The following is a 97,185-nucleotide window of genomic DNA, read 5'->3' as shown; positions in this document are numbered from 1 at the left end:
AAAACTGTCAACGCCCATTTTCAATTTATTTTACCGGGCTTCGGTTTCCACCTATCGAGCTGTTCAGAATACAACCAGAACGACCAAAAATCACCCGGATTTTCACCCCTCACCATGGATTCAGGGATCAGGCTTTCAGAATTCGACCTTTATAGAGCTTGCTGCAGTGCGAGCTTTCTCCCGGGCATCCTCTATGGAGCTACCCAACGCCAGCGCTACCCCCATTCGCCTCCTGCCTTGTAATTCCGGTTTTCCGAACAGGCGTAGCTGGGTTCCCGGTTGTGCCAGGGCTTCTTCCAGGCCGGTATAGGAAACTTCTGTGGAGCTTCCCTCCGGCAGAATGACCGCCGACGCACTGGGACCATTCTGTCGAACAACAGGAACGGGAATACCCAGTATGGCCCTGGCGTGGATAGCAAACTCGGACAGGTCCTGGGATACAAGCGTGACCAGTCCAGTGTCATGAGGGCGAGGTGAGACCTCCGAGAACCAGACGTTCTCACCCTTCACAAACAGCTCAACACCATAGATGCCGTAACCGCCGAGATCTTCCACCACAGCACGGGCGATCTCTTTTGAACGCTGTAATGCCAGGTCATTCATCGGCTGCGGCTGCCAGGATTCGCGATAGTCACCATCTTCCTGCCTGTGACCAATGGGCTCGCAGAAGGTTACCCCCTCTTTATGCCTCACCGTCAGCAAAGTAATCTCATAGTCAAAATCGACAAAGCCTTCGACGATTACCCTGCCCTTTCCTGCTCGGCCTCCGGTTTGTGCGTACTCCCAGGCTCTTTCAATATCGGCTTCGGTCTTTACTGTACTTTGCCCCTTGCCAGACGAACTCATCACTGGTTTTACCACCAAGGGAAGCCCGACTTCCGCAACCGCCTGCAAATATTCTTCCCGCGTACCCGCAAACCGATACGGTGACGTTGGCAACCCGAGCTCTTCCGCAGCCAACCGACGAATACCCTCACGATTCATCGTCAGGTTCACCGCCCGCGCACTGGGTATCACCCGATAACCTTCCTGCTCGAGCTTGACCAACTCCGGGGTGGCAATAGCTTCTATCTCCGGAACAATCAGGTTCGGGCGCTCTTTCTCGATGACGCTCCGCAAAGCCACAGGGTCAAGCATGTCGACAACATGGGAACGATGGGCCACCTGCATTGCCGGTGCATCGGCATATCGATCAATGGCGATCACCTCAACGCCGAAGCGCTGGAGCTCAATCACAACTTCCTTGCCCAATTCCCCGGAACCACAAAAAAGTACCCGGAACGAGTTGCTTTTAAGAGGTGTACCCAATCTGACGCTGGTCTTGGTGTTATCGGTCATCTTATAGAGCTACCTTTTGTTCACGTATTGCCACCAGTTTCAAAACTTCTCGGCGTTCATCGTCTGTCATGCGAGTCCAGTGAAGAATCTCGTCACTGGTACGATGGCACCCTATGCAAACATCGTTCTCGTCTAAGGCGCACACGCTTACGCAGGGTGAGCGCACCCGATCAGCCCTGTTCATTTCTGCTCCGGATCACACGCTTTAAGTTTCTCCAGGTAACGCGTGGCATTCTGAACATAATGCGCCGCGCTCATTTCCAACATTTTCTTCTGATTGTCGTTCAATTCACGCTTGATCTTGCCGGGAGAACCCACAACCATCGAACCATCCGGTATTTCCATACCTTCAGGAATCAGCGTATTGGCACCAATCAGGCAATGCTTGCCGATCTTTGCCCCATTAAGCACCACTGCGTTTATGCCAATCAGTGAATAATCGCCGATATCACAGCCGTGCAGCATCACCTTATGCCCGACAGTAACACCCCGGCCGATGGTCAAAGGCAGCCCCGGATCGGTGTGAAGCACCGATCCATCCTGAACGTTGGATTCAGGACCAACCGTGATGCACTCGTTGTCGCCGCGAATAACCACGTTAAACCAGACGCTACTTTTCTCCAGCAAGCGGACATTGCCAGTGATAACGGCGTTTGCAGCAACAAATTGACCATCGCCAACTACCTGGGGGCGCTTGTCTTCGAGCTCGTAAAACATATCAGCCTCCTTGAGGGGGTTCGAGCAGATCGATTCCGGCATCGTACACGGCGTTCATAAAGTCGACCAGAACAACCGCGGAGAGCCCCCAGATCTGGTAACGCTCCCAGCGGTAACAGGGCACATAAAAGGTGTGGTTCAGAAAACTGAGGGCATCGGTGCGTTCCCTCCTGTCCTCCAGAAAGAAGGAAAGCGGTACCCGGAACACGCTTTCTATTTCATAGGGATTGGGCACCACCGGATGATCGCCTGGAACAACCCCTACGTAGGGTGTTACAAGAATGCCGTAGCGCGACATTACCTGGCTTAATGGTGCGATGACGTCCACCTGGTCGGGAGGCAACCCGATTTCTTCATGGGTCTCTCTCAACGCAGTGGCCGCAAGCGACGAATCCTCGGGATCCCGCTTGCCGCCCGGATAAGACACCTGGCCACGGTGGGTTTTCAGGTTGGCAGACCTCAGGGTAAAAATCATTTCCGGATTGTTTTCATCATCCGTTACCGGCACCAGAATACCGGCTTCCGGATAATCCAGTGCCAACTGTCGCGGGGCATAATTGGATAATTTTTCAGTTAATAGGTCTCGCACTCGCTACTCCAGTGGCATCCCGATTTTGCATGAGACACAGACAGCCGGGATCGTTAAACTGATGATCAACAGACACTCAGTATACGGGGAAACTAATGAAGTATTGCAGCACATGCGGCCATCCGGTCGAACAACGCATTCCGGAGGGTGACAACAGGCACCGCTACGTATGTGTCAGCTGCGAGACCATACATTACCAGAACCCGAGAATTGTGGCGGGCACGGTTCCCGTCTGGGAAGGCCAGATACTCTTGTGCCGACGCGCGATCGAGCCCCGTTACGGCTATTGGACCCTGCCCGCGGGTTTCATGGAAAATGCCGAGACAACCATTGAGGCTGCGGCGAGGGAAACTCTGGAGGAAGCCCTGGCCGAGGTCACCATAGAAGGCCTCTACTCCATCATCGATGTGCCCCACATCAATCAGGTTCACATGTTCTATCGCGCCAGCCTAAAAGACGGGCAATTCGGCGCCGGAGAAGAATCTCTGGAGTCGCGGCTGTTCTCCCCCGGCGAAATTCCATGGGACGAGATATCATTTCCAACGGTTCGCAAAACCCTTGAACTCTTTCTTCTCGACATGGAGACCGAGCGTTTTGGCGTCCACGTCAGTGATATCCGTCATCCCATGGGAAAAAAAGCCTGACGCCCCCTTAAAGATCAACCAGCCGAAAAACCTCATAAGCGGGCTCTTCATAAGGATGTGCTTGCTTCAGTGCGGCTAGCGCATCTCTTATGAGGCTGTCGTCGCACACTAACTCCACTTTATATTCCCGCACCGTTTCTAATTGCCCCTGTTGCCCCAGAAACGGATCGCTTCCCGCCAGCGGCCGGAACTGCCCCTGGCCTTCACATTGCCAGGCACAACTGTCGTATTCTCCGATTTTTCCGGCACCAACATTGAACAGTGCCTGCTTGGTTTGTTCCAGATGACTCTCGGGTACGAAGTAGCAAAACTTATACACGGACACCTCCCTGACTGATCAAATATCACCCAGCATTAGAGAATTCAAACTTACTCACAGATTCTGTGGATAACTCTGGGGAAAGTTTTTGGGAATCGCCCCCCAAGCCCCATGAATACTGGACTTCTCTTAAATTGCCGACATTTTCACCCATGATTTTATTCCCCTTAATATCAACAAGTTAAAGGTTTCGCACAAAAACTGAACTTAGTTCTCAATGTTTGCTCACAGAACGGCCAGGGCGGCACCGGAAATGTGCATAAAGTTGTCTAGTCAAGCCCCGAGACAGCAAATTTACAGACTATTTTAGGGCATCAGGGGTTGAATTTGGGGTTGACATCAAAGGTACAGGCTTAACCAATCTACAATAAAAAAAGCCAGCCTCGACTCTCTTGGAAACAGAGACCGGAGGCTGGCTTTTCACTTCTCTTTTCAGCTGCGATTCAGCGAATCAACCAAACCACTTTCTGGCGTTGCGGAACATGCGCAACCAGGGACCATCTTCTTGCCAGGTATCCGGGCGCCAGGAGTGCTGAACGGCCCGGAACACCCGCTCTGGATGGGGCATCATGATGGTCACGCGACCATCCCGTGTGGTAATACCGGTAATACCAGACTCTGAACCGTTGGGGTTATAGGGGTAACGGGTCGTTTCCCGGCCACGGTTGTCGACATATCGGAGAGCAACCAATTCGTTATCCGACAGCGCCTTGGCTGACGTGCCGGAAGCGAACTCAACCCTCCCCTCACCGTGGGCAACCGCGATCGGCATACGGGAGCCAGTCATGCCATCCAGGAAGGCGGATGGTGAAGAAGTAACCTCAACCATTACCAGACGCGCTTCAAACTGTTCGGACTGGTTTCGAACAAAGCGCGGCCAGCCTTCACTGCCCGGAATCAGCTCGTGCAGGTTGGAAAGCATCTGACAACCATTACAGACACCAAGGGCGAGGGTATCCTGGCGATTAAAGAACGCAGCAAACTGATCACGCACCCGGTCGTTAAACAGGATGGACTTGGCCCAGCCTTCACCAGCACCCAGCACATCACCGTAGGAGAAACCGCCACAAGCCACCAGACTCTGGAACTTCTCCAGGCTGATGCGACCGGATAGCAGGTCACTCATGTGAACGTCCGTCGCTTCAAAGCCTGCGCGGTCGAAGGCGGCCGCCATCTCAACCTGCCCGTTTACGCCCTGCTCCCGCAACACCGCCACTTTCGGCCGTTTGCCGGTATTAATAAATGGCGCCGCGACGTCTTCATTCAGATCAAAGGTCAGATCAGCACTCAGCCCCGGATCCTCGGCATCGAGCAGGTTCTCGAATTCTTCCCGGGCACAGTCGGCATTGTCGCGAAGAGACTGAATGCGGTAGCTGGTTTCTGCCCAGAGGCGCTGCAGATCTGGGCGCGCCTCATCCAGAACCGGCTCTCCGGCAAACAACAACCGAACCCGATCCTTGTCATTCAGAGTACCAATGACACTCGTGTGATCTCCCAGCCCGGCACCGGAGAATTGCTGGAGAACGAAATCAGTGTCTTCACGGCGCACCTGGATAACCGCACCCAGCTCCTCATTGAAGAGTTCACGGGCAAATTGGGATTCGTCTTCCGCGAGGCCATCCAGCTTGATATCGACACCGGTTCTGCCGGCAAAGCTCATTTCCGCGAGGGTGACAAACAGACCGCCATCGGAACGGTCATGATAGGCCAGCAACTTGCCATCGTCGTTGAGGCCCTGAATAACCGCGAAAAATGCCTTGATGTCCTCGGGATCGTCCAGATCCGGCGCCACAGCACCCACCTGACGATAAACCTGCGCCAGCGCAGATCCGCCAAGACGGTTCTGGCCAGCGGCCAGGTCAACAAGAATAAGATCCGTTTCACCGGCATCAGTGCGCAGCTGAGGTGTCTGGGTGCGGGCAACGTCGGTAACCGGAGCGAAGCCGCTGACAATCAGAGATAGAGGCGCGGTCACGCTCTTCTGCTCGCCATTGTCCTCTTCCCAGGCGGTTTTCATGGACATGGAGTCCTTGCCCACCGGAATGGTAATACCCAGCGCCGGGCACAACTCCATACCCACCGCACGAACGGTTTCGTAAAGGTTCTCATCCTCGCCCGGATGACCTGCGGCGGCCATCCAGTTTGCCGAGAGCCGGATATCAGACAGCTTCGCAATCGGTGCCGCCGCCAGGTTGGTAATGGTTTCGCCTACGGCCATTCGGCCTGACGCCGGCGCATCAATCACTGCAAGCGGCGTACGCTCACCCATCGCCATAGCTTCACCGGTACGCACATCAAACGATGCTGCGGTGACCGCCACATCACTCACAGGTACCTGCCACGGGCCCACCATCTGGTCCCGGGCCACAAGCCCGGTAATGGTGCGGTCGCCAATGGTAATCAGGAAACTCTTGGAGCCAACCGACGGCAGACGCAGAATCCGCCGAACCGCATCGTGAAGATCGATTTTCGTGGAATCGAAAATCGGCTTGGTAAAGGAGGAACGGCTGACACTGCGATGCATGCGCGGAGGCTTGCCGAAAAGCACTTCCATCGGCAGATCCACGGGCTTGTCGTTGAAGTAGGAATCGCCCAGCTCCAGATGATGCTCCTCGGTCGCCTCACCAATCACGGCATACGGGCAGCGCTCGCGACGGCACAGGGCATCGAACAGATCCAGGTTTTCAGGCGCAACCGCCATCACGTAACGTTCCTGGGATTCGTTACACCAGATCTCCAGGGGCGACATCCCCGGCTCATCACTGGGAATATCCCGGAGCTCAAACTTGCCACCACGGCCACCGTCCTTGACCAGCTCCGGCATGGCATTGGACAAGCCGCCAGCTCCCACATCGTGAATAAAGCAGATCGGGTTTTTCTCGCCCATCTGCCAGCAACGGTCGATAACTTCCTGACAACGGCGTTCCATTTCAGGGTTATCGCGCTGTACCGAGGCAAAATCCAGATTCTCGTTACTGGAACCGGAGTCCATGGAAGAGGCTGCGCCCCCACCAAGACCAATCAGCATGGACGGGCCACCCAGCACAATCAGTTTGGCGCCGACCGGAATATTGCCCTTCTCGACGTCCTGCTCGCGAATGTTACCCAGACCACCGGCAATCATGATCGGCTTGTGATACCCACGAACCTCTTCACCGGCAGCACCCGGCACTTTTTCTTCAAAGGTCCGGAAGTAACCGGCCAGGTTAGGACGACCAAATTCGTTGTTAAACGCAGCACCGCCGATGGGGCCTTCAATCATGATATCCAGCGGAGAGGCAATCCGGTCCGGCTTGCCATAGCCAATTTCCCAGGGTTGCTCATCACCGGGAATATTCAGATTGGACACGGTGAAACCGGTAAGACCGGCTTTCGGCTTGGAACCACGACCGGTCGCGCCTTCATCCCGGATTTCGCCACCAGAACCTGTGGCCGCGCCAGAGAAAGGGGCAATCGCTGTTGGGTGGTTGTGGGTCTCCACTTTCATCAGGATGTGCACCGGCTCCCGGTTATAGCCGTAGACACCCGAGTCCGGATTCGGGAAGAAGCGACCGGCTTCGCTGCCGGCGATCACCGCGGCGTTGTCCTTGTAGGCCGACAGCACGCCCTCGCTATTCATCTCGAAGGTATTGCGAATCATCGCGAACAGGGACTTTTCCTGGCCTTCCCCATCAATATCCCAGGACGCGTTGAAAATCTTGTGGCGGCAGTGCTCAGAGTTGGCCTGAGCGAACATCATCAGCTCAACATCCGTCGGATCCCGCTCCAGGCCGACAAAGGATTTGACCAGGTAATCAATCTCATCGTCCGCCAGCGCCAGGCCCAACCGGCCATTTGCTTCCACCAGGGCATCCCGGCCACCAGACAACACCGGTACCCGTCCCAGAGAGCGAGGCTCTTCGTGGCTGAACAGAAGTTCCGCACCGCCCATCTCGTGAAATACTTTCTGCGTCATGCGGTCATGGAGAAGCGCCGCAATCTGCTCACGCTGTTCCAGACCCAGTTTCTTGCTGGCCTTGACGTAGTAGGCAATACCACGTTCAATTCGGCGGATCTGCCGGAGGCCACAATTGCGGGCGATATCCGTGGCCTTGCTCGACCAGGGCGACAAGGTGCCCGGTCGCGGTACCACCAGGAACAGAATTCCATCCGGCTCCTCAACCTGGACACTGGGACCATAGGTGAGCAGCCGATCGAGAATGGCCTGTTCCGAATCGGAAAGGTCGGCATCAAGATCCACAAAGTGCATGAACTCGGCATACACATGTTCTACACCCGGCACCATTTCCTGTATACGGGAATGCAGTTTGCGGGAACGAAAAGGCGAGAGCGCTGGCGCGCCGCGAAGTTCAAGCATGATATCAACCTGTATCGCGCGAATCGGGGGACGTCTGAAAGGCCGCAATGATACTTGAAACCGACCTCAGGTTACAGCGGAAGCTGGCCTCTTTCCGCAGTGTAAAATTGACATTCTTTTGCACAGTTATTAACCAGACCAATTGACCATTTCGCCCTCAGCAGTGATCATTGAAACTATGCATGGAAAGCAAGAAGCATCAAAAAGCAGGAGCATGGGAGCACCTCCCGGACCATCCTGACCATTGAGCGTGTAGCGGAGAGCAGGGATTTGTCACGATTTATCAGCACTTTCCGAAGCAGTAGTGCGCAGTTGAGCATTGTGTTGGCAGTTATCCTTGCCACCGGCTGCTCGCAGCCCACCACGCTGCAGGAAATCCGGGAAGAAGGCGTGTTGCACGTCATTACCCGGGTTGCGCCTTCTATCTATTACCAGGACCGGGAACAGGACACCGGCTACGATTACGAACTGGCCAGACTGTTTGCCAACGAACTCGGCGTTGAACTGCGGGTTCGGGTCGCCGACGACAATTCTGAAATCCTCTCTGTCCTATCCAGAAATTACGCTCACGTTGGTCTCGCCGGCCTGACACAACGTCCGGACTTTGACAATCAGTACCGCTCCGTGCCCATCGGGGTTTCCGCGCAGTCGGTGATCGTCTACCACAAGGAAGTTCCGGCACCGGAATCACTGGAAGATCTGGCTTCCGAAACCATCCATATGCTGGCCGACAGCAACCATGAGCACCTTATTGCCGACCCTGCGAATGAGGCTGGCCCTATCATTCAGAAACATCCCGGCCTGGATGCAGCCGGTCTTCTTGCCCGAGTGGAAAGCGGGGAATTCGGCTATGCGGCGGTGGCCTCCAATGAACTGGATCTGAACCACGTCTTCTTCCCAAAGGTTTATGAAGCGTTCGCACTGAACGAACCCAGTGATCTTGTCTGGCTATTTCCAGCTGCTCAGGATGACACTCTGGTGAATGCCGCCGAAGCTTTCATGGAAAGGGTGAACAACAACGGGACCATGGCCCAGCTCGCCGAACGGTTCTACGGTCATCTGGACCGGCTCAATTACGTTGGCGCCCGCACCTTCATGCACCACGTTGAGAACCGCCTGCCCCGCTATCAGTCGCTGTTCAAGGATTATGCCCAAGAATCCGGTATGGACTGGCGCCTGCTGGCCGCCATCGGGTACCAGGAATCCCACTGGCGCCCCAACGCCGTCTCCCCCACCGGGGTTCGCGGTCTGATGATGCTCACCCGCACCACCGCCAATTACATCGGTATTAATAACCGACTGGATGCCGAGGAAAGTATTGAGGGCGGCGCCCGCTATTTCCGGATGGTGCACGGGCGAATCCCGGACCGAATTCCGGAACCGGATCGCACCTGGTTCGCGCTTGCTTCCTACAACGTCGGCTTTGGACATCTGGAAGATGCCCGACGCCTGGCGGAATCCGCCGGGAAAGATCCGGATCGGTGGATGGATGTAAAGGAATTCCTGCCTCTGCTGGCCCAGAAAGAGTGGTACACCAAAACCCGGTTCGGTTACGCACGCGGGCATGAACCGGTTGTCTACGTACAGAATATCCGGCGGTATTACGACGTCCTGGTCCGGATTACGGAACCGGACGCACCGTCGGCATCCGGGCTTGAGGACCAGCTGGCCTGGCTTGGCGACAACGAGGCCGGCCCCGAAGCCCCAGCCAAAGAGTCTCAGCCGGATCTGCGCGCAGACCTGCCTCCGGAATTACGGTTGATACCACCAACACTCTGACTCAAACATCATCCGATCGCGCGCTCAAGGCGTGCTCGGACTGGGAGGATGAAAACCCTCGCCGGGCCAGAAACCGGGCCTGGCGGAGTTTTTCAGGCAGATCCCCCTGCACATCCGCCAGCCCGAACCGTTTATCACGGGCCCGGACCGCTCTCCGACACCACTCTTCTTCTGCGACGGACGACAGACACTCCGGCGCCTGATTCACACCACGCTGCTGCAGCTCGGCCAGTATTCGCAGTGGTCCGTAGCCGGCTTCAATGCGTTGGCGGCTATAGATCTCCGCGAACCGGTCGTCATCCAACCAGCCCTCACGCTCATATTCATCGAGCACCGGATCAAAAACATCCGGTGGAATCTTGCGCTGCCGCAGCTTGATCGCGAGCTCATACCGGCTGTGCTCCCGGCGGGCCAACAGGCGCAGCGCTACCGAACGAGCCTGGTATTCCGGATCGTCATGTTTCTGATCTTTTGCCATACAGGCCCTTTCCGCGATGACTTGCAAAACGATAGACTTAGCGTCCCGGGGCACCCCCGCAAACACACTACCCGAAACAGACACCTGATCGGGCCGGAAGGCGGAGATACTCTGCCGCCACCGCAAACTGGTTGCAATCCCAAGGATACCGTTTATGGCTGCATTCATTCAGAAATTGTTCAAGAACCGCAAAACCGTCTCACTCGAAAGCCAGAAGGCATCCGAAAAACCACAAAGCAACCAGCCAACCGAAGAAGACAACCGACAGCAGTTACGCCAGCAGCAGGAACGCCAGCTTGGCGCCAGCCCTGAACCATCGGCACTCGCAGCGCTGGCCATAGAAGGTGTGACTTCCGCCATTCGACTGCAGGCGGCGAGTCAGCTTAACCAGGAAGAACACCTGCAGGCGGTGCTGAAACAGGCAAAAGGCCGCGATAAAAGTGTTTACCAGACTGTCAAACAGTCACTTCAGATTCTGAAGGAACAGCAAGCCAGCGAAGCGGCCACCCAGCATCGAATCACCGAGCTGGTTGGCCAGGCACAGGACCAGGCCCGAAGCGAAGACACCAAACTCTACGAAGCCCGGTTGAACGCCCTCCAGGACCACTGGCAGAGCGTTGAAAACAAGGCCAGCGCAGAGCAGACCCAGCAATTCCTGCAAGCGGTCCACCAGATTCGTGAACGCCAGAAGCAACTGGATGAGACGCGCCAGGAAGAGCAGCGGCACCTCGATCAGAAGCAGCAACGGCAGGAAACACTGGAACTGCTGCAGCAAACCCTGAACCAGCTTAAAGCCGCAGTGCCCTCTGGACTTCCCTCGGAATCTGCCCTCGATGCGTTGCAGAAAACCCAGGAAAACCGATGGCTGGAAGCCACGCGGGACACCCAGGTGGAAAAACAGGAGCAGAAGCAATACGAGCAAGCCATGCTGGCCCTACGCAACTATCTTGGCGCGGTGCGGCGCCTGAACCTGGCGCGGCCGCAAATCAGCGAACTGGAAAGCAACGACACCGACAGCGCTCAGGCTGCCGCAAAAGCCCTGTTGCAGGAAGTGGCCTGGCCTCAGGAATTCCCGCTACCCCAGGCCCTGGCCGATCTGCGGGCCCTGGCCGGTAAGCCACGCACACAGCCTGCGTCAGACGGAACCCGGGAACAGCAGCAGGCAAACGTGGCCGCCCTTAATACCACCCTGCCCAAACTGGAAGCCGCGCTGGAAGCAAAGCAGTTCCGGGAATCCCGCCAGCTCCTGAAAACAGCCCAGAACCAGTTTCAGGCGCTTGATGATCGTCACCGCAAGAACGTCCAGGCGAAGATGCAGTTACTTGCCGGCCAGTTCCGGGAACTGAGCGATTGGCAGGGATTCGCCACCGAGCCCAAACAGGTCTCTCTGTGCGAACAGATGGAATATCTGGCGGAACAACCGATGGAGCCGGAGGCCAAGGCAGAGCGAATAAAAGAACTGCAGAACGAATGGCGAGAACTTGGTGGCTCGTCCGACCGAACCCTCTGGAATCGTTTCAAAGCAGCGTCCGATCAGGCCTATGAGCCCTGCAAAGCCTACTTCGAGGCAAAAGCCGATCTCAAACAGGCCAACCTGCACAAACGGGAAGCCATCTGCGAGGAACTCGAACGATTCCTCGCGCAGGCAGACTGGACCAGTATTGACTGGAAAGGTGCCGAACGGATTCATCAGACCGCCCGTCAGGAATGGAAAGCGGCCTGGCCGGTAGACTTCCGGGATAACCGGCAGGTACAGAAGCGGTTTGACGACCTGCTGAAGAACCTGGAGCGGCCCCTGGACGAGGAGCGACAGAAGAACGAGGCCGCCAAACAGGCGATTGTCGAGCGGGCTCAGGCGTTGATTGACCATGAACCTCTTCAGGAGGCCATGGATCAGGCCAAAGCCCTGCAATCGGAATGGAAGCGTATCGGCATCACCCGGCACCGCGAAGATCGCAAGCTCTGGCAGGCGTTCCGCCAAGCCTGCGACCAGATCTTCGAGCGACGCGATGCCCAGCGGTCTGCACAGCAACAAGCGACTGAGAAGGCTGACGCCGACGCTCGCGCAGTGGTTGCCAAGTACCGCGATCTCGGAACAGAGGCTGACGAAGCGTTGATCAATGAAGCCAAGACCGAGCTCAAGCCGTTAGCCGATATGCCGCTCTCACGACCGGTTAGGGGCGAAGTACAAGACCTTCGTCAGCATCTGACAGAGCTGGGGCAGCGCAAAAAGCTGAAAGCCAGACTCGATAACTGGAAGACACTGATCAAAGAGCGTGTGAGTGGCGCCCTTGCCCCGGAACAGGTTCCTTCAAACTGGCAGAATCTGGTTAACGGCGCGACCTCTCTTACAGGTAGAGACCTGGTGATCAGGGCGGAGATCGTTGCCGGCCAGGAGACTCCGGACTCAGACCAGGGACGGCGTATGGAAATCCAGGTTCAGCGTCTGGCCGAAGGTCTGGGTGGTGGCGATCAAACCTCACCTGAGCAGGAACTGGAAAGGCTGATCGCACTCTGGTGCCTGCACCCGGAGATGAACGAACAGAGCGCAGAACACGCTGGTCGACTGGTTCAGGCTTTGGAAAGCCGCCTGCAGCACTAAAGCATCATTCTCTCTGGTGCTGTCGTACAAAATCCCTGGCTTGCCTGACCGCAGCCAGGGATTTTTCCTTCATTTCCTTTAATTCCTCGTCGGCAAGGTAGAACATCATATCGATGGTGTGCCGATAGTACCTGCCCGGCAAACGATTCAGAGCCACACACATCACGTCGGTCAGATAATCCGCTGTGTCCGACTCCTCCCGGGTTGCATCGATCGCATCCAGCACCAGCCTTTCGTAGAAATTATCGATAGCATCTCTCAGAGACATGGTTACACCTGCCTGCTTTATAGGATCAATCCTTATTCAAGATAGAAGTCACAAGCGTTTGTGTCATTGTCCCTGAGCAATTTTGCCAATGGGATTGGCAGCGGCTGTCATTACCGGGGGCTACACTGAACCGCTATGGTTATCACTCTTTGAAATCAAGCCCGGATAACAATCAGAGGAACAGATATGACCACCGAGGCGTACATTTTCGATGCCGTTCGCACCCCCCGCGGCCGCGGCAAGAAAGATGGCTCACTGCACAGCGTTAAGCCGATCACGCTGCTCACTACCGTGCTCAAGGCTCTGGAAGAGCGTAACCGGCTCGACACTTCTCAGGTAGATGATGTCGTCATGGGCTGCGTCACCGCCGTGGGTGACCAGGGCGCGGATATCGCCAAGACGGCGGCACTGGCCGCTGACTGGGATGAGAAAGTCGCCGGAGTAACCCTGAACCGCTTCTGCGCCTCCGGCCTGGAAGCCGTGAACCTGGCCGCCATGAAAGTGCGCTCCGGGTGGGAAGACATGGTGGTTGCCGGTGGTGTCGAGGCGATGTCTCGCGTACCCATGGGTTCCGATGGAGGCGCCTGGGCCACCGATCCGGAAACCAACCTGCACACCGGCTTCATGCCCCAGGGCATTGGCGCAGACCTGATCGCGACCCTGGAAGGCTTCAGTCGTGAAGATGTCGACGGCTTTGCGGTGAAATCCCAGCAAAAAGCCGCCAATGCCTGGGAAAAGGGGTACTTCGCCAAATCCATCGTGCCAGTTACCGACCAGAACGGCGTTGTCATCCTGGACCGGGACGAGCACGTGCGCGGCAACACGACCGTCGAATCCCTGGCAGGCCTCAAGCCCTCGTTCCAGATGATGGGCGAGATGGGCTTTGACGGCGTCGCCCGGGAAAAATACCACTACGTGGAGAAGATCAACCACGTGCACCACGCCGGCAACTCTTCCGGCATTGTCGACGGTGCCACCGCCATGCTGATTGGCAGCGAAGCCAAGGGCAAGGAACTCGGCCTGAAGCCACGCGCCCGCATCGTTGCCACTGCGGTTACCAGCACAGACCCCACCATTATGCTCACCGGCCCTGCCCCGGCTGCCCGCAAGGCACTGGAGAAAGCCGGTATGACGGTGGACCAGATCGACCTGTTTGAAGTGAACGAAGCCTTCGCCTCGGTGGTGATGCGCTTCCAGAAAGAACTGTCCGTTCCGGACGAGAAAGTGAATGTAAACGGCGGCGCCATCGCCATGGGCCACCCGCTGGGTGCTACTGGCGCCATCATCCTCGGCACCCTGCTGGATGAACTGGAACGCCGTGAACTGCGCTACGGCCTGGCCACCTTGTGTGTGGGCGGTGGCATGGGCATTGCCACCATCATCGAGCGCGTCTGAACACCACTTTCAAAAAAAGGAACCGACCATGAGTGCCATCCAATACGACCTGGGTTCAGACCAGATTCTGACCCTGACCATCGACATGCCGGGCCAGTCTGCGAACACCATGAACGGCGAGTTTCGAACTGCACTAACCGAAACCGTCAACAAGGTCAAAAGCGACCTGGATAATGTCAAAGGCATTATCATTGCCTCCGCCAAGAAAAGCTTCTTTGCCGGCGGCGACCTGAATGAGCTGTACACAGTGACCCGCGAACAGGCCAAAGAGTTTGAAGACATGGTCAACGGCCTGAAGGCCGATATGCGTACGCTGGAAACCTGTGGCAAACCTGTGGTGGCTGCCATCAACGGCACCGCTCTGGGTGGTGGCCTGGAACTCGCCCTGGCCTGCCATCATCGCGTTGCCATTGATGATGACCGGACCCAACTGGGCTTGCCGGAAGTCACCCTGGGCCTGCTGCCCGGCGGTGGCGGCACCCAGCGACTGCCCCGGATGATTGGCCTGGAAGCCGCCTTCCCGTTCCTGATGGAGGGTAAGAAGGTAAATCCAAAAGCCGCTCTGAAGGCCGGTATCGTGGATGAGCTGGCCAGCTCACCGGAAGACATGATCGCCAAGGCCCGGGCCTTCATCGAAGCCAATCCCAAGTGCCAGCAACCCTGGGATCAGAAAGGCTCCCGCTTCCCCGGCGGAGCTCCGCATCATCCGGCCATGGCCCAGAAACTGGCTATTGCACCGGCCATGCTCAAACAGAAGACCAAAGGCTGCTATCCGGCACCGGAACGGATTCTGGCAGCAGCGGTGGAAGGCGCCCAGGTGGATTTCGACAATGGCAGCCTGATTGAAACCCGTTACTTTGCCGAGCTGGCCACCGGCCAGGTGGCCAAGAACATGACGGGCACCTTCTGGTTCCAGCTCAACGCCATCAAGGCCGGCGGCAGTCGCCCGGATGGCGTAGAAAAGGAAAGCTTCAAGAAAGTCGGGGTACTGGGTGCAGGCATGATGGGCGCCGGTATCGCCTACTCCACTGCCAGCCGCGGCATTGAGGTGGTGCTGAAGGATGTCTCGGTTGAAAACGCCGAGAAAGGCAAACGCTATTCCGAAAATCTCCTGGCGAAGAAAGTCAGTCGCGGCCGCATGACCGAAGCCCAGAAAGACGAAGTGTTGGCCCGCATCAACGCCACCGCCTCTGCCGACGACCTGGAAGGTTGCGACCTGATCATCGAGGCAGTCTTTGAAGACAGCGATCTGAAGGCAAAGGTTACCCGGGAATCCGAGCCGAAAATGGTCGCTAACGGCATCTTTGCCTCCAACACCTCAACCATCCCCATCACCCAGTTGGCCCAGGCCTCGGCCAAGCCGGACAACTTTATCGGCCTGCACTTCTTCTCCCCGGTGGACAAGATGCAACTGGTGGAAATCATCGTCGGCGAGAAAACCTCCGATGACACCCTGGCCCGGGCGTTCGATTACGTGCAGCAGATAGGCAAGATTCCCATTGTGGTGAACGACAGCCGCGGCTTCTTTACCTCTCGGGTATTTGGCACCTTCGTGAACGAAGGTATCAGCATGCTGGCCGAGGGCATTCACCCCTCAAGCATCGAGAATGCCGGACTGCTGGCCGGCATGCCGGTCGGGCCGCTGGCCATCTCCGACGAAGTCAGCATGACCCTGATGCAGCACATCCGCGCCCAAAGCAAGAAAGACACGGAAGCCGCCGGCGGTACCTGGCAGCCGCATCCGGCCGAAGCCGTCATCGATGCCATGGTGGATACTCACGGACGCAAGGGCAAAGCCGCCGGTGCCGGTTTCTACGAGTATCCGGAGAAGGGCAAAAAATACCTGTGGCCGGAACTGGAGAACCTGTTCGTGGACCAGGACAAGGCACGCCGTGTGAAGCTGCAGGATCTGAAAGATCGCATCCTGTTCATGCAGGCCATCGAGACCATCCGCTGTCTTGAGGAGGGTGTGCTGAGAACCGTGGAAGACGCCAACATTGGCAGCATCTTCGGTATTGGCTACGCGCCCTGGACCGGCGGTGCCATCCAGTTCGTCAACCAGTATGGCGTTCGGGCCTTTGCGGAGCGGGCGCAGCAGCTGGCAGACCAGTACGGTGAGCGATTCACGCCGCCATCGCTGTTGCTTCAGAAAGCCGAACGCAACGAAACCTTTAGCTGACCCTGCCGGCCGGAGGGCCCAAACCCTCCGGCCACCTCTACCCTCACACTCCCGACAGTTTACTTCCGGTCACACGCCCCCATAGTTAGCCTCAGGCTGAAACGTATATGGACATATTGTCACGAAGCTATACCCCTGGCCTATGGCAACAGGTGTAGCGGTTGCCTACAATAAATTGAACAGTCACGGGTATTCACCCCAATTTCATTGGTGGCGATTCCCAGCAGCTTCAGGTATGCATTTATGACCATTGCGGAAAACTCCATGCAGCGCCCTTCCCTGACTTCCCTCACCCGGAAAGCAGGCGCGGTCACGGCTCTGGCCCTGGGCCTCCTTGTCTCCGGCGCCTACGCAAAGATTGATGACTCCGCCAGGTATGAGCCGGTTGCGCCCACTATTGACCAGGCCCGCGCCAATATTCTGATTGCCCGGCAGCTGCAGTTCACTCATTTCCGCAATCTCGGCATCAGCGACGAACTGTCCGGCGATGTTTTCGATGCCTACCTGAATTACCTGGACAGCCAGAGAATCTACCTGACCCAGGAAGACATTGACGCCCTTTCCCGGGTCAAGAAACACCTGGGGTCAGCGCTCAAAACCGGCCAACTCCAGCCGGGCTTTGATATTTACAACCTGGTTCAACAGCGGGTTATCGAACGCCTGAAGTTCGCCCTGGGGCTCATCGACAACGGTATTGAGCAACTCGACTTCACTGCCGATGACAGGATTCGCGTCGACCGTTCCGAGGCGCCCTGGGAGGCAAACCAGGCCGCTCTGGACGAGCTCTGGACGAAGCGTATTAAAAACGCGGTTCTGGCCCAGAGACTGAACGGCGCAGACGATGACGCGATCGAAGAGACGCTGCGCCGCCGCTATGAAGGCCAGCTCAAACGCGCTTACCAGGCCCGCAGCGAAGATGCATTCCAGGCTTACATGAATGCCTTTACCGGTATGTGGGACCCTCACACCTCTTACTTTTCGCCCCGTACCTCCGAGAACTTCAATATCAACATGAGCCTCTCGCTGGAGGGCATCGGCGCGGTACTGCAATCCGATAACGAGTACACCAAGGTAGTGCGTCTGGTACCCGGTGGCCCGGCCTCCAAGCAGGGTCAGCTGCAGCCTGCCGACCGCATCGTCTCTGTTGCCCAGGGCGATGAAAAGCCAGTGAACGTGATCGGCTGGCGCCTGGACGAGGTGGTGGACCTGATCCGCGGCCCTCGCAATTCCACCGTGACATTGGAAGTGATCCCGGCCAACGCCAGTGACGAGACCATCACGCGAACCATCGCCATCAAGCGGGATGAGGTGAAGCTGGAGGAACAAAGCGCCAGCAAAGACGTGATTGAACTGGATCGAAACGGCGAGACCTATCGTATCGGTGTCATCAACATCCCCACCTTTTACGCCGATTTCCAGGCCATGCAGGCTGGCGATCCCAACTACAAAAGCACCACCCGCGACGTGCGTAAACTGATTGAGGAACTCAAGGCCAGCGGCGTGGATGGCGTGGTCATGGATCTTCGTAATAACGGCGGTGGCGCACTGCACGAAGCCAACGACCTGGTTGGCCTGTTTATCGACGAAGGCCCCACGGTCCAGATCCGTAACGCCAACAACGATGTTCAGGTACTGGAAGACGAGGATCCGTCCGTGGTCTACGACGGCCCTCTGGTGGTGCTGGTCAACCGGATGAGTGCCTCCGCCTCTGAAATTTTCGCCGGCGCTATCCAGGATTATGGTCGAGGCCTGGTGGTTGGCTCCCAAACCTTCGGCAAAGGCACGGTTCAGGCCGTTCGGCCACTGAACCACGGTCAATTGAAAATCACCCAGTCCAAGTTTTACCGGGTTTCCGGCGGTTCCACCCAGCACAAAGGGGTGATTCCAGACATCGAAATCCCGTCGCGCATCGATAAAACCCGAATTGGTGAGGACGCTCTGGACCACGCCCTGCCGTGGGACCAGATTGAGGCCGTTCCCCATGCCCGCTATTTCGACTTTACCGGCGTGATTGACGAACTGCGGAATCGCCACGAAGAGCGGTTCGCCACCAACCCGGAGTTCAAGCTGCTGCAGAAGGAAATCGAGTTCCTTAATCGCCAGCGACAGATGGATTACGTCAGCCTTAACGTGGACGAGCGCAAGAACCAGCACAACCAGATCGAGCAGACCCGCCTGACCATCGCCAATGCCCGCAGGGAACTGAAAGGCGAAGAACCGTTTGAAGACCTGGAAGCTCTGGAAGACTGGCAGGATCAACAGGCGGCAGATCTGGACAACACTGACGAAGAACTGGATTTCGTCATCCAGGAAGGCGGACACATCATGGCCGACTTGCTGGAGCTGGATCAACGTATGGCGTCCATTCTGATGCCCACCCAGTTTGCGGCCAAGACTGAGGCACCATAAATCATGGCTGGGCAGCCGTCCGGGGAAAGCGGTCAGAGTACCCAACAGCGTGCCCGGGTGTTCAGGGACATGCTACTGGACGCCCTGCACGCCATGTATTCCATGGACGAAGCTGAGGGCTTGGAATCCTCTGGCCCGAAAGATAAAACCCCAGACGGTATGCTGGAACGTATAGCCGGGTTGACGGGTTCGGCACTTCGTCTGGGCGCCCGGGCAACCGACACCTCCCTGCGGGTCGGTCGGGCCCTGATTAATTCTCAGGATCAGTTGCGGGCCATGCTGACAGCCGGCCAATCGCTGAAAGACATACGGGAAGTTGCGGGCCTCACGCTCTCGGAAATGAGTGAAGCCCTGAACCTCAAAGACAAGTCTTTGCTGGAAGCCATTGAAAATGGCACCTCCACCCTCTCCTTCGAGCTGATTCTGAGACTCGCCGCCCTGGTGGCCCGCAACGATCCGATCCCGTTTATCATGCGCACCACCCGTAACTATAACCCCGAGGTGTGGCAGATACTCAACGATTGGGGCATAGGCCGGATTCCGCTCCAGTTCGAGCGGGAACGGGAATTCATTAACATCTTCCGCCGGCACGACGATGCCAGAAACCTGTCGGATGAAGGCTTCCGCAGAGTGCTGGAATTCACCCGCCAGAGCTTTGAAATGTCACTGCATTTTATAGAACAGCAGGAAAAGGAAGTGGCAGAACTGAAAGCTGGCATGAAGACCGCCGGGCCAGCGCCGGACAAGCCGGCAACCAGCTCCGGGGCAAAACGGAATATCAGGTAAACAGCGCGCGCATTCCGGTAATGTTGGGGTTACGCACTGCGCCCTTCTCGGTCACGATGGCATCAATCAGGCTGGCCGGTGTCACGTCGAACACCGGATTGAAGACCTGAACGCCGGCGGGCGCCAGGGGAATCCCGCGGATTTCACGAACCTCGGTGCCCTCCCGCTCTTCGATCGGAATATCCTTGCCGGACTCCAGCGACATATCGACAGTACTGGAGGGAGCCACCACCATAAACCCGATCTTGTGATGCCGCGCCAGAACCGCCAGGTTATAGGTACCAATCTTGTTCGCCACATCACCGTTGGCGGTTATCCGGTCGGCGCCCACCACAATCCATTTAACCTTGCCGGAAGCCATTATGGCCGCTGCCGCGCCATCGGCATTGAGCGTAACGGGAATATGGTCACGGGTCAGCTCCCAGGCGGTTAATCGGCTGCCCTGAAGCCAGGGCCGGGTTTCGTCGGCATAGACCCGCTTCAACAGTTTTTCCTCGTGCAAACGGCGAATCACCCCCAACGCGGTACCGTATCCTCCGGTGGCAAGTGCACCGGTGTTACAGTGAGTCAGCACTGCGATAGGCTTGTCGGGATTCATCACCTCCAGCGCATAATCCGCCATGGCCAGGTTGGCCGCCAGGTCATCCTCATGCAGACGAACAGCCTCTGCCGCCAGCCGATCAGTGGCTTCGTCCAGAGAATGGCAGGCGTGGAACACCTTTTCCATGCGCTCCAGCGCCCAGAACAGGTTCACCGCCGTAGGCCGGGATTTCGCCAACACTCGAATAGCCTGTTTGATCTCGGCCTGCCAATCGCCTCCGCCTGCGTGGCGGGCTGCCAGGGCCACCCCGTAGGCAGCACTGATGCCAATGGCTGGTGCCCCGCGCACCACCATATCCGTTATGCACTGGGCCACCGCCGACGCGCCATCCGCAACAATCCAGTGCTCCTCCGCCGGGAGCAGGCGTTGATCCAGCAATTCAAGCCTGTCTCCGTGCCAGCGCATTGCCACCGTCCCGATGGAACGATTGGAAGATCGACCTGCCATAAACAACTCCCGAACCAAAGAAAAACAGCGAGTATAGCCCTATCAAACCAGATTGACTGCCCTGATTTGAAGAGGCTTGATGAATGTCTGGAAAATCGCAGCGCAGCGGCCGCCACCGGGGTAGTTCTGCCTGACCGCGCTGGTTATACTTGCCCATTGAATTTCAAGGCGCCTCCGGTGCCCCGAACCCGCAAGGCAGGTTAATGACGGCAGAAACCATCACCGCAGCCGATACCCGAATCAACGCCCGCTGGCTGATTCCCGTCGAACCCTTCGGGGTTGTCCTTGAACACCAGGCCGTGATCCTTCAAGGCAGCCGAATTCTGGCGATCGTGCCGCAGGCTGAGGCAGACCAGAGTTATCGCACACGGGAAACCCTCGACCTGAACCAGCATGTTGTCCTGCCCGGGCTGATCAACCTGCACGGCCACACCGCCATGTCCCTGTTCCGGGGCCTGGCTGACGACCTGCCATTGATGACCTGGCTGAATGATCATATCTGGCCTGCAGAGGGCAAGTTTGTCAGCGAGCAGTTCGTGGCAGACGGCACGCGCCTGGCCATGGCGGAGATGCTCCGCACCGGCACCACTACGTTTTCGGATATGTACTTCTTCCCGGAAGTGACTGCCCAGGCTGCCCACGACACCGGCATGCGTGCACAGATCTGCTTTCCTCTGATGGATATGCCAACGGTATGGGGTTCAGGGCCAGAAGAATACCTGCGCAAAGGTGCGGACCTTATTGAACAATGGCAGCGGGATGACTACATCATGCCTGCCATTGGGCCCCACGCCCCTTACACCGTTTCCGACGGTCCTCTGGGTGCCGCCGTGGAATTAGCGCAGCAAACCGGTGCTGCCATTCAACTGCATTTGCACGAAACCGCCTTTGAAGTAGCGGAAGCGGTAAAAGCCAGCGGGCAGCGACCGCTGGCGCGTATGGCAGACCTGGGTGTTCTCGGAGCCAATACGCAGTGTGTACACATGACCCAGATCGACGAATCCGACCTGGCTCATCTGAAAATGACCGGCGCCCATGTTGTCCATTGCCCGGAGTCCAACCTGAAACTGGCGAGCGGGTTCTGTCCGGTACAGAAACTGCTGGATCACGATATCAATGTCACCATCGGGACCGATGGGGCCGCCAGCAACAACGATCTGGATCTGTTTGGCGAGCTGAAAACCGCCGCAATGGTAGCCAAGGCTGTGGCGGACGATGCGGCAGCCCTGTCGGCTCACAAAGCGCTGGAGATGGCGACCCTCAGTGGTGCCCGAGCCCTGGGGCGGGACCATGACATCGGCTCCCTGGTGGCGGGCAAACTGGCAGATCTGATCGCCGTCGACTTGAGCGACCCCTATCTGCAGCCTGTCTACGATCCCGCTTCGCACCTGGTTTACAGCAACCACGGCCGGGCAGTAAGCCACAGCTGGATTCATGGCGTACCACAATTACAGGATGGCAGACTAACCCGCATCGACGTACCAGATCTGGTTCTGCGGGTGAACGAATGGCGCAAACAGATTCTCAGCTGATTATCCGGAGTAACCCCGAACATGAACAACCAGAACGTAGACCAGAACGAGATTGCCAAATTCGAGGCGCTCGCCAGCCGCTGGTGGGACCCGACCAGTGAATTCAAACCCCTGCACGACATCAACCCGTTGCGACTGAATTACATCGACGAGCGCGTCTCGCTGGCCGGCAAACGGGCTCTGGACGTTGGCTGCGGCGGCGGCCTGCTGTCCGAAGGCATGGCACTTCGGGGCGCCCATGTTACCGGTATCGACATGGGCGAGGCGCCATTGTCGGTGGCCAAGCTCCATGGCCTGGAGTCCGGCGTGAAGGTGGACTATCGCCAGACCACCATTGAGGAACTGGCGCGGGATCCTGAACATGCCGGCCAGTATGACGTGGTTACCTGTCTGGAAATGCTCGAACATGTACCCGACCCGGCATCGGTTATTCGAGCCTGCGCCAGTATGCTGAAACCCGGCGGCCACCTGTTCGTGTCGACCATCAATCGCAACCCCAAGTCGTTCCTCTTTGCCATTGTCGGTGCCGAATACGTTCTGAACTTATTGCCCAAGGGCACCCATGAGTGGAAGAAGTTTATCCGTCCATCGGAGATGTCTGACCATCTTCGCCATGCCGGGCTGGAAGTCCGCGAGCTCACCGGCATGACCTACAACCCTATCACCAAGGCGTACAAGCTTGGGCGGGATGTAGACGTCAATTACCTGATGCATGCCCGGGATACCCGTGAAGACTGAGCAGACACCGGCGGCGGTGCTCTTCGACCTGGACGGCACCCTGATTGACACCGCCCCGGATTTCATCCGCTGCCTGAACCAGCTCCGACAGCAACACGGCGTGCCGGCACTGCCCGCAGAACAGATCCGGCGCTCGGTTTCCAACGGCGCCCGGGCGATGATTCGGGTGGGATTCGGGCTGGAGCCCGAACACGAGGGTTATCCTGAAAAGCACACGGCCTTTCTCGATCTCTATGAAACCGGTGTGGCCGTTGAAACCAGCCTGTTCCCGGGCATGGACGAGTTGCTGAGCAGCCTTGAGAGCCGGGGCATTCCCTGGGGGATTGTCACCAACAAGCCCGCACGCTTCGCAGTGCCCCTGATCGAAGCCCTGGGCCTGGCGCAACGCTGTGCCGCCCTGATTTGCCCGGACCATGTGGCTGAACGCAAGCCGCACCCGGAGTCACTGCTGCTGGCCTGCCGTCAGATTCAGGTGGAACCGATAAAATCTGTTTATGTCGGTGATCATGAACGGGACATTGAAGCGGGCCGGAACGCTGGAATGCACACCATCGCGGTGCGTTACGGCTACATAGAGCAACCGGAGACCGTTGACCTGTGGCAAGCCGACCGCATCGCCGATACCGTCAGCGACCTGACAAAGCTGTTACAATAGCGCCCAATTATTTTCGACCGGGCTGGCCAAGGCCCGGTCCGGCCTGATTTACGGAGACAGGTTATGCAAGATTACCAGGCACCCGCCGATCTTCTGAAAGACCGCATTGTCATGGTAACCGGTGCCGGCAGTGGTATCGGACGCGCTGCCGCCAAAGCCTATGCTGCCCATGGCGCCACCGTCATCCTGGTTGGGCGTACGGTCTCGCGGCTGGAGGAAGTCTACGACGAGATTGAAGCCGCTGGCCACCCCAAACCTGCCATCGTGCCTATGAACTTTGAAGGGGCGGCGGTCAAGGATTATGAAGAGCTGGCCATGACCCTGGAAGACAATTTCGGTCGCCTGGATGGCCTCCTGCACAATGCCGGAATTCTGGGTGCTCGCAGCCCGGTTGAGCTGTACGATCCGGAAACCTGGAACAAGGTCATGCACGTGAATGCCACAGCGCCATTCCTGCTGAGCCGGGCGACGATTCCGCTGCTGCGCAAATCCGATGACGCCTCCATGATCTTTACCTCTTCCGGCGTTGGCCGGCAGGCACGGGCATACTGGGGCGCCTACGCCGTCTCCAAGTTTGCCGTTGAGGGCCTGGCCCAGTTACTCGCCGACGAACTGGACGACGAGCGCCACAATATCCGGGTAAACAGCCTTAACCCGGGCGCGACTCGCACAGGCATGCGGGTGCTGGCCTACCCGGCGGAAGATCCGAAGAAAAACCCGGACCCGGAGCAGCTGATGCCCGTTTACCTCTATCTGATGGGCCGGGACAGCAAAGGCGTTCATGGCCAGCAAATTGACGCGCAGCCGAAAAAATAATGGAACTGCTTTTTTACACCACAGCCCAGTGCCATTTGTGCGAACTGGCAGAGGCGCTGCTGGTCAGCACCCCGATGCCCGAGCCCATTCCGGTGGATGTGGTGGACATCGCCCAGTCCGAAGCCCTGGTGGAGCGCTACGGCACCCGCATCCCGGTGCTGCGCCGCAACGACACCGGGGCGGAGCTGGACTGGCCGTTCACCAGGGACCAGTTACTCACGTTTCTGCAATGAGGATCCTCTGACATGCTGATGATCATCTCCCCTGCCAAGACTCTGGATTATGAGAGCCCCCTGGCAACGGAAACCCATACCCAACCGGATTTCCTGGACGATGCCTGTGAACTGATTGACCAGCTCAAGGAGCTGGAACCGCATCAGGTCAGCAACCTGATGAGCATCAGCGACAAACTCGGGCAACTGAACGCCGAGCGCTTCCAGACCTGGCACACACCGTTTACGCCGGATAATGCCCGGCAGGCCGTTCTGGCGTTCAAGGGCGACGTCTATACCGGTCTGGATGCCGAGAGTTTCAGTAGTGAGGATTTCAGTTTTGCCCAGAAACACCTGCGGATTCTCTCCGGCCTCTACGGACTGCTGAAACCGCTGGACCTGATGCAGCCCTACCGACTGGAAATGGGCACCCGGTTTGAAAATACCCGGGGCAAAGACCTTTACGCGTTCTGGGGCAGCAAGATTACCGATGCCCTGAACCAGCTCCTGGCCAGTGACGACAAGGTACTGGTGAATCTGGCCTCCAATGAATACTTCAAGAGCGTGCAGAAGAAACACCTGGATGCCCGGCTGGTTACGCCCCAGTTCAAGGACTGGAAAAACGGCCAGTACAAGATGATCAGCTTTTACGCCAAGAAGGCCCGTGGGCTGATGTGCCGTTACGCCATCCAGAATCGAATCACCCAGGCTGATGATCTCAAAGGCTTCAACCTGGAGGGGTACTATTTCAGCGAAGACCAATCCGATAACAACAACTGGGTTTTCCTGCGGGACGAGCAGTAGTCAGGCGGTTTTCCGACCTGTGTTTAACACCTTCAGACATCTGTTGATATCGGAGTAGCAATGAACGAAGCAGTATTTTCCCAGATCGCCATGCTGGTGTTTCTGACCGGCCTTATTGCCTGGATGGGCTTCATTGTTTGGGATCTGGCCAAGAAATCCCAGGCCGGCAAATTCGGCACCATCGCGCTGTTTACCGTGCTTGGCGCCGGTGTTGTCGGCTTTATCGTGAAAACCGTGCTGGTGGAGGTTATGCAGATCTGACCGGCCTGCCGTCACTTTACGGCTACCGCCTGGTAGCCGTATCATCCCTTCCCCTTTTTTCGATTCGACAAGCTCCGACCTGACGCAAGGATTCAGACCCATGTGGTTTCGTAATGCCCGTGTTTTCCGTTTCACCAAACCTTTCGATATTTCCGCAGAAGCGCTGGAAGAGAAACTCCAGGCAGACGCATTCAAACCCTGTGGTCCTCAGGAAACCAATCGCCAGGGCTGGGTTCCGCCCCTGGGTAAGCATGGCGACCAACTGGTGCACAGCGCCAACGGTTATCACCTGATTGCCCTGAGAAAAGAAGAGAAGATCCTGCCCGGGCCGGTGGTGAAGGAAGCTGTGGAAGAGCGTGCCGAAGCCATTGAGCTGGAGCAGGGCCGAAAGGTGCGCCGGAAGGAAAAAGACGAACTGAAAGAACAGGTGATGCTGGAAATGCTGCCCCAGGCGTTTTCACGCAACCGCCGATGCTTTGCTTACCTGGCCCCTCAGGACGGCGTGCTGGTGGTTGATGCCGGCTCTGCGAAACAGGCCGAAGATCTAGCCTCCACCCTGCGCAAGAGCCTGGGATCACTGCCTGTGCGCCCGCCGGCGGTTGAGCAATCCCCCGCCTTCACCTTCACCGGCTGGCTGAACGAAAGCATTGATCACCCTGCCAACATTACCCTGGGCAGCGAATGCGAACTGAAAGACCCGTCAGAAGATGGCGGCGTGGTACGCTGTAAAGGCCTTGATCTCAGAGCCGACGAGATCCGCAACCACCTGGAAGCTGGCATGCAGGTGACCAAGCTGGCCCTGACCTGGGACGACAATGTCTCGTTCGTACTGGACGAAGAGCTGGGCATACGCCGGCTGAAATTCGGTGAAACCCTGCAAGAGCAACTGGACGACGTCGATGTCGACGACGCCCTGGCCAAGTTTGATGCAGCTTTCACCATCATGACTCTGGAGCTGTCACGGCTGATTCCCGGGCTGCTGGAAGCCCTGGGCGGAGAAGATCGCTCCGCCATCGTCGAGGAGTAAAGGAACGGGGGGCTACAGATGCCCCCCTTTGCCGAGCCGTTCCTTCTGCCAGTCTTTCTGCGGCTCGTTCAATACCAGCCGCAGATCCATCACTTCTTCCTCCGGGTTGTATTTGATTTCGAACCCCAGATGCTCGGCCAGCTGCAACATCGGCCGGTTGTCCGGCAAAACATTGCCGATCATTTCCATGGTGCCCCGGGCACGGCAATAATCAATCATCTTCTGCATAAGGGCCACGCCCAGGCCTTCGCCTTTCATCCGGTCATCTACCATGACGGCGAACTCGCAACGCAGATTGTCGGCATCGGTCCAGGTACGCACCGTACCCAGGGTCTCCTCGCCTTCACCATCTTCACGGGGCGCATTGGCGATGAACACCATTTCCCGGTCATAGTCGATTTGCACCATCTGGGCCACGTCTTCCCGGGAAAAATGCTTGCGGTACTGAAAGAATCGGTAACGGATGGATTCCGGAGACTGATGCTCGTGAAACAGCCGATGAGCAGGCTCATCCTCCGCCAGCACCGGGCGAATAATCACGCGGCGACCGGATTTGGGCAATACCAGCCACTCCTCCAGCTCTCGCGGGTAGGGCTGGATAATGGGCTTGATCGGATGTTCATCCAGGTCAATGGCGATGTTTACAGCAACGGCGCCCTGCTCATTGAACAACAACGGCGAGATTTCCAGGCCCTTGATCTCCGGTATATCGATCACAATCTGTGACAGCGTCACCAGGGTTTCGGACACTGCCCGGATATCCTCTTCCGGCTTCAGGCTGTGTTCTTTCAGCAGTTTGTACATGTAAGTGCGCCGCAGCAGCTCGCGGGCCAGAACCATGTTCAGGGGCGGCAAGGCAATCTGGCGATCGGTCATGATATTGATCTGGGCACCGGCTGCCCCGCAAACCACCAGCGGCCCGAACACCTCATCACGAGTGATCCCCACACTGAACTCGATGCCGCCAACATGCTGGTAAGAACGTTGGACGGCAAAACCCAGGAAGCTGCTTTTGGGGAAATGCTCCCGATATTCGTCCATCAGGAAGCGGCAGCTGTCGATGATCACCTGTTCGCTGTTGAGCTTTTTGACCGTGCCCTTATAGCGGCGCTGGGTCGGGCTCAGATCCAGGAAGGGATAACACACATCTTCGTGGATAACAGTTACATCAATGGGGCGGCGCTCGACTGCGAAGACCTCCAGCACCTCTTCCACGTCATCACAGTAGACGGTTTCAATGGTATTGATGCCGTAGTCGCAAATCACCCGCCGGGCTTCCCGGTTGGACAGATGCCGCCGGCCATCCCGCAAGGCCCTGGCGACCAGTTTGCGGGTGTTGGCCCGGTCGGCGAAGTGGTCTGTAAACGATTCGGGCGTCTCGGTCAGCAGCCGCTGAATACGCTGATGCCGAACATGCTGCATGAACGCCATCACCGCTTTTTCCGGGTTAAAGAACGATGGCAACCCCGCCCGGTAAAACTCTTCCCGGGAATCCATCACCGTGCTCTGCCCCAACCAGCAGGTAAAGATGTTCAGGCGGGTGCCCTTGGACGCCTGCACCACGGAATCGGCAATCTGCAGGCTGTCTTCGATCAGTGTGGGTGCGTACATCACCAGTACGTTAGCCACATTAGGGTCCTTCGCCAGAATCTTGATTGCCTTGCCATAGAGCTCGGGCGTGGCGTCATAGTTCAGGTCGATGGGGTTCTTGCGGGTCCAGTACGGCGGCAACAGTTCTCCCAGTTCCCTGACCGTATCTTCCGACAGCTCCGCCAGTTCACCGCCGAGATCCGCCAGCCGATCTACCGCCAATACGCCGGGGCCCACGCCGTTGGCCATGATGGCCAGGGATTCCCGACGCAGCGGGCGCATCCGGGTCAGGGTTTCCAGGGCATCAAACATCTGGCCAAGCCCGTCCACCCTCAACACACCGGCGCGTTGAAGCATGGCATCGTAGACCGGGTCGCTGCGTTTGATACCAGCGGGCAAGGCATGGGTAAACCACTCGGATTCGGGCACCCGCCCGGATTTCACCGCAATCACAGGCTTGGTTCGGGAGGCCACCCGCACCGCTGACATGAAACGCCTGGGATTGGGGATGTTTTCAATGTGCAGAAGAATCGCCCGGGTCTGGGTGTCCTGGGCCAGATAGTCGATCAGGTCGTCGTGATCGATGTCCATGCCATCGCCCAGGGTCAGGAAGTAAGAGAAGCCCACCCCCCTGGCAAAAGCCCAGTCCAGCACCGAACTGGCAATGGTGCCGGACTGCCCCACGAAGGCAACGCGGCCGGGAATGGCCCCCATATGGGCATAGGTGGCGTTCAGGTGCCGCGCCGGCACCATTAAACCGATAGTGTTGGGGCCCAGCACGCGGATGCCGGTTTCCCGGGCGGCATCGCGCACTGAATACATCAATGGCTGGCCGGTTTTACTGTGAGTCCGGGACATGCCCCCGGTCATTACAATGGCGGTACGCACGCCGCATTCACCCAGCTTGCGGATCATTTTCGGCACCGTGTCCGGCGGGGTACAGATGATCGCCAGGTCCGGACTGAAATCCAGTTTGGAGACTTTGCGCACACAGGGCACCCCGTGCACGTTTTCGTAGTCGCTCTGGTTGACCACCACGAGCCGGCCCGGATAGCCGCCGCCCAGCAGGTTCCGCAACACCATACCCCCGAGGTTGTCAGCGCGTTCCGAGGCGCCAATAACAGCAATGGATTCAGGATTGAACAGGCTTTCCAGATAGCGGGTACTCAACGCGGCTCTCCCAGTGGTGTGCGCGACAGGAATGTACAAACTTCAATAAAACGGCTTGCTTATCAGTGTATACCTTATCTTAGGTGGCGATTTCATGATGTAAATCGACTAACGAGTTATTAGACCAAAGAAATACGACAGGCTTCGGTTATCCCTGATAACATGAATGCGATAATAAGCATATTCAGGTTCAGGCATTACCCATGACCACGGCATTTTTTTCCCACGACGACTGCAAGAAACACAACATGGGCCCGGAGCACCCGGAAAGCCCTGAGCGTCTTTCAAGCATTCTCGCCTATCTCGCGGATACCAACCTGCAACAGGAACTGGACTGGGTTCGTCCGGAAGAAATCACCCGGGACCAACTGCTGACCGTGCATCCGGAAAGCTATCTGCACCAGCTGGACCTGATGCAGCCAACCCGGGGCCGGGTGTTCACCGACCCGGACACCGCGATGATGCCGGACACCCTGAGAGCGGCGAAGCTGGCCGCGGGGGGCAATGTGCAGGCTGTCGATATGGTGATGAGCAGCCAGGTAACCAACGCTTTTGTCTGCGCCCGGCCACCGGGACACCACGCCGAACGTGCCAAGTCGATGGGGTTCTGTTTCTATAACAATATCGCCCTGGCGGCGATGCGGGCGCTCACCTTCCACCACCTTGAGCGGGTGGCCATTGTCGATTTCGATGTGCATCAGGGTAACGGCACGGTAGATATTGTCAGTGGTGATGAACGCATACTGATGTGTTCCAGCTTTCAGCATCCGTTTTATCCGCACTCCCACGTGCACCGGCAGGCCGACAATATTGTCAATGCGCCGATTTCAGCCGACTGCTCAGCGGCTGAGTACCGCAAGACGGTTGAAGCCGCCTGGCTCAAGAAACTGCAGGATTTTCGTCCGCAACTGGTGTTGATCTCGGCAGGCTTTGACGGGCATCGGCTGGACCCCATGGCGGAGCTGAATCTGGAAACCGAGGATTATCGATGGTTAACGGAAATGCTGGTGAGTGTCGCCCATGACCACTCCAACGACCGCATCATCTCCACGCTGGAAGGCGGGTATCACCTGAAAGCCCTGGCAGAGGGTGTGGCCGCGCACCTGGAAGTCCTGAACGCAGTATATTGAAACTCGGGATGGCGTGTTCCGGCTATCCCGAAAACTCGCTTCCCATACCGTTAGCCTGCAGCAGTTCCGGGCGCTCACCCTGGCGTTGCAAACGAATGGTGGTGCGGCGGTTATCAGCCGGCCGGCGGGAAACCGGATACTGATCGCCGTGGGCCCGGACCGTCAGCATAGTCTCATCAATTCCCCTGGATTTGAGATACTCGGCCACCACGTTGGCTCTTTCCTCCGACAGCGCGCGGTTATCAATCCGGCTACCAATACTGTCGGAATGGCCGTCCACGAAGATTCTCTCTACCGTGCTGTCGGCCATCACGTAGGTCACAATATTGTCGAGCAGGTTCATGTCTGCCTGTGACAGGCTGGTACTCCCGCTGGCAAACGGAACCCGGCTGCGCCGAACCTGGTCGAAGTTAACCGGCAGCAGACTGGCAACGCATTCACGATAGCCGGCGTACGGGCCGGAAAAATTCACATTCGACAACTGCACCCGCACGGGCTGGCCGCTGTATACCGCGGCTCGGGTTACTGTCGGCTGCATACCTCGGGACAACCCCTGGGCAATCAACACCGCTTCCCGATTCCCCAGGTTCACCGAGCGCGGACTATCCGTTACCTGCACAGCACCAATGGGGCTCGGTGGAACTCCTGGCCGCCAGGGCGGCGCTTCAACCACTAACTGGCCCTGGCCGGGGCGCATCACACTCAGATCCGATTCGAGATAGAAACGCAGGTCTTCCCCTGCCCGGTGCCTGAGCACGGCGCGGCCAAAGCCAGGAACCTCATGGACAAGGGAACACTCAAAGACCGACTCGGAGAGATACCACTGGCTGTTTTCAATACCGGCACCATAACTGGATGACAGCACAGGCGCAGAGGGCAATGACATCAACCCTGCCGTCGCCAGCAATTTCAGCAATCTGCTCTGCCTGAAGAACCAATTGGGTGAAACCATAGGAATGCCCCGTGGAGCCTTTAAACCAGTGAACTAACCGGTTAACGGCGACCCTACCGGGAACTTGAGCCGGATAACTTACGATCAGGTTAAAAACATCTGCTTTTCGCTTCTGATATAATCCGCGAAATTTTGCGCTCGCTTTCGGATACCTTCTCATGACCCGACAGATAACCATCACACGCCCGGACGACTGGCACCTGCACGTGCGCGACGGCGACATTCTGAACGATGTGGTGCCCGCCACCGCCGCCTGCTTCGGCCGCGCTATCATCATGCCTAACCTGGTGCCGCCGGTAACCGATGCCAGCGCAGCCATGGCGTACAGGGATCGCATTCTGGCCGCGGCCCGGGGAACGGACTTCCAGCCCCTGATGACCCTGTATCTGACCGAGAGCACCACCGCCGAGACCATTCGTGAAGCCAAAGCCGCCGGCGTAGTGGCAGCGAAACTGTACCCGGCTGGCGCCACCACCAACTCTGCCTCCGGCGTAACGGACATTCGCAATATCTACCCGGTGCTGGAGGCGATGGCGGATTGCGGCATGCTGTTGCTGGTACACGGCGAGGTGACCGACAGCGACATCGATATTTTCGATCGGGAAAAGGTGTTTCTGGAGCGGGTTCTGGCGCCCACGCTGACTGCGTTCCCGTCGCTCCGGGTGGTTCTTGAGCATATCACCACTGCCGAATCGGCCGAGTTTGTCCGTAACCATCAGGGCAATAACCTCGGGGCAACTCTCACACCGCAGCATCTGATGTATAACCGCAATCACATGCTGGTCGGCGGTATTCGCCCACACCTTTACTGCCTGCCCATCCTCAAGCGCAACAAGCATCAGGAAGCGCTAAGAGAGGCGGTGGCCAGCGGCGATCCCCGCTTCTTCCTGGGCACGGATTCTGCCCCACACGCGAAAGACAAGAAGGAAGCCGCCTGCGGCTGTGCTGGCTGTTACTCCGCCTACGGCGCCATCGGCCTGTATGCCGATATCTTCGAGGAACTGGGCATTCTGGACAAGCTGGAAGCCTTTGCCAGCTTCAACGGCGCCGATTTCTATGGCCTGCCCCGGAACACCGACACCGTGACGCTGGTGCGGGAACCCTGGACCATGCCGGAGAACCTGCCTCTGGCCGGCGGCGGCATTGTTCCGTTGAAGGCTGGCGAAACCGTTAACTGGCGCCTGGCGTAAACCCTATTCATTCACTACCACGAACATCGGAGTTCGAGTGTCAGACGAAAACAAACAGCCCCACCCCATGTCCCAGCGCTTTCGCGGCTTTCTGCCGGTGGTGGTCGATGTGGAAACCGCCGGCTTCAACCCGGAACGTGATGCTCTGCTGGAAATCGCCGCCGTAATGCTGACCATGGATGAGGATGGCTGGCTGCGCCGGGGCGAAACTCACGTGCAGCAAATCGACCCGTTCGAAGGCGCCAATCTGGAGCAGTCGGCCCTGGATTTCACCGGCATCGATCCCTGGAACCCGGAGCGGGAGGCGGTACCAGAACGGGAAGGTCTGAGCGAGATTTTTTCTCCCATCCGCAAGGCGGTAAAAGAACACGACTGCAAGCGAGCGGTACTGGTGGGCCACAATGCCACGTTTGACCATAATTTCGTTTTCGCGGCAGCGCTGCGAGCCGATATCAAACGCAACCCGTTCCATCCATTCTCGACGTTTGACACGGCTACCCTGGCGGGCCTCGCCTACGGCCACACCGTGCTGGCCCAGGCCTGTAAACTGGCGGGTATTCCCTTCAGCAACAAGGAAGCCCACTCGGCCGCCTACGACGCGGAAAAGACAGCAGACCTGTTCTGCGGCATCGTCAATCGCTGGCGTGAACTGGGCGGGTTTCCACCGCCGCCAATCGAAATTGCCGAAGAACCCCAGGAATGAAATCTCCAACCTGAAACGAAAAAACCCGCCGAGGCGGGTTTTTTCTTGGCTTATAACGACGATTACCAGTATATCCCCCGCATAATCGCCGCAAAGGCCACCTGCTCGGTAGAGACTTTCGGCTTTTCGCCGGACTTGCTGCCAGCGGCTGCTGGAGAATCCGGGAACATCCGGTAGCCAGTGTTCATAATGATCTCTCCCATCTTCGGTGCCAGCGCATGCAGAACCTGCGCGAACACGCCAAGACGGGTGGCAATGCGCTTGGGCCGGTACACAATCGCATCCGCCACCATCTGCGCGGCTTCATCCGGTGTCAGCGTCGGCACGGAATCGTAGATCTTGGTGGGCGCGATCATCGGCGTTTTCACCAACGGCATGTTGATGGTGGTGAAGGTCACGTTGCGATCCGACCATTCCGCAGCGGCACAGCGGCTGAACGCGTCCAGTGCGGATTTCGAGGCGACATAGGCCGAGAAACGCGGAGCGTTGGTAAGTACCCCGATCGAAGAAATATTCACCACGTGCCCGCGGCGACGCTCCAGCATGGCTGGCGCAAAGCCCATGATCAGCCGAACGGAGCCAAAGTAGTTCAGCTGCATGGTCCGCTCAAAATCGTGGAACCGGTCAAAAGACAACGCCAGGGAGCGGCGGATGGAGCGACCCGCGTTATTCACCAGTACATCCACGTGGCCGTGATTATCGAGCACCGTCTTCACAAAGCGGTCGCAGTCGTCCATGTCCGAAAAGTCGCACTGGTACGCATGCACGTTGCCGCCTTTGGCCTCCAGACTGGCCGCCACTTCATCCAGAGTTTCCTTGGTGCGCGCACCAATGACCAGAATGGCACCGGCCTCTGCCAGCTTCTCTGCCGTTGCCAGGCCAATACCCGAGGTCGCGCCGGTGACCACGCAAACCTTACCTTCAACCGTGCCCTTGAGAGTGCGGTCCTTGAACAGGTCCGGGTCCAGATTGCGCTCCCAGTAGTCCCAGATCACCGGGGCATAGGACGGCAGACGCGGCACCTCAATGTCTGTGCCCTTCAGAACCCGCTCCAGCTCCCGGGTATCAAAACGGGTCGGGTAATTAATGAAGGACATCACCGAGGGCGGAATGCCCATGTCATCCAGAAGCGCACCAGTAATGCGCTTGACCGGAGGCAGATTCTTGATGCTCTGGCGAATAAACGGCGGAATAAAACCGAACATCCGGGAATCGATGCGCATACCCATGCGGGGGGCATGGCCGGCCTCGCAGAAAATATTGAGGATCTCACCCACCTTATACGGATCGGAGTCCACCAGATGGAAACAGTTGCCATCTTCGCCTTCCAGATGGGCAATGTGATCCAGTGCATCGACCACGAAATCCACCGGCACAATGTTCAGCCGGCCACCTTCAATACCGATGGTGGGTACCCACTGGGGCAACGCATGACGGATCTTCTGAATCATCTTGAAGAAGTAATAGGGCCCGTCAACCTTGTCCATTTCGCCGGTTTCCGAATGGCCAATGACCATGCCAGGGCGGTAGATGCGGAACGGAACCTTGCACTCTTCACGCACAACTTTTTCGGATTCGTGTTTGGTGCGCAGGTAAGGATGATCAAGCTTCTCGGCTTCTTCGAACATATCCTCCCGGAAGATACCCTTGAACAGACCCGCTGCCGCGATGGATGACACGTGATGGAAATGCTTGGCGCCCATGGCTTCTGCAGCCTGAACAGCCGCCCTGGTGCCTTCGATATTGGTGGCGGCCTGGGCTTCTTCGTCCGCGCCCATGTCGTAGACCGCGGCAAGATGGAATACGTGGTCGATATTTCCTTTCAGTGATTTCAGCGTTTTCGCGTCAATACCAAGGTTTTTGCTGGTGAGGTCGCCGATCACAGCCTTCACTTGCTTGTCGTCTGCACCCCAGCGCTCCCGGAGCCGCTCCAGCTTGTCCTGGGACTGCTCGCGAACCAGAACATACACGGTGCCGCCGCGCGCCAAGAGTTTCTCAACCAGAAAACGACCGATAAAACCGGTGCCGCCTGTCAGGAAATAATTCATAGGTACTCCATTCTGCCTGTTGTGTTTTTTGTCTTTAACCGACACAGATACGACTAAAGTCGTAGCTGATTCCATCGGTCGGCAATTCTACTTAATTGCAACCCTCATGTATCGAACTTTTTTAGAGTTTTTACTCTGTAACCCATTGTTTTTGTTAGAGCCATTACTCTAAAAGCAGCCAACTCCACCTCACTCCCTGTCCGGTTTATCGACACAATGTGATTGAGATTAGCACAAGAAACCGCGACCACCGCATTGGGTCATTTAATTACGACCAGGCAATGCAAGAGGTTCTTACCAATGACATAATCGGGAACTTCCAGCGCCATCCGGCGTCACTAACCGAGCCAGACATCAAGGTTTAAAAGAAACTGCCATGCCGAAAAACAATCCGAACACCGAACGCTATATTGCCATCGCCCGTGCCTGCCTGAAGGCCATCAACGACACCGCCGCCGACAGTGGTTCCCGGGAAGACAAGATCCAGGCCGTATACCAGGCAATCGACAAGGCGTTTCAGGCCGAGTTTGCCGATTATCGACAGTCCGTTGCGATCATGGCGACGGTGCTGGAGCGGATCGCCTCTGGTGAACTCGACGCTGACCAGGCGGCCAAACTCGCGCGCCAAACCATAGAACAGAAGCCTGACAGCGCCAAAAACAACCAGATGCACTGATCCCTTTTCCGACCTGAACGCCATTCCGGAACCCGAGGCCCCATGACTTCGAAACATCCGTTACCTGTTCGATCTCGCTACGCTCTGCTGCAGAGGCTGTTGCTTGTCGTCACCGTGTTACTGGCTCCACTGGCGACAGCCAGTGTGTCACCCACCCAAAGTCCCAACGACCCGAACCAGTACCGGTTCATCGAACTCGACAATGGCTTGCGCGTGATCCTCGCTTCGGACCCGGAAACGGACAAAGCCGCCGCCTCCATGAACGTTGCCGTGGGCAGCGGAAACGACCCGAAAGAGCGGGCTGGCCTGGCGCACTTTCTCGAGCACATGCTGTTTTTGGGCACCGAGAAGTACCCGGAGGCAGGCGAATACCAGCAATTTATTCGCAGCCACGGCGGCAGTCATAACGCGTTCACAGCGTTTGAGGACACCAACTATTTCTTTGATGTCGAAGCCGAGTTTCTGGAGCCGGCGCTGGACCGGTTCGCCCAACAGTTTTCTCATCCTCTGTTCACGCCGGAACTGGTGGATCGTGAGCGCAATGCCGTCCATTCCGAGTACAGTTCCAAGCTTAAAGATGACGGCCGGCGCCTGCTTTCTGTCAGGAAGGCTGCGGGCAATCAGAAGCATGCCTTCAGCCAGTTTGCGGTCGGCAACCTGGAGACCCTGGAAAATACCGAAGGCAACCCGCTTCGGCCTGACCTGATTCGTTTCTGGGAAGAAAACTATTCGGCGAACATCATGACCCTGGCAGTCTACGGCCCACAGCCGCTGGATGAGCTGGAACGCATGGTGCAGGAGCGCTTTGGCGCCATCGCCAACCGTAACCTTGAACCCAAGGTTCACCCTCACCCGCTGTACGACACCTCCCGGTTGCCAGAGAAAGTGACAGCCGAGACGCTGAAAGACAATCGCAGCATGACGCTGTCTTTCCCGATCCCCTCTCAGCAGCGTTACTATAAAAGCAAACCCGCAGCCTACGTTGCCAACCTGCTGGGCCACGAAGGACCCGGCAGCCTGTTTGACGTTCTGAAACGCGCAGGCATGGTAGAAAGCCTTTCCGCAGGCACAGGGATGGACACCGGCGAACACGCCACTCTCGACATCAGCATGTCGCTCACCCGGGAAGGCCTGGAACACCAGGATGAGATCATTGCCCTCACCTTTGAATATATAGATCGTATTCGTGACAACGGCATCAGCCAGCAACGCTTCAACGAGATGCGACAGCTGGCCATGATTGATTTCCGTTTCCGGGAACGCGCTGAAGCGCAAAGCGAGGCCATGCGACTGTCCAGACTCCTCAAGGACTATCCGCCTGAAGATGTTCTAAGCGCCCCCTGGCTGTTGGAGAGGTATGCCCCAGAGCAATACAGGGCGATCCTCAATCAGCTGAAACCAGCCAACCTTAAAGTCTGGGTTGCCGCCCCCAACCTGGACGCGAGCGAGCCGAACCTCACGCGGTGGTATCAGACGCCATGGGTCAGGACGCCCCTGAACCTCGATAACCCGGCAGCTCCCAGCCTGGCTGAACAGCTTGCCCTGCCCGAATCCAACCCCTTTGTTCCAGAAGATCTCGAACTGGTGGGGGGGGACAGCATGGCTCACCCGGAGAAAATTGCCGAACTGGACGGACTGGATATCTGGTACGCCCGGGATACCCGTTTCGCCACTCCGAAAGCCAATCTGTTTGTCAGCCTGAGAACGCCGGCAGCGCGGGAATCCGCCCGGAGTTCAGTGCTCACACAACTGCTGGTGGACGCCATTAACACCAACCTCAACGCCTGGGCCTATTCTGCCCGGCTGGCCGGGCTGGACTACAGCGTCTACCCCCATCTTCGTGGCGTTACCATCCGTGTCGGCGGTTACAGCGACAAGCTGCACAAGCTGGCTAACCAGATATTGCTGGAGTTCGCCAATCCCGCCCTTACCGAACAGCGATTCAGGATTGCGCGACAGAACCTGATGGATGCTCTGGAAAACAAGAGCAAAGAACGGCCGGTGCAGCAGACTTCGGAATTTGTCCAAACCGCATTGCTGGAAGGCACGTTTCCCGCGGAGGAGCGCCTGGCCGCTGCGCGCGACGTCACACTGAATGAGCTGAGGGGGTTTGCCGGCAGTTTCCTCGCCCGCACTGATCCCGTCATGCTCGCCCATGGCAACCTGACACAGGCCAGTGCCCTGAATATGGCCAGACAGGTACAGGCTCTGGTGCTGAACGATCACCAGCGTACCAACGTGGATCGGGCGCGAATTCGCCAGCTGCCTCCGAGCCAGACCGCCGCACATCTGGCGGTTGAGCACCCCGATACCGGTTACACCTTATACCTGCAGGGCAACAACACTTCCTACGCCGAGCGAGCCCGGTATCGGTTGCTGGCACAAATCATCAGTAGCCCGTTCTATGAGGAAATCCGGACCACGCGCCAGCTCGGATACATCGTCTACGCGACCGCGTTCGAGATTCTGGAAACGCCGGCGCTCGGGCTGGTTGTGCAATCCCCATCCGCTGATGCATCTGCCATCGACTCGGCCGTCAAGGAATTCAGCCAAACCTTTGCGCAACAACTGGCGGAGATGGATGACACCCGGCTTAAGCGGGAAAAACAGGCGGTGATCAGCCAACTGCTGGAGCGTGACCGGCAACTGAGCGAAGTCTCCAGCCGATACTGGCGGGAGATCGACCGGGAAAATGCCGAGTTTAACAGCCGACAAGTCCTGGCCGACGCTATTCGGAACGTATCGCTGGAGGAACTGAAAGAGACCTTCGAACAGGCCATGCTTGAACGACAACGTGCTCTGCTGGTCACCACCGGAGGCGATGCCGTGAATGATGAGGCGATCCTTCAGATCCTGCGGGACCTGGGCCCTGTACCGAAGGATTGACGAGAGATACTACGAACCTGCCCGGCGATCATTCGCCTGCCGGGCAGGTTGTCGGGTTAACAAAGCCGGTTACAGATCCACCGCAAACTGATTGAAATACACCACAGACCCAGTGCCGGTCCCCACATTCAGAATGCTGAATGCCACCTTGCCCTTCTCCTGAATAAAAGCAAACTTGTCGCTTTCATTCTTTACTTCGTAGTTCTCGGTGTCGTTTTTCTTCTCGTTATACACAGACAAGGCTCCGTCCTGGCTGCCATGACGAATCTGGGCCATGGAGACAATAATCTGGGGAATATCCTTTGCCTTGTTGAACGTCAGAATCCAGATGCCCGAGTCGTTGGTGGGCAACATCACCTGCACAAAGCCTTTCTCGGCGCCATCCTGGTATTTAGAGCTGGCCAGGTCGTTCATGCCAACCCAGTAGGAGTACCAGTTGCCTTCCAAAGCAACGTCAATGGTGTCAAATACCTTGACCTTCACACTGTTGTCGGGATCACTGACACCCAGCTGTTTCACAACGGTAGTCAGCAGGGATTTCGTGCCCTCGCCGTAGGAGTCAAAGCCACCAAAACTCTGAGCCAGACTGGCCTGGGAGAAAGACACGACCAGCAACAGCGCAAGCAACTTGTAGAACTTCATGCAGATTTCCTTTTTATCCGGTACTTGATCCGACGGCTCCGCGCCATCCCCTGCCTGTAAACAGGCCGAGCCTATGATAGTCAGCGACTACCCACGTGATCTACCCGGAAACGGCAAGACAGTGTGAACAAATGAAAAATGACGGCCTTGAGCCCGCTGCCTCAGGCCGTTATCATACCGCCTCCTTTACGATGCCCCCGTAGCTCATCTGGATAGAGCGTCCCCCTCCTAAGGGGAAGGTAGCAGGTTCGAGTCCTGCCGGGGGTACCATAAAGGCAGCCACCGAATGGCCCCGTCAGAACAATGGCACCACAACACCGCCCGCGAGCCATAGCAGCGCAACCACTACCAGAACACTCAGCACCTTATCTGTCAGCGAAGATCCGCCATGATCGTGATCATGATGGTGGTGGTCATGTGAATGCTGCTTCTGCCCTTGTCGCCAGAACCATAGCAGTATCGCTGTGGCGGTCAGAAACATGATGTTCAAGACAGCCTGGTAATTCCACTTGAAGAACTCCCGCTCTCCCATTGAGGTCTGGCCGCTGAAGTCCGGCAACATACCCAGTAGGGCCAGGCTGTAGTGCATCAGCAATGACACAGTCACAATGCCGACCAGCATCAGTGCGAGGATGTACAGCGCCATCTTCCAGCCATAATAGGAGGCGTTGATTCTGAGCACTGGCAGCACAACCAGATCGGAAAAGATAAAGGCCATGACGCCCGCAAAACTCACTCCCTGAGCAAACAACACGGCCGCGAGAGGAATATTCCCCATGGAACCGATGAAGGTGAAAAAGGCTGCAATTGGCCCAACAAGTGTCTGCGATAGTACAGCGAGGAAGCCAGGGTTGGCCGCGTTCTCGCCACCGGCGCCGATAAAGAGAGCTTCAAAGAAACTCTGAGGCACCATGGCGGAGATGATGCCGGCTACGGTGAAGCCGATAAGGACATCTTTCCAGACCATTTGCCACTCCATCACATAGGTCTGGGCGATCGCCTGCCATCCTTCTTTACTGGTTATTTTTTCCTTCCAGCTTTTGTCAGAGTTGCCGCCGTCCCCGTCGCCGTCATCCATCTTTCGGCGAGCCTGAGCTTCAAGCCGGCGCGGCCGGGTAAGTCGGATCAGCAGCCAGGTCACGAGAATCAGGAGTACACCACCCACATACTCGCCAACCACAAATTGCCAACCCAGAAAAACCGCGATCACGATACCGAGCTCAATCACCAGATTTGTGGAGGCCAGCATAAACGCCAGAGACGGCGCCAGACCGGCGCCCTTATTGAAGATTGCACGGGTGGTGGCCAGTGCGGAGAAGCTGCAAGAACTGGAAATGAAACCAAAAAACGTGCCCAGTGCGATACTGCGCGGTCCATCCTCCCCCATGGCCTGCTGCATCTTTCTGCGGGTAACCAGAACCTGAATCAGACTGCTTATGACGTAACCCAGAATAAACGCCCAAAGCGCCATCCAGAAAAAGCCCAGGCTCGTGGTTGCCGCTTCATTCCATAGCGATAGAAAGTTGCTCAAAGCGTTCCTCCTTATCTGCCGAAGCATGCGAAGAGTCACCACCTACCCTAGCGCATAATACGACCAGTTGCTGAAACGCTTACTTGATGCCCGAACCCCTCGGCTATGCAGAGGGGTTTTGGCGGAGGGGGAGAAAAATGCAGATTGAGTTCCGGGCGTGGGGGAACCCTATTTGCGCGGATCGGTTACCGAAACCCACGAGTTGTCTGCGTGAGCATCCCGGAAAGCCAACAGGCTATCGACCCCGGAAAAATCCACCAGCTCACGGAAATCCAGCCAGTCCACCAGACAATAGAGACAGATGGCAGGATAGTTCCACTGCTTAAACTGCCCCGCTTCCACCATGGCGGACAGGGTTCGCAGCGTTGTCATGATGCGTTCGCGCTGAAGGTTATAGAACATTGCATCCTGGCTGGTATCGATTCCGGACCTCTCAGAAAGCAGCATGGTTACCGCAGAATCGTTGGCGCCATCAATCAGCGTTAACTGGTTCTCCTGGTCCCAGGTGAGGGCGTCAAGCCCAAGCTTCTGACCAAGATAACGGGCGATAACCCGTGAGTCATAGAGCTCCTGATCGCCATCAATCAGTACCGGGATTTTCAGGGTGGGATTGGTGCGCCGAAGCTCATCACGGCCTTCGCCATAAATGTCGAGATTGATGAACTCGTAAGGTTCGTCGTTCAGCAGAAGCCGAATGCGACGTACGTAGGGCGACGTGGTAGATCCAATCAGTTTCATGATTTCTCCCATAATCAGGTTTTCATTCATGGTAAATCATCTTGCGCGTCATGCCTCCGTCCACCACAAAATTCTGCCCGGTGACGAAGCCAGCCTCGGAGGAAATCAGGTAAGCCACCAGTGTAGCGATGTCTTCGGGCCTGCCAACGCGGCCGGCCGGATGCTGCTGGTGATCCGCTTCTGACAGATGCTCGACAGCCTGCTCGCTTCCCTGCCAGTCACGGGTATCTATCCAGCCCGGGCTGATACAGTTCACCCGTATTTCTGGTCCCAGGCTAATGGCCAACGCATGGGTCAGTGCCACAAGGCCGCCCTTGGTGGCGGCGTAGGCTTCAGTATCCGGCTCTGATTGCAGGGCCCGTGTGGAGGCCATATTCACAATCACGCCCCTCGCCTTCCGGAGATACGGTACCGCATGTTTGCTCACCAGAAACGGCCCGGTCAGATTGACATCCATTCGACGCTGCCACTGTTCAAGGCCCAGTTGTTCTATCGGGCCGGTATGAGGGTCCGCAATGCCAGCGTTGTTAATAACGGCATTCAGGCCACCACCCCAGTGCACCGTTTGGGAAATGATATGCTCAACATCCGCTTCGCTGGCAACGTCGCCTGCCAGAAACACGACTTCACCCTCTGCGTTGGCAACCAACTGTTCACCTACGGCTTCGTCAGTATCACAGACTGCCACTTTCCAGCCCGCCGCCGCCAGGTGCAGCACTATGCCTCGGCCAATTCCCTTCGCGCCTCCTGTCACCAGGACTACCTTTTGCATTCGTTCCAAGTCTGCCTCCAACGGTTTCGGTTCCGTCAACACTATTCAACGGGCTTTGCGCCGGACGGAATGATTGCTGCAGTTTAGCAGCAACTGATTGATACGGTTTTCGCCGATGCCTGTTTCTACAGGTTAGAATGCCCGCCTGCCCACACTACCGGAAACCAACCATGGCCCGCTTTAACGAAATTGGCACCGCAACCATCCCCGGCAACGGCAGCCGCTTGCGACTGCTGCAACGTAATGACGAGTTTTCCATCAAGATTGCCGGCGCCCCGGGTGAACTGATGAACAGCCGCTTACATGGTTCGGAGGATGCTCTGGCCACCCTCGCCTGTGAACGCCTGAGCCATCTGCCCGCGCCACGGATCCTGATTGGCGGGCTGGGTATGGGCTTTACCCTGGCGGCAGCGCTTTCGGCTACAGGCGATCAGGCTCAGGTGACGGTGGCAGAGCTGGTTCCCGAGGTAGAAACCTGGAATCGCGGACCATTGGGCGCAGCCGCCGGCTACCCTCTGGACGATCCCCGGGCCGCCGTTCACATTGGCGATGTGGCAGAACTTTTGCAACAGGGCGATGGCAACTGGGACGCCATCTTGCTGGATGTGGATAACGGTCCGGAAGGTCTTACCCGTAAAGAAAACAACTGGATCTACTCTCCGGAAGGCATCGCCGCCGCCCAGAAATCCCTGAGCAACGACGGCATTCTCGCCTACTGGTCGGCCGGTCCGGAACAGGCCTTTACCGAACGCTTGCGGCGCGCTGGCTTTTCGGTGGAACCCGTTGTTGTGAGAGCCCTGCGTCCGGGTAAAGGCGCCCGTCACACAATCTGGCTGGCCTGGTAATTTGGGGGATGGCGGGCGATTCCCGATCGGTTTGTTGCCATACGGTCATTCGAAATACAGGTTCAGGTGTACTAGGGTTACTGATGAAGCCGCTATGTTTTGACGAGGATCTGGTCCTCGGCGAAACACTCAGGAGGTCTTTCCATGAAACCCTCAGTGAGTATTACCGGTGAACAGGAAGCCCATAAAGTAGCCGCAATATTCGAGACAGAAACCGATGCCAACGGCGTTGCACGGGTGCTGTCGCAGGAAACCAGTCTGGATCACGAGCAAGTCATTGTTGTAAGCCCCCAGGACCGACACCCGGGTGAAGAGCTGGAGCCAGAGAACCAGGGCATATGGCAAACGCTGGTGCGTTCGCATCTCTGGCTTGGTATCGGAGGTGCCGTCGCAGGCTTTATTGTGTTCGTGATACTGAGTGCTGTCGGCGTGGAGTTTATTGCCCAGAATGGCGTGGTTGCCGCAGCCGTTCTTGCGGCGCTCGGCCTGATACTTGGCCTGTTGGTGGCTGGAGGCGTTACGCTCCGGCCGGACCACACACCCTATGTTGCCAAAGCGCAGTCGGCTCTAAAGGAGGGCAAGTATGTACTGACCGTGCATGCCTCCAGTTCTGAGCAACTCAAGGAGGCCACGACGGTCCTGAAAAACCGGAACGTCCGGTTAGTGCGAACTATCTGAGCCTCCGCCCCCGGAGCCACGTTATTGGTAGCAACCAGAGCACGGTGGCCAGTAGCCAGCGCGTAAGCAACAGCAGTGGCAGCAGTACCAGGAACCATCCTGGCATCTGCACCATCCAGGCCGGCACGCCCAGTACCCGGGCAGCGCCGGCGAATACGTCGTTCAGTAAGGCGGGGTGTTTGACAACGACATAGACCAGAGCCACCGCAGCGGGCCACTTTGCGTTGCTAACCATGACCGAAGCCATTCGCCCCGCCCGCGCGAGGCGGGAAGAATAGGCCGCGGAACGGGCGGTGACACTCGAGGCTCTTGCAGTACCTGCTGCCGCCCGACCGGCTTTCAGGAATTTCACCGCACTGCCAATAATCAGCGCGTCTACGGCGGCCCAGCCGACATCTTCCATGCGGATCGGCTGATCGGTACGGTACCGGGATTCCAGAGTCCGGATGCCACTGGTGAAGAACTGCGTAATGCCCTCTGTAATCCGCTCCGTCCAGATCCACTCTATGTTATTGCCATCGGCCCCGACCACGAACTGGCCCGTGAAATCCTGCCCTTCTTTATTGGCGAAGTTGACGGCATACCAGGCACGCTGTTCCGGCGTCAGGACTTTACCGGTGCCGGCAACCCGGTTCATCATCTCAATCGAGCCAACCGGGTTCTGATAAAAGTGCATCACAGGAGGTATCAGATACTCGCCATGGGCTCGCAGGGCCTGCCGAAATTCCGGTTCTTCACCAAACAGCTCCATCACAAACCTGGTCCACTCGGGGTATACCTGCAACGCGGCCTGAGCTTTCAGCAACAGCAGGCGGTCGTCCCGGTAATCCAGCAGGAGCGCCTGCAGAGCCAAGGCTTCGCCCAGCAGCGGTGATTCCGTACCGAATTCATCCTGGGCATGCAGGCGCACAAGCCGTTCTTCAACCGGTTGCGGTTGCAAGCTTACTGACACCAGAACGGCCACCGTCAACGCGAAAAGCGCCAGCCACAATATCCGCCGTCTGGGCCGGGACTGGAACAGTGCGGGCTCTGTCATTCAGTACTCCTGCTATAAAAACCTCAGTCTACATGGAAAATCTCCAACATGAAGGCTGACACATGTCAACATCGGTTACAGAAAACAACTCTAGATGGGTATACCCGTTGCAAAAAACGGATACCATGTCCTTATAACCTCGCTTTCGTCCGACGGCACCTATGGATATCTTCGAGCAGAAACGCCGCATTATCACCACTGCCATCGTTGCAGTTGTTCTCACTGGAATCAGTATTGCCGTGGTGGTCTCCACCCCCCTGATCAATCAGATCCATACCCAGGCTGCAGACACTGCGAGCCTGGTGGCGGATGCCAAGGCCGAGGGCGTTCGGGCGGTATTCGATCAGCATCAGGATCTGGCGCGACAAACGGCCAGTCGCTCAGAGCTTGCGCGGGTTATGGTCGAATACAACAGGGGAAACCGGGCACTCGCCGACTTGCGGACCTTCTCCCGCCCCAGGCTTGACGATGCCGCAAAAAACATCGACAACCTTGCCGCCATCGTCCGGTTTGATGCCAGTGGCGCCGAAGTTGTGCGCGTCGGGCCTCTGGACGATCAGCTTCCTGCTGACCTGCCTATGCCATCCGGGCTTGATATCCAGTCCTACCCGGTAGGGGTAAATAACGAAGCGAGGCCGTTACTGCACGTCATCGCTGCGATACGCGTGGATGAACAGATCGTAGGCTATGATCTTCTGCTGTTCGAACTCTCCTCACTGATTCCCATCTTTCGCGTGGATGCGGACTCCAGTCTGTGCCTGCTTGATGTCGAGAGAACGCGGCGACTGATCTGGACCGAGGGCAGTCATCAGTTTCAACTAACAACACCCAATGGTTGCCTGGCCGAACAGGAGGGTATCGATTACAAACCAGACCTCGACTTTTTCCGGGCTTCGCTTCCAGACGGCACCCGTGTGCTGGCATTCATACGACTCGTGGAAGGGTATGGCTGGGAAATCCATATGAACGTCAGGACTTCCAGTGTGTTCGGTAAAGTGATCGAAGACATTGTTATCAGTGTTGTGCTGATACTCATGCTCTCCGCCCTTGCCGGCACAATGGTCTGGCGCTCACTGATGCCCGTTGTGCATGCACTGGTCAACCAGGCCTCCCAGATTGCCCGGTCTACCGATGAGCTTCGGCTGGCCCAGCAGGTCTTTAACCACACCCACGAAGCCATCGTGATTTGTGACACCGGTTTACAGGTTATTCGTGCTAACCCGGCCTTCAACGAGATTACCGGCGCAACAACGAAGACACTTCGCAATACAAACCTGATGGCATTTATCGACAGTGACAGATGCAAGGAGATAGACCGGGAAGAAATCCACCGGCATCTTGTCGCGGAAAATGCCTGGCAAGGCGAGGTCTGGCTGACCGGGCCCGATAATGATCCGTTTCCCAACCTGCTGACGGTTTCACCGGTACGCAATGCCCGGGGACAGATCCAGCAACTGATCCTGACCTTCAGCGATATTACCGCACGGGTACAGGCAGAAAAGCAGATGTTCCGGCTGGCACATTTCGACAAGCTCACTGGCCTGCCAAATCGCACGGCCCTGGAAACCCACCTGGAACAAGCCATCGAGCAGGCACGGCGCCAGCATCATCACTTCGCCCTGATGTTCCTGGATCTGGACAAATTCAAACCGGTAAACGACACCATGGGTCACCAGGCCGGCGATGAGCTGCTACGGAATGTCGCGAGAAGGCTCAAGTACAGTATCCGGGCCAATGATGTGGTGGGGCGCCGGGGTGGGGATGAGTTCGTGATCATAACCGGGCCATTGACCAACGATGCCGATGCCCAACCCATTGCTCGCAAAATGATCCAGGTGCTGAATGAGCCGTTTCACATTCAGGGCCAGACTGTGCACATTGGTGCCTCGGTGGGAATCGCCTTGTACCCGGACAACGGCCAGACCGCTGAGCTTCTACTGGCCACCGCCGACAAGGCCATGTATTCCGTGAAAACCAGCGGCAGGAACAACCTGGCGTTTGCCTGACCGGCAACTAACTCTGCTCATACTCCTGTACCAACTGGTGCAGGAAATAGCTGCCGGCAGAGCTCAGGAAATAACGACCTGCCCCGGAGCGGAACAGCAGGTTCCTCTTTTCCAGGTAATCCAGCGCTTCGCTCAACCCTTTCTCGAAACGGGCGGCCCGAAGGATGTCCTGATAATCCTCATCCGCCCCCAGATTTGCCAGATCCTGCTCGTTTAAACCGGCTTCCGGCCGCCCCAGATAATCCAGATCTCTGCCGCTTCGGGCAAAGTAACGGCCGATCAGAAGCAATACCACCTGCACCCGGAAGGCATTTTCATCGTGCTCTTCGCTTTCGTCGTCACTGCTTTCTTTCAGGAAGAAAAAAGCTCCGGTTTCGTTGAACACCAGGTCGCTACCCAGATGCTCATAGAAAGTACGGAAGTGAGACAGGTGGTTATACAGCAGGTTGTAGAGCGGGTTGGCACGAAGCTCCGAGCGGTTGTTGTCCCACACATCCCGGACAATCACCCGGCCAGCCTGGAACTCCCGGTAGACCGCGGCACTGTGAGCCGGCAGGATCTGCTCGAAGCTGGTCGCGCCCTGCTCGTTCAGGGTGCTCTCTGTATCCCGGGTTTCCACGAAATCAGGCATGGTCTGGCTCTTGTTCTGTATCGGTCGTATTGGTTTCAAGGCGTCGTTTTCGGTACACAAACTTTTCACAGTCCGGCACCTGTTCCAGGGTGCGGAAACGGTTAGTGGTTGTCACCTGCATACCCTCCGGCGGCGAATTGACCAGCCGGTTAAGGGCTGCCAGCAGGTCCGCAAAACGGTAGCCCGGGATGAAGCCATCCAGCCGGCCGTGAAGCTCCCGCACCAGATCCGCCGTGGGCCGCAATTCCAGGGTTTCCAGCCATTGATACAGTTGGTTGATGCGCTGAACATCTACCCGGCTTTCGCGGCCGCTTCCGGCCACTTCCTGCAGTACCGGCACTTCGGATTGGCGGCGCAGATCGCTCAGGCGCAGCTCCAGTTCGCTGAACAACAACTGGTAGTAGCTCGACGACTGGCCAAAGGCATAATGCTTGGGCCGCTGCTGTGCCCGCAAGCCCACCAGGAATCCGGTGCTGCGGGCAAAGTCGCCACCTTCCAGCCATTTACGGCGCAGGCTCAGGGTTTCCGTGTCGTCTTTCAGCACTCGCAGTTTGCCGTAGAAATGCTCCATGGCGTTGTACTGGGCCATGCCCCGGCGGGTTTTCCGCAGGAAGTGCTCCACCTCCTGGGCCACGGCCTGGATGGGCTTGTACAGGGCATTCAGGCTAATGGAGGAACGGAATAGCTGATCCGCCAGGCTGTGATCGTCGTGGCTTTCCAGCAGCCGCACCATGCCTTCGAGGGTTTCGAACAGATTGCTGCCATCGGGCAGCCGTGTGTCCGGGTTCAGGAACACCAGCGTGGGTTTGATATGGCGCTCGTACAACGTAACGATCTGCTCGAACAGATTCTGGCGAAACTCCAGGTATTTCTCCGGCGCCCGGCTGGCGTCGCCGGACAGGTCGGCCAGCTGGGCGCTAATGGTCTGCATGCGCAGCACGTTCTGGCGCAGCAGGCCGATCAGCTGGCTGACCCGCTCGTTCAGGTCATCCCGAAGTTCGGTGTAATCCGGGTCGGCCTCGCTGAAGCTGCTGGTTTCCAGGCGGTTGCGCACATCCCGAAGGGTCACCAGATGGCCCCGCAGGCGGGCGTCGGTCAACTCTTGGTAGAGCGAGGCGTTACAGGCCCGCATCAGATTGATCAGTGCGTCCTGAAATACCAGCCGGCGTTCACCGTCGGCCTTGATGATGTCGATGATCAGCCCACTGCGAAACAGATTGTCGGTGTTCAGGGCCAGCCGCACCCGCTCCCGATCGGCCTTGCCCAGGCCTCGAGTGTAATCCATCACCTCGGCCACCAGGTCGCTTTCCCGGATGAACCGGGCTTCATTGCGGTCCATGCGCTCGATCATCCGGAACAGGATTTTCGGGTGCTCAAACAGCAGCCGGGTGGTGTCCAGGGTGCTGAAGCGTTTACTCATCCACCGGCTCCAGCAAGCTGTTCTGGGTCTGGTCTGCCCAGTGGCTCAGCGGTTCACCACCAGTAAAACCTTCCGCGCCGCCCCAGAACACCAGAGTGCGTTCCTTGCTGTAGGGCCGCGCGGTGCGCATCTGCCCCACTTCCAGGTGCCGGCCAATCAGGTAGATCACTTCGGCGCTGGCGCTGTGGGTAGCGGCAGAGAACAGGTTGAATCCCTGCTTGCGCAGCCGTTCCAGCAACGACGGCATCTGGCTGATATCCACGCTGGCCAGTTCGTCGAGCACCATGGGGAACGACAGCTGCACACCCGGGTACAGCACCCGCTTGAGCAGGCGGTACACCAGTTCCAGGTTGATCAGTGCGGTAGTGGAGGTGGACTGGCCCTTCTTGTCCAGGTTGGCGGCGTTCTCCTTGCGGGTGCGATAGGAAATGCCGGTGATGACTTTATCCATGGTCAGGCGTTTGCTGCCGCCCTGCTCCCCGAAAAAGTCCGCCACGAACACCCGCAGGCGGTCGTAGAAGGCGTCGGACTGCAGCTGGTTGCCATACGGGTCAATGTTGTTGGCTTCTTCCACCAGATTGCGGAATTTAGGATCGGTGTGAATGTCCACCCGGATTTCCACCAGATCGTTGATGCGAACGCCGTCCAGTTCCCGATTGAGCTGGGCCTCGAACCGTGCAATGTGTTCGTGGTTGGACTTCAGGGCCTGGCGGTAGCTGGCGACGGTTTCATTGTGGATGCCGACCTGCTGCTCCAGAACACTCCAGCGCTCGGCCATGCCGGCGTACAGATCTGAAAGGCTCTTGAAGGTGCTTCGGATAACAGACGACGCGGGGCTGTCTTTCTGCAATTCCCCTTCGGTATCTTCATGGATACCCAGGTACACAAACTGGCGAAGGTGGTCGAGAATGTTGCGGCGCCGCTCTTCCAGATCATCCAATTGGCTTTGCAGGGCGTCGAAGGCGGCCGCCGATACACGATCAATGTCCAGTGGCTGCTCCGCTTCAACCGCTCTCAGGTGCGGGAAGCGGTGCTCCACAGTGCCGACACTTTTACTCAGGGCCGCCAGCTCGCGCTCTCGCTCTTCAGTGCGATCTTTCTCTGCTTTTGCTCTCGTGGCTTTCGCCTGAACCGCGTCCTGTTTCTCCTGCTCCAGCCGGGCCTGCTCGTCGAGCTTGGCAAGCTGCTCTTCCGCCGCCTTTTTCTCCTCGGTGGCATCCCGCAGGGTGGTGGCCGCCGCCGGGTAGCGCTGGAGCGTTTCCAGATCTTTCTCGATAGACCGGATTTCCTTGTCCGTGCGCTCGATCAACTGAGGTCGGTCGTGTTCCTGATTGGCGGTGTCAGCCAGCTCTGAGCGTTCTTTCTCCAGACCATGAAGTTCACCTTCAATATAATGGCGTTGCTCGGCAAAGTTGGTGTGCCGGGCAGGCTGGTTCTCGTATTCAGTATCAAACCAGTCAAAGCCGCGATCGTTGGGGGCAAACAGGCGAGCGAAGGCTTCAATGGTGGCTTTGCTATCGGCATCCAGATCCTGGCCGGGGCTTGCCATCATCAGCCGGGGGTCAACCGCCCGCAATGGCGCGGCGGTGGCTTCGTCCAGCTGGTTCTGCAGCTGCCACTGCTGTTTGCTTTCCCGGTCTTTCAGAGTATCCAGCTTGCGCTCCAGTTCCTGCTTCTTGCGCTGAATCTGCTCCAGTCGGATCTCGGCCTGGGCGGCGCTTTTCAGGGCAGCAAGGTGGCCTTTCTTGCTTTCCAGCTCCTCTGTCTGGATCTCTGCAATTTCCTGCAGGGTCATGTCGCCATACTGCGAGATCAGCAGCTCACCGTCTTTCTGGCTCTGTTCGGCCTGCTTGATACGCCGATCGGCGGAGCGAATCTCGCCCTTCAGGCCGCTGGCCTCCTGCTCCAGTTTTTTCAGGGTTTGCAACACGTGGCGCAGGGTGTCGTTCTGATCGTTAAAAGCCTCAAGTGCCACCCGGCGTTTGGCCGCAATATCGGCCAGGGCGTTGGTCACCCCGTCCCGGAAGGCGGCAAAGTCGTGCTGACTGCGTAGTAAGGTCTGATAGGCCTGGTAGTCGCGGTTCAGCTTCTCAAACCGGTGTCGCTCTTTCTCGATACGGTTGAGCTGGCTTTGCTGCTGCTTGAGCTGATCGTGGCGATTGAGGAAATCGTCGATGTTGAAGTCAAAGGCATCGTCAGCAAACTTCTTGTCCGCTTCGATAATGCTGGCCACGGCGTTGGCCATGGCCTGGTCGTCCGCCTTCATCTCGAACAGCAGCAGGGTCAGGGTGCGCAGGGACTGAACCCGGCGCTCATCCGACTCGCCCAGGGGCAGCACGGAATAACGGACGGCGTCGGCGTTCATCAGCTCGCTGCTGTAGAGCATGGCTTTCAATTTGGCCGGGTCGTTGACCAGCCTGGTCTCTTTCGAGCGTTTTTTCAGTGCCTCAGACAGCCGGGTGAATGAGAGCTCCGGCACCGCCTGGCCAATGCCATCTTCATCGTCGCCGTTCCAGAACAAAGGTCGCAACTGATCGTAACTGACCGGTACAAAAGCCCGGCCGTAGCTGAGCTGGCTGGCGTTGTCCCGATACAGAATCTGGCAATGGATGCCCGCCGGGTTTTCCGCTTCCATGATCAGGAAGCTGAACTGGCTGGGAAAATAGTGCTGGTAGCTTTCCTCGTTGGTGTAGAAGCTGCCGGCACTGGCGTTGCGGAAGGCAAATTTCTTGCGGCTGTTCTTGAAGTTGTTCTCTGGCAACAGGAACAGGCGCAGGGAGTTGAGCAGGCTGGATTTGCCCAGGTTGCCCGGCCCAAGAATCAGGCCGTGGTTGTCCACTGGAATTTCCACGTAACAGAAGCCGGCGGAATCCACCAGCACCAGGCGGCGAATGCCGAAGGTGAACGTACTCGCGCTCGCCTGTGAATCACTCATCCAGAATCATCTCCTGTTCCATGAATTTACTGGTGGCCCGGAAGGCCTGCGCCAACGACACAAACCCCAGATCTTCCGCCAGCGACAGGGCTTTTGTAAACCTTTCGGTGGAGTCCGGGGTTTTGCGGAATCGGCTCAGCCAAGGTTGCCAGTCAGCCGGCTGCAGAAAGCAGGCCTTGTCGCCCAGTGCCGATCGCACCGATGAAAACATCTGCAGGCCGCCGGCATCGTAATCAAAGGCGCAGAGCACCTCATCGTAACCGGTCAGCCAGTTCAAATCCGCAGTACCGGTAATCCGATTGCCGCCACCGAGCACGACATCGCTGTTTGTGAGATCAACTGCCTGGCCCAGGCAGTCACCGGCAAAGGCCAGCATCTGTCGGTAGTAATAGAAATTTCGCTCATTCTCCACCACCAGCACCCGAGGCGCTGGCCGAAAACCGATATCCACCGCATCTCCGGTAATCACCACCGAATCCGGCCGGTTGCCTGTAAGGGCGTGATGATATACCAGCAGAAAACTCACATCGGTGCCGTGGCGGTGGGAATCGCCCTTCTTCGCCGCATCTACTCTGCTAACGGGTGAAGCGGCCTGTCGATGTAACTCCGCAAACGCAGCTTCATCAAGAATGGTTACCTCCCAGCGATTGGCGCCAACCTTCTCCGTTGCGAACAGCTCCCGATGCCGCCGACGCTGGGAATCCGGCAGCTTCTTCAGAAAGGCCTCGTAGTTAATCGCCTGGCCCTGAAGGATTTTCTGGAGGTAGTTCTTCAATAGCTCACCTGTCCGCAGATTGTTATTATCGGTCTACCAAAATATGACACCTTATGAGCCACGGAGGGCCCATGCCAACCATCAGTGAATTCTTCGGCATTCTGATACGGATGTATTACGATGACCATAATCCTCCCCATTTTCACGCTTATTATGGGGAACACGAGGCCATCATTCTGATCGAAACGCTGGAGATTGTTGAGGGCAAACTGCCCAAAAGAGCCAAAGCGATGGTTATCGAATGGGCCTTTGAACACCGGCAGGACCTTATCGCAGACTGGCGCCTTGCCGAGCTGCACCAGCCACTGAAGAAGATAGAGCCATTGGAATGAACAGCATGCCCAGAGTTACCCATGTGGAAGCCAAGGCCGATTACGTACTGGCCGTCACCTTCGATGATGGTACTCACGGCGAGATCAGCCTTGCCGATCGTTTGTTTGGCCCGATGTTCGAGCCCCTGAAAGACCCGGCATTCTTTGCTCAAGCAAAAGTTGATGAGTTCGGAGCCATCTGCTGGCCCAACGAAGCAGACATTGCCCCGGATGCTCTCTACCGCAAAATCAAATCTGAACAAACTGGAACAGTATGTCGCTGAAGTACAAGATCGTACCCGTCACACCCTTTGAACAAAACTGCACCCTGCTCTGGTGTACCGAAACCCACAAAGCAGCGGTGGTCGACCCTGGCGGGGACCTGGATCGCATTCTGGCGGCAGCCGAGGACGAAGGCGTGATTCTGGAAAAGATCCTTCTCACCCACGCCCACATAGATCACGCCGGCGGCACGGCGGAGCTAGCCAAATCAGCGGGGCTGCCCATTGAAGGCCCGCACAAGGACGACAACTTCTGGATTCAGGGCCTGGCCATGCAGGCACAGATGTTCGGGTTTCCGGCGCCGGAGGTGTTCACGCCCAATCGATGGCTGGAAGACGGGGATACAGTGACCGTTGGCAATGAAACCCTGGAAGTACTGCACACGCCGGGCCACACCCCTGGCCATGTGGTGTTTTTCCATCGAGGCTCAAAACTGGCCCAGGTGGGTGACGTGCTGTTCAATGGTTCCATTGGCCGCACGGATTTCCCGAAAGGCGATTACAACACCCTGATTCACTCTATCCGGGAAAAGCTGTTCCCGCTCGGGGATGACGTTAGCTTTATCTGTGGCCACGGCCCCATGTCTACGTTTGGCCAGGAACGCGCCACCAATCCGTTTGTGTCTGATCACCGGGGCTGAGTGCCCCGGTATATCGCCCATTTCAGCTCTGGGACAGGCGGAACTGCTCGATGGTTTTGCGCAGGGTTTCCGCCATGGCCAGCAGATCCCCTGCAATTCGCGCGGTCTCCTGGGCATCGCTGGAGGTCTGCTCGGCAGAGCGGCTGATTTCAATCACGTTCTGATTGATGGAGTCCGACACTTCGCTCTGCTCGTTAGCCGCACTCTCCATTTCCTCATTCAGCCCCGTGATTTCACGCACCGCTGCAGCAATGGTTTGCAGCTCGGTTTCCACTTTCAGAATTGAATCCACCTGATGCTGGGCAAGTTCCGAGGCATGGCGCATGGTACCGACACAATCCACCACCTCTTTTTTCAGCCCCTCAATGGTTTGGCGAATCTCCTCAGTGGACGCCTGAGTGCGCGAGGCAAGCGCCCGGACTTCGTCTGCGACCACGGCAAATCCCCGGCCCTGCTCACCAGCTCTGGCCGCTTCAATCGCCGCGTTCAGGGCCAACAGGTTGGTCTGGTCGGCAATCTCGGAAATCAGCTCCAGCCGTGAGGCCATTTCCGTTGTCCGCTGATCCAACTGCTCAATGCGCTGCGCACCGTTCTGGACTTCCGCGTTCAGAGACTCAATACCCTGAACCGCATTTCTAGCCAGATGCTCTCCGGTTTCTGCCGATTTGGTGGTATCGGCCGATTTCCGTGCGGTAGTCACCGCATTCTCTCGAACCTGCACCGCGGAAGCGGCCATCTCGGTGGTGGCACTGGCCACCTGGTCGGTGTTGTCTTTTTGGGCAAGAACTTCCCTTTCTGTGGTCTCTGCTTTACCGGCAATGGTACGGGCCGCCGCTTCAACCTGTTCTGCGTTGTCCATCACCGTATGCATGCTGGCGCGGATCTTGGCGACCATCCGATTGAACGCACGGGAGACCGAACCAATCTCATCGTTTCGGGTTACCTCCAGCTCTATGGAGAGATCCGAATTGCGGGAGATTTCATCCATTCGGTCGTGTAGCCGACGTAAGCGGGAAAACACCAGGCGACCCAAAACTACGGTAGTCAGTATGAAAATAACCACAAAGATCAGAATCTGGATACCGCCACTCACCATCAACTGCTGCTGCAGGCGCGCGTCGCTCTCCGCCAAAGAATAGTCGACCCGAATAGCGCCAAGCACGTCCCCTTCCTGGGCCTGGTGACAGCCGAGGCAGTTCACGCCCTGATAGTTTTCGCTGGCAATAACCGGCTCGATCAACGTGTAGACACGACCCGCGTCGTTCTCCGAATAGTGCTCTACCCGTTCACCATCCAGCGCTTTCATGTCCAGCGGCTCACGGCGTTGTTCCGCAGCATTCCCAGCACCGTACATGGCATTCAGCTGATCGCTGCGGATCACCCGAACGTCCAGTACGTCCTCGGGAGCCATCACCTTCTCGCGCAGAACATCACGGTTATTAATGGTACCCGTCACCATCATGGTGTTCAGGCCATCGAAAAAGGACTTTGCCAGACCATCCACGTATTTGTGACTGTACTCTTCGAGGTGGGCTCGCTGGGACTGGGCGCTGTAAACAACCGTAAACACGAGAATGACGGTGAAAGCCGCAGCCAGTGCTGCCAATAACAAGAAACGGATTGAGTATTGTTTTTTCATGTGACCCCGACAACGGAAGATGATCTGGACATCCAAGAGTAATGACGGCGAATTGGCGCATAACTTTACAGATATGCATCAATTTTTTTATGACGCAGATCATCCGGACGCGCCCGCTATGTCATTCCTTGCAATGTTTTACATTCGTCCCGGCACACTCAAACCAGAAGGCAAGGCAGATTGGCCCGAAACCTGCAAAGCCTGATGCATCACGGACTAATTCCGTGATATCCGGCAGAGATTTTCCGTTCAGGGGAGGCAACCATGTCATTGCTGACATCACTGTTACAGGCCAGCACGCGCTTTCAGCAAGCCATGGACAACCGTGCGCCGCGCACTGACGTACCCGCCGGTAAAAGCAATGAAGGCGCCGCCACAGGCGAGCCCCAGAGCAGCACCGACGACCGCTTCACACCGTCCCAATGGCAGGATCGCAACCCCGCCAGTCAGAAAACCCGGCAATTGCCACTGACCCAGTACAAGCAGACGGTTGCCCAGGACCTGTCCTACGTTCGTGAAACCTTGCGGCACAAACTTGCCGAATACAACGTACACCCGGCAACGGCGCTGAGCGTGAGCAAAACCGAGCAAGGCAGCATTCAGCTGGACGGCAAAATTCCCGACCAGGTGCGGGAGAGGATACAACAGGATCTCAACAACAACCGGGGATTTGGTGAGGCGTTAAGCCGCTTGAGCGTGACCGAACCCACCCTGCACTTCATGGATAATGCGCTCAAGCTCAATCAGGCTTATGGCGTGAACAATTCCCTGCTGGATTCACTGCTCAGCGAAAACCAGCAGTTCAATGGACTGCAAGATGTCATCCACCGTTATGACAGCCTTCGCCGCACCGCCACACCCGCCGAGACGGGTATCACAGAGCAGCAACGCTACGCCTTCAGCCTCAATACCCGGGCCTGAAGCCCGGGGGGATAACGGCTAATCAGATCAAACCTGAAACGGGGCCGGATCACCCTTGCCCACCCGCGTAACTTCAGGCACATCACCGGTAAAGTTGACCACCGTGGTAGCCTCCATACCGCAGAAGCCGCCATCAATAATCAGATCAAGCTCATGCCCGAGGGTCTCGCGAATATCGTAAGGATCGGTCAAAGGTTCGGTTTCACCCGGCAGAATCAGGGTGCTGCTCATAATCGGCTCACCCAGCTCACCCAGCAATTCCCGAACAATCTCGTTGTCCGGAACCCGGATGCCGATAGACCGCCGTTTGGGATGCAGCAACCGGCGAGGCACCTCGCTGGTCGCGTCCAGAATGAAGGTGTAGGGGCCCGGCGTGAAATTCTTCAGTAACCGGTACTGGGTATTGTCTACCTTGGCATAAACCCCGATGTCTGACAGGTCACGACACACCAGGGTGAAGTTGTGCTTGTCGTCCAGGCGCCGAATCCGCTTGATACGGTCTGCCGCCTGCTTGTCGCCAAGGTGACAGCCCAGTGCGTAGCCTGAATCTGTGGGATAGACAATCACCCCACCCTTGCGCAAAATCTCCACCGCCTGCTTGATCAGACGCTTTTGCGGTGTTTCCGGGTGAATCTGAAAAAACTGGCTCATCCATTAGCTCCTTGTTGAAGCTTCTTGTCCATTGCTGCATCACCTTTCGACCCGCCCATACAGTTGGGCGAAACCGGAGACGCCTGACCACTGGCCGTCCACTCTTCCGGCGTATACAGATGCAATGCCAGAGCATGCACCGGCCCCGCCAGTTCATCCGCCAGAACCTTGTAAATTGCCTGGTGGCGCCGCACCTTCATCTGCCCTTCAAAATCCGCTGATACCAGCGTTACCTTGAAATGAGTTTCAGAGTTGGGTGGCACCGAATGCATATGGCTTTCGTTCTCCACAGAAATCACGCTGGCGTTAAAGCCCGCGACCAGCTTTTCCTCTATGCTTTTCTGTACTTTCATAAAAGACCTACTCCGGACTTTAAGCATCAATGTCCCGACCTGCTGTGTAAACAGTTTACTACAGTACGCCTCGGAACCCCGAAGCCCTTGACACAAAAGCGCCAAAGCGACACATTCCCCTGCCAGCAACCAACCCCCAGATACCCATGCACCTGTACATCGCCGAAAAGCCAAGCCTGGCCCGAGCCATTGCCGCCGCACTTCCCGGCCCCCACGAGAAAGGCCAGGGCTGGATACGCTGCGGTAAAGGACCGGATGCTGCCACGGTAAGCTGGTGTATAGGCCACCTGCTGGAGCCCGCCGAGCCGGCCCGCTATAACCCGGCCTGGAAAAAATGGCGCATTGAAGACCTGCCCATGTTCCCCGAACCCTGGCAACTGGTGCCCAAAGACAGCGTGCGCCTGCAATTCAAAGTGCTCGAAGCCCTGGTTCGCAAGGCCGATCTCATTACCCACGCCGGTGATCCCGACCGTGAAGGCCAGCTACTGGTCGACGAAGTCCTGCGCTATCTCGGCACCAAGGCACCGGTAAAACGGATACTGATCAACGACCTTACCCCCAAGGCGGTAGCCCGCGCCATACAGAACCCCCGAGACAACCGGGAGTTCCGCCCACTGTCCCATTCTGCGCTGGCGAGACAGCGGGCCGACTGGCTCTATGGCATCAATCTCACCCGATTCTATACCCTCAGCTATCAAACCCGGGGCGAACAGGGCGTCTTCTCCGTGGGTCGGGTGCAAACTCCGGTGTTGGGCCTGGTGGTGGATCGAGACAACACCATCGAGCACTTCCAGCCCAGGCCCTGGTACCGGGTCGAAGCCACCTTCCAGGCCAGCGAGCCGGAGGCCGACCAGCGACCGTTCATTGCTCGCTGGTTACCCGGTGACGAATTTCAGGATCATCTGGATGAAGAAAACCGGTTGCTGGACAAGTCGGTAGCCGAGCAGATTGTCTCCGCCATCAGCGGCCGACCCGGCAGAATTGATGAAGCCCGGTTTCGCGATCGCCCGGAACCGCCGCCGTTACCTCTGTCGTTGTCTGCACTCCAGATAGAGGCCGGCCGACTATACCGGATGGGCGCGAAAGACGTGCTCGACACCGCCCAAAACCTGTACGAACGCCATCAGCTGATTACCTACCCAAGGTCAGACAGCCGCTACCTGCCAGAGGAGCATTTCAGCCAACGGGAGGCGGTGATTCGTGCCATCGCCCGTGTCGCCCCGGATTTGTCCGGATTCTGCGAGAAAACCGGGACAGACCGCCGCTCTGCCGCCTGGAATGACCAAAAAGTGGATGCTCACCACGCAATCATTCCCACAGTGCGGCCCGCACCAAACGGCAAGCTGTCTTCGGCCGAACAGAAAATCTACGATCTGATCAGTCGATTCTACCTGATGCAGTTTGCACCTGACGCCGTGCATCGGGAAGGCCGGCTGACGGTCGCGATTCAGGACTATCGCTTTCGCGCCACCGAGACAGCCGTGATCGAGCCAGGCTGGAAAACGCTGGAAATCCGCAAGCGGGAACCCGGGCAAGAGCCGGAAAAAGCTCCGTTGCCAAGACTGGAAAAAAACGAGCCGGTCCTTTGCACTGATCCCCAGACTAACGAGCGCAAAACCCAGCCGCCACAACACTTCACCGATGCCACGCTGCTATCGGCCATGACCAATATCGCCCGTTTTGTCGCCGACAACGAGCTGAGAAAAACGCTGCGGGAAACCGATGGCCTTGGCACCGAAGCGACTCGCGCAGCCATTATCGATACGCTGTTCCGCCGCGATTACCTGGTCCGGGAAAAACGCTTTATCCGCGCCACCGACAAGGGGAAATCCCTGATCGCGGCGCTACCGGAATCGATTCGTACGCCAGATCGCACCGCTGTCTGGGAGGCCACTCTCGAAGGCGTTCGCCGGGGCGAAGAGGACCCAAGAGCGTTTCTGGAATCCCTCAAAGATGAAATCCGCGGATTCATGGCGCAAGCGCCCGCTGCGGGTTTGGCGAATGCAGAGACGTCCGGCACCGCCATTCACTGCCCGAAATGCCGGGCGCCAATGGTTGAACGGGAGGGCAAGTTCGGTGCGTTTTTTGCGTGCACCCGATACCCCGCCTGCAAGGGCACCCGCCCCCTGGAAGACGATCAACCCGAGGACGGAACCAGCCAGAAACCGGTACCCTGCCCCCACTGTTTCTCGCCCCTGGTGCGGCGCAAAAGCAAAAAAGGCTGGTTCTGGGGCTGCAGCAATTTCCCCGGCTGCCGACAAACAGTTGATGACCACAACGGCCGGCCTGCGGTGGACTTACGGAATTCTACATAACGATACTGAACGGGAACTCATTTTTTGGGATAATCCCCGACACTGCAGGGTCTGACCAAGGGCTCTGCGCTACGGTATATAAACCAGGCAACACGATCGAGGGCCAGGCTTAATGCGCATTGCTCTGCTGGAAGACGAACACGAACAGGCGCAGCACATCCAGTCCATCCTTTCAGAGAAAGGACATCACTGTGACAGCTTTCCGACCGGCCAATCGTTTCTCGGTGCCGTTTTGCACCGCAGTTATGATCTGATCATTCTGGACTGGCAGATCCCGGACATGACCGGCATCGAGGTACTGGAGAACATCCGGGCACAGCTGAACTGGCCTGTGCCGGCCGTTTTCCTGACCCAGCGTGACAGTGAAACCGACATCGTCCGTGCCCTGGATGCCGGCGCCGACGACTATATCGCCAAACCGGCACGAGCGGCTGAACTGGTCGCGCGCATCAATGCACTGGCCCGCCGCAGCAACCCGGAAATCGAAAAGGAGGTTCTGGTCTTTGGGCCCTTCGAGATCAACACCAACCAACGCATAATTCTCCTGCACGGGGAGCCACTAACGCTCACCGACAAGGACTTCGACCTGACCCTGTTCCTGTTCCAGAACCAGGGCCGCCTGCTCACCCGCGAAATGCTGCTGGAGCGGGTGTGGGGATTGACCAGGGACATCAATACCCGCACGGTGGATACGCATATGAGCCGCCTTCGCAGAAGGCTCGGGCTCAACCCTGAAAACGGATTTCGCATCAAGACCATCTACCAGCGAGGCTATCGGCTCGAAGCCATCAAGCCCGGTGACGCAAACGAAATTCGGAACGATGACACTGCAAATGCCTGACGCTCTGAGCAAGCACCTGAAAACCCTGGCCTTCCTTGCACTGGCATTCATGGTACCAGCGACCACTGTCGCGGAGCTGTCAATCGCACGGGGTTCTGCGGTATCCGGCAGCCAACAACGGGACAATGCCCCGGAGTGGGTTTATACCTTACGCCAGGGTGATACGGTTGCGAGCATAACCCAGACGCTGCTTTCCCAGCAGACCACACAGCAACGACTGCTGGAGCATAATGGCCTGGCCAGCAACGCCAAACTCGGCGCCGGGGATACCCTGCGCATTCCCGTAAACTGGCTGAAACGTCAGCCCGAACCGGCCCGGGTGATTGCGGTCACCGGCAACGTGCAACAGATCTCCGGAATGGATGGGCGAAAACTCCCTCTGTCCGAAGATTCGATTGTCCGGGTTGGCGACGAAATTCTCTCCGGTGCCGGATCGGCAACCATTGAACTGGCCGACGGCTCGGAACTCCGGATCTCCCCGAACTCCCGCCTCATGTTCAATCGCCTGACCCAGTTTGGCAAATCGGGCATGGTCGACACCCGGCTTCGCCTGCAACGGGGCGAGGTTCACACCCGTGTTCGCCCGGTCATTGAGGGCGGAGCCCGTTTCGAAATCGAAACACCATCCGCTGTCGCCGCGGTCCGGGGTACGGTATTTGCCATTCAAGCCACCACCAACGGCAGCAGCGTGCAGGTTACCGAAGGTGTGGTGGACTTCGGCCAGCCAGGCAACACCCGCCGCATTCCAGCCGGCTATGGCGCGAGTGTTTCCACCGCCAACGGAGGCGCCCTGAATATTCGACAGCTTCCGCCAGCGCCAACCATGAATCCCTTGCCATCGGTGCTTACTCAGCTTCCGGCCGAACTGTCCTGGCAGGCAGGCGGTTACCCGGCCTACCGGCTGGACATTTTTGACCAGGCATCAGGCACCTGGGTACAGAGTCGTGATGTGTCTGGCACCCGTTTCGACATCGCCCAACTTGACAATGGCCGCTACGAAATCCAGCTCGCCGCGATTGATCAGCGCGGTATTGCCGGAATGCCCGGTACCGCGGAACTTGAGGTAGACCTTCAGGCAAAAAAGCCGGACCTCACCGCACCGGCTGATGGCGAGAGCGTGAACGACGACATGCCGGAATTCCGCTGGCAGCTTAATGGCGCCAACGAAGTTGCCCGGGTGGAGATCGCCGAGGATGACAGTTTCCGGCAGTTGGTGACAACCAGCGAGTGGGCGCCGGAAAGCCAGGCGCTTCCTTCGCGCCCCCTGAGCCCCGGCCAGTATTACTGGCGCGTGGTTACGGAGGCAGGAGGCAGCTCTGTTGCCACCTCCGAGCCGCGCAAGATCGTTGTTAACGGCACTCTGCCGCCAGTTCGGATTATCAGCGTGAACTATCTGGACAGCCAGGTTCGGGTGTTCTGGGAAAATATCGACACCGCCACGGATTACCGTCTGCAACTGGCTGAAGAGCCGGCGTTTCGCAATATCATCAAGGAAGCCGATATCGCCGATACCACTGCGGCCTTGCGCCTGATTCCCGGAAGAAGGTATTTTGTCCGCGTCAAAGCGCTTTCTGACGGCCCTCTTGCCAGTCGCTGGGGCCCGGGCAGGGAGCTGTATCTCGACTAACCTTCTACGACAAAAAGGCCGATGCGAAGGGACTGGTTACCGATAACAACAACACCGTGGTCCTTGGGCCTGCTACTCGTCACCACCCTGCTACTGATTCAGGCAACGGAGCTGCCGAGTCGAATCAATGACTGGATGTATGACAGGGCGATCACAACCTGGCCAGCGCCCATGGATGATTCGGTGGCCATCATTGCCATTGATGAGTTCAGCCTGGAACAGGTTGGCCGATGGCCCTGGGACCGAAGTCTTCATGCCTCGCTGATCGACACCTTGCGGCAAGCCGGCGCAGAAACCATTGTGCTCGACATCCTGTTTCCGGAAGCCGGGCCGGGCGATGAGGAACTGGCTAGCGCCATGGCCCGCCATGGCAACGTTGTTCTACCAGCCTATCTTACCGCTCCAACCCGGGAGCGGCTGATCAGTGAACAACTCCCCACACCCAGCCTGGCAGGTGTCGCAGGGGCGATCGGGCATGCCCATATCGAGCTGGACACTGATGGCGTCGCCCGCGGGCTCTATCTGTACAACGGCCTTGCCGGCCGGTTATGGCCGACCCTGTCACTCGCAGCTCACTTGCCAATGTCGAATCAGATGCAGGCGCAATTGCCGAACTACATCAACGTCCGGGAGGATTATCGGCTGGTGCCCCTGGCAGGCGGGGCCGGCACCTTACCCACCTACTCCTACGCGAGCGTGCTGAGCCACCCGCCCTCACCGCAGGAGTTTGCCGGCAAAACCGTCCTGGTCGGCGCTACCGCCGCGGGGTTTGGCGACATACTGCCCACGCCGTTTTCCGGTCTGAGCCGGCCAATGTCCGGGGTGGAATTCCATGCCAATGTCTATTCCGCGAGCAAGCAGAATATACTAATCGTGCCGGCGGAGCCCTGGGCCGCACCCGCACTGAATCTGCTCGTACTGTTGTTGTTAGCTCTGCTTCTGCCCCGCCTGCGCCCTGCTGCCACCCTGCTGGCATGTGCGACCATTGCCGCAGGGCTGGTAGCCGGTTATGTATTGCTGCTGATTGGGGCACGGGTTCAGCTGTCCGTAGCCAACGCCCTGATTCTGCCGATGGCCGCGATGCCCATTGCCAGCGCACTCCGGCTTGCCATGACCAATCGCTTTCTCAACCGGCAACTGGACGAGATGACCAGAACGCCGCGGCTATCCCTCCCTGAACCTTCGAACCGGCATCCTCACCAGCTGCTGATGCACTTGCGTGCGCTGTTCCAGCCACCCGGATGGCTGCTGGCAGCAGAGGGTGACCTGTTGGAAGTACAGGAAATGACCCTTGCCCAGGCCCCACCCACGGAGACGCCAGGACGATGGGAACACCAGCAGAACCAAAGCTGGATAACACTGATTCGTGGCGGCACCAGCTACCTGCTCGGCCTGACTCTGCCGAACGACCTCAGTCGGGAGGTCATCCAGCGCTATCTGAACCAGCTGGAGCTGGAGCCCCATGCAGACAGTGAACGCCAGAAGGGTCCCCGGGAAAACATTTCGGCCCGGATCGAGAAAGTGCGCATTGCCACCCAGAAGCTTGCTGAAATGCAGGCGTTTATTCGCCACAGTTTCGAGCACATGCCCGATGGCATCATCGTGACCGATGAATTAGGCGTTATACGGTTTACTAACCGTCACATTGAAGACTGGTTTTGCGAGCCTATGCCAAGTCTCAGCGGCATGCCTCTGGCCACCCTCCTTGATGGCCACGACCCCCGGGACTTGCCGCCCTGGTTCGAAACCATTTCAGAGGCGCTGACACTGAGACAAAGCCGAACCGTAGACCTGACATTGAACGGTAAAGACTTTCTCATCCACCTGGCACCTTTTGCCCTGCAAAACAGTCGCCAGTTTGGCATTATTGCCAACATCTCAGACATCTCCGAACTCCGGGAGCAGCAACGGCAGCATCGTGAGGCGATCGACTTCATCTCACACGATGTTCGCTCACCTCTGGTCTCTCAGTTGGCCCTGATCGAGCAACTGAAACGGGATCCCAGCCATATTGACGCCAACCAACTCGACCAGTTGGGGCGGCTGGCACGGCGTAGCTATCATCTGGCCGAAGAGTTTGTACAACTGGCTCGTGCCGAGCAACTGACCGAAACCCGGTTCTACGAATGCGAATTTCTGGCGATTGTTGAGAACGCTCGGGACAGTGTGTGCGAGCAGGCCCAGGAAAAAGGCATTTCGATCGTGCTGAACGGTACCGAAGATCTGTGGCTGAAAGGCAACGCCGAACTTCTGGAACGGGCCGTCATCAACCTTTTGACCAACGCCGTGCAATATAGCCCCCCGGACTCTGCAGTCAGCGTTCACGTCTATCAGGCAGCGCATCTGGCCTGTCTGGCCATATCAGACGAGGGCTATGGCATTGATCCGGAGGAGCTGCCCTTACTGTTCGACCGCTATCATCGACAGAAGCGCAGCGAGATCGCCGGAGCGCATGGGACCGGCCTGGGGCTTTCGTTCGTTAAAACGGTGGTGGAAAAACACCGAGGCGAGATCAGCGTAGACTCACGGCCGGGCGAAGGCACCACTTTCACCCTGAAGCTACCAATCGCAGACCCGATGTTCTGAACCGGCATGCCTGCTCAAGACTGGATGGTCTTGCTGACCGGCTCAGAAGGCTCACTCAGAAGACCGGCAGTGTCCTGAACCTGAATCGTGAAATACCAGGTACCAGCGTCAAGGTTATCGACCACATAGGACATCTCTGCCTCACCACTGGCGCCATCTACGGTGATCTCTCTGGACAGATCATCAGCATCCTGCCCGTAACGAATCACGTATCTGTCCAGCTCTCCCATCGCGATCGACTCACCGTTTACACGAGTCATAGGCGCAGACCAGCTCAATACAGCAGAGCGCTCTGCAACCGGCTGAGCACTGCCAACACTACTTCCGGTATCGGTTAGGCTGCCAGATTGAGTGGCGGATTCACTACCGCCGGAACCACCGCCGCCGCAACCCGCGAGCACCATCCCTACCAACAACGCGGCAATCCATGCCTTTGACATATAAATGACGCGTTTCAAGGTTATTCACCACCATATTTCCGTCGATTTTGTGAAATTCTATAAAATCGGCGCGAATGATGATGCGATAAACGTCATTTTTAAAGATAAAAAATCGTCATTTTCCCGTCACCATAATGCAAGACGGAAATCGGAATTAATTGAGGGGACACCCGGTACATCGCAGAGAAGCGGAAACAAAAAAGGCAGACCAGTAAAACTGGCCTGCCTTGCAAGAAACAGGGTCAGAATAAAACACTGGCCCCGGAAATGAGAAAAGCCAGCAAAAGCTGGCTTTTCTGGATTGGTAGCGGGGGCTGGATTCGAACCAACGACCTTCGGGTTATGAGCCCGACGAGCTACCAGACTGCTCCACCCCGCATCAAACTGTTTGTTAACCGGGCCACCCCTGTCAACGTGGCGCGTATACTACCGCCGGCCCCGCACCCTGTCAATCGATATTTTCAAATAAATCGGCAGGATAGTTCAACTCCTGAACAGGCGCGGACGAACCTCCATAAACCCCGACGGCATCCAGCGCCATCTTTACCGGCCGAAAGGATCGGCGATGCTCCGGGGTCACCCCAAGGCGATTGAGCGCCTCGAGATGCACAGGCGTGGGGTACCCTTTGTGCTGGGCGAGCCCAAAACCCGGAAACCGGACATCCAGCGCCTCCATCTCGCGATCTCGCGTCACCTTTGCCAGGATGGAGGCAGCACTGATCGCCTCAACCCGACTATCACCTTTGATCACGGGCTCGGATGGCCAGCGCCACTTCGGGCAACGGTTCCCGTCCACAAGAACGTACTCCGGGGCTATCGAGAGCCCCTCAACGGCACGCTTCATGGCCAGCATTGTCGCCTGGTAAATGTTCAGCTCGTCGATTTCACTGGCCTCGCATCGGCCCAGGCTCCAGGCAGCCGCGTTTTCCAGAATATCGTCATATAATCGCAGGCGTTTCTTTTCGGTAAGCTTTTTGGAATCCGCCAGCCCGGGGATAGGCCGCACTGGATCAAGAATCACAGCGGCCGTCACAACCGCCCCGATGAGCGGGCCACGCCCCACTTCGTCCACACCCGCCAATAGCGAGCCGCGATAGGAACACTGAAAAGGAGGAAGTGCCTTGGCCACCATCAGCTTCGAGACTCCAGCAGCTCAGACACCGCTGCCGCCGCACGTTCGTCAGCGCCCTGGCGCAGCACCTGGTGCAACTCCAGAAACGCCTGGTGCAGCCTGTCGCGTTCCTGTTCGTTTTCCAGCCTTTCCAGAACCGCCGCCCCCAACTTCTCCGGCGTTGCGTCGTCCTGTAACAACTCGGGCACCAGCTGCTCCTGGGCCAACAAATTAGGAAGCGCCACCCAGGGAACCTTGACCAACCTGGACAATATCTTGTAACTGAAATCGCTGAGCCGGTAACCTACCACCATCGGTTTTTTCAGTAACATAGCCTCCAGCGTCGCGGTACCCGACGCCAGCAGCACCACATCGCTGGCGGCCATCACCTCCCTCGAGCGACCACGAACCAGCGTGACAGGCAAGCTCACCTCCAGGGATTCAACCAGATCACGCACCTGCCGTTCACGATCCCGATTGACGCAAGGAATAACCAGCTGGAGATCGGGGCGGCGAGCCTGGAGCCAACGGGAAGCTTCCAGAAACAGAGTACCCAGGCGCTCAACTTCACCACCTCGACTACCCGGTAACACCGCCAGCACAGGTTTATCGACCTCCAGACCAAGACTTTTCCGCGCCGCCAGAGTATCCGGTTCCAGCTCTATCCTGTCGGCCAGAGGGTGCCCCACAAAAGACACCGGCACATGATGCTCCTCATAAAAACGGGCTTCAAAGGGAAACAGGGTCAACATAAGGTCGACAGACTTGGCAATCTTGAAGATACGCTTCTGGCGCCAGGCCCAAACTGAAGGGCTTACGTAGTGTACCGACGGGATGCCCGCTTCCCGGCATCGACGCTCGATGGCCAGTGTGAAGTCCGGCGAATCGATACCGACCACAACATCCGGGGGGGTAGTAAACAGATAATCCAGCAGACGGGCACGGATACTGAACAGCTCGCGGATTCGCCCGAGCACTTCCACCAGGCCCATCACGGAAAGCCGTTCCATTGGCACCAGCGAGTGAAAGCCTTCAGCGATCATTTCATCGCCGCCGATGCCGACAAAACGAGCCTTCGGGTAACGCTTTCTTAGCGCACGAATCAGGCCGGCACCGAGAATATCTCCCGATGCCTCGCCCGCAATAATGGCTATGGTTCGTCCTGAGAACGTGGCCGAGTTGGCCTGTCGATGTGTCACCAGCGGCCTCCGGCTGGCTTAACGAATGATGCCGCGATCCGCTCCCTTGAGCGAGTCAATCAGCGGGAGTACCTCTGGGACATCGGCAAAGTTGCGCTCCAGCTCTTCGATGGCCTGCTCGGTCGTCAGGCCCTGGCGATAAACCACTTTGTAGGCCCTGCGAAGACTAAGGAGCGTATCCTTGGCAAAACCACGTCGCTTCAGCCCTTCCACATTCATGCCATGAGGCTGGGCAGACTGGCCGCTGGCCATAACATAGGCAGGAATATCCTTGAGTACGATACTGCCCCCGGCAGCCATGCTGTGGGGCCCGATATGACAGAACTGATGAACCATGGTACCGCCACCGAGAATGGCATGATCACCCACGGACACATGCCCTGCCAGGGTGGCACAGTTGGCCAGAATGGTATGATTTCCGACAATACAGTCATGGGCCACGTGCACATAAGCCATCAGCAAGTTGCCATTACCGATCCGGGTCTCACCCCGGTCCTGAATGGTGCCACGATGGATCGTACAGTTCTCGCGGATAACATTGTCATCACCAATGACCAACGTGGTCAGCTCACCAGCGTATTTCTTGTCCTGGCATTCTTCGCCGATACTGGAGAACTGGAAAATTCGGTTGTTGCGGCCGATCACTGTCGGCCCCTTGATAACCACGTGAGAGAGAATCTCGGTACCTTCACCAATCTCCACCCCCGGACCGATATAACTCCAGGGGCCAACCGTCACGTTATCCGCCAGTTTGGCTGACGGGTCCACAATCGCTTGAGGATGGACACCCGACCAGTCATTTGTCGCCATCAAACTTCTCTCTCAGCGGTAAGTATTTCTGCCACGCATACCACCTCGCCATCAACGAGTGCACGGCAATCAAACTTCCAGATACCGCGCTTGCCAGAGATGAACTCAGACTCCATATCCAAGCGATCACCCGGTAAAACGGGGCGCTTGAAACGCGCTTTACTGGACCCAGCCAAATATTGTACCACGCCATCCGACGGTTTCCGTTCCACAGTCACAAAACCAAGAATTCCTGACAGTTGCGCCATGGCTTCAATGATCAGGACGCCCGGCATGATCGGATTGTCCGGAAAATGACCGGTAAAAAAGGGCTCGTTGAACGATACATTCTTGTACCCCTTGATCGACTTCCCTTTTTCGACCTCAGTCACCCGATCCACCAGCAAGAAGGGGTAACGGTGCGGCAGGTACTCCAGAATTTCATCGATGTGCATCATCTTGATCGGCCTCAGCCCTCTAATTTCTTTTCCAGTTCTTTAATCCGTCGCGCCAGAGCATCCAGCTGGCGAAAGCGGACGGCATTTTTTCGCCATTGGCGATTGGTATCCGCACTAGTGCCGGAAGAATACACCCCCGATTCCCGGATATCACCGGTCACCAGGGTCATACCCGTAAGGTGAACCTGATCGGCTATTTCGAGGTGACCAGCCACGCCAGAGGCGCCACCAAACACGCAGTGATTGCCAATTCGGGTGCTACCTGCGATACCAACCTTGGCCGCCATCGCGCTGTGATCACCAATCTGCACGTTGTGAGCAATCTGAATCAGGTTGTCCAGCTTTACGCCGTTGCCTATCGTGGTGTCGTCCAGAGCGCCACGATCAATGGTGGTATTGGCGCCAACCTCCACGTCGTCGCCCAGCACCACGGCACCGAGCTGCGCGATGCGATGCCAGACACCCTTTTCATTGGCAAACCCGAAGCCGTCGGAACCAATCACCGCGCCACTGAGAATATGACAGCGCTTACCAACCACCACATCATGAGCAAGCGTGACCCGGGGCCGAAGCACACTGTCGTCTCCAATACATGCTCTTGCACCAATAAAACCACCAGCGTCGACAGCCACCCGCTCACCAATACGAACCCCGGCCTCAATCACAACGTGCGGGCCTATGGAAGCAGATTCAGGAATACTGGCAGACTCATCAACCACGGCTGTTGGATGAATGCCTGGGGAAGCCTTGGGAGCCGGATCAAACCAATGACTGAGGTGAGCATAGCCCAAGTAGGGGTTGTCCAGTAACAGGACATTGGTCGGAACTTCATCAGCCACAGCCGCAGACACAATCACCGCAGACGCGCGGGTACCTTTCAGGTATTTGGCGTAGGAGGGGTTGGCCAGAAAACTGATCTGGCCCGGAACCGCTGCCTGTAAGGTGGCAAGCCCGGTAATACGGATATCGGGGTCTCCCCGGAGGCTCGCTCCCAATACCTCGGCAATCTCCTGCAGCCGAAAGGACTTCTGTGTCATCGTTTTCTCCAAACACAGGGGCCGGGGAGCCCCTTTCTACATCACTGGTTCAGTTTTTCAAGCAGTTGTGTGGTCAGATTCATCTCCGGCTTAACGTAAACCACCGCTTCGCTGGGCAGAATCAGATCAAGGTCATTTTCCTCCAGGAGCTCCTTCACAGCGGCGTCTACCTCAGGGCGCGCACCTTCCAGAAACTGCTGCTTGCGCTGGTTAACAGTAGCGTCGAGGCGCTGCTTGAGGAAATTGAACTCCTTTACCTTTTCCTGAAACTCGGCGGCCAACTGATTACGCTCGCTCTCGTTCATCATGGCGCCGTCCTTCTCAAGCCGATCCTTTAACTTGCGAGCGGCCTCCTGAGCTTCACGCACCTGGGCTTCGTCGCCGGCAAAATCCTGCTGGAGTTTTTCGCTGAAGGCCTGGGCATCATTGGAAGAGAACAGGGCCTGGCGCAGATCAACCACACCAATACGGGTCTCCGCCACCACCTGGGCCGAGAAGGCCATGAGAGCGGCGGCAAGGATAGTCATCAAACGGGTCATCAATCTTCTCCTTTGTTTCATTCTTTCTTTTTTTATAGCCCGGTCAGAACGTCTGCCCCAGTGAGAACTGGAAGACCTGGGTATCGTCACCGGATTTATCGTTCAGCGGCTTGGCCAGACTGAAAGCCAATGGACCTACCGCGGTGATCCACTGGAAACTGATACCGGCTGAAGTCCGTACCTCACCCAACTCAGGGTCAAAACCTCTTTCGGTATCAAACACCTGACCGGCATCAACAAAGAAAGACGTGCGCATGGAGCGGGAGTCTCCTGCAAAGGGCGTCGGGAAGATCAGCTCCAACCCACCTTCTGTCAGAACGTTACCACCGAACGGATCGGGATCCGAGAAATCGCCTGCCGCACGCTCCGCCTTGTTACCCAGAGAGTTTGCTTCATATCCCCTGACAGAGCCATAGCCCCCGGAATAGAAATGCTCGAAGAACGGCATCTGACTGCGGTCACCGTAACCGTCCCCATAGCCAATCTCAGTTCGCGCCCGTAAAACCCAGTTGGCCGAATCCGTCAGCGGGAAGTAAAAATCTGTTTTGTGGCTGACTTTGTAGAAAGTCAGGTCACTGCCCGGCACAGCGACATCCAGCGACAGAGAATGGCTGTAACCATTGGTTGGCAGTACCCCGCGGTTGAGCGTGCTCCTGCGCCAACTGCCAAAGAGGAAGTAATTGGTAAATGAATCACCTTCGTCGGCGATAAAGTCTCTTACTTCCTGGGCAGAAAATACGCCAGGCTTGATCTTCGACTGAGTCACGCCGGCACCGAAATTCAAACGAGTGATGGAGTCTGTCGGATACCCAAACGTTACCCGGCCACCGTACTCATCCAGCAGGTAGGAGGAAATATCCTCTTCCTCGTAATCGGTCTCACGGGCAAACAAACTGAAGCCCCGGCTTACCCCGTCCACCGTATAGTATGGATCCAGATAAGAAATATTGGCGCTTTTCACCGAATCGCTGACGTTCACACCAAACGAGACGCGCTTGCCGGTACCGAAGAAATTGTTCTCCGAGACCGAGGCACCCAGAATCACGCCGGAGTTCTGCGAGAAGCCCACCGACGCGGACAAGCTGCCCGTGGGTTGCTCCTGCACGCTGTAGTTCACATCAACCAGATCGTCGGTGCCGGGTACCGGAACCGTTTCGACATCGACCGTCTGGAAAAACCCAAGGCGCTCGAGACGGGTTTTGGAGAATTCGATGCGGTCGGACGAGGCTACCCCACCCTCCATCTGGGTCATTTCCTGGCGCAACACCTCATCCTTTGTGGACACGTTGCCGTCGAAGTTTACCCGGCGGACATACGCCCGCTTGCCGGGCTCCACGAAGAAGGTAACGGCAGTCGTGTTGTCCTCGCCAGGCTCCGGTACCGCATTTACGTTGGCGAACGCATAGCCTTCGCGACCGAGCCGGAACGAGAGCGCTTCGGAAATCGCCGTCATCTGTGCACGGGAGAATACGTCCCCTTCTTTTACCGGAATGAATTTCCGTAGCTCTTCCTCGCCGACAATCAGCTCACCCCGCAAACGAATATCCGAGATGGTGTACTGGGGGCCTTCATTAACGGCAATGGCAATAAAGACTTCCTGCTTGTCCGGGGAGATAGACACCTGGCTGGATTCAACGCTGAAGTCCAGATAGCCGCGATCAAGATAAAATGAACGCAGAGACTCCAGGTCCCCGCTCAGGCGCTCACGGGCGTATTTGTCTTTATTGGTCAGCGAGTTCCACCAGCTACTGGTGCGCAACTCAAACAGACCAATAAGTTCTTCATCGCTGAAATCCTCGTTTCCAACGATGTTGATGTGCTGAATGGCGGCGACAGAGCCTTCATTGATGTCCAGGCGAATGGCGACACGGTTCCTGGGCAACTCTTCCGCGGTGGCTTTTACCCTTGCGTTGTAGCGACCCTGGGCGATGTAAGAGCGCAGAATTTCCAGCTCCAACTTCTCCAGAGTGGCACGCCGAAATACCTGACCTTCCTCGAGGCCCGCACCGGCCAGGGCATCCATCAGCATTTCGGTTTCAATATTCTTGTTACCCTCGATCTCAATGGAGGAAATCGACGGGCGTTCCCGCACCGACAGAATCAGCACGCCTTCATCACGACTGGCCTGAATATCCGTAAACAATCCGGTCCGGAACAGATCCTTGATGGCTTCGGCCAACCGGGTCTCGTCCATACGCTCGCCGATATTTACCGGAAAAGCTGAAAACACAGAACCCGCTGAAACCCGCTGAAGGCCCTCTACCTCGATATCCGCAACCGTGAATTCATCCGCCAGCGCTGGCTTCATACCGGTTGCGGTAATTGCGAGGCCAACGGCTACAGCTAGAAGGGAACGTCTCATTCAGTTATTTCGCCTGGTTAATGTGCGGTAAGGAGCCCGCAATTCTCACAACCGCATCAGGTCGTTGTAAAGAGCAAACACCATTAAAGTCAGTATCAAAGCCATACCAATTCGTAATCCGAAGGCCTGAGCCTGCTCGGAAAGTGGTTTCCGCCGAATGGCTTCGATGGTGTAGTACACGATATGACCGCCATCCAGAACCGGAACAGGCAGCAGGTTAAGCACGCCAAGACTGACACTCAGATACGCCAGAAAGCGCACGAAGTCTTCGAACCCTGAGCTGACACTCGCCTCGGCAACCCGGGCAATGGTAATAGGACCACTGAGATTGGTCGGCGACAACAGCCCGGTAACCATCTTTTTAATCGCCACCAGGGTCAGACGTGTGTCGGCCCAGGTTTCGTTCACCGCATTGGGTATGGCAGCCAAAGGCCCATAGCGGACCTCCCGCAACAGATCATCGGGCCAGTTCACTGCGCTTACGCCGGCACCGACGAAACCAATCACCTGACCATCTTCAAGGGTTCTCGATGCCGGTGTTACCGGTACATTCAATTCATCGCCAGAGCGCTCGACCGTCAGCTCCAGAGTCTGCTCCGGGGCATTGCGAATATGCTCCACCAGAGCAAACCAATCAGAGACCGGTTCGCCGTCAACGGCAAGGATGCGATCACCACTTTGCAGGCCGGCCGCGTTTGCCCGACCATCGGCAGTCACCTCACCCAGCACCGCAGGCACATCCGGCCGCCAGGGGGATATCCCGAATTCCGCCAGCGGGTTCGGAGTATCATCACTCAGGCGCCATCCGTCCAGTGAACCAGCTACGGTTCCCCGGGAGCCGTCCAGGGAAATCTCCAGCGAAACCTGACCGTGCTCTCCCGCCCTTTCGAGCAGCCGCATGTTCACGTCTCGCCAGGAGGTCACCCTATGGCCGTCAACGGCATGGATTTCCATCCCGCTTTCCAGCCCTGCCCGTTCGGCAACGCTGCCCTGAGCCACCTCGCCAACCACTGGAGCGACGGTGGTAACGCCAACAACACTCAACACCCAGTAAGCGAGAATCGCGAACAGAAAATTGGCAATAGGCCCGGCAGCCGCAATGGCGATGCGCTGGGACGGAGGTTTCGAGGTAAACGCCTGCTCACGCAGCTCTTCCGGTACCGGCCCTTCCCGCTCATCCAGCATTTTCACGTACCCCCCCAGGGGGATGGCCGCTACCGCATATTCGGTTCCGTGACGGTCATACCACGAAAACAGAGGCTTGCCGAACCCCACGGAAAAACGAAGCACCTTCACACCGAATCGGCGTGCCACCCAGAAATGGCCGTATTCGTGCAGCGTTACCAGGATTCCGAGGGTAAGCGCCAGTGCCAGTACGGTTTGAATGATCTGCATAGACGTTCCGGTTTATGGCTGAATGAGCGGCCTGTCAGGCCCAGGGACGTCAGACAGCCAGCAGGCTGATCTGTTCCCTGGCCCGGCGGCGAGCCTCGGCATCTTTCGCGAAAATAGTGTCAAAGCTGTCCGCCGGCACAACGTCTGTGGCCGTCAGGGTTCGCTCTATAATAACGGGGATATCGGCAAAGCACAGCCGGCCTTCCAGAAACGCCGCCACTGCAACCTCGTTCGCGGCATTGAGTACCGCAGGCGCTGTACCGCCTGCAGCAAAGGCTTCGGCCGCAAGGCGCAAACAGGGGAAACGCTGCAAATCCGGGCGTTCAAAGTGAAAACGGCCAATGGCGAATAAATCCAGGGGCGCGACACCAGCCTCAATACGCTCAGGCCAGGCCAGACCATTGGCAATGGGGGTGCGCATATCCGGGCTTCCCAACTGGGCAAGCACCGAGCCGTCGGCATATTCAACCATGGAGTGAATGATGCTTTCGGGGTGGACATGAACCTGCACGTTTGCCGGCGAGGTATTGAACAGCCAGCAGGCTTCAATCAACTCCAGGCCTTTGTTCATCAGGGTTGCAGAGTCCACAGAAATCTTCTGACCCATTGACCAGTTAGGGTGGGCGCAGGCCTGGGCCGGCGTCACCGCCCGTAAGTCCTCAGCCGCATACTCCCGGAAAGGTCCACCGGAGGCGGTCAGAAGGATACGGGTAATACCCGCGCCGCAAGGGTCTCGCACCTTGTCTGCCGGCATACACTGAAAAATGGCATTATGTTCAGAATCAATAGGCAGCAGCTCGGCCCCGTGGCGCTCAACCGCATCCATAAACAGTTTGCCGGACATCACCAACGCTTCTTTGTTGGCGAGAAGAACGCGTTTGCCGGCCCGGACTGCGGCCAGCGTTGGCGCCAGGCCGGCAGCGCCGACAATGGCAGCCATCACGGTGTCCGACTCCGCCGAAGCCGCCACCTCACAGAGCCCCGCTTCTCCCGCCAGCACGCGGGTCTCGGGCATATCCGCCAACAGCGCCTTCAGGCGTTCAGCAGCTTCTGCATCGGCCATCACCGCAACGGCCGGTCGAAATTCACGGCACAGGGTTGCCAATTCATCCGCCCGGGTTCCTGCGGTCAGGGCATACACTGAAAAACGGTCTGGATGCCTGCGAATAACATCCAGGGTACTCAAGCCAATGGAGCCCGTTGCGCCGAGAACCGTAATCGAGCGTTTCGTCATGCCACGACCTGGCCGGCGGTCAACCAGCCCAACAGAGTAATCATCAGGGCAAATACCGGAATGGCCGCGGTGAGGCTGTCGATACGATCCATAATGCCGCCATGCCCGGGCAGCAGCTGACTGCTGTCCTTGATGCCTCGAAAGCGCTTCAGCATGCTTTCAAGTAAATCGCCAAGAACCGAGACAAAACCGGTCACCAGACTTGCCACCACCAGCAGCATGGCTTCCGCGACACCTGCGTTGGCCAGGAGGCTGGCCACAATGGCGAGTAAGGCCACTGCAGCCAATCCTCCCCAGACACCAGCCCAGGATTTACCAGGACTGACACGGGGCGCCAGCTTGGCTTTACCAAAGGCGCGGCCGGCGAAATAGGCGCCGATATCAGCCACCCACACCACCAGAAAAATATACAGAATAACGACCAGATTGTTGGCCACGTCGCCAAACTGGAAGCCGCCATTGCGAAGGTGATTCAGGCCCACCCACGCGGGCACCAGCACCATGAACCCCATCAGCGCCCTGACCGGGATAGCGCCCCAGCGCTCGGAGCCGGCCGGGTACCGCCTGACCAGCCAGAAACAGACCAACCACCAGGCAATCGCCAGCCAAAGCACCAGCAGTGCTGATACGTCACGCAAGACATAGAGAAGTGCCGCCATAACCAGCGCGTACCCGACACGCCCAGGCTGGTTTTCGATACCGGACATATTGGCCCATTCCCAGGCGCCCAACGTGATGATAACGCCGGTAAAAAGAGCGAAGCCCAGGGGCGGAAGGAAGAAAATGCCACCGATCGCAATCGGTGCCAGGATGAGTGCGGTAATGATTCGGGTTTTAAGCACGGTATTGGTCGCTTGGTCGTTATTGTTGTGCAGCGCGAGCAGCAATCTGGTCGTCGGTCTGACCGAAACGGCGCTGACGATGGGCATAGGCATCAAGCGCCTTGAGCATTTGCTCGCCCTTGAAATCCGGCCAGAAAACGTCGGAAAAGTAGAATTCTGTGTAGGCCAGGTGCCACAACAGGAAATTGCTGATGCGTTGTTCACCCGCCGTCCGGATAAGAAGATCCGGCATGGGCAGATCACCGATGCTCAGGTGTTCCTGGATCAGGTCATCGGTGATATCTGAGGGTTCCAGTTGGCCCGCCCGCACCTGCTCCGCTACCTTGCGGGTCGCCTGGGTGATGTCCCAGTGGCCACCGTAATTGGCCGCAATCACCAGCGTCATTCGGGTATTGTCACGGGTCAGCGCCTCGGCTTTCTCCATGTGCTCCTGGAGCGCCGGGTTGAAGGCTGAGCGGTCGCCGATAATCCGCAGCCGGATGTTGTTGCGGTGCAGTTTGCGGACTTCCCGCTCCAGCGCGATCAGGAACAGACGCATCAGCGCCGATACTTCATCCTTGGGCCGGCGCCAGTTCTCGCTGGAAAAGGCAAACAGGGTCAACACTTCCACGCCCTCTCGGGCACAGGTTTCCACCACCGCCTTGACCGCATCCACCCCGGCCTTGTGGCCCGCCACTCCCTTCAGCCGGTGTGCTTTCGCCCAGCGGTTATTGCCATCCATGATAATGGCGACATGCCGGGGGCAGTTATCTGCTGCCACCGGAATTTCTGCGGTAACTTTTGCCGTCATGAAATCCTCTGTGCGGCGGGACGACCCCGCCGCTGATCCTGCTCCTGAGCTAACCTGGGCGATTAAACCGCCATCAGGTCCTCTTCCTTCGACTTCAACATCTTCTCGACTTCGGCGATGTATTTGTCGGTGAGCTTCTGAATTTCATCTTCGCCACGGTGCTGATCGTCTTCGCTGATTTCCTTTTCCTTCACCAGCTCTTTGATCATGTGATTGGCATCGCGGCGCGCGTTACGAATAGACACCCGACCGTGCTCGGCATCAGCCTTCGCCTGCTTGACCATTTCCTTACGGGTTTCTTCGGTCAGCATCGGCATGGGCACCCGAATGATGTCGCCACTGGTGGCCGGATTCAGGCCCAGGTCAGACGTCATGATCGCCTTTTCAATCGTGGGCACCAGATTCTTTTCCCAGGGCGCAACGGTCAACGTCCGGTTATCTTCCACGTTCACGCTGGCCACCTGCTTCAGCGGTGTTTCCTGACCGTAGTAGTTCACCATTACGCTGTCCAGGATCGCCGGATGGGCACGTCCGGTACGGATTTTATTGAAAGCCGAATGCAGAGCTTCCAGGCTCTTTTTCATTTTCTTTTCGGCTTCAGCTTTGATGTCGTTAATCACGTCAGCTTCCTCAATTCGTTCGTCTGGTTCCATGCAGGAAGCCGGCACTTCAGGCGCCGGCAGCCTTATTCATTCAATCAATGTGCCTTCCCGTTCCCCGGTCACAATGCGCGTCAGCACACCGGGGCGGTTCATGTCGAAGACCCGAAGCGGCATACCGTGATCCCGCGCCAGGCAGATGGCCGTGAGATCCATCACGCCCAGTTTCTTGTCCAGAACCTCATCATAGGTCAGGTGGTCGTATTTTACTGCGGTAGGATCAAGATGGGGATCGGCCGAGTAAACGCCATCTACCTTGGTTGCCTTCAGAACAGCGTCAGCTTCAATTTCAATGCCACGCAGACAGGCCGCGGAGTCCGTGGTGAAGAACGGGTTGCCGGTACCCGCGCTGAAGATGACCACGTCACCTTCCTTAAGATCCCGCACCGCACGGCGACGGTCATAATGCTCGACAATGCCGCTCATGGGGATAGCAGACATCACGCGGGTACGGATGTTCGAACGCTCCAGCGCATCACGCATGGCCAGGCCGTTCATGACCGTGGCCAGCATCCCCATGTGGTCTCCGGTCACGCGATCAAGGCCTGCCGCATTGAGGGCTGCTCCGCGAAACAGGTTGCCACCGCCAATGACCAGCCCCACTTGAACACCAATGCCAATAAGGGCACCAATTTCCAGGGCCATACGATCAAGAACTTTGGGATCAATACCGAAATCGTGCTCTCCCATCAGGGCTTCGCCACTGAGCTTGAGCAGAACACGCTTGTATCTGGGCTGGTTTTTCGAAGATGTCGGCATGGTGGTCCCCTTCTCGTCTGTTGGCTATCCGGCGCAAACCCGTTGCAGGCTTGTATCTGACATACTCCTCAAAAAAGGGGTATCTCAGATACAAGCCCGCCACGAAAGCCGGGCGAACCCGGCTGACGTGGCAGACTCAGGTGGCACTACCATGTTGCACGGCAGTGCCTCGAAGAGGAATCAGGCCTTGCCTGTGCCAGCGGCAGCAGCCACTTCAGCAGCAAAATCCACTTCTTCTTTCTCGATGCCTTCACCCACTTCCAGGCGAATGAAACCAACCAGGTCGCCACCGGCCGACTTGATCAGGTCACCCACTTTCTGGTCCGGATTCTTGACGAACGGCTGCTCAACCAGGCTGTTTTCAGCCAGGAACTTCTTGATGCGGCCACCCATCATCTTCTCAACGATCTCGGCAGGCTTGCCTTCCATATCCGGCTGGGCCTTGATGATCTCTTTCTCTTTTTCCAGCTCTTCAGCCGGCATGTCGTCAGGCTTGCCAACGCGCGGGTTAACAGCAGCAACGTGCATGGCAATGTCGCGAGCCAGCTCTTCGTCACCTGCAGTCAGGGCAACAACGGAAGCGATCTTGTTGTTGCTGTGCACGTAACCACCCACAACCGGGCCTTCAACCTTGATGATGCGACGAACGGTGATGTTTTCACCGATCTTCTGAACCAGAGCCTCACGCTTGGCTTCCAGGTCGCCTTCCATCAGCTTGGCAACGTCAGTTTCGCCCTTCTCGAAGGCAACATTCAGAACGTCGTTGGCAAAGTTCATGAAGTTGTCGTCGCGAGCAACGAAGTCAGTTTCGGAGTTCACTTCCAGAATGAAGGCCACGGTGTTGTCGTCAGACACCTTGACCAGAGACACGCCTTCAGCGGCAGTACGGCCGGCCTTCTTGGCGGCTTTCAGACCGGAAGACTTGCGCAGCTCTTCAATCGCAGTTTCAACATTGCCTTCAGCTTCAACCAGTGCTTTTTTGCACTCCATCATGCCAAGGCCAGTACGCTCACGCAGCTCTTTGACCATTGCAGCGGTAATTGCAGCCATGTTCAATCCTCTTGTCTTTTCCGAATTCGGTGGGGAGGTATACCCGCATAAACAGGCGGGCATACCTTACAACTCAAACGTTAAGCCTGGATGTTACTCGGCGGCCGGAGCAGCGCCTGCAGCATCTTCGCTGACTTCAACAAACTCGTCAGCGCCAGCGCCGGCAGACTGGGAAGCTTCCAGACAGGTATCGGCAACGGCTTTCACGTAGATCTGGATAGCACGGATGGCGTCATCGTTACCCGGGATCACGTAATCAACACCATCGGGATCGCTGTTGGTATCAACAACACCGATAACAGGAATACCCAGCTTATTGGCTTCCTTGATGGCGATACGCTCGTGGTCTACGTCGATAACGAACAGGGCATCCGGCAGGCCACCCATATCCTTGATACCACCGATGGAGCGCTCGAGCTTATCCATCTCACGGGTACGCTCAAGAGCTTCTTTCTTGGTCAGCTTGTCGAAAGTACCGTCCTGGCTCTGGGCTTCCAGATCACGGTAGCGACGGATAGACTGACGGATGGTCTTGTAGTTGGTCAGCATACCACCCAACCAGCGGTGGTTAACGTAAGGCTGACCGGAACGCTGAGCTTCTTCCTTGATGATCTTGGAAGCCGCGCGCTTGGTACCAACAAACAGGATCTTGTTCTTGTTCTCAGCCAGAGACTGAATGAAGTTCAGCGCTTCATTCATGGCCGGAACAGTCTGCTCCAGGTTGATGATATGAATCTTGTTACGGGCGCCGAAGATGAACTTCGACATTTTCGGGTTCCAGTAGCGAGTCTGGTGACCGAAGTGAGCACCTGCCTTGAGCAGGTCACGCATATTTACCTGAGCCATGATATTTACCTTTTAGCTTCGGGTTAGTCCTCCACGCGTCCGATTGCCCCAACCAGCCTCCTTTAAACAGGAGCCGGCACCCTGGGACAACGTGCTGACACGTGTGTGAATTTGCCGGATTCGTTTCCGGCGGGCGCGTTTATACCATATCTGCCAGGCCAAACGCCATTATTTTTAGCCCCGGACTATGGCCAGCATAGCCTGCTCCCCGCCTTGTACCTTATGTCGCCGCCCCTTAAAATGCCGGTTTGATACAAATCAACAGGAAGCCCGATGCAGGTAACTATCAAGACCCCCGAAGAGATTGAAAAGATGCGCGTGGCCGGTCGCCTGGCTGCCGAAGTTCTGGAAATGCTCGACGAACATGTCAAACCCGGCATCACCACGGAAGAGCTGGATCGTATTGCGCACGACTATATCGTCAACACACAGCAGGCAATTCCCGCGCCCCTGAACTACAAGGGCTTCCCCAAGTCTATCTGCACATCTGTCAACCACGTAATCTGTCACGGCATCCCGTCCGAGAAGAAGGTGCTGAAGGAAGGCGACATCATCAATATTGATGTCACTATCATCAAAGACAGTTACCACGGCGACACCAGCAAGATGTGGATTGTGGGTAAGCCCAAGCCCGGCACCGAACGCCTGATCCAGATCACCCAGGAGTGCCTATATAAAGGCATTGAACTGGTGAAACCCGGAACCCGTCTGGGTGATATTGGCCACGTAATACAGCAGTATGCCGAGAAACACCGTTACTCCGTTGTCAGAGACTATTGCGGCCACGGCATTGGCAAAGTGTTTCACGAGGAGCCCCAGGTAATGCACTACGGCAAGCCCGGCACCGGCATGGAACTCAAAGAAGGCATGACCTTTACCATCGAGCCGATGATCAACCAGGGCAAATACCAGACCAAGTTACTGGCAGATGGCTGGACAGTAGTCACCAAGGATCACAAACTGTCGGCACAGTGGGAGCACACCATTCTGGTAACCTCCGATGGCTATGAGGTGCTCACCCGCCGATCGGAAGAGTCGTTCTAAGTGGACCGAAGCGAGCTGGAATCCCGCATCAGTAACGACACCTCACCGGTGTTTGCCGCACGCGAACTGTTGCGGGAAAGCTACAACGCTGATGCCGAGGCATTTCGGCAAGGCGCCGATGTCCGGGCCCTGGTTCATGCCAGGGCCAACACCATCGACAAGGTACTCCGACTGATCTGGAACCGGTACCCATTTTCCCGCTCCGCTGACATTGCGCTGGTGGCCGTCGGGGGTTATGGCCGAGGCGAGCTGCACCCCCATTCCGATATTGACCTGCTGATTCTTACCCGCAACGGCATAGAAGAAGACTGGCAGGAAGACCTGGGCGCGTTTGTTACCCTGCTCTGGGATCTGAAACTCGATATTGGCCACAGCGTTCGCAGCCTGGCGGAATCCATTCAGGCCGCCCGGGAAGATATCACTATCCTGACCAACCTGCTGGAAACACGCACCATCGCAGGCCCGGATGGATTGCGAGCCCAACTCAGTGAGCAGGTGTATTCAGACGACGTCAGTTCGGACCGGGACTACTTCCTCGCCAAACGGGAAGAGCAGCAGCAGCGCCACAAGAAATACGGCGACACCGAATATAACCTGGAGCCCAACGTCAAAGGCTCACCGGGCGCCCTTCGAGATATCCAGACCATCGGCTGGATCACCAAACGCCATTTCGGCCTGCAGAATATTGCCGACCTCACCCGCTTCAGCATCCTGACCGAAGAAGAGCATCAGATTCTGTATCAGGGAGAGACCTTCCTCTGGCAGCTCCGCTTTGGTCTTCAATTACTGGCCGACCGCAACGAAAATCGCCTGCTGTTTGACCACCAGCGAGCGCTGGCGCAAATGCTCGGGTACCAGGACGAAGGCAAACGCCTGGGTGTGGAACTGATGATGCAGCAGTACTACCGCACTGTGCTTGCACTGGCGGAGCTGGCCGACGTGATCCTGCAGTATTATGACGAAGCCATCATTGGCAGCGGCGGCGAAGATGAAATTCGCCCCCTGAACAAACGTTTCCAGGTTCGCAACCTTTACATTGAAGCGGTGAACAATCAGGTGTTCGCCTACGCCCCGTACGCGATCATGGAAATCTTCGTGCTGATGGCGCAACACCCGGAGATCAAAGGTATCCGGGCCACCACGATTCGCTCACTCCGGGCCCACAGGCATCTGATTGATGACGCGTTCCGGTCTGACCTGGCCGTCACTACGCTGTTTATGGAGCTGCTACGCACGCCCCATGCCCTGGACCAGACTCTGTCGGCCATGAAGAAGTACAACGTGCTGGGCCGCTACCTGCCGGAGTTCGGCCAGATCATCGGGCAGATGCAACACGACCTTTTCCATATCTATACGGTAGACGCCCACACCATGCGGGTGATCCGTAATATGGTGAGGCTCAACAGCACCGAGGCCCGAACCGAATACCCCCTGGCCTCCCGTCTGATCCACCGGCTGCCGAAACTGGAAACCCTGTTTATTGCCGGCCTCTACCACGACGTGGCAAAAGGCCGGGGCGGCGACCATTCCGAGCTTGGCGCCATTGATGCCGAAGCCTTTTGCGAGCGGCACCATCTCAGTGAACGGGACACCCAGCTGGTGTCTTGGCTGGTGGAAAACCACCTGCTAATGTCGATGACCGCGCAGCGCAAGGATATTTCCGACCCGGACATCATTCAGGCCTTTGCCCGCGCGGTACCCAGCCTCGCCCACCTGGACTATCTCTACATCCTCACGGTTTGCGATATCAGTGCCACCAATCCCAAACTGTGGAACACCTGGCGCGCGTCGTTGTTGCGCCAGCTTTATATAGAAACCAAACGGGCTCTGCGCCGCGGCACTGACAATCCGGTAGACCGGCAGTCCTGGATCCGGGCCACCCAGGAGGAAGCCAGGGAAATCCTCCACGCCCAGAACATGACCGACGAACAGATCGACCAGATCTGGAATACCGTGGACGACGAATACTTCCTGCAGGATTCCACTGTCGATATCGCCTGGCAAACAGCCGCCATCATTCGCCACGGCGACAACCCGGATCCTCTGGTGCTGATCCGGGACACCCGGGGTGGCCCGACTGACGGCTATTCCCAGATCATCATCTACATGAAAGATCGCGTCGCCCTGTTTGCCGCCACCACCGCTGTTCTGGAGCAGTTGAACCTGAACATTGTGGATGCCCGCATCAATTCCACCGAAGGCCCCTATTCCATCAGCTCCTACGTGGTGCTTGATGACAAGGGCCAGCCGCTGGGCATCGACCCGGCCCGAAAGGAGCGTGTACGCAAGCGCCTGATTGAAGAACTGGACGACCCGGAAGACTATCCGGACATCATCCATCGCAGAACGCCAAGGCAGTTGAAACACTTTGCGTTTCCGACCGAGGTGACCTTCTCCAACGACACCATCAATCAGCGCACGGTGATGGAACTGATTACGCCGGACCGCCCCGGTCTGCTGGCGCGGATTGGCCAGGTGTTGCTGGAGCACCGGGTGCGGCTGACCAACGCCAAGATTGCCACGCTGGGAGAACGGGTTGAAGACGTGTTCTTCATCACCGACGAACAGGGCGAACCCCTGCGCGACCCGGGCGTGTGCCAGGCCCTGCAACAGGACCTCTGTAAAATGCTGGACGAGATTCAATGAACCCCAATCTGGAAAGACTTCACCCCTACCCCTTCGAGAAACTGGCCAAACTGAAGGCCGGCATTTCGGTACCAGAACATCTGGAGCCTATCTCCCTGGGAATTGGTGAACCCAAGCACCCGTCGCCAGCCTTCGTAAAGGACGTTATTGCCGATAACCTGGACAAACTGGCGAATTACCCCACCACCAAAGGCACCGACGAACTTCGTAGCGCGATTGCCGGATGGGCAACCCGCCGGTTTGATCTTGCACCGGCGTCATTGGATCCGAACCGCCACGTGGTGCCCGTAAACGGAACCCGCGAAGCCATCTTCGCCCTGGTTCAGGCGGTTGTGGATGCTGGCAAACCCGCCACCGTGGTCAGCCCCAATCCTTTCTATCAGATCTACGAAGGCGCAGCCTTCCTGGCCGGCGCCACACCGGTTTATCTGCCCTGCGATGGCAGCAATGGCTTCATCCCGGACTTCGACGCCGTGCCCGAGTCGGACTGGGAGAACTGCCAGATCCTGTTCCTGTGCTCACCCGGCAATCCGAGTGGAGCGGTGATTCCGAGGGAAACCCTGGTAAAAGTGATTGAACTGGCCGACCGGCACGATTTCCTGATTGCCTCGGACGAGTGCTATTCAGAGCTCTACCCGGACGAAGCCAACCCGCCGGAAGGCTTGCTGCAAACCTGCGCCGCCATCGGCCGCCACAATTTCGAGCGCTGTGTGGTGTTCCACAGCCTGTCCAAACGCAGCAACCTGCCGGGCCTGCGGTCCGGCTTTGTGGCCGGCGACGCAGAGGTGCTGGCTGGCTATCTGAAATACCGCACCTACCACGGCTGTGCCATGCCTATACATAATCAACTGGCCAGTATCGCCGCCTGGAGCGATGAAGACCATGTGCGCGAAAACCGCGCCGCCTACCGGGCCAAGTTCGAGGCAGTCGTGCCCATTCTGCGCGAAGTGATGAACGTCGACTTCCCGGATGCCGGCTTCTACCTCTGGCCGGAGACGCCCATGGACGACGAAACTTTCGCCCGGGAACTGTCTGCCCGACAGAACGTACACGTATTGCCGGGCCGATATCTGTCGCGCACGGTAAACGGCCACAACCCGGGTGAAAACCGCGTGCGCATGGCGCTGGTGGCTCCCCTGGAGGAATGCGTTGAGGCCGCGAAACGTATCGTTGAGTTCGTAAAAGGTTTTAAACAATGAAGTTATATGGCATCCGCAACTGCGACACCGTCAAAAAGGCCCGGAAGTGGCTGGATGAGCACGGCTTGGACTATGAGTTCCATGATTTCAAGAAAGACGGCCTGAGCAGCGAGAAGCTCAGCCAGTGGGAGCAGGCCGTTGGCTGGGAAACGCTCCTGAACAAACGCGGGACCACCTGGCGAAAACTTCCCGACGAGGTTCGTGATACCATTAGCGCCCAAAGTGCCCACCAGATCATGCTGGACAACCCCTCCATCATCAAGCGCCCTGTCGTCGAGCGCGGAGACGGCGTAAATGTGGGGTTCAACGCAGACGACTGGTCTGCGTGGCTGGGCTGAATTTTTCTGACTATTTAATGACAACAGGAGCAACCACCAGATGAGTTTTGCATTCGGTATCGGAATCGGCACCCAGAACAACCAGGGCGAATGGCTGGAGGTGTACTACCAGCAGCCGATCATGACACCCGACAGAGACCTGATCGACGTGGTTGAGTCTGCGCTGGACTATAAAGGTGGCAACCAGGCCATCAGCGTGAAAGCAGAACAACTGGCACAGTTTGCCAACGCCCTTCGCCAACTGGGCCGGACAGACCAGGCCAAACTGGCCGAGAAAGCGGCTGAGAGCAAGCGCCCCGTGGTAGTCACCGTACTGGCAACGGACGATACGGCTTCCAGCACGCCGGAGGTGTACCTGAAACTGCACCTGATCTCACACCGCCTGGCCAAGCCCCACAGCCTGAAGCTGGACGGCATTTTTGGTCTGCTGCCCAACCTGGCCTGGACCAACGAAGGCGCCATTGACCTGAATGAACTGCCGGAGCGGCAACTGCAGGCACGCCTGGAAGGCCGTATTCTGGAAGTGAAGTCGGTCGACAAATTCCCGCAGATGACCGATTACGTGGTGCCCAAGGGTGTACGTATTGCCGACACCGCCAGGGTACGTCTGGGGGCCTACGTAGGCGAAGGCACCACCGTCATGCATGAAGGCTTTATCAACTTCAACGCCGGTACCGAAGGCACCAGCATGATCGAAGGGCGCATCTCCGCAGGCGTGATGATCGGTAAAGGCTCCGATCTGGGCGGCGGCTGTTCCACCATGGGCACGCTTTCCGGCGGCGGCAACATCATTATTTCCGTGGGCGAGAACTGCCTGCTGGGCGCCAATGCCGGCATCGGCATCCCGCTGGGCGATCGCTGCACCGTTGAAGCTGGCCTGTACATCACCTCAGGCACCAAGGTGGCCCTGCTGGATGACCACAACAAACTGGTGGAAGTGGTGAAAGCCCGCGATCTGGCCAGCAAAAACGATCTGCTGTTCCGTCGCAATAGCCAGACCGGTGCGGTTGAGTGCAAAACCAACAAGACCGCCATTGAACTGAACGAAGAACTGCACGCCAACAACTAAGGCTGTAGCCCGCCACAGAACCCACCGACACCGGGGGTTCTGTGGTGTTATTCCCTCTACTCTTTCCTTATCGAACAGGTTTCCCTATGTCGCTCTCCCCCACCCTGGAACTTGCCAAGGACCTTATCCGCCGCCAATCCGTAACGCCGGACGACGCGGGCTGCCAGGAACTCATGATGTCACGCCTGGCGCCGCTGGGTTTCAGTGGGGAAAACCTGCGCTTTGGCGAAACCGACAACCTGTGGGCAAGAAAGGGCAACAATGGGCCGGTTCTGGCATTTGCCGGCCACACCGACGTGGTACCCACCGGCCCCGAGAAAAACTGGGCGCACCCGCCGTTTGACCCGATCATCAAGGACGGCTACCTGCACGGTCGGGGCGCAGCGGACATGAAGGGAAGCCTGGCGGCCTTCATCACCGCCTGTGAACGATTTGTGGCCAACCACCCGAATCATCGGGGCTCGATTGCCCTGCTGATCACCAGCGATGAGGAAGGCCCGGCCCAGGATGGCACCGTAAAAGTGGTGGAAACCCTCGAAGCCCGCAATGAGAAAATGGACTGGTGCCTGATTGGCGAACCGTCCAGCACCCACCAGGTAGGGGATGTCATCAAGAATGGCCGGCGCGGCTCCCTTCACGGATACCTCACCGTTCGCGGCGTTCAGGGCCACGTGGCCTACCCGCATCTGGCCGAGAATGCCGTCCACAACGTTGCACCGGCACTGGACGCGTTGGCCAAGGAATTCTGGGACAACGGCAACGACTTCTTCCCGCCTACCACCTTCCAGATAACTCGTGTCGAGGCCGGCGTCGGCAGCAATATTGTGCCCGGGGAGTGCCTGGTGCACTTCAACTTCCGTTACTGCACCGAGAACACCGCGGAAAGCCTGGAAGAGAGAGTGGTCGCTATCCTGGATCGGCACAACCTGAAATACGATCTGCAATGGCACCTCAGTGGCCGGCCATTCCTGACCGACAAAGGCGCGCTGGTATCGGCCGCACAGAATGCCATTCGAACCGTGACTGGCCGTGAGACAGAACTGTCTACGTCCGGCGGCACCTCAGACGGTCGCTTCATTGCGCCCACCGGTGCCCAGGTGGTCGAACTTGGCCCGATCAACGCCACCATTCACAAGGTGGACGAGTGTGTGAAGGCTGAGGACCTGGACACACTATCCGAGATCTACGAACAGATTCTGGTCGAGCTGCTGGCCTAAGGAATCGAACCAGAGGCTCACAATGAGCCTCTGATCAATAATGCGGCGGGGGTGTTTCCTCTTCTTCCCGCCGGATATTGGACGGCGAGATATCCTTGAGTTGCTTGTGCAGCATTTTCTTGGCGTCCCACAGTTCCCGAATGTCCATCTCCTGCTTGGCGACCTGATCACTCAACGTGTTGATCAGCTCATCCTGGAACGCAAGTCGCATTTCCAGTTCTGCCAGTCGTTCTTCCAGGGAGTTTTTGCTCATGAGGTTTGGTCAGCCCTTTCTGTAATCTGGTATCATGCCGCCTTTTACCGCCTGCGGCCGGGATAATCAGTTTTCCCGGGATTGGCGGCGTTCACCGGCCAGACATGCCATGTTACCCGATGTCCGGCTTTTTATCGTCAGTGTTAAACCATGGAGAATAACCAACCAATGCGTAATCCAGCCAAAGCGATCCTTGTTGCCATTCTGATCGCGATTCCGGCACCGTTTGTACTCGGCCTTCTGCTTACCACCACTCCGGAACCCCTGAAAATCCTGGCGTTGGGCCAGGGCCTGGAAGCTCTGGGCAGCCAGGGTGGCATAGCGGCCTATCTGTTCGCGTTTGTTGTCTTTGCCGTTGCCGCCTTTGTTGCGATTGCACTCGCCGGCAAGCAGCCTGCCGCCAGGAACTCAGCCGCGCGCAAGGCAGCACCTCGCAGTGCCCAGCCCAGCAATCAGTATGACGACGACGAAGACGATTTTGACGACAGCACTCCGGAAGGTAACGAGGAAGGCACCGTCAAGTGGTTCAACGTCAAGAAAGGCTTCGGCTTTATCGTTCGTGACAGTGGCGACGAGATCTTTGTGCACTTCCGCGCCATCCGTGGCCGTGGTCGCCGCGTGCTTCGCCAGGGCCAACTGGTGCGCTTCAACGTGGTTGAGGCAGACAAAGGCCTGCAGGCAGACAACGTGTCTATCCTGAGCGACTGAGACAGCTCCCGCACGCGCCAATAAAAAAGCAGCCTCTCGGGGCTGCTTTTTTGTTTCAAGCCGAAAACCTTGTGGCTGTCAGTTCCAGACCACCAACTGCTCGCCGCGATGATCCAGCCGCCACCACTTATCGTCCTCCACCGGGTCCCCTTCTTTCCAGTCTCCCGGGCTGCAGCGGATTTCAGTATCCATTGCCCGCCAGGCACTGCGGGCGCAATCCAGGTCGCTGTTCCAGGGCAGCTCATCGCCTTCCATCACCAGTGAAGTGAAACGCTTGCCGAAAGCGCCCGGATACAGCGTGATGCGCACCCGCGCGCCGCTATATCTGGCCATGCCCTTCACCACCGAACTGACGTCGGTATCGTCCAGCTGTAATTCGTCCAGTTGGCCTTCCAGCCAGTTGGAGACCGCGGCCGGTTCAAGGTCACGAATGTAGATTTCCAGATCCTGCACCCAAGAATTCTCCCTGCAGTTGTTCGCAATGTCGCACATAGTGAACCGGCCCGGGCCTCGCTGCAACCCATCGCTCCAGTTCCTCGCGCAGATCGTCCACCAGCAATCGTCGCAGCGTGCCGGCCCGCTTGCGCTCGTGCCAGAGAACATCGGCCGCCGCCTGTTCAATCATCAGGACCTCCGCCTTCTGCTCCGGGAGATGGCAATCTTCTCCCCGCGCCAGTGCAACCAGAGACTGCCGGTGCCACACCTCTTTTTCGCCCTCCAGTGCCGCCGCCGACACCGAGCCACGACTGGCAAACAAATCCAGCCGGGCGGCAGCTCGCCGTACCCACTGCAGCATGCCACCAGGAGTGCTGACACAGCTGCTTTGTCGGGAAGCCGCATATTCGAGAGCTGCCTGGGAAACCTGGATATTCCAACGCTTTTCGATTGCCGGTTGATGTGCGGTGAGTACCGCCCTCCGCTGACGGACGCTCACCGGAGGCAACTCCAGAACCTCGGGTTCACGACCCAGCAACTGACCCAGCCGAACGACACCGCTGGAATCCGTCATCGAATCACGACCAATCAGCAGGATTGGCCCAGACCAGCCGGAAACCAGATCCCGGATCAGCCCCAGCGGCTCGGCTATCAACGTCAGCAAATCGGCGGGGCTGACATTGTCCAATACCAGCGCAGGCCAATGCTCAGAGGACGAATCACCTGGCGGTAAAACCGGTTGATCACAGGCCAGCACTTCCGACTCCCGGCGAGGATCAACCTGAACCCAGGCCAGGCCGGGAGTGCTCAGGAGCGAGTGCAGCCAGGCCGACTTGCCGCCCCCCCTCGGCCCCCGAACCCAAATCAGTGCTTCGGGATTGGCCGCCAGGGCAACCGCAACATCTTCCGCCAGCGCGAGCCATTCTGGTTCAGCAATCGATACCGGCGCAACGAAACGGGCATCGGAGGTGGGCACAGGCACGTCATGTGCCGAGGGCCAGTAGGTCACAAGCTCGAGAACAGCTACGTAGGCTTTATCCTGAAGCCGTTCACACTGGGACGTCAGGGCTTTCAGAAGCACCGGCCAATCGAGCCAGGGGACCTCTGCCGACTCGCGGGCGGAGGCAATCCAATAGATCAACTGGGAGGACAGATCACCGTCTCCGACCACCTCGGTCACGATGGGCTGTTCACCCTGAATGGTGCGAACGAGTTCGTCCAGATCGATACTCTGGCGTTGCAAAAACGGGGGAATCGCGGGGATGGCATCGAGCAATGCCAGCAGAAAATCTTCGGCAGTAATCACAGAACCGCCCCGGCGCCCAACATTTTCTCGGGCCATCAACAGCGCGGTCTGACACTCCGGAGACAGACATCCTTGCCAATCTTCCATCAGGGCATCTCCTTGGCTTACGGGCATCGTCCTGATGCCACCTGAACAGCCCGGAATTCTAGAACCGTGTCACGAATGTGACAACGACCAACGCCCGTTTCTGTGAACCGAACAGCCCCTACAACGGTCTTAGGCGCCCCCACCCGGCCACTGAGGCGGCATAACGAACACCCGGTTGCGCTCTACCCAGCGATCGGATTCCGGCCGCCTGTTCAAAACGGCAAACAACTGGGGTATCCCGGCGCACTCCACCCGATCAAACGCCGCCCTCGCCGATGCTGTATCCGGCGCAGCCGATTGAGCCCAGGGGCCGATCCAGTCCGGCTTGAACAGGGGTACCCAGCCAGAGATATTCTCCTGCCGGGCCTGATCAAGCCTCATCCAGTGACCTTTCAGATGCTCCCTCGGCACCTGTGCCGGGGCCTCAGGCAGCGTTTGAGCAACCGGATAGAACAGATAGCCTGGCATGAAAATTCGTGGCGTAACTGTTTCGCAGACGCCAACACTGGCCAGCAAGCCCTGGGCTTCTGGTCGCTGGCACAAGCGGCTTTGGTGATTCAGCAGGCGCTCAGTCTTCAGATCCAGCCGATCCCGGGCATTGGGTCCGTACCACTGGATCTGATTCGCCTCTGTTACGAAGCCTAGATAGAACTTGATGGCAATTTCGTGATGCTCCAGTTGGCCGGAGTACCGATTGCGAACCAGAAAATCCAGCTCACCCAGCGTCCGCCCTTCGGCCTGAACCTGCTGATTCTGCAGTACAATGTCCCAACCCAACAGATCCCGCAGTAATACCTCGTACAAGCGCTCGAAATAGTGGCCAAGCCGACGCTCCGGAGTTTCCGCCAACCGAACAGGCAAGGCTTCAGGATTCCGCTCCCACCGTTTCAACGTCTCCAGGAATTCGGGGGGCAGATGGGCGGCAGGATCGAAACTGAGCTCATGTTTTAACAACTGAGGCGACAGACACAGCCAAGCCAGGTGCCGGACCGCCGGCACCTCGAGCGCCAGCAACGTCTCGGTAATCTCGTTTTTAGTCATAGCCGAAGAATACCGTAAACTGTGGGGTACACAATTCAGAACCTAGCCAGCCAAGGAGAACCTTATGCAATACCTGCACACCATGATCCGGGTGAGCAACCTGGACGACACGCTGCACTTCTTCTGCGATTTGCTGGGTATGGTAGAAATCAGCCGTAAGAGCAACGGAAAAGGCCGCTTCACCCTGGTGTTCCTCGCCGCCCCGGAAGACGAAGCGCGGGCCCGGGAAGACAAGGCGCCCATGATCGAACTGACCTACAACTGGGACCCAGAGGAATACACCGGCGGCCGCAACTTCGGCCATCTGGCCTACCGGGTGGACGATATCTACGCCCTGTGCGAGAAACTTCAGGCCAGTGGCGTCACCATCAATCGCCCACCCCGGGATGGCCATATGGCGTTCATCAAGACGCCGGACGGGATTTCCATTGAGTTGCTGCAGAAAGGCGATGCGCTCCCAGCACGGGAGCCTTGGGCGAGTATGGAGAATGTGGGGAGCTGGTAAAGTGACTTCGATTCTGTAATGGCGCCGGTTTTCGGTCCAGCCATTACAGAATCGAGCGTGTTATCAAATCGGCCATGCATCGGCCGGACGTAGTTCTCGGTATTCCGCCATCGAGATCTTACCGAGTTGCGGCGTGAGCCGGCACTTGCGCTTATTCCAGGGATATTCCTCCTGCCGCTTCAGCCAGTCCTTGCCCTCCCCTTCCTTCCAGGCTTCCAAATCCAGATCGCGCCAGAAGCGAGGGTTGCGACCGCTGCGCAGGTCGTGTTCAGCGGTGACCGGATCCAGGTGTCGGAATGGTTCCAGCCGTGGTACATCTGGCAGGGGCTGCGTCACATCCATGTAGGTCTGAAGTACATCCCAAAGTGCCAGGACCTCTGATTTGCTGGATTCGATGGTACTGAAAGCCGTTTTATGGAATGACTTTTGTGTATAGCGATGCACAAAAATGAGCCGATAGAACACACCGCTTTGCTGGATCACTCGATCCACATAAGCATCGAATTCCACGAACGGGGCTTCGAAAAACCGGCCTTGCCCGAGAGCCAGGCGAACCAGCCCGGTGGCTCGGTTAAACTCACTACAACCGTCCTCGAGGATGTCGTCCAGTTTCTTGTTGATCGCTTTTTCAAAGGGCTTGAGCACAAATCCCATCCCGGTGCTCATGAGCCAGTTAGTGGTAACCGGAGTTACCCAAATCGCAAACGCAATCCACATTAGCGAAAGAAGCCCACCAATAAAGACCAGAATCTCGGATGCAATATCTAAGTTGTTATTTGCCTCAATAATTCCCCAACCGACTAACGCTATACCGCTGAACCATAGGAAAAAAACCCATATGACCGGCAATGCAAGGACTAAAACCTTGAGTCCCAATTTGTCATTCAAAAATCGAATCCTTTGGTAGTCCCAGCACCAATCTTTGGACCCGAACTCGGGATCTGACTGTTCGTGCTCCTGGAGCACTTCAACATCTTCCATTGTCCCGAAATAGGGAATAATGCCGGCATAGGTACCGATAGGCTGGAGTTCCTCGCCGATGCGCGATCGCTCGTTGGGAGCTTTCGGCAGTGGAACAATCTCCATCGCCCGAAAGGCGGTGTTCGATAAAACAGTGCCTTGCAGCAGTTCAGTCACGCAGATCCCTCAAGCAACACAAAAAACGAAGTTGCTGAGCGACATGTGGCTGCGCCGATACTATCAAGCATTTCAAATCGGCCAGGCATCGGCCGGGCGCAGCTTTCGGTACTCCGCCATCGAGATCTTGCCCAACTGCGGTGTGAGCCTGCATTTGCGTTTATCCCATGGGTATTCCATCTGCCGCTTCAGCCATTCCTTGCCCTCCCCTTGCTTCCAAGCTTCCAAATCCAGATCGCGCCAGAAGCGTGGGTTGCGGCCGATACGCCCGTCATGCTCAGCGGTAACGGGATCCAGATGGCGGAACGGCTCGAGCCTTGGCACGTCCGGCAAGGGCTGAGAGGTATCCATGTAGCGTTGAAGCATGTCCCACAGCGCCATTACCTCTTCTTTCGTGGGTTCGACCCGGCTCAGGGACGTCTGGCTGAATTGTTTGGCGGTGTAACGATGCACGAACATCAAGCGATAGAAGATCCCGCCGGCTTCTATCACCCGCTCAACATAGGCATCGAATTCCTCAAAGGGCGCTGTCAGTTTCTTGCCGCCCGGCATAGCAAAACTTACCTGGCCGGTTTCTCGGCTGAAGTAGCTTTCGCCCGCTTTAAGGCTGCGATCCGTTATCCTAGAAAGGCCTTTTTCGAACGGTTTTAACAGAAAGGCAGCGGCGCTCATAACCCAAGGTAAGGTTTTTATGATTAGAAACATAGATAGAGCTATCCAACCCAAAACCACTCCGAGGCCTAAAAGTGATTTTAGTTCGTCAGGGAGCTCAACCTTGGAAGCATAATGTAAGAGCATCATCCCTCCACCAACCAAGACAAGCCCGCCCCAAAGATAAGGGATTAGCAGCTGTGCGGCTGAAAGACCAATGAATGCCTTGCCGTTCAGAAAACGAATTCGACCCTGACTCCACCACCAATCACCGGACTGAAATGCCTCTGGGCCACATTTGTCCTGGTGGTGAACAGCTTGCACATCCTCACAAACGCGGTAATAAGGTTGAATACCTGCGTAGTCACCTACTGGCTGCAAATCTTGGCCGAGACGTCGCCTGTTGTTTCTAGGCTCAGGGAGCAACGGAGACTCCTCCATCCCCTCAACTGCTCTCGACATCGTCACCAACCGTGTTTTTTCTGGCTGCGGGCGCAATGAATGTCATAGCTTTGGTGCGAGTGCTCATGTAATTGAATCTGAACCGGTCTGGCAAAGGAGCTGATGTGCGACTGAACTCAAAGATAAAATCGCCGTTTCTCTCGTGGGGAGGCATTGCGTCGAGACCCTGCATTAGTTCAGCTGCCATCGCTTTTGCGCCGCGGGGCGGGTTCTTCATGGCACCCAGAACGGTCTCGAAAGCGGAATGGGTCATGCGCAGACCAAACTGAGCTACCGGCTCTCCCGATTCGTCGACCGGATAGCCCATGATCATGGGGCGAGCCCCTGGTGGTGTTCCGCCGGTCTCGGATACCCGAATGCGAACTACCTCAGCACCCCACTCTTCGATAATCAGTTTGAGCCCGGCGTTCTCCAGTTCAATCGCCTTATCTTTCTTGTCAAGAAGGACCGAGTACTCTTGGTCTGGTACGGTTACTTGAGCGTCGAATTCAATCACATCAATCGACCTCAACTGTTCATCCGTCAGTCCCATACGAAGGAAGGGCATTCTCGCGCTGGCAGCGTTGCCACCGATCGAAGGTTTGAGGACTCTGAAATCCGGATTCGGTATTGTGTTTTCCACTACCGGCTCGCCATCAGCATCCAGCAACCGAACACGGTTAACCGGATGAATCGTTGCGGTTTGAAGATTGGAGGAATTCAGCTTTGACTCAACCCCAACGGCTCGTCCATAGCGGTAATCAACCGGTTCCGTACCAAACCAAAGCAGGGTTTGCTGGATCTCATTGAGGGAGGTCTCCACCGGTTCCGGGCTGAAGGGGGGTGTGAAGTAGTCATTAAAGACGGTGTTCGAGGTATCGATGGGGCGAGCCTGCATCGATATTTTCGCCATAGACATCAGTCTGTCGGTGTCTGGCCCTGGATCAACCTCTGACTGCCTGACCTTCAAGTGACTGGTAATCTGAAAGGTTACCCCTTGATGCTCTTCTTCAGTACTGATCTGAACACTAGCCTGCCTCGGCCAGCCTGTTGCACGTTCAAGTTCGAGGTAGCCAGCAGCACTAAAGCTATTTGGGGTTGAATCTTCATCGGCCGGCAGGTCTTGCTCTCCGACGGGTGCAAATTCCAGGGTCACCGTCTGACTATCCAACCGAGTAACTTCGAACTGCATTCCCTGAAGGGTTGCGCCACTCCATTCTTGATTCTCAGTCTGCCACGATAATCCAATCGCCAGATCTTCATTCGGAAACTGGCCAGGATACCAAGGAAAAATACTCAGGCTGCGAAGAAGTAGAGTCTGCAGGACTTCTGGCCGATCACTAATGCTCTTCAGGGCATCCGGATTCTGGTAAGTACTTTCTTTGATCACGCCATGAACACTTACCTGCTCAACAACTCCAGACCGCAAAAAATCGGCCAGAAGTTTTTCACCACTGCTTTGTGGCTCGCCCGACTCGGTGTCTACAAGTGTCCGCCCACGTCCTCGTTCTGCAACTTTCAGGGCGCCGGACTGGAGCTCAACCAACCCAGCATCCGCACCAAGCACTTCGCTGCGCAGAACGCTGGTCATCCTGTTAACCGACCCACCTCTGCCAGACACCCCAATTTCTGTGGTCTGATCAACCGCAAAATATCGAACATCTCCCACCGGGGGATTAAACAGCAGGGCTTCCTTGTTAATCGCCGGAGGCGTTTCAGAGAACCAGAAATAGCCGGCAACAGCCAGAATGAGAGCGCAGATCAGCGCACCAATGAATTTCATCGTTTTATTCCTTTCCTTGGATTTTTGAATCCCTCAGGATTCATTTTAAATCAATGTTCAAGTCGATTGGGCAGTCGCACTGATGCCTTATAGACCCGGCCGTTTCAGGTGTTGACTAGTGGAGGGCTCGCCCTGACGAGATAGTGTCCTTAACCGCGTTAGCAGCGATTTGTTCAGATGATTCTCTGCGCTCTCAAGAAGCGTCTGGCGTTCTGATTGCTTTAGGATTTTGTAGAGTTTTTTCTGATCTACTGCAGATTGCAGCTTTCTAAGCTGCCCCCTGTGAAGCCGGCAACCACTCCACACCGGTGAGAACACCCGCCAGCCGAATCTTGGCCTGCT

The 97,185-nt window shown here is 57.3% G+C and carries 86 protein-coding genes and 2 tRNA genes; 40 read left to right on the top strand and 48 right to left on the bottom strand.

What is annotated here, in order from left to right:
• Positions 1-135 precede the first annotated feature (135 nt).
• Genes purT through ARC85_RS13765 form a run of 4 tightly spaced genes read right to left on the bottom strand, consistent with a single transcriptional unit; the run spans position 136 to position 2,644 of the window.
• Positions 136-1,338, bottom strand: coding sequence for a formate-dependent phosphoribosylglycinamide formyltransferase (gene purT, locus ARC85_RS13780; RefSeq protein ID WP_014421942.1), 1,203 nt, complete (start codon positions 1,336-1,338; stop codon positions 136-138).
• Position 1,339: 1 nt separating this feature from the next.
• Positions 1,340-1,522 (bottom strand): DUF1289 domain-containing protein, encoded by a 183-nt coding sequence (locus ARC85_RS13775; protein WP_011785938.1) that lies wholly within the window; start codon positions 1,520-1,522, stop codon positions 1,340-1,342.
• A complete protein-coding gene (locus ARC85_RS13770; protein ID WP_286715133.1) occupies positions 1,519-2,055 on the bottom strand; it encodes a gamma carbonic anhydrase family protein in 537 nt (178 codons plus the stop codon). Before ARC85_RS13770 ends, ARC85_RS13775 begins: the two co-directional genes overlap by 4 nt.
• A 1-nt stretch (position 2,056) precedes the next feature.
• Entirely contained in the window at positions 2,057-2,644 is a 588-nt protein-coding gene (locus ARC85_RS13765) for an NUDIX hydrolase (RefSeq protein ID WP_022992909.1), read from the bottom strand.
• Between the two features lie 95 nt (positions 2,645-2,739).
• On the opposite strand from ARC85_RS13765, the gene ARC85_RS13760 reads away from it, so the two are divergent.
• Positions 2,740-3,288: an NUDIX hydrolase gene (locus ARC85_RS13760; RefSeq protein ID WP_153741640.1), complete on the top strand. Its 549-nt coding sequence runs from the start codon at positions 2,740-2,742 to the stop codon at positions 3,286-3,288.
• Positions 3,289-3,295: 7 nt separating this feature from the next.
• Here the strand turns inward: ARC85_RS13760 and ARC85_RS13755 are convergent, their stop codons facing one another.
• Entirely contained in the window at positions 3,296-3,607 is a 312-nt protein-coding gene (locus ARC85_RS13755; RefSeq protein ID WP_199452010.1) for a YqfO family protein, read from the bottom strand.
• A 451-nt stretch (positions 3,608-4,058) separates the two neighbouring features.
• Entirely contained in the window at positions 4,059-7,964 is a 3,906-nt protein-coding gene (purL, locus tag ARC85_RS13750) for a phosphoribosylformylglycinamidine synthase (RefSeq protein WP_286715128.1), read from the bottom strand.
• A gap of 270 nt (positions 7,965-8,234) precedes the next feature.
• Here purL and mltF point away from each other — a divergent pair, with 270 nt between their 5' ends.
• A complete protein-coding gene (gene mltF, locus ARC85_RS13745; RefSeq protein ID WP_011785944.1) occupies positions 8,235-9,743 on the top strand; it encodes a membrane-bound lytic murein transglycosylase MltF in 1,509 nt (502 codons plus the stop codon).
• Position 9,744: 1 nt separating this feature from the next.
• Here the strand turns inward: mltF and ARC85_RS13740 are convergent, their stop codons facing one another.
• Positions 9,745-10,221 (bottom strand): regulatory protein RecX, encoded by a 477-nt coding sequence (locus ARC85_RS13740; protein WP_041656412.1) that lies wholly within the window; start codon positions 10,219-10,221, stop codon positions 9,745-9,747.
• A gap of 154 nt (positions 10,222-10,375) precedes the next feature.
• Between ARC85_RS13740 and ARC85_RS13735 the strand changes: the two genes are divergently transcribed.
• The gene (locus ARC85_RS13735) at positions 10,376-12,823 is read left to right on the top strand and encodes a DUF349 domain-containing protein (RefSeq protein ID WP_011785946.1); all 2,448 of its coding nucleotides are present in this window, start codon (positions 10,376-10,378) and stop codon (positions 12,821-12,823) included.
• A 4-nt stretch (positions 12,824-12,827) separates the two neighbouring features.
• On the opposite strand, the gene ARC85_RS13730 is transcribed toward ARC85_RS13735, so the two are convergent.
• On the bottom strand, positions 12,828-13,091 hold the full coding sequence (locus ARC85_RS13730) for a late competence development ComFB family protein (RefSeq protein WP_011785947.1): 264 nt from the start codon (positions 13,089-13,091) through the stop codon (positions 12,828-12,830).
• Positions 13,092-13,277: 186 nt separating this feature from the next.
• Here ARC85_RS13730 and ARC85_RS13725 point away from each other — a divergent pair, with 186 nt between their 5' ends.
• From ARC85_RS13725 to ARC85_RS13710, 4 genes are all read left to right on the top strand, one after another.
• On the top strand, positions 13,278-14,486 hold the full coding sequence (locus ARC85_RS13725; protein WP_011785948.1) for an acetyl-CoA C-acetyltransferase: 1,209 nt from the start codon (positions 13,278-13,280) through the stop codon (positions 14,484-14,486).
• A gap of 28 nt (positions 14,487-14,514) precedes the next feature.
• Positions 14,515-16,665, top strand: coding sequence for a 3-hydroxyacyl-CoA dehydrogenase NAD-binding domain-containing protein (locus tag ARC85_RS13720; RefSeq protein WP_153741643.1), 2,151 nt, complete (start codon positions 14,515-14,517; stop codon positions 16,663-16,665).
• A 243-nt stretch (positions 16,666-16,908) separates the two neighbouring features.
• Complete coding sequence (locus ARC85_RS13715; protein ID WP_011785950.1) at positions 16,909-19,074, top strand: carboxy terminal-processing peptidase; 2,166 nt, start codon at positions 16,909-16,911, stop codon at positions 19,072-19,074.
• Between the two features lie 3 nt (positions 19,075-19,077).
• Positions 19,078-19,860, top strand: a complete 783-nt coding sequence (locus ARC85_RS13710) for a helix-turn-helix domain-containing protein (RefSeq protein ID WP_011785951.1) — start codon at positions 19,078-19,080, stop codon at positions 19,858-19,860.
• Here ARC85_RS13710 and mtnA read toward each other — a convergent pair.
• Positions 19,853-20,908, bottom strand: coding sequence for an S-methyl-5-thioribose-1-phosphate isomerase (mtnA, locus tag ARC85_RS13705; RefSeq protein ID WP_011785952.1), 1,056 nt, complete (start codon positions 20,906-20,908; stop codon positions 19,853-19,855). The genes ARC85_RS13710 and mtnA overlap by 8 nt on opposite strands.
• Before the next feature lie 203 nt (positions 20,909-21,111).
• On the opposite strand from mtnA, the gene ARC85_RS13700 reads away from it, so the two are divergent.
• The 8 genes from ARC85_RS13700 to rdgC all read left to right on the top strand — a co-directional run bounded on the left by ARC85_RS13700 (position 21,112) and on the right by rdgC (position 26,953).
• Positions 21,112-22,440 (top strand): TRZ/ATZ family hydrolase, encoded by a 1,329-nt coding sequence (locus ARC85_RS13700; RefSeq protein ID WP_022992899.1) that lies wholly within the window; start codon positions 21,112-21,114, stop codon positions 22,438-22,440.
• A gap of 21 nt (positions 22,441-22,461) precedes the next feature.
• Positions 22,462-23,178 (top strand): bifunctional 2-polyprenyl-6-hydroxyphenol methylase/3-demethylubiquinol 3-O-methyltransferase UbiG, encoded by a 717-nt coding sequence (ubiG, locus tag ARC85_RS13695; protein ID WP_153741644.1) that lies wholly within the window; start codon positions 22,462-22,464, stop codon positions 23,176-23,178.
• Positions 23,168-23,833 carry a phosphoglycolate phosphatase gene (gph, locus tag ARC85_RS13690; protein WP_194841933.1) on the top strand — a complete coding sequence of 222 codons (666 nt, stop codon included), beginning with the start codon at positions 23,168-23,170 and terminating at the stop codon, positions 23,831-23,833. The genes ubiG and gph overlap by 11 nt, the downstream gene beginning before the upstream one ends.
• Before the next feature lie 63 nt (positions 23,834-23,896).
• A complete protein-coding gene (locus ARC85_RS13685) occupies positions 23,897-24,649 on the top strand; it encodes a YciK family oxidoreductase (RefSeq protein WP_286715126.1) in 753 nt (250 codons plus the stop codon).
• Positions 24,649-24,882: a glutaredoxin family protein gene (locus ARC85_RS13680; protein WP_022992896.1), complete on the top strand. Its 234-nt coding sequence runs from the start codon at positions 24,649-24,651 to the stop codon at positions 24,880-24,882. The genes ARC85_RS13685 and ARC85_RS13680 overlap by 1 nt, the downstream gene beginning before the upstream one ends.
• 12 nt (positions 24,883-24,894) lie before the next feature.
• Positions 24,895-25,665, top strand: coding sequence for a peroxide stress protein YaaA (yaaA, locus tag ARC85_RS13675; RefSeq protein WP_286715124.1), 771 nt, complete (start codon positions 24,895-24,897; stop codon positions 25,663-25,665).
• Positions 25,666-25,725: 60 nt separating this feature from the next.
• A complete protein-coding gene (locus ARC85_RS13670; protein ID WP_011785959.1) occupies positions 25,726-25,926 on the top strand; it encodes a DUF2788 domain-containing protein in 201 nt (66 codons plus the stop codon).
• Between the two features lie 100 nt (positions 25,927-26,026).
• The gene (gene rdgC, locus ARC85_RS13665) at positions 26,027-26,953 is read left to right on the top strand and encodes a recombination-associated protein RdgC (protein ID WP_014421962.1); all 927 of its coding nucleotides are present in this window, start codon (positions 26,027-26,029) and stop codon (positions 26,951-26,953) included.
• A gap of 12 nt (positions 26,954-26,965) precedes the next feature.
• On the opposite strand, the gene ARC85_RS13660 is transcribed toward rdgC, so the two are convergent.
• Positions 26,966-29,713: a bifunctional acetate--CoA ligase family protein/GNAT family N-acetyltransferase gene (locus tag ARC85_RS13660; RefSeq protein ID WP_286715123.1), complete on the bottom strand. Its 2,748-nt coding sequence runs from the start codon at positions 29,711-29,713 to the stop codon at positions 26,966-26,968.
• Between the two features lie 203 nt (positions 29,714-29,916).
• On the opposite strand from ARC85_RS13660, the gene ARC85_RS13655 reads away from it, so the two are divergent.
• Positions 29,917-30,843, top strand: coding sequence for a histone deacetylase family protein (locus ARC85_RS13655; RefSeq protein ID WP_011785962.1), 927 nt, complete (start codon positions 29,917-29,919; stop codon positions 30,841-30,843).
• A gap of 22 nt (positions 30,844-30,865) precedes the next feature.
• On the opposite strand, the gene ARC85_RS13650 is transcribed toward ARC85_RS13655, so the two are convergent.
• The gene (locus tag ARC85_RS13650) at positions 30,866-31,795 is read right to left on the bottom strand and encodes a flagellar protein MotY (RefSeq protein WP_011785963.1); all 930 of its coding nucleotides are present in this window, start codon (positions 31,793-31,795) and stop codon (positions 30,866-30,868) included.
• Between the two features lie 158 nt (positions 31,796-31,953).
• On the opposite strand from ARC85_RS13650, the gene pyrC reads away from it, so the two are divergent.
• Both pyrC and rnt read left to right on the top strand, forming a co-directional pair.
• Positions 31,954-32,985, top strand: a complete 1,032-nt coding sequence (gene pyrC, locus ARC85_RS13645; protein ID WP_011785964.1) for a dihydroorotase — start codon at positions 31,954-31,956, stop codon at positions 32,983-32,985.
• 37 nt (positions 32,986-33,022) lie between these two features.
• On the top strand, positions 33,023-33,688 hold the full coding sequence (gene rnt, locus ARC85_RS13640; protein WP_011785965.1) for a ribonuclease T: 666 nt from the start codon (positions 33,023-33,025) through the stop codon (positions 33,686-33,688).
• A gap of 62 nt (positions 33,689-33,750) precedes the next feature.
• On the opposite strand, the gene ARC85_RS13635 is transcribed toward rnt, so the two are convergent.
• A complete protein-coding gene (locus tag ARC85_RS13635) occupies positions 33,751-35,736 on the bottom strand; it encodes an SDR family oxidoreductase (RefSeq protein ID WP_014421967.1) in 1,986 nt (661 codons plus the stop codon).
• Between the two features lie 376 nt (positions 35,737-36,112).
• Here ARC85_RS13635 and ARC85_RS13630 point away from each other — a divergent pair, with 376 nt between their 5' ends.
• Entirely contained in the window at positions 36,113-36,412 is a 300-nt protein-coding gene (locus tag ARC85_RS13630; protein ID WP_011785967.1) for a hypothetical protein, read from the top strand.
• A 42-nt stretch (positions 36,413-36,454) separates the two neighbouring features.
• Positions 36,455-39,298: an insulinase family protein gene (locus ARC85_RS13625; RefSeq protein ID WP_286715121.1), complete on the top strand. Its 2,844-nt coding sequence runs from the start codon at positions 36,455-36,457 to the stop codon at positions 39,296-39,298.
• A 69-nt stretch (positions 39,299-39,367) separates the two neighbouring features.
• On the opposite strand, the gene ARC85_RS13620 is transcribed toward ARC85_RS13625, so the two are convergent.
• Positions 39,368-39,940 (bottom strand): hypothetical protein, encoded by a 573-nt coding sequence (locus tag ARC85_RS13620; protein WP_011785969.1) that lies wholly within the window; start codon positions 39,938-39,940, stop codon positions 39,368-39,370.
• Between the two features lie 193 nt (positions 39,941-40,133).
• On the opposite strand from ARC85_RS13620, the gene ARC85_RS13615 reads away from it, so the two are divergent.
• A tRNA-Arg gene (locus ARC85_RS13615) sits at positions 40,134-40,210 on the top strand.
• 25 nt (positions 40,211-40,235) lie between these two features.
• Here ARC85_RS13615 and ARC85_RS13610 read toward each other — a convergent pair.
• From ARC85_RS13610 to ARC85_RS13600, 3 genes are all read right to left on the bottom strand, one after another.
• Entirely contained in the window at positions 40,236-41,471 is a 1,236-nt protein-coding gene (locus tag ARC85_RS13610) for a permease (RefSeq protein ID WP_286715120.1), read from the bottom strand.
• A gap of 168 nt (positions 41,472-41,639) precedes the next feature.
• Positions 41,640-42,209: a glutathione S-transferase family protein gene (locus ARC85_RS13605; RefSeq protein WP_041656930.1), complete on the bottom strand. Its 570-nt coding sequence runs from the start codon at positions 42,207-42,209 to the stop codon at positions 41,640-41,642.
• A 22-nt stretch (positions 42,210-42,231) separates the two neighbouring features.
• The gene (locus tag ARC85_RS13600) at positions 42,232-42,981 is read right to left on the bottom strand and encodes an SDR family oxidoreductase (RefSeq protein WP_222562956.1); all 750 of its coding nucleotides are present in this window, start codon (positions 42,979-42,981) and stop codon (positions 42,232-42,234) included.
• 170 nt (positions 42,982-43,151) lie between these two features.
• On the opposite strand from ARC85_RS13600, the gene ARC85_RS13595 reads away from it, so the two are divergent.
• Complete coding sequence (locus ARC85_RS13595) at positions 43,152-43,826, top strand: spermidine synthase (RefSeq protein WP_199451997.1); 675 nt, start codon at positions 43,152-43,154, stop codon at positions 43,824-43,826.
• A gap of 144 nt (positions 43,827-43,970) precedes the next feature.
• Positions 43,971-44,504, top strand: coding sequence for a hypothetical protein (locus ARC85_RS13590; RefSeq protein WP_199451996.1), 534 nt, complete (start codon positions 43,971-43,973; stop codon positions 44,502-44,504).
• Here ARC85_RS13590 and ARC85_RS13585 read toward each other — a convergent pair.
• On the bottom strand, positions 44,497-45,540 hold the full coding sequence (locus ARC85_RS13585) for a hypothetical protein (RefSeq protein ID WP_153741572.1): 1,044 nt from the start codon (positions 45,538-45,540) through the stop codon (positions 44,497-44,499). The two genes, ARC85_RS13590 and ARC85_RS13585, sit on opposite strands and share 8 nt — an antisense overlap.
• A 161-nt stretch (positions 45,541-45,701) precedes the next feature.
• Between ARC85_RS13585 and ARC85_RS13580 the strand changes: the two genes are divergently transcribed.
• Positions 45,702-47,546, top strand: coding sequence for a sensor domain-containing diguanylate cyclase (locus ARC85_RS13580; protein ID WP_286715119.1), 1,845 nt, complete (start codon positions 45,702-45,704; stop codon positions 47,544-47,546).
• Between the two features lie 7 nt (positions 47,547-47,553).
• Here ARC85_RS13580 and ARC85_RS13575 read toward each other — a convergent pair whose 3' ends face one another.
• From ARC85_RS13575 to ARC85_RS13560, 4 genes are read right to left on the bottom strand one after another with little or no spacing between them, the layout of a single operon-like run.
• Complete coding sequence (locus tag ARC85_RS13575) at positions 47,554-48,177, bottom strand: condensin complex protein MksE (RefSeq protein WP_286715117.1); 624 nt, start codon at positions 48,175-48,177, stop codon at positions 47,554-47,556.
• Positions 48,170-49,597, bottom strand: a complete 1,428-nt coding sequence (locus ARC85_RS13570; RefSeq protein WP_286715115.1) for a hypothetical protein — start codon at positions 49,595-49,597, stop codon at positions 48,170-48,172. Before ARC85_RS13570 ends, ARC85_RS13575 begins: the two co-directional genes overlap by 8 nt.
• Complete coding sequence (locus ARC85_RS13565) at positions 49,590-52,532, bottom strand: coiled-coil domain-containing protein (protein WP_286715113.1); 2,943 nt, start codon at positions 52,530-52,532, stop codon at positions 49,590-49,592. Before ARC85_RS13565 ends, ARC85_RS13570 begins: the two co-directional genes overlap by 8 nt.
• The gene (locus ARC85_RS13560; RefSeq protein WP_286715111.1) at positions 52,525-53,307 is read right to left on the bottom strand and encodes a Wadjet anti-phage system protein JetD domain-containing protein; all 783 of its coding nucleotides are present in this window, start codon (positions 53,305-53,307) and stop codon (positions 52,525-52,527) included. Before ARC85_RS13560 ends, ARC85_RS13565 begins: the two co-directional genes overlap by 8 nt.
• Positions 53,308-53,378: 71 nt before the next feature.
• Here ARC85_RS13560 and ARC85_RS13555 point away from each other — a divergent pair, with 71 nt between their 5' ends.
• Genes ARC85_RS13555 through ARC85_RS13545 form a run of 3 tightly spaced genes read left to right on the top strand, consistent with a single transcriptional unit; the run spans position 53,379 to position 54,540 of the window.
• A complete protein-coding gene (locus tag ARC85_RS13555) occupies positions 53,379-53,639 on the top strand; it encodes a DUF4160 domain-containing protein (RefSeq protein WP_022992877.1) in 261 nt (86 codons plus the stop codon).
• A complete protein-coding gene (locus ARC85_RS13550; protein WP_011785982.1) occupies positions 53,636-53,902 on the top strand; it encodes a DUF2442 domain-containing protein in 267 nt (88 codons plus the stop codon). Before ARC85_RS13555 ends, ARC85_RS13550 begins: the two co-directional genes overlap by 4 nt.
• Positions 53,893-54,540, top strand: coding sequence for an MBL fold metallo-hydrolase (locus ARC85_RS13545; protein WP_014421981.1), 648 nt, complete (start codon positions 53,893-53,895; stop codon positions 54,538-54,540). Before ARC85_RS13550 ends, ARC85_RS13545 begins: the two co-directional genes overlap by 10 nt.
• Positions 54,541-54,562: 22 nt before the next feature.
• Here ARC85_RS13545 and ARC85_RS13540 read toward each other — a convergent pair whose 3' ends face one another.
• The gene (locus ARC85_RS13540) at positions 54,563-56,179 is read right to left on the bottom strand and encodes a methyl-accepting chemotaxis protein (protein ID WP_278350478.1); all 1,617 of its coding nucleotides are present in this window, start codon (positions 56,177-56,179) and stop codon (positions 54,563-54,565) included.
• 264 nt (positions 56,180-56,443) lie between these two features.
• Here ARC85_RS13540 and ARC85_RS13535 point away from each other — a divergent pair, with 264 nt between their 5' ends.
• Positions 56,444-57,100: a hypothetical protein gene (locus tag ARC85_RS13535; protein WP_199451987.1), complete on the top strand. Its 657-nt coding sequence runs from the start codon at positions 56,444-56,446 to the stop codon at positions 57,098-57,100.
• Between the two features lie 27 nt (positions 57,101-57,127).
• Here ARC85_RS13535 and ARC85_RS13530 read toward each other — a convergent pair whose 3' ends face one another.
• Both ARC85_RS13530 and ARC85_RS13525 read right to left on the bottom strand, forming a co-directional pair.
• The gene (locus ARC85_RS13530) at positions 57,128-57,751 is read right to left on the bottom strand and encodes an L-threonylcarbamoyladenylate synthase (protein WP_011785986.1); all 624 of its coding nucleotides are present in this window, start codon (positions 57,749-57,751) and stop codon (positions 57,128-57,130) included.
• On the bottom strand, positions 57,748-58,104 hold the full coding sequence (locus tag ARC85_RS13525; RefSeq protein WP_023008798.1) for a BolA family protein: 357 nt from the start codon (positions 58,102-58,104) through the stop codon (positions 57,748-57,750). The genes ARC85_RS13530 and ARC85_RS13525 overlap by 4 nt, the downstream gene beginning before the upstream one ends.
• 146 nt (positions 58,105-58,250) lie before the next feature.
• On the opposite strand from ARC85_RS13525, the gene ARC85_RS13520 reads away from it, so the two are divergent.
• From ARC85_RS13520 to ARC85_RS13505, 4 genes are all read left to right on the top strand, one after another.
• The gene (locus ARC85_RS13520; protein WP_286715108.1) at positions 58,251-60,419 is read left to right on the top strand and encodes a DNA topoisomerase III; all 2,169 of its coding nucleotides are present in this window, start codon (positions 58,251-58,253) and stop codon (positions 60,417-60,419) included.
• Positions 60,420-60,531: 112 nt separating this feature from the next.
• Positions 60,532-61,260 (top strand): response regulator transcription factor, encoded by a 729-nt coding sequence (locus tag ARC85_RS13515; protein WP_228223988.1) that lies wholly within the window; start codon positions 60,532-60,534, stop codon positions 61,258-61,260.
• Positions 61,253-62,887: a FecR domain-containing protein gene (locus ARC85_RS13510; protein ID WP_370230635.1), complete on the top strand. Its 1,635-nt coding sequence runs from the start codon at positions 61,253-61,255 to the stop codon at positions 62,885-62,887. Before ARC85_RS13515 ends, ARC85_RS13510 begins: the two co-directional genes overlap by 8 nt.
• A gap of 21 nt (positions 62,888-62,908) precedes the next feature.
• Entirely contained in the window at positions 62,909-65,473 is a 2,565-nt protein-coding gene (locus ARC85_RS13505; protein WP_228223986.1) for a CHASE2 domain-containing protein, read from the top strand.
• Positions 65,474-65,487: 14 nt separating this feature from the next.
• Here the strand turns inward: ARC85_RS13505 and ARC85_RS13500 are convergent, their stop codons facing one another.
• The 17 genes from ARC85_RS13500 to rpsB form a co-directional block, all read right to left on the bottom strand.
• A complete protein-coding gene (locus tag ARC85_RS13500; protein ID WP_153741581.1) occupies positions 65,488-65,931 on the bottom strand; it encodes a fibronectin type III domain-containing protein in 444 nt (147 codons plus the stop codon).
• 284 nt (positions 65,932-66,215) lie between these two features.
• Positions 66,216-66,292, bottom strand: a tRNA-Met gene (locus ARC85_RS13495).
• Positions 66,293-66,361: 69 nt separating this feature from the next.
• Positions 66,362-67,045, bottom strand: a complete 684-nt coding sequence (gene rnhB, locus ARC85_RS13490; RefSeq protein ID WP_153741582.1) for a ribonuclease HII — start codon at positions 67,043-67,045, stop codon at positions 66,362-66,364.
• Complete coding sequence (gene lpxB, locus ARC85_RS13485; protein WP_153741583.1) at positions 67,045-68,223, bottom strand: lipid-A-disaccharide synthase; 1,179 nt, start codon at positions 68,221-68,223, stop codon at positions 67,045-67,047. The genes rnhB and lpxB overlap by 1 nt, the downstream gene beginning before the upstream one ends.
• A gap of 18 nt (positions 68,224-68,241) precedes the next feature.
• Positions 68,242-69,033, bottom strand: a complete 792-nt coding sequence (lpxA, locus tag ARC85_RS13480; RefSeq protein WP_153741584.1) for an acyl-ACP--UDP-N-acetylglucosamine O-acyltransferase — start codon at positions 69,031-69,033, stop codon at positions 68,242-68,244.
• Positions 69,033-69,470 carry a 3-hydroxyacyl-ACP dehydratase FabZ gene (fabZ, locus tag ARC85_RS13475; RefSeq protein ID WP_011785996.1) on the bottom strand — a complete coding sequence of 146 codons (438 nt, stop codon included), beginning with the start codon at positions 69,468-69,470 and terminating at the stop codon, positions 69,033-69,035. The genes lpxA and fabZ overlap by 1 nt, the downstream gene beginning before the upstream one ends.
• An 11-nt stretch (positions 69,471-69,481) precedes the next feature.
• Positions 69,482-70,507 (bottom strand): UDP-3-O-(3-hydroxymyristoyl)glucosamine N-acyltransferase, encoded by a 1,026-nt coding sequence (gene lpxD / locus ARC85_RS13470; protein WP_286715106.1) that lies wholly within the window; start codon positions 70,505-70,507, stop codon positions 69,482-69,484.
• A 41-nt stretch (positions 70,508-70,548) separates the two neighbouring features.
• Positions 70,549-71,046, bottom strand: coding sequence for an OmpH/Skp family outer membrane protein (locus ARC85_RS13465; RefSeq protein WP_286715105.1), 498 nt, complete (start codon positions 71,044-71,046; stop codon positions 70,549-70,551).
• Positions 71,047-71,089: 43 nt separating this feature from the next.
• Positions 71,090-73,408: an outer membrane protein assembly factor BamA gene (gene bamA / locus ARC85_RS13460; RefSeq protein ID WP_286715103.1), complete on the bottom strand. Its 2,319-nt coding sequence runs from the start codon at positions 73,406-73,408 to the stop codon at positions 71,090-71,092.
• Between the two features lie 45 nt (positions 73,409-73,453).
• Positions 73,454-74,803, bottom strand: a complete 1,350-nt coding sequence (rseP, locus tag ARC85_RS13455; protein ID WP_286715101.1) for an RIP metalloprotease RseP — start codon at positions 74,801-74,803, stop codon at positions 73,454-73,456.
• 49 nt (positions 74,804-74,852) lie between these two features.
• Entirely contained in the window at positions 74,853-76,037 is a 1,185-nt protein-coding gene (gene ispC / locus ARC85_RS13450; protein WP_199451982.1) for a 1-deoxy-D-xylulose-5-phosphate reductoisomerase, read from the bottom strand.
• Positions 76,034-76,879: a phosphatidate cytidylyltransferase gene (locus ARC85_RS13445; protein WP_286715130.1), complete on the bottom strand. Its 846-nt coding sequence runs from the start codon at positions 76,877-76,879 to the stop codon at positions 76,034-76,036. Before ARC85_RS13445 ends, ispC begins: the two co-directional genes overlap by 4 nt.
• Before the next feature lie 19 nt (positions 76,880-76,898).
• Positions 76,899-77,669 (bottom strand): polyprenyl diphosphate synthase, encoded by a 771-nt coding sequence (gene uppS / locus ARC85_RS13440; RefSeq protein WP_286715099.1) that lies wholly within the window; start codon positions 77,667-77,669, stop codon positions 76,899-76,901.
• A gap of 62 nt (positions 77,670-77,731) precedes the next feature.
• A complete protein-coding gene (gene frr, locus ARC85_RS13435; RefSeq protein WP_031210096.1) occupies positions 77,732-78,289 on the bottom strand; it encodes a ribosome recycling factor in 558 nt (185 codons plus the stop codon).
• Positions 78,290-78,358: 69 nt separating this feature from the next.
• Positions 78,359-79,087 (bottom strand): UMP kinase, encoded by a 729-nt coding sequence (pyrH, locus tag ARC85_RS13430; protein WP_011786005.1) that lies wholly within the window; start codon positions 79,085-79,087, stop codon positions 78,359-78,361.
• A 180-nt stretch (positions 79,088-79,267) separates the two neighbouring features.
• Positions 79,268-80,137, bottom strand: a complete 870-nt coding sequence (gene tsf, locus ARC85_RS13425; RefSeq protein ID WP_153741592.1) for a translation elongation factor Ts — start codon at positions 80,135-80,137, stop codon at positions 79,268-79,270.
• A gap of 93 nt (positions 80,138-80,230) precedes the next feature.
• Positions 80,231-80,983, bottom strand: coding sequence for a 30S ribosomal protein S2 (gene rpsB / locus ARC85_RS13420; protein ID WP_011786007.1), 753 nt, complete (start codon positions 80,981-80,983; stop codon positions 80,231-80,233).
• A gap of 273 nt (positions 80,984-81,256) precedes the next feature.
• On the opposite strand from rpsB, the gene map reads away from it, so the two are divergent.
• From map to dapE, 6 genes are all read left to right on the top strand, one after another.
• Positions 81,257-82,027, top strand: a complete 771-nt coding sequence (gene map, locus ARC85_RS13415; protein WP_153741593.1) for a type I methionyl aminopeptidase — start codon at positions 81,257-81,259, stop codon at positions 82,025-82,027.
• On the top strand, positions 82,028-84,673 hold the full coding sequence (locus ARC85_RS13410) for a [protein-PII] uridylyltransferase (RefSeq protein ID WP_153741594.1): 2,646 nt from the start codon (positions 82,028-82,030) through the stop codon (positions 84,671-84,673). It begins immediately after the preceding gene.
• Complete coding sequence (gene dapC, locus ARC85_RS13405) at positions 84,670-85,872, top strand: succinyldiaminopimelate transaminase (RefSeq protein ID WP_286715097.1); 1,203 nt, start codon at positions 84,670-84,672, stop codon at positions 85,870-85,872. The genes ARC85_RS13410 and dapC overlap by 4 nt, the downstream gene beginning before the upstream one ends.
• A complete protein-coding gene (locus tag ARC85_RS13400; RefSeq protein WP_014422002.1) occupies positions 85,869-86,210 on the top strand; it encodes an ArsC family reductase in 342 nt (113 codons plus the stop codon). The genes dapC and ARC85_RS13400 overlap by 4 nt, the downstream gene beginning before the upstream one ends.
• A 40-nt stretch (positions 86,211-86,250) precedes the next feature.
• Positions 86,251-87,279 carry a 2,3,4,5-tetrahydropyridine-2,6-dicarboxylate N-succinyltransferase gene (dapD, locus tag ARC85_RS13395; protein WP_011786012.1) on the top strand — a complete coding sequence of 343 codons (1,029 nt, stop codon included), beginning with the start codon at positions 86,251-86,253 and terminating at the stop codon, positions 87,277-87,279.
• A gap of 86 nt (positions 87,280-87,365) precedes the next feature.
• Positions 87,366-88,496 carry a succinyl-diaminopimelate desuccinylase gene (dapE, locus tag ARC85_RS13390; protein WP_011786013.1) on the top strand — a complete coding sequence of 377 codons (1,131 nt, stop codon included), beginning with the start codon at positions 87,366-87,368 and terminating at the stop codon, positions 88,494-88,496.
• Positions 88,497-88,530: 34 nt separating this feature from the next.
• On the opposite strand, the gene ARC85_RS13385 is transcribed toward dapE, so the two are convergent.
• Positions 88,531-88,749, bottom strand: coding sequence for a SlyX family protein (locus ARC85_RS13385; RefSeq protein WP_011786014.1), 219 nt, complete (start codon positions 88,747-88,749; stop codon positions 88,531-88,533).
• A 168-nt stretch (positions 88,750-88,917) separates the two neighbouring features.
• Here ARC85_RS13385 and ARC85_RS13380 point away from each other — a divergent pair, with 168 nt between their 5' ends.
• Positions 88,918-89,457: a cold-shock protein gene (locus tag ARC85_RS13380; protein ID WP_011786015.1), complete on the top strand. Its 540-nt coding sequence runs from the start codon at positions 88,918-88,920 to the stop codon at positions 89,455-89,457.
• A gap of 78 nt (positions 89,458-89,535) precedes the next feature.
• On the opposite strand, the gene ARC85_RS13375 is transcribed toward ARC85_RS13380, so the two are convergent.
• From ARC85_RS13375 to ARC85_RS13365, 3 genes are all read right to left on the bottom strand, one after another.
• Complete coding sequence (locus tag ARC85_RS13375) at positions 89,536-89,910, bottom strand: hypothetical protein (RefSeq protein WP_011786016.1); 375 nt, start codon at positions 89,908-89,910, stop codon at positions 89,536-89,538.
• Positions 89,882-91,285: a hypothetical protein gene (locus ARC85_RS13370; RefSeq protein WP_286715095.1), complete on the bottom strand. Its 1,404-nt coding sequence runs from the start codon at positions 91,283-91,285 to the stop codon at positions 89,882-89,884. Before ARC85_RS13370 ends, ARC85_RS13375 begins: the two co-directional genes overlap by 29 nt.
• Positions 91,286-91,414: 129 nt before the next feature.
• On the bottom strand, positions 91,415-92,326 hold the full coding sequence (locus tag ARC85_RS13365) for a DUF1853 family protein (protein ID WP_286715092.1): 912 nt from the start codon (positions 92,324-92,326) through the stop codon (positions 91,415-91,417).
• 64 nt (positions 92,327-92,390) lie between these two features.
• Here ARC85_RS13365 and ARC85_RS13360 point away from each other — a divergent pair, with 64 nt between their 5' ends.
• Positions 92,391-92,831 (top strand): VOC family protein, encoded by a 441-nt coding sequence (locus tag ARC85_RS13360; protein WP_286715089.1) that lies wholly within the window; start codon positions 92,391-92,393, stop codon positions 92,829-92,831.
• Positions 92,832-92,894: 63 nt separating this feature from the next.
• On the opposite strand, the gene ARC85_RS13355 is transcribed toward ARC85_RS13360, so the two are convergent.
• The 3 genes from ARC85_RS13355 to ARC85_RS13345 all read right to left on the bottom strand — a co-directional run bounded on the left by ARC85_RS13355 (position 92,895) and on the right by ARC85_RS13345 (position 96,651).
• The gene (locus ARC85_RS13355) at positions 92,895-93,968 is read right to left on the bottom strand and encodes a hypothetical protein (protein ID WP_286715086.1); all 1,074 of its coding nucleotides are present in this window, start codon (positions 93,966-93,968) and stop codon (positions 92,895-92,897) included.
• Positions 93,969-94,040: 72 nt separating this feature from the next.
• Complete coding sequence (locus tag ARC85_RS13350) at positions 94,041-95,081, bottom strand: hypothetical protein (protein ID WP_286715084.1); 1,041 nt, start codon at positions 95,079-95,081, stop codon at positions 94,041-94,043.
• Positions 95,065-96,651: a hypothetical protein gene (locus tag ARC85_RS13345; protein ID WP_286715082.1), complete on the bottom strand. Its 1,587-nt coding sequence runs from the start codon at positions 96,649-96,651 to the stop codon at positions 95,065-95,067. The genes ARC85_RS13350 and ARC85_RS13345 overlap by 17 nt, the downstream gene beginning before the upstream one ends.
• Positions 96,652-97,185: the final 534 nt, after the last annotated feature.

This window comes from Marinobacter sp. tcs-11, from assembly GCF_002049515.1.
Classification (GTDB): Bacteria; Pseudomonadota; Gammaproteobacteria; order Pseudomonadales; family Oleiphilaceae; genus Marinobacter; species Marinobacter nauticus.
This window is presented reverse-complemented; position numbering and strand designations above follow the sequence as displayed.

Excerpts from the sequence above, each read along its gene's own strand:
- ARC85_RS13760 (WP_153741640.1), top strand. The coding sequence starts at position 2,740 with ATGAAGTATTGCAGCACATGCGGCCATCCGGTCGAACAACGCATTCCG.
- rpsB (WP_011786007.1), bottom strand. The coding sequence starts at position 80,983 with ATGGCTCAGGTAAATATGCGTGACCTGCTCAAGGCAGGTGCTCACTTC.
- dapD (WP_011786012.1), top strand. The coding sequence starts at position 86,251 with ATGAGTTTTGCATTCGGTATCGGAATCGGCACCCAGAACAACCAGGGC.
- ARC85_RS13630 (WP_011785967.1), top strand. The coding sequence starts at position 36,113 with ATGCCGAAAAACAATCCGAACACCGAACGCTATATTGCCATCGCCCGT.
- ARC85_RS13655 (WP_011785962.1), top strand. The coding sequence starts at position 29,917 with ATGACCACGGCATTTTTTTCCCACGACGACTGCAAGAAACACAACATG.
- ARC85_RS13735 (WP_011785946.1), top strand. The coding sequence starts at position 10,376 with ATGGCTGCATTCATTCAGAAATTGTTCAAGAACCGCAAAACCGTCTCA.
- purL (WP_286715128.1), bottom strand. The coding sequence starts at position 7,964 with ATGCTTGAACTTCGCGGCGCGCCAGCGCTCTCGCCTTTTCGTTCCCGC.
- ARC85_RS13505 (WP_228223986.1), top strand. The coding sequence starts at position 62,909 with ATGCGAAGGGACTGGTTACCGATAACAACAACACCGTGGTCCTTGGGC.
- ARC85_RS13575 (WP_286715117.1), bottom strand. The coding sequence starts at position 48,177 with ATGCCTGATTTCGTGGAAACCCGGGATACAGAGAGCACCCTGAACGAG.
- fabZ (WP_011785996.1), bottom strand. The coding sequence starts at position 69,470 with ATGATGCACATCGATGAAATTCTGGAGTACCTGCCGCACCGTTACCCC.
- ARC85_RS13730 (WP_011785947.1), bottom strand. The coding sequence starts at position 13,091 with ATGTCTCTGAGAGATGCTATCGATAATTTCTACGAAAGGCTGGTGCTG.
- bamA (WP_286715103.1), bottom strand. The coding sequence starts at position 73,408 with ATGAGACGTTCCCTTCTAGCTGTAGCCGTTGGCCTCGCAATTACCGCA.
- ARC85_RS13345 (WP_286715082.1), bottom strand. The coding sequence starts at position 96,651 with ATGACCAGCGTTCTGCGCAGCGAAGTGCTTGGTGCGGATGCTGGGTTG.
- ARC85_RS13595 (WP_199451997.1), top strand. The coding sequence starts at position 43,152 with ATGGCCCGCTTTAACGAAATTGGCACCGCAACCATCCCCGGCAACGGC.
- ARC85_RS13715 (WP_011785950.1), top strand. The coding sequence starts at position 16,909 with ATGACCATTGCGGAAAACTCCATGCAGCGCCCTTCCCTGACTTCCCTC.
- ARC85_RS13770 (WP_286715133.1), bottom strand. The coding sequence starts at position 2,055 with ATGTTTTACGAGCTCGAAGACAAGCGCCCCCAGGTAGTTGGCGATGGT.
- lpxA (WP_153741584.1), bottom strand. The coding sequence starts at position 69,033 with ATGGCGACAAATGACTGGTCGGGTGTCCATCCTCAAGCGATTGTGGAC.
- ARC85_RS13590 (WP_199451996.1), top strand. The coding sequence starts at position 43,971 with ATGAAACCCTCAGTGAGTATTACCGGTGAACAGGAAGCCCATAAAGTA.
- ARC85_RS13685 (WP_286715126.1), top strand. The coding sequence starts at position 23,897 with ATGCAAGATTACCAGGCACCCGCCGATCTTCTGAAAGACCGCATTGTC.
- rnhB (WP_153741582.1), bottom strand. The coding sequence starts at position 67,045 with ATGGTGGCCAAGGCACTTCCTCCTTTTCAGTGTTCCTATCGCGGCTCG.
- ARC85_RS13740 (WP_041656412.1), bottom strand. The coding sequence starts at position 10,221 with ATGGCAAAAGATCAGAAACATGACGATCCGGAATACCAGGCTCGTTCG.
- yaaA (WP_286715124.1), top strand. The coding sequence starts at position 24,895 with ATGCTGATGATCATCTCCCCTGCCAAGACTCTGGATTATGAGAGCCCC.
- ispC (WP_199451982.1), bottom strand. The coding sequence starts at position 76,037 with ATGACGAAACGCTCGATTACGGTTCTCGGCGCAACGGGCTCCATTGGC.
- ARC85_RS13520 (WP_286715108.1), top strand. The coding sequence starts at position 58,251 with ATGCACCTGTACATCGCCGAAAAGCCAAGCCTGGCCCGAGCCATTGCC.
- pyrC (WP_011785964.1), top strand. The coding sequence starts at position 31,954 with ATGACCCGACAGATAACCATCACACGCCCGGACGACTGGCACCTGCAC.
- ARC85_RS13540 (WP_278350478.1), bottom strand. The coding sequence starts at position 56,179 with ATGAAAAAACAATACTCAATCCGTTTCTTGTTATTGGCAGCACTGGCT.
- rdgC (WP_014421962.1), top strand. The coding sequence starts at position 26,027 with ATGTGGTTTCGTAATGCCCGTGTTTTCCGTTTCACCAAACCTTTCGAT.
- ARC85_RS13555 (WP_022992877.1), top strand. The coding sequence starts at position 53,379 with ATGCCAACCATCAGTGAATTCTTCGGCATTCTGATACGGATGTATTAC.
- rseP (WP_286715101.1), bottom strand. The coding sequence starts at position 74,803 with ATGCAGATCATTCAAACCGTACTGGCACTGGCGCTTACCCTCGGAATC.
- ARC85_RS13530 (WP_011785986.1), bottom strand. The coding sequence starts at position 57,751 with ATGAGCCAGTTTTTTCAGATTCACCCGGAAACACCGCAAAAGCGTCTG.
- ARC85_RS13570 (WP_286715115.1), bottom strand. The coding sequence starts at position 49,597 with ATGAGTAAACGCTTCAGCACCCTGGACACCACCCGGCTGCTGTTTGAG.
- ARC85_RS13725 (WP_011785948.1), top strand. The coding sequence starts at position 13,278 with ATGACCACCGAGGCGTACATTTTCGATGCCGTTCGCACCCCCCGCGGC.
- ARC85_RS13565 (WP_286715113.1), bottom strand. The coding sequence starts at position 52,532 with ATGAGTGATTCACAGGCGAGCGCGAGTACGTTCACCTTCGGCATTCGC.
- ARC85_RS13580 (WP_286715119.1), top strand. The coding sequence starts at position 45,702 with ATGGATATCTTCGAGCAGAAACGCCGCATTATCACCACTGCCATCGTT.
- ARC85_RS13605 (WP_041656930.1), bottom strand. The coding sequence starts at position 42,209 with ATGAAACTGATTGGATCTACCACGTCGCCCTACGTACGTCGCATTCGG.
- ARC85_RS13400 (WP_014422002.1), top strand. The coding sequence starts at position 85,869 with ATGAAGTTATATGGCATCCGCAACTGCGACACCGTCAAAAAGGCCCGG.
- ARC85_RS13670 (WP_011785959.1), top strand. The coding sequence starts at position 25,726 with ATGAACGAAGCAGTATTTTCCCAGATCGCCATGCTGGTGTTTCTGACC.
- dapC (WP_286715097.1), top strand. The coding sequence starts at position 84,670 with ATGAACCCCAATCTGGAAAGACTTCACCCCTACCCCTTCGAGAAACTG.
- ARC85_RS13585 (WP_153741572.1), bottom strand. The coding sequence starts at position 45,540 with ATGACAGAGCCCGCACTGTTCCAGTCCCGGCCCAGACGGCGGATATTG.
- ARC85_RS13465 (WP_286715105.1), bottom strand. The coding sequence starts at position 71,046 with ATGACCCGTTTGATGACTATCCTTGCCGCCGCTCTCATGGCCTTCTCG.
- ARC85_RS13700 (WP_022992899.1), top strand. The coding sequence starts at position 21,112 with ATGACGGCAGAAACCATCACCGCAGCCGATACCCGAATCAACGCCCGC.
- ARC85_RS13370 (WP_286715095.1), bottom strand. The coding sequence starts at position 91,285 with ATGGAAGATTGGCAAGGATGTCTGTCTCCGGAGTGTCAGACCGCGCTG.
- ARC85_RS13710 (WP_011785951.1), top strand. The coding sequence starts at position 19,078 with ATGGCTGGGCAGCCGTCCGGGGAAAGCGGTCAGAGTACCCAACAGCGT.
- ARC85_RS13625 (WP_286715121.1), top strand. The coding sequence starts at position 36,455 with ATGACTTCGAAACATCCGTTACCTGTTCGATCTCGCTACGCTCTGCTG.
- ARC85_RS13775 (WP_011785938.1), bottom strand. The coding sequence starts at position 1,522 with ATGAACAGGGCTGATCGGGTGCGCTCACCCTGCGTAAGCGTGTGCGCC.
- ARC85_RS13510 (WP_370230635.1), top strand. The coding sequence starts at position 61,253 with ATGCCTGACGCTCTGAGCAAGCACCTGAAAACCCTGGCCTTCCTTGCA.
- ARC85_RS13385 (WP_011786014.1), bottom strand. The coding sequence starts at position 88,749 with ATGAGCAAAAACTCCCTGGAAGAACGACTGGCAGAACTGGAAATGCGA.
- ARC85_RS13365 (WP_286715092.1), bottom strand. The coding sequence starts at position 92,326 with ATGACTAAAAACGAGATTACCGAGACGTTGCTGGCGCTCGAGGTGCCG.
- ARC85_RS13550 (WP_011785982.1), top strand. The coding sequence starts at position 53,636 with ATGAACAGCATGCCCAGAGTTACCCATGTGGAAGCCAAGGCCGATTAC.
- ARC85_RS13600 (WP_222562956.1), bottom strand. The coding sequence starts at position 42,981 with ATGCAAAAGGTAGTCCTGGTGACAGGAGGCGCGAAGGGAATTGGCCGA.
- ARC85_RS13535 (WP_199451987.1), top strand. The coding sequence starts at position 56,444 with ATGTCATTGCTGACATCACTGTTACAGGCCAGCACGCGCTTTCAGCAA.
- map (WP_153741593.1), top strand. The coding sequence starts at position 81,257 with ATGCAGGTAACTATCAAGACCCCCGAAGAGATTGAAAAGATGCGCGTG.
- lpxD (WP_286715106.1), bottom strand. The coding sequence starts at position 70,507 with ATGACACAGAAGTCCTTTCGGCTGCAGGAGATTGCCGAGGTATTGGGA.
- tsf (WP_153741592.1), bottom strand. The coding sequence starts at position 80,137 with ATGGCTGCAATTACCGCTGCAATGGTCAAAGAGCTGCGTGAGCGTACT.
- ARC85_RS13545 (WP_014421981.1), top strand. The coding sequence starts at position 53,893 with ATGTCGCTGAAGTACAAGATCGTACCCGTCACACCCTTTGAACAAAAC.
- ARC85_RS13380 (WP_011786015.1), top strand. The coding sequence starts at position 88,918 with ATGCGTAATCCAGCCAAAGCGATCCTTGTTGCCATTCTGATCGCGATT.
- pyrH (WP_011786005.1), bottom strand. The coding sequence starts at position 79,087 with ATGCCGACATCTTCGAAAAACCAGCCCAGATACAAGCGTGTTCTGCTC.
- uppS (WP_286715099.1), bottom strand. The coding sequence starts at position 77,669 with ATGACGGCAAAAGTTACCGCAGAAATTCCGGTGGCAGCAGATAACTGC.
- ARC85_RS13350 (WP_286715084.1), bottom strand. The coding sequence starts at position 95,081 with ATGTCGAGAGCAGTTGAGGGGATGGAGGAGTCTCCGTTGCTCCCTGAG.
- ARC85_RS13515 (WP_228223988.1), top strand. The coding sequence starts at position 60,532 with ATGCGCATTGCTCTGCTGGAAGACGAACACGAACAGGCGCAGCACATC.
- purT (WP_014421942.1), bottom strand. The coding sequence starts at position 1,338 with ATGACCGATAACACCAAGACCAGCGTCAGATTGGGTACACCTCTTAAA.
- dapE (WP_011786013.1), top strand. The coding sequence starts at position 87,366 with ATGTCGCTCTCCCCCACCCTGGAACTTGCCAAGGACCTTATCCGCCGC.
- ARC85_RS13720 (WP_153741643.1), top strand. The coding sequence starts at position 14,515 with ATGAGTGCCATCCAATACGACCTGGGTTCAGACCAGATTCTGACCCTG.
- ARC85_RS13620 (WP_011785969.1), bottom strand. The coding sequence starts at position 39,940 with ATGAAGTTCTACAAGTTGCTTGCGCTGTTGCTGGTCGTGTCTTTCTCC.
- ARC85_RS13650 (WP_011785963.1), bottom strand. The coding sequence starts at position 31,795 with ATGGTTTCACCCAATTGGTTCTTCAGGCAGAGCAGATTGCTGAAATTG.
- ARC85_RS13680 (WP_022992896.1), top strand. The coding sequence starts at position 24,649 with ATGGAACTGCTTTTTTACACCACAGCCCAGTGCCATTTGTGCGAACTG.
- ARC85_RS13635 (WP_014421967.1), bottom strand. The coding sequence starts at position 35,736 with ATGAATTATTTCCTGACAGGCGGCACCGGTTTTATCGGTCGTTTTCTG.
- ARC85_RS13525 (WP_023008798.1), bottom strand. The coding sequence starts at position 58,104 with ATGAAAGTACAGAAAAGCATAGAGGAAAAGCTGGTCGCGGGCTTTAAC.
- ARC85_RS13360 (WP_286715089.1), top strand. The coding sequence starts at position 92,391 with ATGCAATACCTGCACACCATGATCCGGGTGAGCAACCTGGACGACACG.
- ubiG (WP_153741644.1), top strand. The coding sequence starts at position 22,462 with ATGAACAACCAGAACGTAGACCAGAACGAGATTGCCAAATTCGAGGCG.
- mtnA (WP_011785952.1), bottom strand. The coding sequence starts at position 20,908 with ATGGCAGGTCGATCTTCCAATCGTTCCATCGGGACGGTGGCAATGCGC.